This is a genomic window from Bradyrhizobium monzae (assembly GCF_021458635.1).
Classification (GTDB): Bacteria; Pseudomonadota; Alphaproteobacteria; order Rhizobiales; family Xanthobacteraceae; genus Bradyrhizobium.
On sequence record NZ_JAIRDQ010000001.1, the window covers coordinates 1348759 to 1464101 of the forward strand.

The following is a 115343-nucleotide window of genomic DNA, read 5'->3' on the forward strand; positions in this document are numbered from 1 at the left end:
CCGGTTCCGGCATCGGCCGGGCGATCGCCGCCGGCTACGCCCGCGAGGGGGCGCAAATCGTGCTGCTCGACGTCAATGCCGACACGGTCGCCGAGGCCGCCCAGGAGATCCGCAAGGCCGGTGGCAAGGCCGAGAGCTTTGCGCTGGATGTGACCAAGCGTGACGATTGCTTTGCGCTGGCGAAGACCGTCGCCGACAAGATCGGGCAGGTCTCGATCCTCGTCAACAATGCCGGCATCACCCGCCGCAATGCCTTCACCGCGGAGACCGAGACGGTCGCGAAGGATTGGAACGACATCATCTCGCTCAACCTCAACGGCGTCTTCAACACGACGCAGGCCTTCCTCGCGCCGTTGCGCGCAGCCAAGGGCCGCATCGTCAATATCGCCTCGATCCAGTCTTTCGTGCATCTGCGCACGCCGAGCTCGGCGGCCTACACCACGTCCAAACACGGCGTGCTCGGCTTCACCAAGGCGCTCGCGGTCGAGCTCGGCAAGGAAGGCGTGCGCGTTAACGCGATCGGGCCAGGCTTCATCGAGACCAACATCAACGCCAAGGTACGCGCCACCAATCCCGCGCTGGTTCAGGCCTTCGTCGACCACACCCCGCTTGCGCGCACCGGCAAGCCCGAAGACATCGTCGGCCCCGCGATCTTCCTCGCCTCGGACCTGTCGTCCTACGTCACGGGCACGATCGTGATGGTGGATGGCGGGTATCGCACGGTGTGAGACCCGAAATCGGTCCGCATCGCTATGCATCTCGTGCCAATCGCGGCGGCGCGGCGGCATTCCCAAGGTCAATTCGTGCGATCGCGCGCAATTAACCTTTCATTAACCAAACCCGCCCACCGTAGATCTACGGCTTAGGATTTACGGCTTGGGGGTCGTTTGTTCTCGATTCGCTTCCAACGATGGAAGCGGGCGTTGATCGGGGAGTGTGTTGATGACCACTGTTCATGTCGCGGCGCCCGAGCGGGGCGCGCAATTTCTTGCACCCAACGAGATCGTTCCACTGTTGATCGGCGCGACCGTCGGCGAGGTCGAGCGTGAGCTCGTGCTTCAGACGCTCGCACGCTGCGACGGCAATCGCACGCGTGCCTCGCGCGTGCTCGGCCTGTCGGTGCGCACGCTGCGCAACAAGATCAGGATCTATGCGGCGTCCGGCATCAAGGTGCCGGCCTATCATGACTAGCGCGTGACGCCCGCCGATTGATGTGATCAAGCCCGGCACGATATGCGGGCGGAATTGCTGCCGTCGTCAAACGCCGCTAAGTAGCTTCCTTGCACAGAGGGAGTAGCGGCGTGGCAGACGATCAAGGACGGCAGGGACCGCGCGGGCGGCAGGGCGAGCCGGGACGGCCGGGGCCGCAGGGTCATCCGGGCAAGCGGGGCCCCGACGGCGCACGCGGCAAGCCGGGACCGCAGGGCAAGCCTGGGCCGGCCGGAAAGGCCGGAGCGCAGGGCAAGGCCGGTCTGCCGGGCAAGGCGGGCGAAGCCGGCGCGCGGGGCGCAGCTGGACCGCAGGGCGCCGTGGGTCCGCAAGGGCCCGCCGGTCCTCAAGGCCCGCGCGGCGAAGCCGGTCCGCCCGGCCAATTGCCGTCGATCGAGCAGGTGCTGCCGTGGCTGGAGCAGCTGTTCGACGCCTGGGACGAGCGCCGCCGCCAGCGCGAGCAGGAGGCCGCCGAACGCGCTGCGTTAGAGGCCGCCGTGCAGGAAGCTGAAGACGCGTCCTCCGACGACGACGCCGAGAGCGACGATGTCGAGGGCGACGAGCACAAGAAAAAGAAGAAAAAGAAGAAGCACGGCCACAAGGACTAGAGCATGATCCGGAAAAGTGCGCAGCGGTTTTCCGAACAGATCATGCTCAGAGAATAACCCAAAAGCGCGCCTACTTCACCTGATCCTCACGCCGCGGCAGCATGCCCATGCGCTCGAATTGCCAGCGCATGGCGCGGTACCAGAGATAACCGACCACAGCGCCGCAAACGGCCAGGATCACCATGCTCGCGCTCGAGAACGAGCCGCTCCACCACATCATCCACGCCGTCCACAACAGCGTGAAAATGATGGCACCTGCTTTCAGGGGAAGAAGGGGGCGGTTCATGATCGTGCTCCGGGTTGTCAAAACCCCGGCGAACATCATCGCGCGTGAGGGCCATCGCTTCCGTGAGCCAGATCACGGTCGAACCTCTAACCGAACCGCAACCGCGAACGCTCCTTCGCCTTCTCCGCCTCGACCTCGCGGTCGCGCGTCGGTGCATGGGTGTGCAGCGATGTTAGCAGTTTTCGCGCGGCCTCCGAGACCTCAGCGACCGCGCGGTCGAATGCCGCCTCATTGGTCTGCGACGGCCTGCTGAAGCCGGAGAGTTTTCGCACGAATTGGAGCGCGCTGGCATGGATCTCGTCCTCCGTCGCCGGCGGCTCGAAGTTGAACAGCGTCTTGATGTTGCGGCACATGCGGTGTCTCCCGATGATTTCCTCATAAGACGATCGGCGGAACCGAAATCCTACATCCTTCCGGACACTTCTGCTAAGGTCCGTCCCAACGCGGCCACGAGCCATGAGCCGCACATGGGGAGACCAACATGAAAGCTTCTTGCGCGGCGCTGTCGGCCGTTCTGCTGTCCATCTCGACATCGGTCTTCGCCGCCGACTATCCGGCGCCGAAACAGGGCGATTGGGTCGCCAAGGATTTCAAGTTCCACACCGGCGAGGTCATGCCGGAACTGAAGCTGCATTACACCACGGTCGGTGAACCGACCGGACAACCGGTGCTGGTGCTGCACGGCACCGGCGGCTCGGGCGCGAGCATGCTGACACCCGCCTTCGCCGGCGAGATGTTCGGAGCCGGACAGCCGCTCGACGCGTCCAAATATTACATCATCATTCCCGACGCGATCGGCCACGGCAAATCGTCGAAGCCGTCCGACGGCATGAAGACGAGCTTCCCGAAATACAATTACGACGACATGGTCGAGGCGCAGCATCGCCTCGTGGCCGAAGGCCTCGGCGTCAAGCATCTGCGGCTCGTGATCGGCAATTCCATGGGCGGCATGCAGACCTGGCTGTGGGGCGAGGCATATCCCAAAGACATGGACGCGCTGGTGCCGATGGCCTCGCAGCCGACCGATATGGCGTCGCGCAACTGGATGATGCGGCGGATCATGCTCGACACCATCCGCAACGATCCCGATTACAATGGCGGCAATTACACCAGCCAGCCGCGCATGATGAAGTACGCCATCACGGCCTACGGCATCGCCAGCATCGGCGGCACGCTCGCCTATCAACAACAGGCACCGACCGCAGCGAAGGCCGACAAGATCGTCGACGAACGGCTGGCGACGCCGATTACCGCGGATGCCAACGACTTCGTCTACCAGTGGGAGTCCTCGCACGACTACAATGCCGCCGAGAAGCTGGAGGGAATCGAGGCATCGTTGCTGCTGATCAACTCCGCCGACGACGAGCGCAATCCGCCCGAGACCGGCGTGACGGACGCCGCGATGAAGCGGGTCAAGAACGGCAAGCTGTATCTCATCCCCGCAAGCACAGAGACGCGCGGCCACGGCACCACCAGCAACGCAAAATTCTACAGCGAGCAGGTTCGGCAATTGCTGCAAACCGCACCGCAGCGCACGATGTAGCATCGTCAGAGCTGCCCCCATATCGCAACGCGCCGCATATTATTTGAGCATGCAATGAGCCGGCGGCTCGGGCTTAATCGCGTCAACGATACGAATCGACACGCGATGAGGAGAATCCCATGCACAGGCTTGCGCTGTGCGTCTGGCTCGCCGCGATGACGAGCGCCGCGTTCGCGTTCGACAACGGTCAATACGACAACGTTCCGCCCGACATTCGCGCCTGGTTCAAGAGCGTGATCGCGCCGAACGGCGTACCTTGCTGCGACATCTCCGATGGCCATCGCACCGACTACGACGTGCGCAAGGGCACGTATTGGGTGCCGATCGAGGGGCAATGGATGGAGGTACCCGAGCGCGCCATCATCCGCGATCGTGGCAATCCGGTCGGTCAAGCCGTGGTGTGGTACGTCCACCACCGCGGCGCCATCATCATCAGCTGCTTCGTGCCCGCCGACGCAGTGTAGCGAGTCTTGATGGATTCCATTGGCCGGAGACGGTTCGATCGGGTAGTTTGACGCCAAGTTGATGCGGAGGCACACAATTGACCGACCTTTGCGCCGAAGACCTCGCCACCATCTATGCGGAGCCGACCCCGCGCGTGATCGCAAAGGCGCGTCCCGCGATCGACGTGCATGCGAGGAAGTTCATCGAAATGTCGCCGTTCTGCGTGCTTGCGACTTCGGGCATCGACGGCAGCGTCGATGCCTCACCCCGCGGCGGCGGCGTCGGCTTCGTCCATGTCGCCGGCCCCAATCAACTGCTGCTGCCCGACCGCGCCGGCAACAACCGCATCGACAGTTTCCGCAACGTCGTCGAAGGCTCTGGCTTTGTGCATCTGCTGTTCTTCGTGCCGGGCATCGACGAGACGCTGCGCGTCGGCGGGCGCGGCACGCTGTCGGCCGATCCGGTTCTGCTCGCCTCGATGGTCGAGTTCGGCAAGCCGCCGCGTGCGGTGCTGAGCGTCGCTGTCAGCGAAGTCTATTTCCACTGCGGCAAGGCGCTGATGCGCTCGAAACTGTGGACACCGGAGAAGGTGCAGCGCTCGGTGATGCCCAGTGTCGCCCAGGTGATCCACGACCAGACCGGACTCGGCGAGCCGGAGAGCCAGGAGATCGTGGAAGAGCGCTACAGGACGCAGCTGTAACTGCGCCCGAACAAAAATGCCGTCCCGGCCTACACCGGGACGACATGGAATTCCGCGGGCTGGCGCCGGGGCTTAGTGGCCCTCGCCCTCGAGCCCGCCGACGTGCTTCTGGGTGTAGAGTTCGAGGCCGATGCGGCCGATCAGGTCGAGCTGCGTCTCGAGGAAGTCGATGTGGTGCTCCTCGTCGCTCATGAGCTTCTCGAACAAGTCACGCGTGACGTAGTCCTTGGCGCTGTTGCAATAGCCAGCCGCCTCCTGGTAGAGCGCCCGCGCACTCATCTCGGCGGCGAGATCGCACTCGATGATCTCCTTGACGTTCTGGCCGATGCGCAGGGGATCGAGCACCTGCATGTTCGGGAAGCCGTCGAAGAACAGGATCCGCTCGGTGAGCTTGTCGGCGTGCTCCATCTCCTCGATGGACTCCTTGCGCCAGACCTTGGCCATGTCGCGGAGACCCCAATTGTCGAGGAAGCGGTAGTGCAGCCAGTACTGGTTGATCGCAGTCAGCTCGTGACGCAGCGCTTTGTTGAGATAGTCGATAACCTTTGCGTCGCCCTGCATGGTTCACTCCAGCTCTTGCAGTCCAAATCGGTCCTAACCAAATTTAGAATGCTTCTAAATGAGTTTAAGGACGAGAGCAACCGGCTACGGGACGCAGCCGGGGAAAAGCTCAGCCGAACTTGCGGAAGTTTTTAGCAGGCCGCGAGGGCGAACTCGGCGGGCTGGGCGGTCTCGTCGTTGGCGGCGACGGTGTGGCTGTGCGGGCAGCCGGAACAGCAGGACTTGGCACAGGGGCCGAGCGCTTCATCGATGATGGTCTTGATTGTGCGGGCGCAGCGGCCGCATTCGGCACTGCAGCCGAGGCAACCGTAGATCTGCTTGGCGTGACGCACAGCATCGTCGGACTCGGCGACGGCGGCGCGGATGTCGTCATCGCTCAGCACGTTACAGGAACAAACGATCATGGAAGCGGTAGGCCCTTCGGTGATGCAGCACCATCATCGATATTTAACGAGCCGTCCGGATGCAAAAGGAAAAAGCGGTATTTCAAGCTATTCCAAACTGGCGCGGAAACAGCCTAGAACGGCTCTAAAATAGGGAGTTGCGCTCGATCAAGATGATGCCTGATCGGGTCTAGTCGCTGCTCCCGCCTCCCCCAGCATCGCCCCCTCCGCAATCTCCACCCCCGCCGCTATCGCCCGTGGAGCAGCTGCCGCTGTCGGTTGAGCTTCCGGAACTGTCGCTGGAGAACCAGCTTCCGAGCGAGAAGCCCTCGTTCGTGGTATCCGAATAGCTGTCGCTTCCGCCGTCGCCGCCTGCCCTGGCGCGCGGGCGCGGGGTGCGGCTCTGTAAATGGCTCATCAGGGCATAGCCGACCACGCCAACGGCCGCGACCGCGATCAGGGCATTGGTCAGGATGTTCATCCTCGCCTCCCAGGCTTGAAATCAGCCATTTCTACCAATTGGTCGCGCCCGGCCAATGCGCCGTTCATTGATCGTTCAAACGAAGTATGGAACTTTGGCCGCAAGAGTTCCGCGTTCGCTGTGAAAGGTCGTCCCAATGAAGAAGTCGCTTATGGCGGTCGTTGCCGCCGCCACCCTGGTTTTGGCTGCGGGTACGCCGGCCCATGCGCAGCGCGGTGTCGCTGCCGGCGTCGCCGCGGGGATCATCGGGGGCGCCATCGTCGGAGGCGCGCTGGCCTCCCCGTATTATTACGGACCAGGACCGGGTTACGCGTATGGCCCGGGTTACGGCCCCGGCTACTATCCGCCCCGCTACTACGCGCCGGGTCCCGGCTACGTCGCCGACGACTATTATGGCGATGGCTGTGTCTGGCAGAAGCAGCGTTTCTGGGACGGCTACGCGTGGCGCATTCGCCGCGTCAGAGTCTGTGGCTGAGGCGCTGGACCGGTTCGCTCGGATCGATTCTGTTTGAGCCGGTTCACTACGGATGCGCCGTTCATCTCCGGGCCTGAAAAAGACCGCTTTTTCTCGTCACAGCTCCGTGCGCGTTTACCGCGGGTTGACCATTTGCGCGCTTCCTAGCTGCAAGGCCAATTCCATCAGAGTCTGCGTGAACCTTTGAACCCCGGGTGCTTCTAACTAGAGCATCCATCTCTCAGGAGAGCCAAGCGTATGAAGAAGACTTTAGTTGCCGCCCTCACGGTTGCGACGATCGCCGGTTCGCTGGTGACCGCTACGCCGTCCGCCCAGGCCCATGACGGCGTCGGTGTCGGCATCGCGGCTGGCCTGCTCGGCGGCGCGATCATCGGCGGCGCCATTGCGTCGAGCCGTCCCGCTTACGGCGGACCGGTGTATGTGGCCGAGCCCGGCCCGCCGCCCCCGCCTTGCTACTGGCAGCGCCAGCGCTATTGGGACGGTTACGGCTGGGTCATTCGCCCGGTTCGCGTTTGCTACTGATCTGATCGCACGGCGCTGATTGAGCGCGATCGAAGCCCGGCCGAATTGAGCGGCCGGGCTTTTTCTTTTTGGCGGTTGCGTCAGCGCGCCGCCTGGATCGAACGCAGCACCTCTTCGCTCGGCCAGCAATCGACCTTGAGCCCGGCCGACTTCTGATAAGCGCCAAGCGCAGCACGTGTCTGCATGCCAGCCTTGCCGTCGATCTTGTCTTTGTAGAGCCCGGCGCGCGTCAGCCCGCGCTGCATCGTCTCGACGTCCTTCGTGCGCAATTGCTTCGACGCGGACCACGGCGTCGCGAACGGCAGCGGGCTCGTCATGCGGTCGCTGAGATGACCGACGAACAGCACGTAGAGGTCGGAGAAATTGTATTCCTTGATGACGAAGTAGTTCTTCGTGGTCAGGAACGCCGGACCATAGACGCCCTCCGGCTGCAGCAGTGAGGCCGGCTGCGCCTGCTCGGCCGCGCTGAGCCTCTCACCGCGCACCGGTACAAAGCCGTCACGCAGCCACTGGCCGATCGGCTTCGTCACCTCTGGCACGCCGGTGGTGCAGTCAACCTTTGCCGGCGCCTTCACCTCGTAGGCCCAGCGCACGCCGCTCTGCCAGCCCTTGTTGACGAGCTGCTGCGCAGCCGAGGCCAGCGCATCCGGCACCGAGTGCCAGATGTCGATGCGGCCGTCGCCGTCGAAATCGACGCCATGCTTGTAATATTCGGACGGCAGGAACTGCGTGAGCCCGGTGGCGCCGGCCCAGGACGACCGCATGTCCTTGCGCGTCACCACGCCCTCGCCGAGAATCTTCAGCGACAGGATGAACTCGTTGCGATAGGTGTCCTTGCGTCGACCGACATAGGCCTGCGTCGCCAGCACGCGGACGAGGTCGTAAGGCAGCGTGTAGCGGCCGTAATCGGTCTCACGGCCCCAGATCGCAAGCATCACGGTGGCAGGCACGCCGGAGCTCTTCTCGATCTTGGTCAGCGCGGCATTGTATTTCTGCAGCAACCGCTGCCCCTCACCCGCGAGGTTGGCAATCGAGCCTTCCCTAACATAATCCGCAGGCACCTGCACGAATTCGGCCTGCGACGGCGCGCCGGTCGCGGGCCGCCCAGGGAGGATCAGGTCAGGCAGCTTGTAGTCCGGCTCGAGCCCGCGCGTCTGTTGATCGAACGTCGCGCGCGAGACGCCGGCCTCTTGCGCTTCCGGCCAGAGCGAGGCGATGAACTGCGTGAAGGCCGCGTCTGCGGCGTGGGCGGACGACCAGCCGCAGGTGATCACAATCACCGCAGCGATGAGCGTCCGCCGCGTCATCACGCCATCACCGCGTCAGCTTCTTGTACTTCACGCGGTGCGGAATGACACTGTCCTGGCCGAGCCGGCGCATCTTGTCCTTCTCGTAATCCTGGAAGTTGCCTTCGAACCATTCGACATGGCTGTCGCCTTCGAAGGCCAGGATGTGGGTCGCGATGCGGTCGAGGAACCAGCGATCATGGCTGATGATGACGGCGCAGCCGGCGAAATCTTCCAGCGCCTCTTCGAGCGCGCGCAGCGTATCGACGTCGAGGTCGTTGGTCGGTTCGTCGAGCAGCAGCACGTTGGCGCCGGACTTCAGCATCTTGGCGAGATGGACGCGGTTGCGTTCACCGCCCGAGAGCGCACCGACCTTCTTCTGCTGGTCGGCACCCTTGAAGTTGAAGGACGAGCAATAGCCGCGCGAGTTCACTTCCTTCTTGCCGAGCAGGATCAGCTCGTTGCCGCCTGAAATCTCCTCCCACACGTTCTTGCTGCCGTCGAGCGCGTCACGCGACTGGTCGACATAACCGAGATGCACGGTCTCGCCGACCGTGATGGTGCCCTTGTCCGGCGTTTCCTGCTTTGTGATCATCTTGAACAGCGTGGTCTTGCCGGCGCCGTTGGCGCCGATCACGCCGACGATGCCGCCGGGCGGCAGCTTGAAGGTGAGATCGTCGATCAGAAGGCGATCGCCATAGCCTTTGCTGAGCGTTTCGAAATCGACCACGTTAGCGCCAAGCCGCTCGGCGACGGGAATGATGATCTGCGCGGTCTGGCTCTGCTTGTCGCTCGCCTGCTTGAGCAGCTCCTCGTAGCGCTGGTAACGCGCCTTGGATTTGGCCTGGCGCGCCTTCGGTGAGGACGCGACCCATTCCTGCTCGCGTGCAATCGTCTTCTGGTGCGCGGCGTCCTCGCGGCCTTCCTGCTCGAGCCGCTTCTGCTTCTGCACCAGCCAGGACGAATAGTTGCCCTCGTAGGGAATGCCCTTGCCGCGATCGAGCTCGAGAATCCAGCTCGTGACGTTGTCGAGGAAGTAGCGATCGTGGGTGACGATCAGGATCGCGCCGGGATAGTTGCGCAGATGGCCTTCCAGCCACGACACCGACTCGGCGTCGAGATGGTTGGTCGGTTCGTCCAGCAGCAAAAGCTCGGGTTGGTCGAGCAGCAAGCGGCACAAAGCAACGCGGCGGCGTTCACCGCCCGAGAGCTTCGTCACATCGGCATCGTCGGGCGGGCAGCGCAGCGCGTCCATGGCCTGGTCGACCTTGCTGTCGAGATCCCAGAGGCCCTGGGCCTCGATCTCGTCTTGCAGCTTGGTCATCTCGTCGGCGGTCTCCTCGGAGTAATTCATCGCCAGCTCATTGTAGCGATCGAGGATGGCCTTCTGCTTGGCGACGCCCAGCATGACGTTCTCGCGCACGGACAGCGCAGGGTCCAGATGCGGCTCCTGCTCGAGATAGCCGACGCGCGCGCCCTCGGCGACCCAGGCCTCGCCGGTGTACTCCTTGTCGAGGCCCGCCATGATCTTGAGCAGGGTCGACTTACCCGAGCCGTTGACGCCGAGAACGCCGATCTTGGCGTCCGGGTAAAAGCTGAGGCGGATGTTGTCGAGCACCTTGCGGGTCGGGTAGCTCTTGGTCAGGCCGTCCATGAAGTAGACAAATTGGCGCGCCATCGGTCCCGTGAAACCTTCAATTTGAGGATATTTGCTTGCTGCCGATGTAGCGATCCCGCCCCCAAAGGGCAATGTTTTCCCTCCGTTCACCACGGATGAATACTGGGTGGACACCATCCGGACCCATTCCGGACAATTGAAACCATCTTTTAATAAATCAGGCCAAAGCTCGGTTTCGCGCGGAAACAGCGCCGCCCGCTCAGAATGAACGGGGAGCACAGCGAGGCCCATCATGGCTCTGATCGAGACCCACTCCATCGCCGTTCCGGTAGAAGCCGGGAACGCGTCCGGACTCGTGTCCGAGATCAAGGGCTTCTGGAAGCGCTTCTTCGCCACGGCCTTCAACCCCTACCGGCCCGAACTGTACTACATGCGCGGTCCCGGCCCGGCCTGGCGCGCCAAGCACGGCATGGAAGCGCCGATCCGGCTGAAGCCCCGCGACCTCTGAGCGCCGTTCCCTCTCGGATTTTGCCTACGGGTTTTTGAAGACCCAGACTGCTTGCGCGCAGGCGTGATTGCGCGCAACCATGGCCCGGTTCCGACGACGGCGCCCCTCCGCCTGGCGCCCCCACCTCTCGCCGTCAACTCTGGCCTTGGACGAACGCTGATGACGCGGCTGCGCTGTGCAATTCTCGACGACTATTTCAACCTCGCCCTCGACGTCGCCGACTGGTCGAAACTGTCCGACCGCGTCGACGCCACCGCGTTCAGCCATCCCTTTGCTTCGGAGCAGGCCGCGGCCAGCGCGCTGGCCGATTTCGACATCATCTGCGCGATGCGCGAGCGCACCGCGTTCCCCAGGAGCCTGTTCGACAAGCTGCCGAAGCTGAAGCTGCTGCTCACATCAGGCATGCGCAACGCCGCGATCGACATGGAGGCCGCGAAGGCACGCGGCGTCGTCCTCGGCGGCACGCAATATTCCCGCGATCCGACCGCGCCCCTCACCATGGGCCTGATCCTGGAACTGACCCGCGGCATCGGCCATGAGAATGCGCGCATGCATGCCGGCGAGCCCTGGCAAACCTTTGCCGGCGTCGAGATCGAGGGTCTCACGCTCGGCGTTGTCGGCCTCGGCAAGCTCGGCACCAAGATGGCCGGCATCGCCAAGGCCTTCGGCATGAACGTGATCGCCTGGAGCCCGAACCTGACGCCGGAAAAGTGCGCGGCAGCCGGCGTCGGCTATGCCACCAAGGAGGAGCTGTTCGCCAAGGCCGATATCGTCACCATCCATGTGGTGCTGAGCGATCGTTCACGCGGGCTCGTCAGCCGCGCAGATCTCGCGCGGATGAAGCCGACCGCCTTCCTCGTCAACACCGCGCGCGGGCCCATTGTCGACGAAACGGCGCTGCTGGAAGCCTTGCAGCAGCGGAAGATCGCCGGCGCCGGCATCGACGTCTTCTCGGTCGAGCCGCTGCCGGTCGATCATCCCTTCCGCAAGCTCGACAATCTCGTGCTGACGCCGCATCTCGGCTACGCGACCGAGGACGGCTTGCGCATCCATTACGGTCAGATGGTCGAGGCGATCGACGCCTTCACCAAGGGCAGCGAGCTGCCGCGCAAGCTCGCCTGAAGCGACTCAGACCTGAAAAAGCGAAGGGCGTGCCATTGGCACGCCCTTCTGCAATCTGAATTGTCGCGACGCGCTTAGCGCTAGCGCACGGTGACCGGCGCGGGCAGCGGCGGCACCACCGTCGGCTGCGTGCCCGGAACCGGACCGGCCGGGGCCGCGCCCGGCGCAGGCGCAGCCGATGCGGTCGCCGTTCCCGGCGGCGTACCGCCCGGCATCACCACGACGCGGGTGCCGACCTTGGCACGGTCGAACAGATCCGACACGTCTTCGTTCAGCATGCCGATACAGCCGGAGGAGACGAACTTGCCGATCGTCGAGGGCTGGTTGGTGCCGTGGATGCGGTAGACGGTGGAGCCGAGATACATGGCGCGAGCGCCGAGCGGGTTGCCAGGGCCGCCGGCCATGAAGCGCGGCAGATAGGGCTGGCGCTCGATCATTTCCGTCGGCGGATGCCAATCCGGCCACTCGGCCTTGCGGGTGATCTTCTGCACGCCGGTCCAGGTGAAGCCGTCGCGGCCGACGCGGACGCCGTAGCGGATCGCGCGGCCATTGCCGAGGACATAATAGAGATAGGTGTTCGGGGTATCGACGATGATCGTACCAGCCGGCTCCTTGGTCGCCAGCGACACTTCCTGACGGCGCAGGTTCGGCGCCAACTGCGCAGGAGCGGCGTCGGGCTGCTCCTCGGGCGGCAGCGAGGCGACCGACATCGGCCGGCCATCGGCACCGACGGCGGGCTGTTGCGAGACTGCGCCGGTCGCGGCCGGGCCACCGACGGCTTCCGGCGGACGCATGCCATCATTGGCGGGCGCCTGGCCCGAACGATCGCCATAGATCACCGGGGGCGGACCGGCGGGGCGGCCGTAGCGGGGATCGTCGGGAGACATCACCGGGCCCTGTGGCGGGGCAGCGGAATAGACGGGCGGAGCGCCCGCCGGGCGGCCATAACGCGGATCATCCGGCGACATCACCGGGCCCTGCGGCGGGGCGGCCGAATAGACCGGGGGAGCGCCGGCCGGGCGGCCGTAGCGCGGATCGTCAGCGGGACCCGGCGGCGGCAGCGAGGCCTGCGGCATCGCGTCGTCGTCATCTTCCAGCGCGTCGAAATTCGGGGTGCGGTCGCCGGGCCGGTATTCGGCCGGAGCGCCGGAACTCGGCGCCTGCTGAACTGGATAGCTCTGGGCCTGTGCGAGCGAGGTTCCCGCCGCAGCGACTGTTGCGGCAGCGCATATCGTCAGAAAATGTTTGATCATCATCGCTCTTGTAGTGTCCCCCGGCCCCGTCCGAGCCGTTAACGGCCAGATGACCGAAGATAGCGGCACATTCAAGACATAACAGGCTGATTTGTGCCTGACTTAGCGATTTGTGATGCAATCGCACATAGTTGCCCCGTTGCATCACGGGGATGGAAATCGCATCACGCCGTAGATTGCCGGAGTCTTCCGCCCCGATTTTTACGGAACGGCGCGGAGACGTTGCGATATGGTCGAATCAGCCTGATTCGTCACCGATTTGAGCTCGGATCCAGCGTGGCGAACGCGGCAATCAGTACCGTCACCGCGTTCAAATGGCTCATGGGCCCTGGCTACCACCCGCCGGGGCGGAAATTCACAATCCATCAATGCTTCCCGGCTTTCGCTTCCTGCTTGCCGCGATCCTGCTGTCTGCCTCCATCCTGGTGTTCGGATTGGGAGCCGCCTCGCTGCTGCGGGCGAGCCACGAGCAGTATGTCAGCAACCCGTCCTGGCGGAACGGCCCGCAGGAGCAGGTGTTCGCGCAAGCCTCCGAGCCGGTGCTCGCCGCGCTCCGCGTGGAGCCGGTCGCCAACGAGACGGCGCCGGCGATGCAGGAGCAGGTCCCCGGCAACCAGGTCCCGAGCATTGGCCTGCCCGCGGTCGAAACCGCGCCCGAGCAGATGGCCGCAGTGGCGCTCGAGGCCAGGATTCAGCCTGAGCCCCAACCCGAGCCCCAGGTCGTCGCCGCCATCGCGCCGCCCGCGGAGGCGGCTCCGCCCGCCTCCGCGGTGCCGGCCCCTGAGCCGGCCCAGATCCAGGCTGCGGTACCGGCGCCCACCGACACACTCACCCTGGCCGACACGACCGTTTCCATCGCCACAACGACGCCCGCACCAGCCGCTACTGGCACCACCGACGTGCCGCGAACCGCAACACCGGCGCTGGCATCGCGCGTGAGCGACATTGCAGCAGCCAGGGTGGCTGCGCTGAATGACCTCGCGCCGGCGAAGATCAAGGCCAACTCCGCGGCGCCCGACAGCAAGCCCCGCGCGCACAAGCCGAAGAAGCGTCACCGCATCGTGCGGCGCCCGCCGCCTCAGCAGCTGCAGCAATCGTTCGATCCGTTCGGCCAGCAACAGCAGACGCTCGCCACGACGGCCACGCGCACGCGCTGAGCTTACGCCGGCCCGGTCGCGACAGGCGGGCCTTTTTCCTGGCCCCATTCCGACCATGAGCCGTCATAGAGCGCGGTGTCGGTAACGCCTAAGCGATAGAGCGCGAGCGTCAGCACGCCGGCCGAGACGCCGGAGCCGCAGCTCGTCACGATCGGTGCATCGAGCTTCACGCCCGCACCCGTGAAGGCGGCGCGGAGATCGTCGAGCGGCTTCATCGTGCCGGTCGCGGCATCGAACAGCTGATTGTAAGGCACGTTGCGCGCGCCTGGAATGTGACCGGAGCGGATGCCCGCGCGCGGCTCGGGCGCGCGACCTTCAAAGCGATCGGCGGCGCGTGCGTCGATCACCTGCTCGGCGCGGCTTGCGACGTTGGCGATCAGCTGCTGCATGCTGCGCACGCGCTTCGGGTCGTAGCTCGCCTTGAACGTCGCAGCCTTCGGCTTGACCTCGCCACTCTCGACGGCACGGCCCTCGGCGCGCCACTTCTTCAGGCCGCCATTGAGGATGCGCACATTGCCGTGGCCGAAAGCCAGGAACATCCACCACGCGCGAGGTGCGGCGACCCAACCACCTGCATCGTAGAGCACGACGGTGTCGCCATTGGAGATGCCGAGACTGCCGATATCGCGGCCGAACTGCTCGGCGCTCGGATACATGTGCGGCAGCGGATTGGAATGGTCCGACACCGCATCGACATCGAAGAACGCGGCGCCCGGCAGATGCGCGGCGAGGTAGTCGTCCTTCGGCAGCGGCAGCACGCCCGGCAGCTTGAAGCTGGCGTCGAGCACCTTGACGTTGGAATCGTTGATGTGGGCGGCGAGCCATTCGGTGGAGACGAGGGGATCGGTTGGAGTAGTCATTGGTATGCTCCTGCAATTGCCTCAGTCGTCATGGCCAGGCTTGTCCCGGCCATCCACGTTCTTGTTCGCGGCGAAGACGTGGATGCCCGGGACAAGCCCGGGCATGACGCGTGGTGAGTAGCTTGCGTCCAAATCAAGACTTCTTCTTCGGCTCCCACTGCTCCGTCGGACCGCCGGCATCGCGCCAGGCGGCATAGCCGCCGGCGATGTGGGCGACGGGCTTCAGGCCCATGTCCTTCGCGGTCTTGGCCGCGAGCGCGGAGCGCAGGCCGCCGGCGCAATGGAAGACGAACTTCTTGTCTTCCTGGAAGACCGGCTTTGCGTAGGGGCTCTGCGGATCGATCCAGAATTCGAGCATGCCTCGCGTGCAGGCGAACGCGCCAGGGATGCGGCCGTCGCGCTCGATCTCGCGGGGGTCGCGGATGTCGACGATGACGACGTCGCCGTTCTTGGAGATCTCGATCGCGTCCTTGGCGGTGAGCGTCTCGATCTCTGCATTGGCCTCGTCGATCAGCGCCTTGATGCCGCGGGTGATGTTTTGGGGCATATGGTTCTCCCTCTTGTCGTCGATCCGGGGCGCGCGTGCTAGTGCGTCAGTTCCTTCATCGCCCCCTCAAGTCCCTCGATCGTGATCGGGTACATGCGGTTCGCGAAGATGCGTTTGATGATGGTGGTGGATTCCGAATAGTCCCAGTGCTTCTGCGCGACCGGATTGAGCCACACCGTATGCGGATAGGTGCGGATGATGCGGTCGAGCCAGACCGAGCCGGGCTCCTCGTTGACGTGCTCGACCGAGCCGCCGGGCACCATGATCTCGTAAGGGCTCATCGACGCATCGCCGACGAACACGACCTTGTAGTCGTGCGGATATTTGTGCAGCACGTCCCAGGTCGGCGTGCGATCGGTGAAGCGGCGCTTGTTCTGCTTCCACACGCCTTCATAGAGGCAGTTGTGGAAGTAGAAATACTCCATGTGCTTGAACTCGCTCTTCGCCGCCGAGAACAGCTCCTCGACCTGCTCGATATGCGAATCCATGGAGCCGCCGATGTCGAAGAACACCAGCAGCTTCACCGCATTGCGCCGCTCGGGACGCATGTGAACGTCGAGATAACCGTGATTGGCGGTCTCGCGAATGGTGGTGTCGAGATCGAGCTCATCCGGCGCACCGGTGCGCGCGAACTTGCGCAGGCGGCGCAACGCCACCTTGATGTTGCGGATGCCGAGCTCGACATTGCCGTCGAGATCCCGAAACTCGCGCTTGTCCCACACCTTCACGGCGCGGTTGTTGCGGTTCTTCTCCTGGCCGATACGAACGCCTTCGGGATTGTAACCGTGCGCGCCGAACGGCGAGGTGCCGGCCGTGCCGATCCATTTCGAGCCGCCCTGGTGCCGGCCCTTCTGCTCCTCGAGCCGCTTCTTCAGGGTCTCCATGAGCTTGTCCCAGCCCATGGCCTCGATCTGCTTCTTCTCTTCCTCGCTGAGGTATTTCTCGGCGAGCTTCTTCAGCCATTCCTCGGGGATCTCCGCCGTCTCCATGGCGTCGAGCAGGCTTTCCAGCCCCTTGAACACCGTGCCGAAGACGCGATCGAACTTGTCGAGGTTGCGCTCGTCCTTCACCAGCGAAGTGCGCGACAGATAGTAGAAATTCTCGACCGAATAGTCCGACAGGTCAGCGTCGAGCGCCTCCATCAGCGTGAGGTATTCGCGCAGCGTCACGGGGACCTGCGCATCGCGCAGAGACGTAAAGAATTGCAGGAACATGGGTGACAGATTGCCCGTCGGGTGGCGAACGTCAAGGGGCGGAGCCCGGCGCTGCACGCTGGACCGGCGGGCTTTTTGCTCTAGAATTGACCGCCTCACAGGGTTGTTTGGGGGGACGTTTGCAATGGGTATTCTCGCAGCGCTGATCATTGGTGCCATCGCCGGCTGGCTTGCCGGCAAGATTGTCCACGGGGCGGGATTTGGGCTGATCGGCAACATGGTCGTCGGCATCATCGGCGCGCTGGTGGCAGGCTGGGTGCTGCCGCAGCTCGGCATCGCGCTCGCCACGGGCACGCTGGGCACCATCATTGACGCCACGGTTGGCGCAGTGATTGTGCTCGTCATCCTTTCGCTGATAAAACGGGTCTGAAAGCCTGACCGAACCAGGAACGGCCGCCATGAGCGGCCGTTCCCATGTCGTGACCACGGCAATGCAATTGGCAATTCCGGGGACGACGACCAACAAGGACGCGCAATGAAATTTACCGGCACCAAGGACTATGTTGCGACCGACGATCTCAAGGTCGCCGTCAATGCCTCGATCGTGCTGGAGCGCCCGCTGCTGATCAAGGGCGAGCCCGGCACCGGCAAGACGGTGCTGGCGGAGGAAGTGGCGAAGGCGCTGAACGCACCGCTTCTGACCTGGCACATCAAGTCCACCACCAAGGCGCAGCAGGGCCTCTACGAATACGACGCGGTGTCGCGCCTGCGCGACAGCCAGCTCGGCGATGCGCGCGTCTCCGACATCAAGAACTACATCAAGCGCGGCAAGCTGTGGGAGGCCTTCAGCGCCGAGCAGCGCCCGGTGCTCTTGATCGACGAGATCGACAAGGCCGACATCGAATTCCCGAACGATCTCCTGCTCGAGCTCGACCGCATGGAATTCCATGTCTACGAGACCGGCGAGACGATCAAGGCGAAGCAGCGCCCGATCATGATGATCACCTCCAACAACGAGAAGGAGCTGCCGGACGCTTTCCTCCGCCGCTGCTTCTTCCACTACATCAAATTCCCAGACGCCGACACGATGGGCCGCATCGTCGACGTCCACTTCCCCGGCATCAAGAAGCGCCTGGTCGAGGAAGCGCTGCGCATCTTCTTCGAGGTGCGCGACGTGCCCGGCCTGAAGAAGAAGCCGTCAACGTCGGAGCTGCTCGACTGGCTCAAGCTGCTGCTCAACGAAGACATGAGCGTCGAGCAGCTGCGCGAACGCGACCCGCGAAAACTGATCCCGCCGCTACACGGTGCGCTGCTCAAGAACGAGCAGGACGTGCACCTGTTCGAGCGGCTGGCGTTCTTGAGCCGGCGGGAAGTTTAAAGGCACGCTGCCAGCTCCGTCATCCTGAGGTGCGAATGGCGCGATGCGCGGGAGCCTCGAAGGATGAACGGCCAAGATGCAGCCGGGCCGTCGCCCTTCGAGGGCCGCTGAAGAAGCGGCCACCTCAGGGTGACGGTGATAGAATTGGGCGCGCACTCTCCACACCCGTCATTGCAAGCGCAGCGAAGCAATCCAGAATCCCTCCGCGGAACGACTCTGGATTGCTTCGCTGCGCTCGCAATGACGGAGTATGAGGCAGCAGCCTCGCTCTTGCAGTTCGCATTTTGAATCGCAGACACACCTTCGCATCCTCGCGGCTCATCTCGCCCGAGCTTTGCTTCGATCTCGCCCCCTCCAAAAGCAGAGGGCGCAGGGAAGGCCGGGTGCCGGCCGGCACCCACGGTCCGCTGTGCGCATGTAGCGCAATGAGAAATGCACAGCGGCATACAGGTGAAGCCGAACACACGGCCTTCCCTGCGCAGTGGGTTGACGGCTTATGCCGTGCTCTCCCGGGAGCCGAATTCCTTCTGGCCTCCCTCGCCCCGCAGATTGACGATGTGGTTGACCCGGTTGGGCGCTCCACACCTCCGCAAATAGGCTTGACCGTAGCGACGACGGCCGGGACCACACGGTTTTGCCGTACGCGCGTTCATCTGACGCCACAGGGTCCTCCGGCAGTGTGCACACGCGCCGAAGGAATGCTGGCGAGACGAACTTGACAGCGCCGCTCGTTCACACGCAGGTCTCGAGCTCACAGGGACTACCCGCCCTGCCCGTCCCATCTCGTGCCGACGCTGCCGCGTCTACCGCAACCCGGCCCGCGCTTCGAACGACTCGCGAACCGCCCCTCTTCGTGGGCCGGGCTGTTTCGATATATGCCGCAATTCCGAATTTCGGTAAAGTGGAATATTTTTGCGCGAAGGGATTGACGGGATGGTCGGTGTTTTGCCCGACGGAACCATGGGCCCGTGTCCCGAACGCGCTGCAGCGTGTCACGCTGCTGTGCAGAGCCGGGGCACGAGACCGGACCTTCACGCCACCGCGGCGTCCGGGATGCGCGCGGCTTCCATCGGCCCCTTTCCACGGATCAGGTCCGAGGCACGGTCGGCGATCATCATCGTGGACGCATTCAAATTCGCCGAGATCATGCGCGGCATCACCGAGGCGTCGATGACGCGCAGGCCTTCGAGGCCGTGGACGCGGAGCTGGTCGTCGACCACCGCCCAACTCGAATCCGCCGGGCCCATGCGGCAGGTGCAGCCGGGGTGGAAGGTGGTGGTGCCGCGCTCGGTGGCGGCGGCGAGGAATTCGTCGTCGGTGTTGATGTTGGGGCCCGGGAAATCCTCATAGGCGTAATAGGGCGACAGCGGCGCGGACTTCAGCAGGCGTCGCGCGAGCTTCATGCCGCCGACGATGACGCGGCGGTCGAGCTCGGCGTCGAGATAGTTGGTCTGGATGATCGGAGCCGCGAACGGATCGTTGGAGCGGATGCGGACATAGCCGCGGCTCTCGGGACGCTGCTGCCATGACGCGACCGTCATGCCGGGTTCATCCTCGAGCTGGCCCTGCACGCCTTCCTTGTAGCTTGCCGGCGTGAAGGTGAGCTGCAGGTCGGACGAGTCAGCGCTCTCGCCGGAGTGCCAGAAGCAATAGACCATGGTCGGCGACAACGAGAGCAGGCCTTTGCGCGCGGTCGCCCATTTCAGCGCCTCGATCCAGAGCGAGAAACCACGACGAAGCTCGTTGATGGTCTTGATGTCTTTGACGCGCGCCACGGTGCGGGGGGCATAATGGTCCTGCAGGCCCTCGCCGACCGGCAGCGCGTGGCGCACCTGAATGCCGTGGGCATTGAGCAAATCGGGCGAACCGATGCCGGACAGTTGCAACAGCTGCGGCGAATTATAGGTACCGCCGGAGAGGATCACTTCCTTGTTGGCGCGCACTTCCACCGGCGTGCCGCCGCGCCCGCCCTTGGTGTAGCGCACGCCGACGGCGCGCTTGCCTTCAAAGATGATCTCGGTCGCGTGCGCATGGGTATGCACATGCACATTCGGCCGCTTCATCGCGGGCTTGAGGAACGCGGTCGAGCCGGAGACGCGCAAGCCCTTGTCGATGGTGCGCTGGCAATAGGAGACGCCCTCCTGCTTCGCGCCGTTGTAGTCGGGGTTGCGGGGAATGCCGAGCGAGACCGCGCCTTCCATGAAGGCCTCGCAGAGTGGATCGCGCCATTCCATGGTGGTGACAGTGAGCTTGCCGTCGCGGCCACGGAAATTGTTGTCGCCCTCGCCGACCCGCTTCTCCAACCGCTTGAAGTAAGGCAGCACATCGGCATAGCCCCAGCCGCGATTGCCCATCTGCGCCCAGGTGTCGAAATCCATCCGCTGGCCGCGGTTGTAGATGTGGCCGTTGATCGAGGACGAGCCGCCGAGCGTCTTGCCGCGCGGCGCGTAGATGCTGCGCCCGCCGGTCCAGGGTCCGACCTCCTGCTGGTAGGCCCAGTTGATGCTCTTCATGTGGAAGGTCTTGATGAAACCCGCCGGCAGATGAATGTAGGGGTGCCAGTCGCTCGGACCAGCCTCCAGCACGCAGACGCTGGTGTTGGGATCTTCGCTGAGCCGGCTGGTGAGGACGCAACCGGCGGAGCCCGCGCCGATGATCACATAGTCAAATCTATCCATGGTGCCTCGGCCGCCTTTAGCGCGGCTTGTCGTTGAGTTGATATTCGAGATGCGCCTTCACCGTCGGCCACTCCGCCGCGGTGATGCTGTACACGACAGTGTCGCGCAGCGTGCCGTTCGGCGCGACCTGGTGGCTGCGCAGAATGCCGTCCTGCTTGGCGCCCAGGCGCTCGATGGCGCGGCGGCTCTGGTGGTTGAAGAAATGCGTGCGGAATTCGACCGCGATGCAGTTCAGCGCTTCGAAAGCGTGGGTCAGCAGCAGCAGCTTGCACTGCGTGTTCAGGGGCCCGCGCTGCGCGCTCTTGCCATACCAGGTCGAGCCGATCTCGACGCGGCGGTTGGTGGCATCGATGTTCATGTAAGTCGTCTGACCGACGATCTTGCCGCCGGCGTCGAACACCGTGAACGGCAGCATCGAGCCCGCGGCCTGCAGGCCCAAGCGGCGGTCGATCTCCTTGGCCACGTTCTCCGGCGTCGGGATCGCGGTGTACCAGATCGTGTAGAGCTCGCCGTCCTTCACGGCCTCCACCAGCCCCTCGCGGTGCTCCTTCGACAGCGGCTCGAGACGGGCGTGCTGTCCACGCAGGGTGACGGGATCAGGCCAGGGCATTTGGGACTCTCTCTTTTGTCATTGCGAGGAGCGAAGCGACGAGGCAATCCAGGCTGTCACCGCGGCGGCATTCCTGGATTGCTTCGCTCCGCTCGCAATGACGGTAACTAGCACCGTTTATTTGTTTAGGAAATTGAGGGGCAAACCGCCGCGCGGCCAGTCCATGGCGACGAGTTCGCCCTTGCCTGACAGCGTGATGTAAGCGGTCTTGAGCTCGGGGCCGCCGAAGGCGATGTTGGTGGTGACGCGGTCGCCGGTCGGGACCTGCTCGACCAGGGTGCCGTCGGGCGCGATCACCGAGATGCAGCCGGAGACGAGCGTGGCGACGCAGACATTGCCATTCGCTTCCACAGCCAGCGAGTCGAACATCTGGTAGCCGCCGAGGCCGCAGATCGGCTTGCCACGCTCGCCACGATAGATCGCGTCGCGCGGCTTCAGCGCGCCGGGCGCGGAGAGCTCATAGGCCCAGAGCCGGCCGGTCGGCGTCTCCGCGATGTAGACGGTGTTCTCGTCCGGCGACAGCCCGATGCCGTTGGCCGGCAACACACCGTGCACGACCTCGACGATCTCCTTCATGCCGGGCTTGAGGTAGTACATGCCGCCGACATCCATCTCGCGCGCGCGGCGCTTGCCGAGATCGGAGAACCACAGGCCGCCGTGCTTGTCGAACACGAGATCGTTCGGCCCGCGCAGATCGTGCTCGCCGCATTTGGTGACGATCGTCTCGATCTTGCCGGATTGCAGGTCGACGCGCTGGATCGAGCCGCCGAGATAATCCTCGGGCTGCGGGCCCGGCATGATCATGTTGCGGGTCGGAATCCAGGAGAAGCCGCCATTGTTGCAGATGTAGATCTTGCCGTCGGGGCCGAGCGCCGCGCCATTCGGGCCGCCCGGCACTTTCGCCACGATCTCCTTGCGGCCATCGGGATAAACGCGGGTCAGGCGCTGGCCGCGGATTTCCACCAGCACCACCGAACCGTCAGGCATCACGACCGGCCCTTCTGGAAATTCGAGGTCGGTGGCGAGAACACGGACGTTGGACATCGAGGGACCCTCCCGGCTGCTTGTTATGGCTTGCTCGGGATGTCCGGCACGGCCCCGCTGGCAAGTTTTGCCAGCGGTTATGACAAAGTAGGTCCCCCTTGCCAAGCAAGCGGGATGGTATGCCAGCGTTGCAGCGTTACTCCCTGACCGGTATCCAAATCTCGAAGCCGCCATTGCCGGTCATGGGATCGAACTTCTCGTCATAGCGCTCGAAGTTCGGCGCGTCGGCGGCCTTCAGCCCGGAGGCCGGCAGCCATTGATTCCAGATCGTGTTGACGGTGCGACGGATCGAGGCGACGTGGTCGGTGTGGGTGAACACCGCATAGCGCTGCTCGGGGATGCGGATGCGGCCGAGCCCGCGCGGCAGATCGGAGAAGTCGGCAACCTCGACGCCGGCGATGTAATCGAAATTCCCGGAATCATCGCCGTTGCAACACACGCCGTAAGCGACGTTACCGATACGCGCTGGGATGCCGGCGACCTCCTGATGGAAACGCTGCCACAGGCCGGGGATGGCGGCGCCGTTGTCGCAAGAGATGCGCTCGGCGGGGCCGGCGACGAGGAAGGCCTTTGCGGTTTCGAAACGCGGGGCTTTGAGATTGTCGAGCATGGTGGACTCCATGAGGATCGGCTCCTGAAGTGTGAGTTGGCCGATGCACGTCGCCGCCCTTACCGCTTCGGGCGTGGTGCCGAACTGGTCGCGGAACGCGCGGGTGAATGCTTCGTGCGAGCCGTAATCCGCCTCCAGCGCCAGCGACAGAATGTCTGGCGCGCCCTTGGCAAGACTGCGCGCCGCCTCGCTCAGCCGCCGTGCGCGCACGTAACGCATCACCGGCAGACCGGTGGCTGCGGCAAACGCACGCACCATGTGGAACCGTGACACGCCACCGATCGCAGCGATCTCGTCGAGCATCATCGGCTCGGCCAGATGGCTCTCGATATACCAGAGCGCGCGCTGGGCTGGGTTCATGGGGTGCGACTCTCGTTCGAAGCGGGGCGATGATGCGCCGCGCCGCCACGCCACGCTTGATCAGGATTGCTCTCGTGCCGCGGCACGGGTGTCGTAGGGTGGGCAAAGGCGCATTTGCGCCGTGCCCACCATCTCCCCATGAATTGAGAAAGTTGGTGGGCACGCTTCCGCTTTGCCCACCCTACGGCACCTTACTTCGCATCCTTCGCTGGCGGGGCATCCTGCTTCTTCTTCATATCCTCCGCCGTCTTCGCCTGCGCGGCCTGGAGATCGCCGATGTTCTTCTGGAGGCCTACGAGCGTCACCTTCAGCGCGTCGATCTGACGGTTGGCGGCGTCGATCTTCTGCTGGTGATCGAGATTGAGCTTGGTGATGGTCTTCTGGAGAAAGTCGACATTGCTCTGGAGACAGCTGGTGCGCCGCTCCATGGTCTTCTCGACCGTGCAGATCTCGATGCCGGGGACGTCCTGTGCCAGCGCCGGCGTATGCGCGACGAGCGGTAATATGGCGAAACAAGCGGCGGCGAGCGTGCGCGGCATCCAGGTTCCTCGTCAAATTAATCACGGCAATGTGCGCCGATCGAGCGCGCCTTCCCGAAGCTACCACACTCGTACCGCATTCTCGCGTTGAGCTTGGGTTGTTCCCTCGGACGGGGAACGTTGAACCGCACGCGGAAGAACTGGGCGCTCTTTCCGCGGCTTTGATTAGGGGAGATTTTTGGAATGGCAACGCGCGATAGACGTCTGGCGGAATTCGATGGCGCCGGCGAGCCGCCACCCGGCCTGCCAGTCGAAGTGCTGTGTGAGGACCACAGCGGGACATATCAACTGCCGTTCGCCTGCCGCTATGTCGAGGGCCGCTGGCAGAACGACGCGGCCGGCGTCCCGGTGGAGGCCACCGTCATCGGCTGGCGCGTACCGCGCATGAAGCATTCGGGCGTGGCCTGACCGCGCGCGTCTGTCCCAAAATGCGACGGGGCCGCGCTCTGCCTTAACGAACGGAACGCGGCCCGAACGAATCACGTCCGAATCGGCCGTTTGGCGCTGTACGCGGCTGTTCACGGCTAGATGTCGACGAGGGCCTTCCTGGACGCACAATATCTGCGCAGGGCAGGTGCTGCCCCTCGTTGATTGGCAGCACCAAAAGTTAATGATGGCAAAGACATAGAGGTCGGGGAGGACGCGGGCCGCCGTCGCCCCCGAAACAGGCAGGGCAGTACGCCGCCTGCCTAATATTCGACCTCGAGCTCCTCGATCTCGGCCGGCTCTTCCTTCGCCGCTGCGATCCATTCCTGCATTTCGGGCATCGCCATGATGGCGTCGGCATAGGCCTTGAGAGGTGGCTCGAGCTTGACGTCATAGGTGACGAAGCGCGTCACCACCGGGGCGTACATCGCATCCGCCATGGTGCGCGTCTCGCCGAACAGGAACGGGCCGCCGGATTTCGCCAGGCAGTCGCGCCAGATCAACCAGACCCGGTCGATGTCGGCCTGCGCGCGCGACCAGATCTTGAAGCCGGGAAAATGCCCCTTCAGATTGACCGGCAGCGAGGCCCGCAACGTGGTGAAGCCGGAATGGATTTCGCCGCAGATCGAGCGGCAATGCGCGCGCTGGACGCGATCAGCCGGCAGCAGTCCTGCGTCCGGCCTCACCTCATTGAGATATTCGGCAATCGCGAGCGTGTCCCAGACGGTGGCGCCGTCGTGGCGCAGACAGGGCACCAGGATCGAGGACGACAGCAGCAGGATTTCGGCACGCGCCGACGCGTCATCCGGGGCGGTGACGATCTCCTCGAAATCGAGCCCGGAAAACTTCGTCAGCAGCCAGCCACGCAGCGACCAGGACGAGTAGTTCTTGCTGCTGATGGTCAGTGTCGCCTTCGCCATAGGGCTCTTCCCTCACGTTTCCGGCCAAACGAGCAGCAAGCGACGTGCCAATTCCAGGAGCCCTTTGCTTGGCGTCGATATTGCATGGCAGCACGGGAGAGGTGGGCGCTCCAGTATGATGTCGATGTATTATCAGGCGTTTCAGAACCAGATGGACCTGACGGCGCCGTGGCGGGCGGGCGCCACGTCCGCGCTCAAATTCCTCAATCTGGTGCCGCAGGGCCTGTCCGACCAGGTCGTCGGCCGGCTCTCGGCGGCGCTGGAGCTGATCTCGCGCTCCACCCTCACCTACCACCGCCCGGCCTACGGCATCGACAGCGTGATGGTGGGCGATCGCGAGATCGGGATCACCGAGGAGATCGCCTACGCCACGCCGTTCGGCTCGCTGCTGCATTTCAAGAAGGACAACGGGATCGAGCAGCCGCGCATGCTGCTGGTGGCGCCGATGTCCGGCCATTTCGCCACGCTGCTGCGCGGCACCGTGAAGACGCTGCTGCAGGACCACGACGTCTACATCACCGACTGGCACAACCCGCGCGACATCCCGCGCAGCGAGGGCCGCTTCGGGCTCGACGACTACACCGAGCATCTCATCGACTTCCTCGGCCAGCTCGGCCCGCGCCCGCATATGGTGGCGATCTGCCAGCCGTCGGTCTCGGCGCTCGCGGCCGCCGCGATCATGTGCGAGGGCAATCATCCATCGCGGCCGGCGACGCTGACGCTGATGGCGGGGCCGATCGACACACGGATCCAGCCGACCAAGGTCAACGACTTCGCCAAGAGCAAGCCGATCGAATGGTTCGAGCAGAACCTGATCAATTACGTCCCGGTGCAGTGCCGCGGTGCATTCCGGAAAGTCTATCCCGGCTTCGTGCAGCTCACCGCCTTCGTCTCGATGAATCTCGAGCGTCACATCAAGCAGCACATGGATCTCGCCAACCACATCGCCAAGGGCGAGAAGGAGAAGGCGGCCAGCATCAAGACCTTCTACGACGAATACTTTGCGGTCATGGACCTGCCGGCCGAGTTCTACATCGAGACGGTGCGCGACGTGTTCCAGGAACACCTGCTGCCGCAGGGCAGGCTGATGCATCGCGGCCGTCCCGTGGATACCAGGGCGGTCAGCCGCATGGGGCTGATGACGGTCGAGGGCGAGAAGGACGACATCTGCTCGATCGGCCAGACGCTCGCCGCGCAAGACCTCTGCACCGGCGTGCGCGCCTATCGCCGGGTGCATCACATGCAGGCCGGCGTCGGCCATTACGGCGTGTTCTCCGGCAAGCGCTGGAACAACGAGATCTATCCGCTGCTGCGGGATTTCGTGCACGTCAATTCGTGACCGTCATCGCCTGCCCACAGATGGCCCGCTAGAGAAGCGGCACACCTCTACTGCTCTTGCGCGAGCAGCTCTTTCGCTTCCATGACTTCGGGAAGATTTCGCTCGGAATCGAATTCGGCGAGCATGGGAGCGAGCACGTCGGAGGCCGCGCCCGCTCGGCCGATCGTCTTGTACAGGCGAGCAAGTCCGAGGGCGCTGCGCAGCTCGAAGGTCTTCGCCTGCTGGCACCGTGCGATGTCCAGCGCTCGCTTCAGGGCAGTTTCGGCACCGGATGCGTCTGGAGGGTCGTGACGCAACAAGAGCTCGCCATGGACGCGGTGCAGTTCGGCATCAAGCCAGTGCTGACCGGATTGTCCGGTCCATGCGATCAGCTCGCTCAGGATCTCCAGCCCGGTCCCGAGCTGGCCCATCGCTGCGTCCGCCATGGCGACATGCATTCCCCAAAACGGTTCACAGAGATAGCAGTCATTCTCGTGCAGCAAGGTCCAGCCGCGACGCATTTCCGTCAGCCCGGCCATGCGATCGCCGGCACGCCACTTGGCCAGGCCGTCGAGGTAGGTGCCGGCGGCCACATACAGCGGCATCGTGTGGTCGCGCGCGAGACCGAGCGCCAAGATCGTCTCCGTCTGCTGCAACATGCCCCCGCATAGTCCGTCGAACACGGCGCGATGAACCAGCGCATTGGCCTCGGACAGCGCCCGTTTTTCTCCGGAAGCACTCACGGCTTCGGCGGCCAGCTGACGTGCGCGCGCAATCCTGCCGAGCGGCCAAAGCACCAGGGCCAGGAATCTCATGATCACGAACGGGAGATCCAGCGCGGACGCCCGGAACGTCGCCGGATCCGGCTCAGCACCATAAATCTCCAGTGCTTGCTCGAGATGCGCCCTCGCGTTCAGGTAATCGCCTCCGAACCAGCAGGTAACGCCGCCCGTCCAACGTGCAACGACGGCGGCCACCGGTGAGTCCGGTCGTCGATCAGCGGCGCTCGCGATGGCATCCGCCAGCTCCCGCATCGGAGCGAGTTCGCCGTGCGTCAGGCAGGCATTGAAAAGGCCCGAATGGATCGGCGCAAGTTCGACGGGATCATCGATGTCGGCTGCGAACTGTCGGGCGCGCGTCCATGCGGCGACCGTTTCGGGCGCGCTGTGACCGAGGCTGCCCCGCAATGCGCGGCCATATGCAATCTGGAGATGCAGCCTGCCCATCATGCGGCGGGGCTCATCGGGCAACTCATCGGCGATCGCAATCGCCTTGCCGAGATGTGCGATCGCCTCGGAATAGGCCGAGCGTTTCAGCGCCTGCTGGCCCGCCTTGCGCCACCACACGATGGCGTCCTCGCTCAGCCCCGCCTCGGTGAAGTGATGCGCCAGAACTTCCGGCTCTGTCTCGGCGATGACCGGAAACTTCTCGCGCAGGACATCGCCGATGCGCTTGTGAAGCACCTGCCGCTTGCTCTTGAGCAGGCCCTCGTAGGCCGCTTCCTGTACGAGGGCATGCCTGAAACTATAGTTCGCTTCGGGCAGAGCCCCGCGACGCACCAGCAATTCAGCCTCTTCGAGTTGCCCGAGTGCGGCGCTCAGCATCAGATCATCGCGTCCCGCCACAGATCTCAGCAGCGCGTACGAGAAATCGCGGCCGATGGCGGCACCAATCTGGGCGACCTCCTTGACTGGTGCCAGCCGATCGAGACGCGCCATCAGCGAATCCTGCAGCGTCGCCGGAATGGCGAGCGGCGGCAGTGGACTGTCGAGGCGATAGCGCCCGGAATCTTCGACGAGCAATCCGGACTCCAGCACCATCTTGGTCAATTCCTCGACGAATAGCGGGATGCCATCCGTCTTGTCGACGATCTGTTCCATCATCTCGCGCGGCAGCTTCCGGCCCACGGTCACCTGCTCGACCAGTGCACGCGTGTCCTGCCGGTCGAGCCGGTCGAGCCGCAACAGACTGACATTCGCAAGGCCCGACCAGGAGGGCTCGAACTCCGGCCGGGATGTCATGAGCACGAGTATCGGCAGTCCCCTGATCCGGTCGACACCGAGATCGAACAGTTCAAGTGTCGTGGCATCCGCCCAATGCATGTCCTCGCAGATGATCAGCAGGGGTTGCTCCCGCGCCAACCCCTCGAGCTGATCGAGAAGGGCGGCAAATGTCTGTCGCCGCTGCTGCACCGGGCTCAAACCGAGCGGCGGATAATGATCGCCGGTGGGAATCGAAAGGAGAGCCGCAATGAGCGGCGTCGCCTGGGCAACCTGCTGCGTTCCAAGCGCCAGCATCGCCTCGAGCTTGTCGAGCTTTTGCCCGGGCGTATCGTGCGCCTGGATGCCGGCGGCGCGCTCGAGCTGCGCGACGAAGGGATGAAGTGCACTGTTGGTATGGTAGGGCGAACACTGATATCGCACCCGGCGGTGCGCCCCCAATGAGGGACTTTCGGACAGCGTTGCGACAATGCGCGACTTGCCGATGCCCGCTTCGCCAGAAATCAGCGCCATCTGGCCCTGCCCCTGCCATGCCCGCCGCTGGCGCGAGAGAATGAATTCGATCTCGTCCTTGCGGCCGACAAAGCCGATTGAGCGCGCCGCGCGGACCGCCTCGAAGCGGCTCTCGGATGCGATCGCTCCCTCCACTGCCCAGACTGCGATGGGTTCGGTTATTCCCTTGACCTCGCGGCGGCCGAGATTGCGAAACGTGAAGAGATCACCAAGCAGCCGGCGCGTCGACGAGGCAACGACGACCGCCCCCGGCTCCGCCAGGCTCTGGAGCCGAGCAGCGAGGTTTGGTGTATCGCCGATGGTTGCGTGCTCCTCTGACGCATCGCCGCTGATGAGGTCGCCGACCACCACAAGCCCGGTCGCAATTGCGATCCGCAGTTCAACCCGCTCGTCGGTGCCTGTTTTGAGTTGCCCTGTCGCAGAGATGGCGTCGAGGCCAGCTCGCACGGCCCGCTCGGCATCATCCTCGTGGGCGCGGGGATAGCCGAAATAGACGAGTATTCCGTCACCGACGAACCTGGCGATCCAGCCGTCATAGGCAGCAACGACGCTCGCGCAGGCGGCGCGGTAGGCTCGGATCACTTCCCACATGTCCTCGGGATCGAGACGCGCAGACAGCGCAGTCGAGCCGACCAGATCGCAAAACATGACGGTGAGGTGACGCCGCTCGGCGTCATGAGGAGGCGCCGGCGATGCAATCAACGCGGCGGGATCGAGGTCGGCAATGGCACGCAGCATTTTACGGCGATGACCGAGCAGGACGCCGAGCTTATCGAAGTCCTCGCCCATCAGCTCGGGAAGGACGCTCATGTCGATCCCGTTTTGGACAAAACGCTCGGCGTATTGCCCAAGCCCCATCGTATCGAGCCATTCCGCAATCTGCATCGGCTCCACCGATCGTGTGGTTGGCGGTTCGCAGAATCTTGGACCTCGGCGCGGGGACAGTATCCCAACGCCGCCATGATGGCACGTCTTGTTTGTTTGCGCGATAACGTAGGTTGCTCAGTACCGATACCGCTTCGCGGCAGGGACGTTGCTCGACGCGCAAGGCAGCGCTACTCAAAATCGTCTGCATGCCGTGGTGGACGACAAAGGTTGCGATGAGCCGTCAGCGCCTTTCACACCCGAAGCCGTGTGCGGCATTGGACTTGTGCCCACGTCACGACGCCGAGCAGACGTTTCTCGTGAGCACAATCGTTTTTCATTCCTTGTCCATCGGCACTTCGGAGTTGCGTGCCATCGTTCCCGCCGCGACCTGAAGCGAAGACCCAACCACCCAACAGCCCGCAACAAAGCCGATCAGGCCATTGGGAAGGTTTTGATCAAGGACAAGGATGCTGACGGACAGAGTTGCTGCTATCGCCGCGCCGAACGTTCCGGCCGCACTCATGATCTCGGCCGCCTCGGATCCGTTGTATTCTTCCGAGGTGCTCGCAATCGTCTTCCGCGCGACACTGCGCGACAAATCAATTCCAACATAATAGCTGAGAGCTCCGTAGAGCATCGTCAGCAGCACGATCCAGCCGCTTTCGAAAAGTCCGCCTTTCTGGCGTAACAGGGTCGCACCCACATAGAGGCCGCATGAGGCACCAACGGCTGCGAGCCCGATTCTTTCAAGAAGATGGGCCGACTTGATCAGACTGGAACGCGCGATCCGAAGACCGCTGACGTACCTTGCGAGGGAAAATGCGCTCGAAATTGCACTGCTGATCTTCATTGGGGGCTCCTTCTGAGTAATTGGCAGCCTACTGGCCCGACCCCGAATAGAAGCTGCCGGGACGCGGTTCTCGATGCCCTAGATTCCAATTTCAGAAAGATCTGTGCTGAGTGATGGGGCTGGCTCGCTCGTGAGTAAGACGAGAGCCAATCCAAATCTGCGCGCACGCGGCTGCGCAGTCATCTCACCCGTGCCTGTCGGTTAGCGTCCGGGTGCGACAATTTCTTGCGAGAGTGATAGCTCGAAACGAGAGTAACGGACTATGAGGCGCTTCACATACCGCAGTTCCATGTCGCTCCATCCGGTCACGATTTCAGGAGCGCAAATCTGCACCGCGCAGTCGCGCGTCACACCGACCACTCCTCGCCACAGACCTGCACCACATGCCCGGGCGAGACTTCGCGATATTGCCGCAGCGGGGGCTGATAGCCGGGCGCGCGCACCGGGCTTCTGATCTCGTCGTTCGACGCCTCGCGCCTGGCGCCGCGGCGTGCTGGATCGGGCACCGGCACGGCGGCCATCAGCTTCTTCGTATAGGGATGCTGAGGATGACCGAACACAGCTGCGCGCGGGCCGATCTCGACGATCTCGCCGAGATACATGACCGCGACGCGATGGCTCATGCGCTCGACCACCGCGATGTCGTGGGAAATGAAGAGATAGGCAAGGCCCATACTGGCCTGAAGGTCGAGCATGAGATTGACGACCTGCGCCTTGACCGAGACGTCGAGCGCGGAGACCGCCTCGTCCGCGACGATCAGCTTCGGCCCGAGCGCAAGCGCCCGCGCGATGCAGATGCGCTGGCGCTGGCCGCCGGAAAATTCGTGCGGGAAGCGCGCGGCCATGTCGGCGGTGAGACCGACGCGCACGAGGAGATCGGCGACCTTGTCGCGCGCCTGTGACGCCGTCGCCAGGCCGTTAGCGAGAAGTGGAGCTGCGATCGCGGTTCCCACCGACATGCGCGGATTGAGGCTCGCGAACGGATCCTGAAACACGATCTGCATGTGCTTGCGGAAATCGCGCAAGGTGCGGCCGGTCATGGCGAGCACGTCCTGGCCGTCGATCAGCACGGTGCCGGCGTCGGGCTCGGTCAGCTTGAGGATCGAGCGGCCCGTGGTCGACTTGCCGCAGCCGGATTCGCCGACCAGCGCCAGCGTCTCGCCGGCGCGCAAGGTGAAGGAGATGTTTTCGACGGCGTGGACACGGCCCGAGACTTTTCCGAACAGGCCGGAGCGGATCGGAAAGCGCGTGGTGAGGTTCGAGACCTCGAGCAGCGGGCGTTCGGCAATCGAGACTGTATCCGGCGTTTCCGTCGGCTCGTCCGAGGTGCCCGTCACCTTGTCGACGATCGGAAACCGCATCGGCCGCGTCCGGCCGTCCATCGAGCCAAGCCGCGGCACGGCGGCGAGCAGCGCACGCGTATAGGGATGCGAGGGTGCGGCGAAGATGCGCGACGTCGCGTCGGTCTCCACCGCCTGCCCGCCATACATCACGACAGTGCGGTCGGCGATCTCGGCGACCACGCCCATGTCGTGGGTGATGAAGACGATCGACATCCCCTCCTCCTGCTGAAGCTCCTTCAAGAGCTCCAGGATCTGCGCCTGGATGGTGACGTCGAGTGCGGTGGTCGGCTCGTCCGCGATCAGGAGTTTCGGCTTGCAGGCCAGCGCCATCGCGATCATCACGCGCTGGCGCATGCCGCCGGAGAAACGATGCGGATGCTCGTGGAAGCGCGACCTTGCCGCCGGGATACGGACACGGTCGAGCAGCCGGATGGTCTCGGCCTCGGCCGCCGCGCGTGACAGGCCGCGATGCTGGATCAGCGCCTCCGCGATCTGGAAGCCGATCGTGAGCACCGGGTTGAGGCTCGTCATCGGCTCCTGGAAGATCATCGCGACCTCGTTGCCGCGGATGTCCTTCATGCTCGTTTCCGGCAGCGTCAACAGATCGCGGCCGGACAACATGATGCAGCCTTCACTGCGGCCGCTCTCTCCGGGAATGAGCCGCATGATCGAGAGCGCGGTGACGCTCTTGCCCGAACCGGATTCGCCCACGATCGCCACGGTTTCGCGGGGCGCGATATCGAAAGAGACGTTGCGAACCACCGGGATCCATTGCCGCTCGCGCAGGAAGGACGTGGTGAGGCCCGAGACCGACAGCACGGGCGCCTGTGCTTCGGCGGCGATTTGGTCAGGTCTGGTTGCGCCGATGCACATGCGATTACCCTAGTAACCGCGGCTGCGGTTAACCAGCCCCGGCAGCTCCTCGCCGCGGCGGTGACGTGCGATGACATCGAGCACGAAATCGACGGCCGTGTCCGGGCTCGTCATGCTGGCATTGTGCGGCGTCAGCAGAATGCGTGGATGGCTCCAGAACCGATGGCCTGCCGGCAGCGGCTCGGGATCGGTGACATCCAGCACGGCACCCGACAGCGCGCCGCTGTCGAGTGCGGCAAGGAAATCAGCCTCAATGAGATGCGGGCCGCGCCCGACATTGACGAGCGCCGCCCCGCGCGGCAGCCGGGCGAACAGATCAGCGTTGAGGATGCCGCGGGTCTCGTCCGTCAGCGGCAACAGGCAGACGAGGATGTCGGACTGCGCGAGGAATTTTGGCAACGCGTCCGCGCCGGCGTAACAGGTGACGCCCTCGATCTCGCGCGGCGAACGGTTCCAGCCCGATAGCGGAAAGCCGAACGCCCTGAGGCGTTCGAGCACGGCCTGACCGAGCTGGCCGAGCCCCATGACGCCGACACGACGACGTTTGGCCGGCGTGATCCGGATCTCGCGCCAGACCTGCTCCCTCTGCTGATTGATGAAATGCAGGAGATCGCGATGCAGGCCGAGCACCGCCATGGTGACGTATTCCACCATGGTCTCGGCGATGCCGGGCTCCAGCATGCGCACCAGCGGGATGTGCGCCGGAACTTTCGTTGCGTCGAACTGGTCGACGCCGGCGCCGACCGAAAAGACCAGCTCGATGTTGGGAAAGGTCGCCGCGATATCGTCCGGCGGCACCCACGCCACGAGATAGCGTACCGCGGCGGGATCACCGATATCGGGCCAGAGCCGGAACGGCACGTCGGGCGCGCGCTCTGCGAAGAAGGCCGCCCACTCCGCACCGCGCACCATGTTGGCCTTGTAGAGAACCGTCATGCGGCCCTCAGAACGGGCTGACCGGCGCGAGCCGCCGGCCGTCGATCATGCGCTTGTGGCTGTAGGCGGCGGGATCGACCAGCGGCGTCGCCCCGGTCACGATGTCGGCGGCGAGCTTGCCGGCCGCAGGGCCGATGCCGAATCCATGGCCGGAGAAGCCGGTCGCAAGGAAGAAGCCGGGCAGCGCGTCGACCGGCGAGATCACCGGGATCGTATCCGGCGTGCAGTCGATGGTGCCACCCCAGGCTTCCGCGATCTCGATGTCTTTCAGTTCAGGGTTCGCCTTGATCAGCGAGGCCAGCGCCGCATTGACCAGCGACATGTCGGGCGCTGGATCGCGCACGCGCTCGGCCTCGAACGGTGACGGTTTGTCAAAGCTCCAGCCTGTACCGCGCATAACTTGGTCGAAGAACGATTTGCCGAACGACATCTTCAGGCCATTGCGACGATGCAGATAGGTCGGCCAGAACGTGCGCGCGTAGCGGAACAGGTCCGGCGACAGCTCGACCGTGCCACGATTGCGCAGCGCCAGCGTGAAACCACCATCGAGACGGCGGCGGATGCAATAGAGATCGGTGCCGAGCGCACCGGAGGTGATCTCGGGTGCCGGCGTGGTCCGGCACGCCGTGGCGTTGACGAGACCGATCGGCAGCTCGATGCCGTGACGGCGGCAAAACAGCGACGACCATGCGCCACCCGACAGCAGCACGGCTTGCGTGCGCATGGTGCCTTTCTCGGTGACGACGGCGCTGACCCGGCCGCCGGTCGTCTCCAGCCCGCGCGCGGCGCAGCCCTGATGGATGGTGACGCCGTGTTTTCGCGCAGCCGTTGCCAGCGCGGGCACGGCCATCGACGGTTCGGCGCGGCCGTCGCTCGGCGTATGAAGGCCCCCGACCCATTTGTCGGTATTGCCCGGCATGCGCTCGGCGACCTCGGCCGGCGTCAGCACGGTCGAATGGACCTGCATCTCGCGTGCCGTTGCGGCCCAGCGCTCCCAACTGGCGAGCTCGTCCTTGCTCTTGGTCAGGAACAGCACGCCGGTGCGGCGGAAGCCGGCATCGACACCGGCTTCGTTCTGCATGTCCTCCCACAGCCGCAGCGCTTCGCGCGCCAGCGGAATTTCCTCGCGCGCACGGCCCTGCTGACGGCACCAGCCCCAATTGCGGCTCGACTGCTCGCCGCCGACATGACCCTTCTCGACCAGCGCGACGGAGAGGCCCTTCTTTGCGAGATGATAGGCCGCGGACACACCGATGACGCCGCCGCCGATGACGACGACGTCCACCTGCGTCGGCAGGCGTTCGTCGCTGTTTATACGATTGAGCGGCGGCGACATGATGCACTCCTGGAGGCCAGTTCGATCGAGATCTTGCTCGTCATGGGATGTTCATTCGCGGATCGAGCGCGTCGCGCAGGCCGTCACCGAGGAAGTTAAAGCTCGTCACGGCCAGCGTGATGGCGACGCCCGGTGCGATCGCGAGCCACGGCGCGCTGGTGAGATAGATCTGCGCGTTGTTGAGCATGTTGCCCAAGCTCGCGGCCGGCGGCTGGATGCCGTAGCCGAGATAGCTGAGATAGGATTCCAGCAGGATCGCCTTGGCGACGTTGAGCGTCGCCGCAACCATGATCGGCGCGACCGCATTGGGCACGAGCTCGCGAAACATGATCCGCAGGTTCGACGAGCCGAAGGCGAGCGCAGCCACCGCAAATTCGCGCTCCCGCAGCGAGCGCACCTGGGCTTCGACGACCCGCGCCACCCACATCCAGGCAGTCGCCGCGATCAGCACGGTGGTGGTGACGAGGCCGGGCTCGGTGAGCGCCGCCAGCGCCAGCAGCAGGAAGATGGTTGGAAAGCACAGCACGGCGTCGACCAGCCGCATCAGCACGGCGCCGACCACGCCGCCATAGAAGCCGGCGAAGGCACCGACGACGATGCCGACCACCATCGCCATCACCATCGCGACAATGCCGATCGACAACGAGACACGCGCACCCATCATCAGCCGCGCCAGCACGTCACGGCCGAGTTCGTCGGTGCCGAGGATATGTGCGCCCGAGAACGGCGGCGCGAACCGCTTCATGATGTCGATATAGGTGTCGTCGAACGGCAGCAGATAGGGACCGATCGCCGAGCCGAGGACGAGGACCACGATGATCACCGCACCCGCAAGCGCCAGCCGATGCCGGCAGAAGCGCCGCCACGCGGCCTGGCCAGGGGCGGGTTGAGCGGTGGAGAGAGCAGCAGTCGCCATCGCCTAGCCCACCCGGATCCGCGGATCGACGACGGCATAGAGAATGTCAGCAATCAGCGAGCCGATCAGCACCATGGTCGCCGAGAACATCAGGATGCCCATCACCACGGGATAGTCGCGGTAACCGATGGAATCCAGGAACAGCCGGCCCATGCCGGGCCAGGTGAACACGGTCTCGGCGACCAGCGCGCCGCCGAGCAGCGTCGGAAACTGCAGGCCCGCGACCGTGATCATCGGCAGCAGCGCGTTGCGCAACGCATGTACGGTGAGGATGCGCCATTCCGGCATGCCCTTGGCGCGCGCGGTGCGGATGTAATCCTGGTTGATCACCTCGAGCATCGAAGAGCGCATGAAGCGGCCCCACATGGCGGTCTCGACCAGCGCCAGCACCATCGCCGGCGCAATCAGGTGATGCGCCAGATCGAGGAAGGAGCCGTCGCCGACGGTTTCGCGGTTTCCCGCCGGCAGCCAGCCGAGAGTCACCGAGAACACGTAGATGGTGACGAGGCCGAACCAGAAGGTCGGGATCGACAGCGCGATCATGGCGCCGACGGTGGCGAGCGAGTCGAACAGCGAATATCGCCGGAGCGCACCGAGTATACCGATCCAGCAGCCGAGCAGCACCGCGATGATGGTCGCCGTCGTCATCAGTTCCAGCGTGGCGCCGAGATGCGAGGAGATCACCGACAGTACCGCCTCGCCGTCGCGATAGGACTTGCCCCAATCGCCCCTTAGCATGCGGCCGAACCAGTCGAGATACTGGATCGGCAGCGGGCGATCGAGGCCGAGTTGCCTGGTGACGCGATCGAGATCCTCCTGCGTCATCTGTGCGGAGGCCGCGAATTGCGAGAGCGGACCGCCGGGCGCCAGATGCAGGAGGGCGAAGCCGATCGCGGAGACGATCACCAGCAGCATGACCGCCTGCGCCAGGCGATTGGCGACGTAACGAGCCATCTCAGGCGATCTCGCGAATGGAGCGCATCACGCCCAGTACCATTCGCGGATATTCCAGCAATTGCTCGAGGTGTTGATGTTGGGACGGAAGCCTTGCAGCCCCTCCTTCACGCCCTCGGCAATGAAGCCCTGGAACAACGGCAGGATCGCGAGGTCGTTCCGGATCAGCTTTTGAAGATCGCCATAGGTGGCCTTGCGCTGGGCGAGATCGAATTGCTGGGCGCCTTGCGCGAGCAGCCGATCGGCCTCCGCGCTTTTGTACTGATAGGTGTTGTAGCCGCGGCCACCTTTGGCAGGGGTCGCGCCGGAGCCGAACCGCGGCGTCACGTCGGGGTCGCTGCCGAGCATGAAGTTCACGCCCACGATCACCGAATTGAACTTCGACTGCTGCCAGAAATCGCCCCAGATCACGGCGGCCGGCATGTTGTTGACGCGCATGGTCGCGCCGATCGCGCGCCAGTCCTGGATCAGGAGCTGCTGGGTCTGCTCGCGCACCGCGTTGCCCGAGGTCGTCGAGTTGGTGAATTCGAGCTTCACGCCACCCTTCTCGCGGACGCCGCCGGCGCCGCGCACCCAGCCGGCCGCATCGAGCAGCGCGTTGGCCTTGGTCGGATCGTATTTGTGCTGCGGCAGGCCGTGCTGGAACGACCATGCTTCCTTCGGCACGAAACTCTCGGTCTGCATCGGCAGGCCGTAGTTCAGCGCATCGATGATCGCCTGCTTGTTGATGGCGAGATACAGCGCCTCGCGCACCGTGCGATCGGCGAAGGCGCCGAACTCGAGATTCGGCGCGATATGCTCCACCGACGCCGTTGACGAGACGAAGATCTTGCGCGCCTTCAGTGTCTTCGCTTCCTGCACGAAGTTCGGCAGGATGCCCTGCAGGCCGGTGTAGTCGACCTGTCCAGTGCGGAACTGGGTGTAGAGGACGGTGAGATCGGGAATGTACTTGAAGACGACGCGTTCGACGTAAGGCCCCTTGCCGTGATAGCCGGCATAGGCATTTACCTGAGTGTGGTCGCCGGGCACACGCTCGCCCCAGCGGAACGGCCCGGTGCCGACGGGTGCGTTGTGGAACGGCGACGAATTCGGGTCGGACACCTTCTCCAGGATGTGTTTCGGCACGATGAAGGTGAGGGACAGGATCGACAGGTAGGGCGAATAGGGAGCTTCCATTCGCCAGTGGATCTCGTCGGGCGCGACGATCGTGATGTCCTTGACCAGGCTATGGCCGACGCGGTTGCGGACGCGGAAATCGGGATTGTTGATCAAGTCGAGCGAGAACTTGACGTCGTCGGCCGTGAACGCCGTGCCGTCGTGCCATTTCACATCGCTGCGCAGCTTGATCTTCCAGGTCAGGCCATCGGCCGACAGGCCGCCATTCTCGACCGTCGGAACTTCGCGCGCGAGGTCGGGAACGAACTTGCCGTCGGGATCGATGAACCAGAGCGGCGAGAACACCTGCCACCAGACCCCCTGGTCGACTTCGATGCCGGGCATCAGGGGATGAAAGACGGTCGGCTCCTGCGACAGCGCCGCGATCACCTGTCCGCGCGGCTTGTCCGGCGGATTGCCCGGACGTTCGGTCTGCGCAAAGGCGCTGCCTGAAAACGTCCATCCTGCCGCGGCGCCTGCGCCGAGCTGAAAGAATTGTCGGCGATTTGGAATGCCGAGATGATGCAATCCGCCAACGCCGAACTTGCCGGTGCTGTCTGCCATGACCAGTCTCCGTTCCCGCACGCGGCACCTCTCCCGCGCCCCGAGACCCCGGCAAAGGGACAGGAGTGGGCTTTAGTGCTTCTAAATTTTTCGATCAAAAGTTCACCATGACTAAATACAGCTGTCAATCGGATTGCTAGGATGCGCGACCTTTTCACACCGCCGGCCATTCCGGCGGTGAGGTCATGCACGGGAGAGCGACATGGATGGTCGCGGCAACACGAACGGTCCGAAGGAGGCCTCGACGACCGAGGCCGACGATGCGGTCGACCAGCGGCTCGGCGAGACTGTGCGGCTGCTGCGCCAGCGCGCCGGCCTCTCGATCCAGGACGTCGCCAACAAGACCGGCCTCTCCAACGGCATGATCAGCCAGCTCGAACGGGCGCGCGCCATGCCGTCGATCCGCACGCTCCGCCTGCTCAGCATCGCGCTCGACGTCCCCATCTCCTATTTCTTCGAGACCAGTGATTCCGCGGCCGCCGATGTGCAGCGCTACATCGTGCGCAAGAACAACCGGCGCCTGCTGCGCCTCACCGCGAGCGGCGTCGTCAAGGAAGCGCTGACGCCGGAAGGCACGGGCCAGCTCGAGCTCTACGAGCTCACGCTCAATCCCGGCGCCTCGTCCGGTACCGACTTCCTGCAGCACAACGGCGAGAAGGCCGGCTACATCCTCTCCGGCAGCCTGCGGCTGTGGCTCGACAACCAGGCCCATGTGCTCGAGGCTGGCGACAGTTTTCGTTTTCCGAGCATCGTGCCGCACATGTTCGACAACCCGACCCAGCAGGCGGCGCGTGTGATCTGGGTCACGACGCTGCGCCAGACCGATTCGCCAGCGAGTTGAACCCAAAGCACGCCTCGCCCCGATACCTCCGGAAATTGCCCTCGACGACGCCGCAGGGAGTCTGTAGCTCACAGGGAGCCGGACTCATTTGACAGGGCGGACGCGAGGGTCCGCGGCGGACGTCGCTGGTGTGAGAGCATGAAACTCAGGGGGCTTCTGACACTCGCGATGGCCGCGCAGGTCGTCGTGACCGCCGCGGCTCTCCTCGTCTCGTATGCCGTGACCGGACCCGGGTTCGGCGCTTCGGAGATCATTGCGCTGCTCGCAAGCGGCGCCGTCGCAGTGCTGATCGCGCGGCTCTGCACGCGTACGATCGAGACGGCGCAGGACAAGCGCATCGCCGCGCAACTGGCCGAGCAGGCGAAGTCGAGCGCCCGGATGACCCAGGCCGTCATCAAGACCGCGCTGGATGCTTTCGTGCAGACCGACGCGAACGGGATCATCCTGGAGTGGAGCGTTCAGGCCGAGGCGCTGACCGGATGGACGCGCAAGGAGGCGCTTGGCGCCGACGTCGTCAACCTTCTCATCGCCGAGCCGCTCCGCGACGGTTTCAGGCAACGCATGATGCGCCTTCTGCCGGAGCTTTCGCATACCCCGATCGGCATCCGGTTTGAGGCGACCCTGCTGCACCGGGAAGGCGACGAGATCCTGATCGAGGCATCGAGCACCACGCTCCAGCTCGGCGGGCAAACCGTCATCAACAATTTCGTCAAGGACGTCACCCAGAAGCGCGCCGCCGCGGAGCAACTGATCCAGGCGCAGAAGATGGAAGCGGTCGGCCAGCTCACCGGCGGCATCGCGCATGAATTCAACAACATGCTCACGGTAATCACGGGCACGATCGATATCCTCGCCGACGCCGTGAAGGACAACCCGCCGCTCGCCACCATCACCAAGCTGATCAGCGAGGCCGCCGATCGTGGCGCCTCGCTGACCTCGAGCCTGCTGTCCTTTGCGCGCAAGCAGGCGCTGCAGCCGGCCGATATCGACGTCAACGACCTGCTCGAAGAGCTCGCAAAGCTGCTGCTGGCGACCTTCGACAAGAAGATCGAGATCGTGAAGAGGCTCGACGACGCCATCTGGCTCGCTTTCGCCGACCGCGGGCAGCTCTCCTCGGCGCTGCTCAACCTCGCGATCAACGCTCGCGACGCGATGCCTCAAGGCGGCAGACTGACGCTGACAACGCGCAACGTGGTGTTCGGCGTGCGCGAGGCCGTCGCGGTCGGCGCGGGCTATGCCGGCGACTATGTCGAGATCCAGATTGCCGACACCGGCACGGGCATTCCGCAGGCGATCCTCGAACGCATCTTCGATCCGTTCTTCTCGACCAAGGAAGTCGGCAAGGGCACGGGCCTCGGGCTCAGCATGGTGTTCGGCTTCGTCAAGCAGTCGGGCGGCGGCATCAAGGTCAGATCGGAAGAAGGCCGCGGCACGACATTCACGATCTACCTGCCGAAGGCCGAGACCAGCGTGCTTCGCCCGACCGGCTATGACGAACGCAAGATCGTGGGCGGGACGGAAACCATCCTTTGCGTCGAGGACGACCGCGATGTCCGTCACTACGTCACGGTCCAGCTCGAGAGCCTCGGCTACAAGGTCATCCCGGCCACCAACGCGAGCGACGCGCTCGCCATCGCGGCCCGAGGCACGCCGTTCGATCTGCTCTTCACCGATATCGTGATGCCCGGCGCCTTGAATGGACGGGAGCTCGCCGACGAGTTAGTGGCTGCGCGGCCCTCCTTACGGGTGCTGTTCACGTCGGGATATGCCCACGACGCCCCGCATGGGCTGGGACAGGCCACCATGGGTGCGCCACTTCTGACAAAGCCCTACCGCAAGGCCGAGCTCGCACGCATGCTGCGCCGCTCGCTCGACACCGCCGTCGATGCGGCAGGTGATCCGATCCCGACACCCTATTCGGTGCAGGCCGAGGTCGAGAGCTTCTTGCGCAAGCAGGAGACCGACGAGGACACGACGCGATCGCGAAAATGATCGTTTCGGGCGCCTCTCGCTAACTCATCCGCCGCCGCAACGTTGCCGACGGCGTCTCGCCGAATTTTTCGCGGTAAGCGCCGGCCATGCGACTGAGATGGGTGAAGCCGAGATCGAAAGCGATGTCGGTGATGGAGACATCCGGCGAAGACTGCGCGAGCCTGGCATGGAGACCAGCGAGGCGCATATCGAGCAACATCTCCGAGATCGACACGCCGAAGTGACGGCGGAAGCCGAGCTGGAGCGCGCGAATGCCGATGCCGGACGCGCCCGCGAGCTGCGCGAGATCGAGCGGCTCACCGGCATTTTCCGCAAGATGGTCCCGCGCGGCCCGGAGCGCACGCGGCAGACGTTCGGCTTGCCCTGAGAACGTCCTGATCGCATCCGACAAGCCGTGCCGCTGACCATTGAGGAGACAATCGAGCAGCGCCTCGCGCCAGTCAGCCGTCGCGGCCGGTGAAAGCCGGCCGGACGGCCCGAGCCGTTCGGCGAGCCTCGTCAGCTCGGCAAGGCTGGCTTGCAGGTGGTGGCCGCACGGCGCATTCAGGTCGATCGCGGGATCGAACTCGACCGCGCCGGCCGCCCTGCCCGACAGCGCCGCGGCACGCTGCTCGACCATGCGACGGTCGAGCAGCAAGATGGCTTGCGCACAGTCGCGCCACATCATCCGGGTCGGGACCGTCGGCGACAGCAGCGACGCCGTTCGGTCCGGCACGGCATCGAACCCCCCGGCGCCCGCACGAATGTGGGCGGTGCCCGTGAGCGGGATCTGGACGAGGAAGAAGCGGTCGAGGCAGCCCGGATCGATGCTGACGGTCCGACCATAGGCAACATAGTTGATGGAAAAGCCGTCGAACGCTGCGCAATTGTGCCGGGCCGAAAATCCGGAAGCACGCGCCTGCGCCGGCTTGAGATCGTGAGGACAGAAAATGCGTCCGATCTGCTCGGCCGCCTCGTCGACGTCATCGGTGGTGACGCGAGCGAACTCCGCAAGCCTTTCGGCCTGGGACCACCGTGTGCTCATTTCCTGCACGGCTGCGGACATCGTCGACCACGCTTCGCATCACGGAATTACTTCAAGCATATAATAGTTCCGCGGACGCGCAAAGGGCCGTGTCGCAAAATCGTCGTGCTGCATGGCAACAGCCGCCTTTGGATTCGTTTAGCGGATAGACACCGGCTCGCACGTGGCCGAAGCTCGGTACCCGCCGGAGTTCATATGGAGGCGAGCATGACTGCACTCGAAAAGGGCATTACCGCAAATGGCACGGGCTATGGCGGCAAGACCTGGAACATCCTGGGTCAGGTCTATTTCCCCAAGGCCGTCACCGAATCCACCTTCGCGTTCGAGACCAACAGCGATCCCGGCCAGTTCGTGCCGGTGCACATCCATCCGACCCAGGACGAGTTCATCCTGGTGCAGGAAGGGACCCTCGACCTCAAACTCGACGGCAAATGGGTCAAGGCCCATGCCGGCGACCTCGTGCGTTTGCCGCGCGGCATCCCGCACGGCTATTTCAACAAATCCGACAAACCAGCACGCGCGCTGTTCTGGGTCTCGCCGATGCAGAAGCTGGAGGCGCTGTTCAATCAGCTCCACAATCTGACCGACCCTGCCGAAGTCGTGCGCATCTCGGCGCTGCATGAGGTCGACTTCCTGCCGCCCGAGGCCAACGACTAGGCCAGACAACCAGGCAAGCCGCCCTCTCGTTCACCTTCACTGCTTGCGTGTCCGCCGGCCGCCCCTCGCGGCCGAACGAGGCCGCTTGCGCGCGAAACACATTGATTGCGAGCCACCCATGGTCAGCCCAAAGCATGTCTGCGTGATCGGCGCCGGCGTCTCCGGCCTCGCCACCGCAAAAGCGTTCTCCGCCCGCGGCCACCGCGTCACCATCGTCGAGCGCAGCGCCGATCTCGGCGGCGTCTGGGAGCCGGCGCGATCGTATCCGGAGGTGCAGACGCAAAGCCCCAAGGATCTCTACCGCTACACGGATCGCGCCATGCCGGATTCCTATCCGGAGTGGCCGACCGGGCCGCAGGTCCATGCCTATCTCACAGACTACGCCAAGAGCTTCGGCCTCGACCGCATGCTGCGCCTCGACACCGCGGTCGCCGGCATGGCGCGACGCGCCGACGGCCGACCGGGCTGGACGCTCGCGCTATCGGGCAAGGACGGTACGATCACGAACGAGGATTTCGATTTCGTCGCGGTATGCACCGGGCAGTTCAACGAGCCGCGCGAGCTGCATTGCCCGGGCGAGGACGGTTTCGCGGCGCAGGGCGGACAGATCCTGCACTCGTCGAAATACAGCGATCCCACGCTGGCAGAAGGACGCCGCGTCGCCGTGCTCGGCGGCTCGAAGTCCGCGACCGACATCGCCGTGAACGCGGTGAAATCAGGCGCGCGTGAGGTCACCATCGTGATGCGCGAGCCGGTCTGGCGCATCCCCTATTTCATCGGCGGGCTCGTGAACTTCAAGCGCATCCTCTACGTCCGCGCGCAGGAGGAGATGTTTCCGGGCTGGGGCATCGGCGCGGCGTCGCGACTGGCGTACCGCGTCGCCGCGCCCCTGATCTGGGCGAACTGGCGCGGGCTCGAGAGCCTGCTGAAGGCGCAGCTCAAGCTCAATAAATGCAAGATGGTGCCGAAAGAGCGGATCGAGGACGGCGTCAACTGCTCGGTCCCGATCGCAACGCCGGGCTTCTACGCGATGGTCGCCGATGGCCGGATCAAGGCCGTGTTCGGCAGCTTCGACCACTACGAAGGCGACACCATCGTGATGAGCGGCGGCGAGCGCGTCAGCGCCGACATCGCCGTGCTCGCGATCGGCTACAAGCTCGGTGTGCCCTTCCTGCCGGACGCCTATCAGCAAAAGCTGGTCGATGCAGACGGGCAGTACCGGCTCTACCGGCTGATCGCGAACCCGGACCTGCCCGACCTCGGCTTCGTCGGCTTCAACTCGTCGTTCTGCACCGTGCTCTGCGCCGACCTCGCCGCAAACTGGCTGGTGCGCTATACAGACGGGCAACTCGCCAACCAGCCGACGGCGCAGCAGATGCGCGACAACATCGAGATGATGCTGCACTTCAAGCGCGTGGAGCGGCCGGCCGCGGGCGTCTATGGCGGCTTGTGCGTCGCGCCCTATCACTATCGGCATTTCGACGAGCTGATGGCCGACATCGGTGCCAAGACTCGGAAGCGCGGCGGGCTCGCCGGACACTTCCTGCCGCCCGACGCCGATGCCTATGCAAAATTTCTGACCTCCGCGCCGGAGTACCGGGCGGCGGGATGAGATTGGAGAACCCGATTTGCGGCTCGCCAGGCCGCGGATTTGATGCTTACGATCCCATGGCCAACGAATCTCCGGGACATGGGAACTCGCCATGGGACGACGATGTCACGCCGCTGCGGCGGTGGCGGCGCTTGGGCTGATCCTCTCGACGCCCGCCGCGAGCCGGGCGCAAACGCTCACGGCAACGCAATCGGACGCGCAGGCCGCCTACGATCGCGCGCTCGGCGACTTCAAATCGGTCCTTGCGGAGCGTCGCCGCCAGATCGAGGCGAAGCAACCGCTGCCCAATTTGCCGGGCCAGGCCTTGTATCTCGCGCGCGTCGCGGTGATCAGCACGTACAAGGATCTCACCGACGCCGTACCGTCGCGGATCGGCAAGCCGAACAAGTTCGAAATACCCCCGGCCTATTTCGATGCCGCGATCGAGCCGCTGGTCGACGAATATGCTGACCTGTTCGAGATCATGGAGGCGCCGCCGGCGAGCGCGCAGAATTCGGCGACGCCATTCAATGATGTCGTCGATCTCGCCGCAGCGATTGCGCGCGCCAGGGGCCTTGCACCGGTTCACGCCGAAGCTGCCGGCCGCATCAGTCTCGGACTGTTCTACGCCGAGACCAACGGCAAGCAGAACGTCCGCAATGCGCGCTCGAACACCTATATGGGCAGCCTGCAGACCGGCCCGTCCGAGGACCGCAACGGCCAGCGCAAATGGGAGGCCATCAAGGCTGCGATTGCGGCTACCGATCCTGCGCTGAACGCGCGTGACGACAAGGAAGAGGCACGATCCCGCGGCACCGATCGCCGTTTCAATCACTGGACCAATGTGCGCGACGGTCTGATGAACGCGCATGCGGAGCTGTTTGCCGAAATCCCCGCGATCGTGAAGACCCTGCCCGATCCGATCGACCAGATGAAGCTGTTCGAGCTGATCCAGATCGTCCCGACGCCGACGCGCTCGGCACTGAAGTCGGGCGACCTGCTGAACTACCGGGTGTCCGATCCGACCATCATGAAGCACCTGCGCAACAACAGCATCTTCGCCTTCGGCAAGGCCGACCGGGCGCGAAGCTCGGCCAGCTTCCGTGAGATTCTCGGCGCGATGTGGCTGTTCAAGCGGAAGTTCCAGAAGGCGATGGTGAAATACGCGGAGATCAAGCCGCGCTAGGGTCACGCCGCACCGGACCCGCCTAGTTCTCCGCCTTGTAGCCGTCCGTCAGCGTCTTCAGGAAGGCGATGATGTCGGCCTCGTCCTGGTCGGTCATCGCCGGCTTGTCGCCGGGATGACGATCGAACGGGGGATCGGTGACGTCGACATTGGCGTGATATTTTTCAGGCAGGTCGTCGTATTTCCCCACCGTGCCATCGGCTGCGCGTGGAAACACCTTTTCCGGATTGGTGTCGCGGACATTGTAGAACTCGAGCACCTGCTCGAGGGTCTTGAAGACGCCGTTGTGGAAGAAGGCGTGACGCGTCGCGGTATTGCGCAGCGTCGGCGTCAGGAACATGCCGCAATATTGCGTCTGCTCGGAAATGTCGGTCCGATGCGGACCGCAGACGCCGAGATCGAAATAGCCGGGATCGTTGTTGCCGGCGAGCGCGGCATTCCGCGGCGCGCCGAGCGCTTCATATTGGTGGTCGGTAAACATCGGCGGCAAGCCGTCGCGGGTCGGCGCCGAGATATGGCAGCCGGCGCAGTTCGCGTTGTCGGGATCGTTGAACAACTGCAGGCCGCGCATTTCGCTTTCGGACAGCCGTGCCTTGCCCTCGAGCCAATAATCGTACTTGCTGCTGTAGGGATGGAAGCTCGGCTCTTCGACCTGGTAGCGCGCGACCGCGAACATCGCTTCCGCAATCAGCAGCCGCTGGTTTCTCAGCACGCCGGCGCCGAACAGCTCGACGAAGCGCTGGACGTAAGGCGCACGACGCAGCTTGTCGGCGACGATTTCCGCGCTGCCGCCATCCATCTCGTTGGCGTCGAGCAGCGGAAACAGCGCCTGGTCCTGCAACGTGTCGGCACGGCCGTCCCAGAACAGGCCGCCCTGGGGAACGATATTCGCGGATGCGCCGGAGCCACCAGCCGTCTTGGTCGTGCGCACGGCCTGCTGGCCGAGCGCAGCCATCTGCGCCAGGTCGATGATGTTGTCGTCGTCGCCCTTGTCGGGGCCGATGCTGAAATTCGGCTGGCGATCGAGATAGGTCAGCGACGGCACTGCGCGTGCGCCTTGCCGCGACAGATTGGCGCCGCCAAGCATCACCGGGCCGTCGTTGGGCGGGCCGTAGGCATGATCCGGGCTGTGACAGGATGCGCAAGACAGCGAACCGGACGACGACAGCGAAGCGTCGTAGAAAATCTCCCTCCCGAGCTGCGCCATCGCGGACAACGGGGCGACGGGCGGACGCATGAGACGAACCGGGTTCGGGTTCGTGCCCACTGTATTCGCCTCCGCAAGTCCTTGCGTCTCGGCTGCAAAGACGGCGCCGGCCAGAGCGAGCAGGCCGGCGCCGAGGAGCCACAAGGTGCGGCTGTCCATTATTATGACGTCCCGTTGGACTAGCGGTGGTGGTGCTCGTCCGGCGGGCTGACCATCACCGTGCCCGTGGTCGGATCAAGGAACAGCGCGTCGGTGCGGAAGTCGTGGCTATGATCATGGTCGAAGTCAAACAGGTCCATGATCGAACCGGAGCTGGCATCGAACGAGCCGCCGCCGAGACGCTGGCCGTGCAGCCAGTTGTCCTCGATGAAGCGGACCACCGAAGCCTGGGTCGTATAGGCGTGGCTGACATAGTTGGTCTTGGCGTAGGGCGAGACCACGATCAGGGGAACGCGGGTGCCCGGACCGCAGCGGCCGTTGACCGGCTTGCCGATGAGGCCCTTCGGCGCCGGCTGCTTGGTCGGGCCGAGGCCGCACAGGCCGGGGCCGTTGACCTGGTCGGCGGTCGCGTCATACGAGGCGTTCTTCGGCGCGACGTACTGGTGATCGTACCAGCCGTCGGAGTCGTCATAGGTGATGATGACGGCGGTCTCGCGCCACTCCGGCTGCTTCTGGAGGAAGTTGATCAGCTCGACATTGCCGGCCTGCTCGTCGAGCGGGTCGGAGTTGCCGGCGTGACCATCCTGGAAGGCAGGCATCTTGACATAGGAGACGGCCGGGAAATTGCCGGCCTTGATCGCGGCATAGAGGTCTTCGAGGTCGTAGTTGTGGTTGGCGGGATCGACCTTGCCATTGAAGTCGTGGGTATGGCCGATCGCGTGCACCGAGCTCGGCCGCGCATGGGTCGGGTTGGCCGTGGACGCGTGATACTGGAAGAAGGCGTGGTGCGGGATGTAGTCGACGATGGTGCCGTTGACGTTGGTCGAGAACGTGCTGCGGCCGCAACCGGTGGTGCCGTTGGCGTTCTTGAGCGTCAGGTCGAAGCCACCCATGAAGCTGCCCCAGCTGATGCGCTCGTCGGTGAGAAGGTTGCCGATGTTCTTGCCACCCATCAGCATGGTGCTGGTCGCGCTCGAGCAGGCGTCGTTGCCGGGATCGGTGTCGCCGGTCAGCGTCAGGCCGCCCTGGCCGTCTGCGATCGACGCCGTGGTGCCGATGACCGGCTGCACGCCGTTGGTCTGGCCGCCGACGACTTCAAGCACGCCCGGCGTCGACGGACCGAAGGTGTCGGTCCAATTGTTGTCGCTCATGGCGAAGTGCTGGGCATAGTTCCACAAGCCCGTGACGGTGTTGCCGTCGAAATAGCCCATCACCTGGCCGTTGGTGCCGAACGCACCGGCGCCGCCGGCGGTGCCGCGGCCAGTGAATTTCGGAAACAGGTCATCCTTGCCGTTGTCGACGGCCTGCTGCTCGGGCGTATAGGAGTGGTTCTGCGAGCGCGTATTGGCCTGGGTGCGGTCGAGCCGGAACGGGTCCGTTGCGCCGGTGCCATTGGCCGGACTGTTGTTCGGGTTGTTCACCAGCAAATTGGCGCTGGCGAGGTTGTTGACCCCAGGCGTATGCGGCTTCGGCACGAAGGGGATCGAGCCCGAGGGATTGGCCGCGTTCGGATAGGTCGCGAAATAATGGTCGAACGAGCGGTTCTCGTTGAAGATGATCACGAGATGCTTGATCGGCGTTTCCGTATGAATGTCATGCGGATGGCGATGATGCTCGTCGCGGTTACCGCCGCGGTCGTGGTCACGACCGAAATCGTCTGCGAGCACCGGAATGCTGCACGCAAGGGTCGTCGCGGCCGCGAAAATCGCCGCCGTCGTCAAAAATCTGGATTTCATTTTTGTTTGCCCTGAAGGAATGACGGGGCAACCCTAGCGATCGCATTTGACAGAGCTGTGTCAGTTTGACGCAAGAGACACTTTGCGCCGTTGTTGGGATAAAAAATTCACAGGCCCGCGCCATCGGCAATTATTCCACGCCTGAAATAAAAAATCGCGGCTCCGGAATCGTTGCGAGATCGCTCTGGTTGGCGCTGGTCGCGAAGCGGAGCGAAGGCACGGTCTCGGTCTTCACGATCAACGGCAATGCATTGACGCCGGCTGGCAAGATCCAGCTCGGGGACGCGAAATCGGGTCCAAGCCACGCTGTCTTCTCGCATGACGGCACGACCGCACTGGTCACCCGCGACGGCGACAGCCGGACCTCGCTGCTATCAGTGGACGGCAACAAGGTCGAGTACGCCAACCGCGACCTGTTTTCCGGCGTGCGCCCCTACGACATCGATCTCACCGGCACCGCCGCCGCAATCATCGGCAGTGTCGGTGCCAGCGGCGGCGACGCCGATACGATCAGCGTGATCGACATGAATGCGAAGCCGATCCGCGTCGTCACCACGGTCAGTGTGGGGCAGACGCCCGAGGGCGTGAAGATTTCTCCGGACGGCAACTACGTCGCCGTCACCGTCATGAACGGCTCGAACAAGCCTTCCGCCTCGCCCTTCTTCAACGATTTTGGCCTGCTGAAAGTCTACAAGATCTCCGGCACCGAGCTCGCGCCGGTGGCGGAGGCAAAGATCGGCCTTTGGTGCCAGGGCATGGATTGGTCGAAGGACTCCAAATATGTCGTGGCCCAGTGCATGGTCGAGAGTGAGCTAATCGCCTTCTCGTTCGACGGCAAGGCGCTGACCAGGACATCGACGCTCAAGATGCAGGTGAGTCCTGCCGGCATCCGCACTGCCGAGCCGTAACGACTCATCGATCGAGTGACGTGAGATACTGGTCGGCGGCCGCACGCCAGCGCTCGGGATAGAGCCGCAGCAAATGGCCGTCACCGGGAACGCCGTGCAGCAGCTCGAAGCGCGCGTTGCCGCCGGCGGCGGCGAACGCCTGCTGATATTCGCGGATCAGATCTTCCTTGTAGAGGCGGTCGTTGTCGGCATAGAGCCAGAGCTGCTTGACGTTGGCGCCTGCGCCACGGCCGGCATTCGCGTAATATGGCGTGGTCACCGGTCCGTACGGATACCAGCCGCCGCAGAAGTTCACCACGCCCATCACCTCGCCCGGCTTGAGGCCGGCATAGTGCATGGCGAGGAAGCCGCCGCGCGACTGGCCGGCGAGCAGCACCTTGCCCGGCTTGACGCCAGGCAGCGTGCGACCATAGGCGATCGCGGAGGCGAGATCGTCGACGGCCTCGGCGACACCTGCCGAGACATCGATCAGGCTGCCATCGTGATCGCGTCCAAACGTTTCTTCACCGTTGATGCCCTCGGAGCTGCCGCGCCCGCGGCGCATCAGAACCAGCACCGCAAATCCGTTGTCGCGCAGCCAATGCGCCTCGGTCGAGAACGACCACGACCTGAGCTGATTCCGGCCGACGTCGGATCCATGGGTGAAGATCGCGAGCGGTGCCGGCCCCGGTCCCGACGGCGGGTAGAACGTGCCTTCGAGCGTGATCGGCCGCGTGCCGTCAGGCGTGCGAACCGTGAGATGCGGAATCCGGACGCGCTCACCGGGCCACGGCCAGTCGTTCGGCCGATCGCCTGCAGCAAGACGCGCCGGATCGGTGCGGACCAGCGCTCCGGAGGTGACGGCACCATTCTTGAGCGTCGCCGTCATGTACAATCGGTCGGGGCCATCAAAGGCATAACGGAAGAGGCGAAACCCCGTCATGGTCAGCACGCCGTCCACGACTGTCGCCTGGTCCCGCCACCATTCGCGATTCAGGCCGTTGAAGGCCGAGTCCGACCGGGCGAAGACGAGGTCTGCATGCCCGTCGACCCTGACGCGCTCGACCACGAGGATGAGCCTGTCGTCTTGCCAGGTCCCGATCCATGCGCCCTGGAAGCGCGCGATCTCGGGCGGCACATCGGACGCCGGCGGCCCCATGTCGAACCGTGGCGGCAACGGAACGATGGACTCGGGATCGACCGTCAACGGTTGGGCCTGAACGTTCTGCATGATCAAGACCAGCAGCAATGTCGCGACTGCAGCCAAACGTCCAAGCATGTGCTCTCAGCCCAAGGACTATCTACTCGGTACGGATCGGCGTGTCCTTCAGGCCGTTACTATCATAGGCCTTGCGCAGGGTCCCGTTCGTCACGGCCTCGTTCATGAATTTTGTGACGAAGGCAAGCGACTGCTGACGGGCGAGCGGGACCGCGACGGCGGTGACGGTCTTCTTGAAAGTCTCGTCGAGCACTTTCGTGCCGGGGATCTTCAACGCCATCTTGTTGAGTTGGTCGCGCGAGAGCCCGAAGGCATCGACCTCGCCGGACTTCAGAAGGCCGAAGATCTCGTCGTAGGTCTGGTAGCCCGTGACTTTCGCATTCTTCAGATGCGCAACGGCGCCGCGCATCGTGGTCGTGGCGTCGACGGCCGCGACCTTGATGCCGGGTTGGTCGAGCGTGGCGAAATTGGTGACGGTCGATCCCGCCTTGACGATATAGGTGGCGTCAGCGACCTCGTAGATCGGGCCGAACATCATTTTAGTCTCGCGCTCCGGATCTTTCGGCAACCAGGTAACGTCCCAGCTGCCCTTGCCGGCCGCATCGGTAATCTGCCCGGAATTCTGGTACACGACATACTCGACGGGGATGCCGATTTGCGCCGCCATGTCCTTGCCGAGATCGACGGGTACGCCGGCATAGCCGGCTTCGGTCTTGGTCGACCAGAATGCGCCGCCCGCCGGGCTGATCGCGATCGCGACCCGAAGCCTGCCGGTCGGCGCGATCTCGTCTTTCAGACCATCGGCTGGCGCGGGCATGACGACCACGGCGGCGAGAGCGAGGCCGGCGCAGGCCGACCAGAACGGCGTTGGCATGTCATTTGTCTCCTCACGTTTCTTCTTGTGCGTCCGCTCTTCTTGTGTGTCCGCTTCATTTCGCCGGCCTCGCGCCTGTCGCGCGGCTTTTGACACAATTCTGGCCGATCGTCCGCTCCTTGAAAAGCCGCATCTCATGACAAACTTCAAGTCCGTTTGCAGTGCAAGGGCTGTGACCACCATGGCTATGGTGGTTTCACGGCCGAGCATTTGTTGGTAGCCTGCCGCACCGACAGACAGCCATCGGGGACCACCGAATGACGCGCGCGACTCTCGCTTCTCCCGCACGAGCCGACGGGCCATGGCGGCGTATCGGCCTTCTATCTGTCGCGATCGCGGCTACAGTCGCGCTCGCCGGCTGCGAGGACAAGAACACTTTCGTGGCGCCGCCGCCACCGAAGGTGGATGTCGCCACGCCGATCCAACGTGCCGTCACACGCTACGTCGAGGCCACCGGCAACACCGCGCCGATCCAGAGCGTCGATCTCGTGGCCCGCGTGCAAGGCTTCCTGCAATCGATCGACTACACCGACGGCACCTTCGTCAAGCAGGGCACCCAGCTGTTCACGATCGAACCCGAAACCTACAAGCTGAAGCTCGACCAGGCGCGGGCGGCCGAGGCCGGCGCGCAGGCTTCGCTCAAGCAGGCTGAAGCCGATTTCAAGCGGCAAGTCGATCTTGTTCAGCGCCAGGCGGTTTCGCAGGCCACGCTCGACACTTCGACCTCGACCCGAGACAACGCCCAGGCCAGCCTCCAGCAGGCCGAGGCCAACACCAGGATCGCCGAGCTCAACTACAGTTACACCAAGGTGAGCGCGCCGTTCGACGGCATCGTCAGCGCGCATATGGTCTCGATCGGCGAGCTCGTCGGTGTCTCATCGCCGACCCAGCTCGCGACCATCGTCGCGATGGACCCGATCTGGGTGAACTTCACCGTCAACGAGCTGGACGTGCTGCGCATCCGCGCCGAAGCGCAACGCCGCGGCCTGACCGCCGCCAATCTCAGGCAATTCCCGATCCAGATCGGTCTCCAGACCGAGACCGGCTATCCGCATGAGGGCAAGCTCGACTACGTCGCGCCGACGATCAACCAGTCGACCGGTACACTCGCGGTGCGTGGCGTCGTGCCCAACGACGACCGGGTGCTGCTGCCCGGCTATTTTGTCCGCGTCCGCGTACCCTTCACCCAGGAGAAAGACGCCGTCCTTGTTCCCGACACCGCGCTCGGCAGCGACCAGGGCGGCCGCTATCTGCTCGTGGTCGGCAAGGACAACACGGTCGAGCAGCGCAGGGTCCAGGTTGGTCCAGCGGACAACGGCCTCCGCGTGATCGAAGACGGCTTGAAGCCGGACGACCGGGTCGTCATCGCAGGGCTGCTGCGGGTGATTCCGGGCCAGAAGGTCGACCCGCAAGTGACGAAGATCGACCAGCCGCAGGCGTCGGCCAAGTAGGAGCTGCCGGCCATGATCTCAAAGTTCTTCATCGAGCGGCCGGTCCTCTCGAACGTCATCGCACTCCTGATGGTCCTGATCGGCGCCGTCGCGCTGTTCAACCTCGCGATCGCACAATATCCGGACGTGGTGCCGCCAACGGTGCAGGTCACCACGCGCTATCCCGGCGCCAGCGCCAAGACCGTGATCGACACCGTGGCACTGCCGATCGAGCAGCAGGTCAACGGCGTCGAAGACATGCTCTATATGCAGTCCTACAGCGGCTCCGACGGCACCTATACGCTGACCGTGACCTTCAAGATCGGCACCGACCTCAACTTCGCTCAGGTGCTGGTGCAGAACCGCGTCTCCAGCGCACTCTCGCAACTACCGTCGTCCGTGCAGAACCAGGGCGTCACCGTGCAGAAACGGTCGACCTCGATCCTGCTGTTCGTGACGCTGACCTCGCCCGATGCGAAGTATGACAGTCTCTATCTGAGCAACTACGCCACCATCAACATCCGCGACGTGCTTTCGCGCGTGCCCGGCGTCGGCAACGTCACGGTATTCGGCGCCGGCGAGTACTCGATGCGGGTATGGCTCGATCCGAACAAGCTCCAGGTCCGCGATCTGGTGCCGCAGGACGTCATCACGGCGATCCAGCAGCAGAGCCAGCAGGTCTCGGCCGGCCAGGTCGGCGCGCCGCCGACGCCGCCGGGACAGGCGTTCCAGTACACGCTCAACGTCAACGGTCGGCTCGACGACCCCAGCGAGTTCGAGAACATCATCGTCAAGACCGGCACGAGCGGCGACGTCACGCGGGTGCGCGACGTCGGCTGGGTCGAGCTCGGTGCCCAGACCTACAGCCAGATCTTCTCGCTCAACAACCAGCCTGCCACCGGCATCGGCGTATTCCAGTCCCCCGGCGCCAACGCGCTCCAGGTCGAGCAGGCCGTCGAGAAGAAGATGGCGGAGCTTGCGAAGGCCTTCCCGCAAGGCGTCAAATACGACACGCCGTTCGACACCACCAAATTCGTGCAGGCATCAGTACACGAAGTCTACATGACCCTGATCGAGGCCGGCCTGCTCGTGCTGGCGGTGATCCTGGTGTTCCTGCAGGACTGGCGCGCGATGCTGGTGCCGGCGACCACGGTGCCGGTGACCATCATCGGCGCGTTTGCCGCAATGGCGGCGCTCGGATTCACCATCAACATGTCGACGCTGTTTGCGATCGTGCTCGCGATCGGCATCGTCGTCGACGACGCGATCGTCGTCGTGGAAGGCGCTGCCCATAACATCGAGCAAGGCATGAACGGCCACGACGCCGCCATCAAGGCCATGGATCAGCTGTTTGCGCCAATCATCGGCATCACGCTGGTGCTGATCTCGGTGTTCCTGCCGGCCTCCTTCCTCGCGGGTCTCACCGGCCGCATGTACTCGCAATTCGCGCTGGTGATCGCCGCAACCGCGCTGCTGAGCGCCGTCAATGCGGCGACGCTGAAGCCGACTCAGTGCGCGCTTTGGCTGCGACCGGCGGTGCCGCCGGAACAACGCAACTTCTTCTACCGTGGCTTCAACGCCGTCTATAACCGCGTCGAGCGCGGCTATGCGCGGCTGATCGGCGCGCTCGTCAGGCACAGTACGGTCTCGGTCGCGGTTGCCCTGGTCCTGATTGGAATCGGCGGCTACGGCCTGTCGCGTGTGCCGACGGGATTCCTTCCGATCGAGGACCAGGGCTATCTGCTCGCCGTCGTTCAGCTCCCCGACGGCGCCTCGCTCGAGCGGACACAGAAGGTGCTCGAAAAGGCCACCGACCTCATCACCAAGACGCCAGGCGTCGCCCAGGTCACCAGCATCGCCGGCGTCTCCGCCCTCGACAACAGCGCGAGCCTCGCAAATGCCGGCGTCGCCTACATCACCCTGAAGGACTGGGATTCGCGCGGCAAGGGCGAGGATCTGCGCTCGCTGGTCTACGGATTGAACGACAAGCTCGCGACACTCGTGGAGGCGCGCGCACAGGTGCTGCCGCCGCCTGCGATCCAGGGCATCGGCAACGCGGCCGGCTTCACGATGCAACTCGAACTGCGTGACGGCAACAGCGATTTCGCCAAGCTCCAGGCGATCACGACCGCGATGGTCAGCAACGCCGAGAGCCAGAGCGCGCTACAGCGCGTCTCGTCCTCGTTCCGTTCGGCGGTGCCGCAATTCAACGTCGAGATCGACCGCATCAAGACCCAGACGCTGCACGTGACGACCGACCAGGTCTTCGCCGCCCTCTCCACCTACCTCGGCTCGTCCTATGTCAACCAGTTCAACAAGTTCGGCCGCGTGTTCCAGGTCTATACCCAGGCCGACGCGACGTTCCGCGTCACCGAGCGCGACATCGCCAACATGATGGTGCGCAACCAGAACGGCGACATGATCCCGATCGGCACCGTCGCCAAGATCACGCCGACCACGGGACCGTCGCTGATCAGCCTGTACAATCTTTATCCGTCGTCGAGCATTGTGGGCCTGCCGGCGCAGGGCTACTCGTCCGGCCAGTCGCTGAAACTGATGGAGGAGGTCGCGGACAAGACGCTGCCGCCGGGCACCGGCTATGAATGGACCGCGATGTCCTATCAGGAGAAGGCGGTCACCAACCAGATCTACTGGGTGTTCGGGCTCGCCATGCTGCTGGTCTACATGGTACTGGCCGGCCAGTATGAAAGCTGGTACGCGCCGATCTCGGTGATCCTCGCAGTGCCCTTGTCGCTGATCGGACCGACCCTGGTTCTCAACGGCCTGGGGATCGACAACAATCTCTATGTTCAGATCGGCCTGATCCTGCTGATCGCGCTGTCGGCCAAGAACGCCATCCTGATCGTCGAGGTCGGGCTCGAGCTGCACGTCCGCGACGGCAAACCGCTGATCGAGTCGGCGATCGAAGCGGCCCGCGCCCGCTTCCGTCCGATCCTGATGACGTCGTTTGCCTTCATCCTCGGCATGGTGCCGCTGGTGATCGCGACCGGCGCCGGCGCCAGCGCGCGCAAGTCGATCGGCATCACCGTGTTCTCGGGCATGCTGGCCTCGACCTGCCTCGCGGTGCTGTTCGTGCCGGCCTTCTTCGTGGTGGTGCAGCGCTTCGAGAACTGGCGCGCGTCGAAGAAAACGCCGAAGGCGCAGCCGGCCGCGGAGGTGAAGTCCTAGGCCTTCTCGCCGGGTACCTGCCGCGTCTCGCCGCTGGATACGAGCAGTACCGACACTTTCGACTGCCTGAGCACGGCGTCCGCGACGCCGCCGAAGGAGAGATGGTCGCCCTGGATGCGGTCTACGCCCATGACGACGAGATCGGCATCGGTGGTGTCGATCTCGCGCAGGATCGCCAGCTCAGGTGCCCGGTTCACGCGCAGCGTCGTGGTGATATCGACATCGTAGCGGGCAGCGAGATCACTGGCGTCCTTGAGGATACCGGCCTCCTGGCCGAGCCCACGCGAGGCACCGCGCTGCGCGCCCTTGTCCCGCGTCGTCGCCACATAGATCACGCGCAGCGAACCTGATCCGGCCTGCGTCAACGCGACCGCGACCTCCGCGCCGCGCTTGGAGACGCCGCTGCCGGAGACGGGAACGAGGATATTGAGTGCATCGGGCATCGGCTGCTTCAGATGCCTGCCCTTGGCTGCGACGATCGCGAGCGGTCCGTCGAACTTTGCGGCAATGTCCTCGATCTTGCGGTCGAAACGATCCTTGGTCGCGGCGACCTTGTCGACGCCGACGACGAGGAGATCAAAGCCCTTGCGCGCTTCATCGGCGATGGTCTCGCCGAGCTCCGCGCGCCTGGCACGGGTGAGGACATCGACGCTGCCGGTGTCGCCGTCGCTATTAGCGGACACGGTCTCCGCCGCCTTCTTCACCACGGCTTCGTGGCTCTCTTCCTCAGCCTGCTCTTTCGCACGCTTGCCGATATGCAGCACCGTGATCGGCAGGCCGCGCATGCCGGCGATCACGCCCGCGATGTGCGCGGCAAAGGTGGCGTTGACGCTCTCGTCGACTGCCAGCAAGGGGCGTTCGAGGTTGGCGACAAAGCCGCGCTTCTCGAACTCCTCCCGCTCCAGCCGTTCCTTCTCCTCCTTGTTCATCGGCAGCCTTGCCAGCGCCGCGCGCAGCATCGGGGGCATCGCCATCGTGGTCACGATCGCCATGGTCACGATCATCGTGAACAGGTTCTGGCTGAGCACGCCGATCGACAGGCCGATGGTCGCAATGATGACCTCGGTCGAGCCGCGTGCGTTCATTCCGCTCGCGAGCGCTAGCGACTCCCGCGTGCTCAGGCCGCCCAATGTACCGCCGACAAAGGCGCCGCCGAACTTGCCGACGCTGGCGATCACGACCAGCAGGCCGGTGAGCATCAAGAGGCTGGGATCGCGCAGCACCGAGAGGTCGGCGCTCAGACCCGCAAGGCCGAAGAACACCGGCATGAAGAAGCTCGAGATCAGCCCGCGCAGGCGCTCGTCGATCTGCCGCGTCAGGATCGGCGACTCCCCGACCAGGATGCCGGCGACGAAAGCGCCGAGCACTGTGTGGACACCGATCAGGTGCGTGATCAGCGCCATCACGCCCATCAACAGCAGGATCACGGTGACGACCGCCGCCGTGCTGACGAGATTGTCGTTGGCCCAGCGGATGAGCTGAGACACCAGCCGGCGGCCGATGGTGAAGCTGACGGCGAGGAAGGCGAGCGTGCCCAGCACGGCCTTCGCCACCGATGCGACGTCCAGCGTCCCTTGCGAGGCGAGACTGAAGATCACGGCAATGATGATCCAGCCGATGGTGTCGTCGATGACGGCGGTCGCGACGATGATCTGGCCGACATTGCGGCGCATGAAGTTCATCTCGCGGACGACCACCGCGACGATCTTCACCGAGGAGATCGACAGCGCGGTGCCCATGAACAGCGAGGCCACCAGCCGCTGCTCCGGCTTCGGCAGCAGCGCATCGGGCAGGAACTCGCCGAGCGCGAAGCCGCAGGCGAAGGGCACCAAAATGCCGGCGATCGAGATCGCGATCGCGGCCTTGCCGACTTTCCTGACCAGCTTGAGGTCGGTCTCCATGCCCGTGAGCAGCAGCAACAGCAAAATGCCGAACTGGGCGATGCCGTCGATCATCGCCTTCTGCTCGGGCGTCTTGGGAAAGATCGCGTGCTGCGCCTCCGGCCAGATCCAGCCGAACAGTGATGGCCCCAGGATGATGCCGGCGAGCAATTCGCCGATCACCGAGGGCTGGCCGATCCGCTGCATGATCTCGCCGAGGCCGCGGCCGACCGCGACCAGCAGCACGATCTGCGCCACCAGCAGGAATTCGGACGGACCGGCCGATTTGCCGCCCTCGGCGCTGGCCGCAATGGTGGTGAGGACAAGCGCCGCGGGGACAAGGCCGACCGGTCGGAGCAGGCTCCACTGCATGCAGGTGTCTTTCCCCCTACCTGCCCCGGCAGATGCCGAGGCCACGGGGATAGAACCCGCGGCAGGTGGAGCGGGTTCCCGCCTCTTGCGGCCGGATCGAGGAGCGAAAATCGAAAACAACCCCATGCACAGTAGAGACGGGATCGAAAAGGCTTGAAATATTTCGGTCTTGCCGAAATCATTTGCTCCGTCGGGCAAAACACCGGCATAGTGGCATCGTGGGTGGTGTGCGTGACAATTGAACGAGTTGCGCAAGTGAACGAGTTGCGCAAGGCCCCGCCTCATCCCCCGTCATTGCGAGCGCAGCGAAGCAATCCAGAGTCCCTCCGCGGGAAGATTCTGGATTGCTTCGCTGCGCTCGCAATGACGAGTGGAGAGAGCTCCCGCCTCAGGCCGCCGCCGGCGTCCGGATCTCCCGCGGCAGGATGATCGCCGCCGCAATCGCGAGCAGGCAGAGCGCGGCGAAGGCGTGCAGCATGGTGACGAAGCCGCCCTGCTCGTAGAGCCATGCGACCAGGCCGACCGACGCGCCGGCCGCGGTGAAGCCGATGAAATAGCGCACGGCGTAGGCGCGCGAGCGCCACTCTTCGGACGTGTATTTGCCGACCATGGCGTCGTTCACCGTGACCTGCCCGAACGCGCCCATGACGATGCCGATCGAAACCAAAATCAGCGGCAGGTTGGACAGGCTCGCCGCGAGATACAAAAACGGCGCCAGCATGAAGGACAGCGGCAAGGCCACCGTCTTCAACGAATAGCGGTCGAGCAGACGGCCGATCGTGTACTGCGTCATTGCGCCGAACACGTAGACACAGGCCGCGATGACACCGAGCAGCGCCGGGCTCTTGGTGAGGTCCGCGAGCCTCTCCGCGAACAGCTTGGGCAGCGCGACGGTGACGGCATTGAAGGTGGTGGAGATCGCAATCACGACGATCAGCAGCGACAGCACCACGCGCCACATGTCCTGCTTGGCGACGCGCGCTTGGGCCGCCGCCTGCTTCGAGCCCTTGCGGTCCTCATGCACGACCATCATCGCAAACGCGATGCCGATCAGGATGGTGACGATGCCGGGGACGATGAAGGCAAAACGCCAGCCGAGATATTGGCCGATCACGCCGGTGACGAGCGCGGACGAGGCGACGCCGAGATTGCCCCAGACGCCGTTGAGGCCCATCTCGCGGCCGAGCCGGTCGGCATAGGACACGATCATCGCGGTGCCGACGGGATGGTAGATCGAGGCGAACACGCCGATCGCAAACAGCGCCGCGCCGAGCTGCGCCGGCGTCTGAGCGAAGCCGACCGAGATCATGGCAAGCCCGATGCCGACGAAGAAGATCAGCATCATGTGGCGGCGGCTCCAGCGATCCCCCAGCCAGCCGGTGAGCAGCGAGCCGGCGCCGAATGCAATGAAACCGGGGGTCGCGTAGGGCAGCAGTTCCGAATAGGCCATGCCGAGCGCCGGCCCCATGATGATCACGGCGGCGGCAAAGATCAGCATCGCATAATGATCGATGAAATGGCCTGCGTTGACGAAACTGATGACCCGGCTGGGACTGTTCATTCGGAATCCTCTCCTGCTCCGAAATGAGTTATAGGTCGAGTGGATTACGGGATGCTGCCAATGACTGTCTTGGAAACGCCAATCTTGGAAACGCCAATCCTCAGGGCGGTCCGGGGCAACCACCGCTCCACCGCGGGCGTGCACCTGGTCGCGCGCGATTATCCCAAGGGCCTGCGGCTCGACCCGCACATGCACCGCGAGGCCCAGCTGGTCTATGCCGCGAAAGGCACCATGCAGGTGAACACACCGGGGGGACGCTGGCTGGTGCCGCCGGACCGCGCGGTCTGGGTCCCAGCCGGGCTCGAACATGCCATCGACGTGCTCGCCGACATCGAGATGCGGACGCTGTATTTCGACCTCGCCTGGCTGAAGCGCGAGAAGCGCTATGAGGGATTGACCAGGGAATTCGTGGTGCGGGTGTCGCCGCTGCTCAACCAGGCGATCCTTGCGCTGTTCGACGCGCGCAACACCGAGGAGCGCACCGGGCTGCTGGTGCGTCTGGCGATGCTGGAGCTGCACCAGGCGGAGGATTCCGCGACCTTCGTGCCGCTGCCGCACGAGCCGCGCTGCCGGCGCGCCGCGATGATCGTGCTCGACGATCCGACCGGCCTGCACGACATCGACACGCTGGCGCGCGAGGTCGGAACGTCGGCGCGCACGCTGTCGCGGCTGTTCTCCATGGAGACGCAACTGAGCTTCAAGAGCTGGTGCCAGCGCGCCAGGATTGCGGCGGCGATCCAGCGGATGTCGACCGATGCAAGCGTCTCGGTCAAGCAGCTCGCGACGCAACTCGGTTATGCCAGCGTGCCGGCCTTTTCCGCGGCGTTCCGCCAGGTGACGGGGCGGACGCCGACGGAGTTCGCGGGAAAGGTGTGAGGCGAACGCGCTCTCCCGGCCTCGTCATTGCGAGCGCTTCTCCCTCCACGTCATTGCGAGGAGCTCGCGACAAAATTGCAAAGCAATTTTGCGCTGAAGCGACGAAGCAATCCAGAGTCCGTCCGCGGCGAGACTCTGGATTGCTTCGTCGCAAGAGCTCCTCGCAATGACGGCGTATGGGGAGGCGTCTCGTTTGCCAAAAATGCCGCTGCCGGGCATGGCGGCATTCTTGGAATGCACGGCCCAGCTAAAGTTGCCCAGATCCTCCGCTTGATTGTGATCGGCTTCCACCTAAATCCCGTGTAAGCTTCCGCACCGCACAAACCCGGTTTCGAAAGGCCCAGATGGCTAACGCCTTCTTCTCCGACCTGCTTGCCACCATCTCCGAGCGCGGCCGAACGCTGCTGCGCCGCGATTCTGCCGAGACCAAACAGGATGCCGACGGCCTGATCGCGCTTTGCGGCGCGCTGCTGTCGGGCCGGGGCGAAGCCTCCGGCACCGCCATGGCGCGTGAGGTGCTCGACATCTACCAGGAGTTGGATGCGGCAGGACGCCGCGCCTTCTTCGAGGGACTGGTGCGCGATTTCGGCCCGGACCGGGAACGGCTGGCACAGGCGATCGAGACATGGCGCGCGAAGCCGGCCGACGAGGACGCGAGCGCGCTGCATTTCGCCTCCGAACCGCGGCGGCAGGAGCTGATCCGCCGGCTCAACCGCGCGCCGGGCGGCACGGGCGATCTCGTCGCCATGCGTGCCGACCTGCTCGGCATGATGAACGGACACACCGATCTCGCCGCGCTCGACCGCGACGTCTCGCATCTTCTCTCTTCGTGGTTCAACAGGGGGTTTCTCGTGCTGCGCCGGATTGACTGGTCGACCCCGGCCAACATCCTCGAAAAGATCATCCGCTATGAAGCCGTGCACGAGATCAGCGACTGGGACGATCTGCGCCGCCGCATCGATCCGGTCGACCGCCGCTGCTACGCCTTCTTCCATCCCGCGATGGTGGACGAGCCCCTGATCTTCGTCGAGGTCGCGCTGACCGAGACCATTCCCGGTGCGATCGCGCCGCTGCTGACCGTCGATCGCCAGTACCTTCCGATCGAGAAGGCGCGCACCGCCGTGTTCTACTCGATCTCCAACACCCAGCGCGGGCTCGGCGGCATCTCCTTCGGCAGCTTCCTGATCAAGCAGGTGGTCGAGGAGCTGCGCCGCGAAACGCCGAAGCTCGACACCTTCGTGACGTTGTCGCCGGTGCCGGGCTTCATGCCGTGGCTGAAGCAGGACAAGGACCTGCCGCTGTCGGACGAGGACCGCGAGATCATCAAGCGCCTCGACGATCCCAAATGGTATGAGAATCCCGAGACCACCGCGCAGCTCCGCGGCGTGATCGAGCCGCTCGCCGCCCACTACTTCCTGAAGGCCCGCACGTCGAAGGGCCGCCTGATCGATTCCGTCGCCCGCTTCCACCTCGGCAACGGCGCGCGGCTGGAGCGTATCAACTGGCTCGGCGACCTCTCGCCGAAGGGCATGCGCGAGTCCGCCGGCGTCATGGTCAACTACCTGTACCGCCTCGACGACATCGAGAAGAACCACGAAGCCTACGCCAACGACGGCGAGGTCGTGGCGTCCAGCGCGGTGAAGAAGCTGCTCAAGGGCGAAGGGCGAAGGCTGCTGGATATGCGGCTGTCGTAGCGGGCCCGGCTCCCACTCCCGTCATTGCGAGGAGCCCTTGCGACGAAGCAATCCAGACTGCCGCCGCGGAAAGATTCTGGATTGCTTCGCTGCGCTCGCAATGACGGAGTATGTGGCAACGCCTTGCCCCATCGCGCGTCGCCGAGCGACAATGGAATTCCTCCATGACGTCCGATAGCGCCGCAGTGCCCAGGCCGACGCCGTCCGCGGAGCGGATCGACGCGATCGACGTGCTGCGGGGCATTGCCCTGTTCGGGGTCATGGCGATCAACGTCGTCATGGAATTTCGCGTTTCGATCTTCGACCAGTTTCTTGGTCCGAGGATGTTGGCGTCGCCAATCGATCGCGCCATCGAGGCGATCCTGACAACGGCCGTCGAGCTCAAGGCATTCGCGCTGTTTTCGCTGCTGTTCGGCACGGGCCTTGCCATTCAGTTCGACCGGCTCGCGACCAGCGCGCGCCGCACCGCGCTGCTCGTGCGCCGGCTCGCCGTGCTGCTGGTGTTTGGCGTCGTTCATTTGTGCCTGATCTGGAACGGCGACATCCTCACTGAATATGCGCTGGCCGGATTCATCGTGCTGCCGTTGCTGTTCGGTCCGCGCTGGCTGCTGATGCTTGCCGCGCTGGCGTTCCTGGCGTTGTATCTGGCCATGCAGGCCTTTCCGCCGGCGGGATTGTTTCCGAGCCGCGCCGCGATCTGGCAGGATGTCATGGACGCCAATCGCATCTACGCGACGAGCGGCTTCCTGGACGTGCTGGCGTTTCGGCTGCGCGAAATTCCCCTCATCGCCTCCCTGCACGCTTTCGTTTTCCTGCGCACGATCGGGCTGTTTCTCGTCGGCGCGCTCGCCTGGCGCAGCGGCATTGTGCAGAATCCGCGCGGCCTGTTCGCCATCGCGCTCCCCGCGATCGGCCTCGGCGCAGGCCTGCTTTATCGCGGCATCGAGCCGCTCGGCACGATCCTGCTGGCGCTGGGCTATGGCGCCGCCATCCTCGGCATCGCCCATTTCGCGCGCGGCAAGAAGCTGCTCGGCTGGGCCGCGCCGTTGGGACGGATGGCCTTCACCAACTACGTCGCACAATCCGTCATCTTCGGCTGGATCTTTTACGGCTACGGCCTTGGCCTGTTCGGCCGGCTCGGCATCACCCCGGCCCTCGCCATCGGCGTCATCGTCTACGCCGGCCAGGTGCGCTTCAGCACATGGTGGCTGCGCCACTACCGCTACGGCCCGCTCGAATGGCTGTGGCGGTCGTTGATGTATGGGGTGCGGCAGCCGATGGTGGTGGCACGGGTGGCGGCGGCGGTGGGGTGACGCGACTCTCTCCACCGTCATTGCGAGGAGCACTTGCGACGAAGCCAGGCTGTTGCCGAGGAAAGATTCTGGATTGCTTCGCTGCGCTCGCAATGACGGAGTATTTGGCGGCGCGTTGCGCAATACCACACCACCATGCGTCGCGGACCAAGACGCCCGCACACGGCCCCGCTCTCTCCCACCGTCATTGCGAGGAGCACTTGCGACGAAGCAATCCAGACTGTTGCCGAGGAACGATTCAGACTGCCTCCACGGAACGATTCTGGATTGCTTCGCTGCGCTCGCAATGACGGAGAATGAGGCGACGCCTTGCGTCTCGCTGTTACCGCCTGAGAGCGATCAGATCAGCGTCCCGTACAAATCCGTCCAGTCCGGGTTGATGCTCTCGATGAGCGCAAGCTTCTTTGCCCGGCTACCCCCCTTGAGCTGCTTCTCGCGCGTGATCGCGTCGGTCATGGTCGCATGCAGCTCGTACCAGACGAGAAGCTTGCAGCCGTACTTCGAGGAGAAGCCTTGACCAACCCCTCGTGATGCTCGAACGCGCGGCGCGGTGGATTCGAGGTGACGCCGGCGTAGATCGACCCGTTGCGGCGATTGGCGAACATGTAGACGCAGGGCTGCTTCATGATTGCGCTCGGCTGAGAACAGCTTTCACGATATCACAACCAGAAGATGATTACGAGACTTTCACCGCATCGTCATTGCGAGGAGCACTTGCGACGAAGCAATCCAGACTGTTGCTGCAGATAGATTCTGGATTGCTTCGCTGCGCTCGCAATGACGGAGTGTGCGAGGCGCGGCCGTCGCGCCTCGCTCCCTACTCCGCCAGCGCCTTCATCTCCTTGTAGAGATCTGACTTGCCTTCGAACCCGATGCCGGGGAGATCAGGCATGGTGATGTGGCCGTTCTCGACGCGCACACCATCCGGGAAACCGCCATAGGGTTGGAATAGATCCGGATAGCTTTCGTTGCCGCCGAGGCCCAAGCCGGCGGCGATGTTGAGCGACATCTGATGGCCGCCATGCGGGATGCAGCGGCTGGGGGACCAGCCATAAGTCTTCAGCACTTCGAGGGTACGCTGGTATTCGCACAGGCCGTAGGACAGCGCGCAGTCGAATTGCAGCCAGTCACGGTCGGGGCGCATGCCGCCGTAGCAGATCAGGTTGCGGGCGTCCTGGTGGCTGAAGAGATTCTCGCCTGTTGCCATCGGGCCGGGATAGAACTCTGCAAGCGCGGCCTGCAGCGCGTAGTCGAGGGGATCGCCGACCTCCTCGTACCAGAAGAGCGGATAGTCGCGCAGCATTTTTGCGTAGGCGATGCCGGTCTCCAGATTGAAGCGGCCATTGGCGTCGACGGCGAGCTGCGCGTCCTTGCCGATCTCCTTCAGCACCGCCTCGATGCGGGTGCGGTCTTCTTCAATCGACGCGCCACCGATCTTCATCTTCACGACGTTGTAGCCGCGATCGAGATAGCCGCGCATCTCGCCGCGCAACGCCGACAGGTCCTTGCCGGGATAGTAATAGCCGCCGGCGGCATAGACGAAGACGCGCGGATTGGCTGTCAGGCCGTGCCGTTCGGCAAGCAGACGAAACAGCGGCTTTCCCGCGATCTTCGCCACCGCGTCCCACACCGCCATGTCGAGGGTGCCGACCGCGACCGAGCGCTCGCCATGGCCGCCCGGCTTCTCGTTGGTCATCATCGCGGCCCAGATTTTGTCGGGGTCGAGATTGTCACCGGCAGCGTTGAGCAGCGACTTCGGATCGGCCTCCGTGATGCGCGAGGCGAAACGCTCGCGGATCAGGCCGCCCTGCCCGTAACGGCCGTTGGAGTTGAAGCCGTAGCCGACGACACGCTTGCCGTCGCGCATCACGTCGGTGACGACGGCAACGAGGCTCGTCGTCATCTTGGTGAAGTCGATATAGGCGTTGCGGATCGGGGAAGAGATCGGCTTTGTGATTTCGCGGACGTCGACGATGCGGACGGACATGAGGGTGGCCTTTGGTGGCTGTCGTCGTCATTGCGAGGAGCGAAGCGACGAAGCAATCCAGACTGCCTCGCCAGTAAGACTCTGGATTGCTTCGCTTCGCTCGCAATGACGGGGGGAGAAGAGTGCGCTCCTCGCAATGACGAGGAGAGAACGCGCGTCCAGATTACTTCTTCTCCCTGAAATACGGCTCCACAGGCCCATGCACCTTGATGGTCAGCTGATTGCCGTAGCGGTCCTTGGCGTTGCCGGCGGCGACGCGGACCCAGCCTTCGCTGATGCAGTATTCCTCGACATTGGTCTTCTCGACACCCTTGAAGCGGATGCCGACGTCGCGCGACAGGATGTCGGCGTTGTAATAGGGGCTGTTGGGGTCGACCGACAGGCGGTCCGGAAATTCGTCGCTCATGATTGTCTCGCTCATAACAGGGTCTCGATCTTCTGCCGCAATCCTTCCGGCCGCGCAGTCGGCGCGTAGCGCGCGATCACGTGGCCGGCACGGTCCACCAGGAATTTGGTGAAATTCCATTTGATGGAGGCGCCCAGCAGGCCGGATTGCTGGCGTTTCAGGTACTCGTACAAGGGGTGCGCGTGAGCGCCGTTGACGTCGACCTTTTCGAACAAGGGAAAGGTGACGTCGTAATTGGTCGAGCAGAACGCCTGGATCTCGGCGGCCTGCCCCGGCTCCTGCGCGCCGAACTGGTTGCAGGGAAAGCCGAGCACCGAGAAGCCGCGCGGCGAGAGATCGCGATGCAGATCCTCCAGCCCGCGATATTGCGGCGTGAAGCCGCATTTGCTCGCGGTGTTGACGATCAGCAGCACCTGCCCCTCGAAATGGCGCAAGGCGACCTCTTCGCCGGCAAGCGAATTGGCCTTGAAGTCGTAGATCGCGGACATCGCTAACCCACGGGGTCGATCGGCGAGGGCGGCACGCCACCCGCCTCGATCGCTTCGCCGGCGAGAAGACACAGATCCTCGCGATAACGGCCGGAGACGATGTGCACGCCGACCGGCGTCTTGCCGACAAGGCCGGTCGAGACCACGAGGCCCGGCAGCCCCATGAAGGGCGTCGCGATCTGCGGAAGCTGCGCTTCCCAGACGCGCTCGAAGGAGGCGGCGTCCTTGCGGTCGAGATGATCGGGGAACGGCAGCTCGCCGGACACCGGCGTCAGCACAACGGCATATTTTTCGAAGAACAGCATCCAGTCGCGGGTCAGCGTGGCGCGGCGGGTCAGCGCCTGCGCGTAGTTGGCCTGGTCCATTGGCGTGACCTTGGCGCGGTTGCCGTGCAGGCACGCCAGGGCACCGGGATCGCCCTCGCGCTCGGCCATCTCCAGCTGCGCCTCGTAACCGTCGCCGAGCCAGAGCTTGCGCTGCCACTCGACGGCTTCGCGCATCGGCGGGGTGTTCTCGATCACATCGACGGTCCAGCCCGCGCGCTCGAGGCGCTTGCCGGCGTCGGTCACGGCCGCCTTCACTTCAGACGTGGTCGCAAGGCCGTCCGGGTTGAGGCAGAGCGCGGCGCGCTTCTCGCGCACCTCGCCTTCCAGCGGCGCCGGCACGAACCAGGGATCGCGCACATCGCGCGCCGACATCGCCGCGAGCGAAATGCGCAGGTCGCTGATGGTACGCGCCAGCGGGCCGGACACGGCCATGATCTGCGGCCCGATCGGACGCTCCGGCAGCGCCGGATTGAAAGCCGGGATACGGCCGAGCGTCGGGCGCAGGCCGTGCACGCCGCAGGCATAGGCGGGATAGCGGATCGAGCCGGCGATGTCGGTGCCGTGGGCGATGTGGCCGATGCCGGCCGCGACCGCCGAGCCGGCGCCGCCGGACGAGCCGCCCGGCGTCAGCGCGGCGTCGCGCGGGTTCTTGGTGTCGCCATGGACCAAATTGGTGGTGAACCAGCGATAGGAGAAGGCCGGGCAATTGGTGCGGCCGAGCAGGACGGCGCCCGACTTGCGGAAATTGGCGACCACCGGGTTGTCCTCGCGCGCGATCAAATCGCGCTGGAGTTTCAGGCCGTTGGTGGTGGCAAAACCCTGCTGGTCGACATTGGCCTTGATGGTGACGGGCACGCCGGCCAACACGCCGGGGTCCTCGCCCCTGGCAATGGCGGCATCCACCGCGTCAGCCTGCTTGAGCACGTCCTCGGGCCGGTGATCGATCACGGCGTTGAGCTTGGGATTGACGGCGTCCAGGCGGGCGAGGCCAGCCTTGGCCGCCTCCCGGGCGGACACCTTTTTGGATCTGACGAGGGTAGCGAGGTCGGCGGCCGACAGGCGCCAGAGATCTTGCATGGCATGCTCCGTGTGACCGGCGTCTTTTAGCGCCGGGAACGCGGCAAAGCCATGCGGATTTCGCAGGGATACCACCGTCATTGCGAGCGGAGCGAAGCAATCCAGAGTCCCTCCGGAGAGGCAGTCTGGATTGCTTCGTCGCAAGAGCTCCTCGCAATGACGGGGAGAGAGCTGGGGTCAGTGCCGGGTCGCGGACTGGTCCGGCATGTCCAGCAGCGCCTCGGTGAAGGGGAATTCCAGCACGATCTCGCCTTCGACGTCGGTGACCTCGATCACCGCCTCCATGAGCGCCGGCTGGGCGCCCTCGGATTTCAGCACCTCCAGGATCATCTGGCGGGCGACCTCCCAGGCACGATCAGGGTTGCGCAGATCCTCGCCTTCGGGATCCACGATCAATTCATCGCCGATACGGGTGTTGAAGAAATATTTGGGCATCACGAGATCCAGCTAGAACCGCCTGTATCGGATTGAAAGCTGCACTGCACTCACAACTGGTTTATCAGGACAGCGTTCGCTACCGAATGCGCCCGGCGCAAGGCAGTGTCACCAGAAGTGGTGTTCCGGTACGAATTTTCGCGGCGCAACATGACTTTCTCGGGAAAATTTCACTGGCGAACTTTTGCGCCCGCAGTAACTTAGCCTTCGGGCGTAAACGTCCTAAATCGCGAATGGAGAGCCAAAATGGCCTGGAAAGCCCCCAAGATCGTCGAAGTGCCGTGCGGCATGGAAATCAACATGTATGTGAGCGCCACCCGCAAATAAGCGGTTGGTGAGTACGCGTTTTGCGCAGGTGGGTCTGCCGGTCACGATCGGTTTCCGGATGATGGAAACTGTGTTGGCCCAAGGATCCACCTGGCGACGTTGCTTCCAGGAGACGGATTATGCTTCGCGTCGTCGTCCTGGGCGCCGGGGCCGGCGGCGGAGTCCCGCAATGGAATTGCGGTTGCGAGGGCTGCCGGGCAGCCCGTCACCACGGCCATGAGCTTTATCGAACCCAGGCCTCGGTTGCCTTCAGCGGTGACGGAGAGCACTGGTTCCTGATCAACGCCTCCCCTGATCTCCGCCAGCAATTGAATGCCACGCCGCAGCTGCATCCCAGGGAAGGCAGCCTGCGCCATACCCCGATCGCAGGCGTGATCCTGACCAACAGCGAAGTGGACGCAGTCGCTGGTCTTCTGTCGATGCGCGAGGGCTCGCCCTTCACGGTCTATGCGCATGAGAAGGTGCTGGCGATCCTGGCCAGCAACAGCATCTTCAACGTGCTGAACGAAAAGAACGTCAAGCGCCAGCCGATCGGGATCAGCGAGCCCTTTGAGCCGCGCCTCACCGATGGTGCGCGCTCAGGCCTCGAAGTGCGGGCCTTCGCCGTGCCCGGCAAATCGGCCTGGTATCTCGAAGGCAAGGCGCATCCCGTCGGCGCGAGCGGCGACGGCGATACGCTGGGGCTGAAGATCACCGACAAGTCCACCGGCAAGTGCTTCTACTTCATCGCCGCCTGCGCCGAGGTCACCGATGCGCTGAAGGCCGAGATCGACGGCGCCGCGCTGGTGTTCTTCGACGGCACGGTCTGGCAGGATGACGAGATGATCAAGGCCGGGCTCGGCCACAAGACCGGCAAGAGCATGGGCCATGTCGCGATGTCGGGTCACGATGGCGCGATCGCGCGGCTGGCCGACCTCACTATCGACAGGAAGATGTTCCTGCATATCAATAACTCGAACCCGGCGCTGCTGCCTGATACGCCCGAGCGCAAGGCCATCGAAGAAGCGGGATGGCAGATACCCGCCGACGGAACGGAGATCGTGCTGTGAATGCCGCGTCCATGACTGGAATGACTGCGCTGTCGGTCGGCAAGGACATCAAGCTCACTAGCGCCGATGAGCTGGAAGCGACGCTCCGCCACATCGGCGCCACGCGCTATCACAGCCTGCATCCGTTCCATAAGCTGCTGCACGGCGGCAAGCTCAACAAGGGCCAGGTGCAGGCCTGGGCGCTGAACCGCTACTATTACCAGAGCACGATCCCGATCAAGGACGCGGTGGTGATCTCGCGCTTCCGCGACCGCGCCACACGGCTGGAATGGCGCCACCGCATCGAGGACCATGACGGCGACATCGGTACCGAGGGCGGCATCGAGCGCTGGCTGAAGCTGACCGAAGGTCTCGGGCTCGACACGGCGTATGTGGAATCGACCGAAGGCATCTTGCCGGCGACGCGCTTCGCGGTGGAGGCCTACGTCCACTACTGCCGCGAAAAAAGCCCACTCGAGGCGATCGCCTCCTCGCTCACCGAATTGTTCGCGCCGAACCTGCACGAAGAGCGCATCTCCGGCATGCTGGAGCATTACGACTTCGTCAATCCTGACATCATGAGCTATTTCAAGCGCCGCCTCGCGCAGGCCCCGCGCGATGCCGGCTTTGCGCTCGACTACGTCAAGGCGCACGCCACCACGCCGGAACAGCGCGCGCAGGTGTGCAATGCGCTGATCTTCAAGACCAACGTGCTATGGGTGCAACTGGACGCGCTCCAGCACGCCTATGTCGAAGGCAACATTCCGCCGGGCGCGTTCGTGCCCAAAACGAGTTGAGGGACAAGAGCAATGGCCGGGCCGCGGAACATCAGCGTCAGCGAGGCAAGCCGCCCCGTGCTGCCGCGGCACGCCAAGCTGAAATATGACGAGACGCGACAGGTCTGGGTGATCCTGGCGCCGGAGCGCGTGCTGGCGCCTGATGAGATCGCGGTCGAGGTCTTGCAGCTCTGCGACGGCAAGCGCAATGTGGGCGAATTGTCCGACCAGCTGGCGGCGAAATACGCCGCGCCGCGCGAGGCGATCCTGGCCGACGTCATCGTCATGCTGCAGGATCTCGCCGACAAGGGCTTTCTGACCGAGGCCCGGGAGAAGACGCCATGAGCGACGTGCTCCCGACCATCCCGCCTGACGCCAGCGACAGCCTCGCGGTGCTGGAGAAGACCCGCTCGACGGCGGAGACATTCGGCATTCCGCTCGCCGTGCTGCTCGAGATCACCCATCGCTGCCCGCTGCAATGTCCGTACTGTTCCAACCCGGTCGAGCTCGACCGGTCGGCTAAGGAGCTGACCACCGAGGAATGGAAGAAGGTGCTGAGCGAGCTCGCCGAGATCGGCGTGCTCCAGGTGCATTTCTCCGGCGGCGAGCCGACCGCGCGGAAAGATCTGGTCGAGCTGGTCAAGCATGCCAGCGACGTCGGCCTCTACACCAACCTCATCACCTCGGCCGTGCTGCTGACGCGCGAGCGGCTGAGCGAGCTTGCCGATGCCGGGCTCTGCCATGTGCAGATCTCCTTCCAGGGCATCGAAGAAGGCCTCGCCGATCGCGTCGCCGGCTACAAAGGCGGCCACCGCAAGAAGCTCGAAGTGGCAAAATGGACCCGCGAGCTTGACCTTCCGCTCACCGTGAATGCGGTGATGCACCGGCAGAACCTGCATCAGCTCCCCGACATCATCCAGATGTCGATCGATCTCGACGCCGACCGGCTCGAGGTCGCCAACGTTCAGTACTACGGCTGGGCGCTGAAGAACCGCGCCGCGCTGATGCCGACGGTCGCACAGCTCGACGAATGCACAGGCATCGTCGAGGAGGCGCGCGAACGGCTGAAGGGGACGCTGGCGATCGACTACGTCGTGCCGGATTATTACGCGCTGCGGCCGAAGAAATGCATGGGCGGCTGGGGCCGCCAGTTCTTCAACATCTCGCCCGCCGGCAAGGTGCTGCCTTGCCACGCCGCCGAGAGCATCACCGGGCTCGATTTCGAGTCGGTGCGCTCCAACCATTCGATCGCCTGGATCTGGCAGAACTCGGACGCCTTCAACCGCTATCGCGGCACCGGCTGGATGAAGGAGCCGTGCAAGTCCTGCGAATTCCGCGAGATCGATTTCGGCGGCTGTCGCTGCCAGGCCTTTGCGCTGACCGGCGATGCCGCCAACACCGATCCCGCCTGCGCGCTGTCGCCGCTGCACGAGACCATCTTCAAGCAGGCCGAACGCGAGGCCGAGGGCGATACCAACCGCTTCCTCTATCGCAACTTCGCCGGCGGCACTCTGGAATCCGGGAATGACGCCTGACGCCGACGCGGCCGCATCGGCCCGACGTGCCGATCCCTTTGCACCGCTGACCTCCGACATGCTGGACGTCGGCGACGGCCACGAGCTCTATGTCGAGAGCGTCGGTCGCGCGGACGGCATTCCCGCAATCTATCTGCATGGCGGGCCGGGCTCCGGCTGCCAGCCGGACCATCGCCGGCTGTTCGATCCCGAGCGAATGCATGCCGTACTGTTCGACCAGCGCGGCTGTGGCCGCAGCCGGCCGAAGGGATCGCGCGAGCACAACACGACGGCGCACCTGATCGCGGACATGGAGAAGATCCGCGAAAAGTTCGGCTTCGACCGCTGGATGGTGGTCGGCGGCTCCTGGGGCGCGACGCTGGCGCTGGCCTATGCGCAGGCCCATCCCGAGCGCGTCTCCGGCATTGCGCTGCGCGCGACCTTCCTGGGCACACAGGCTGAGGTCGAGACGGCCTTCACCTCTCGGCTGGCGCAATTCTATCCGGCGCTGCACGAGGATTTTCTGAGCGTGCTGCCACCGGAGGAACGTGCGCAGCCGGTGGCAGCCTATTATCGCCACATCCTCGATACCGATCCGGCCGTGCACGGACCTGCCTCGCGCGCCTGGCACGACACCGAGCGCGCGCTGTCGGAGCACAAGCCGGCAAAGACGCGGATCGACCTGGCGTCGCTGAATGTCTGGCGCACGTTGCCGGCAACACCGTTCATGGAAGCGCATTACTTCATCAACGACAGCTTCATGACCGAGAACCAGCTGCTGCGAAACGCGACCCGGCTGACCGGCATTCCCGGCATCATCGTGCAGGGCCGCTACGACCTGTTGTGTCCTCCCGAGACATCCGCGCAGCTCGCGAAAGTTTGGCCGGGTTCCGAGATTCGGATCGTGGAAGAAGCCGGACATTCGCTCTATGATGCCGGCGTGCGGGACGCGGTCATGAAGTCGATCGCCGACCTCGCGTCGAAGGCCGCGCGTTAATGCGCGAAACAAGGACAACAAGAAAATGCCGCTCGCCGGGACAGGCATGCTGCTGACGTCGATGAACATCGACGTTTCAGACGAAGCCGATTTCAATCGCTGGTACGATCGCGAGCATCTGGAAGAGCGCGTCGCGATCGAGGGCTTTCTGGAAGCGCGGCGCTATGTCGCGCACGCGGCAAACCCCAAATATCTGTCGCTGTATTCGACCGCGACGCTAGAGGTGCTCGACAGTCCCGCCTACCGGGCGCGGCTCGCCAACCAGACCGAATGGTCGCGGCGGACCATGGCGCATTTCAAGAACATGCTGCGCGTGGTCGCGCGCACCACCATCAGCAAGGGCACCGGCCGCGGCGCGGCACTCGGCCTGGTCCGGCTGCGCCCTACAGCCGACAACGCGGCGGCATGGCGTGATGCACTGCAAGAAAAGCTGGCGCATGGAGATCGCGAAGGCATCATCTCGATGCATCTGCTGGAGAGCGAACCGGAATTGTCGGGCGCAACGGCGGACATTCCGGCGGTGCGCAACGAAGGCGCGCGCGATTGGTTCGTGCTGATCGACGGCACGCATGTCGGCGCGGTCTCCGCCGTCATCGCCGAACGCTTCACCGGCCCTGCTGCGGCGCCCTTCCCGCTGCCGGTCTCCGTCGGCACTTACAGCCTGATGTGGGATCTTGCGAAGAGCGATATCGCGCGGAGCTAAAATAGCCATTCGCAACGCAACATATTGCACCGCCGCATTGCAGCGCGCGGCCGTTAATGCTGTGCGCGCGCAGCTCCCATGAAAGCAGGTGATCACCCAAATTTGCCGTTGTACTTGGGAACGGTTCTAATAAGCTAACCCAATGACGTCATTCAGAAACCAGATCGCGGCGCGTTAAGCGTTCGACAAGCTCAAGAAAAGGCCGCCGGGTCCTTGAGCCTGTGCGGACAGGGTAGGAATGAAACCGACCGATATCGCGGCCCCCGACTACTTTCACAAAGTGGTCGATTGCCAGTGGGCCTGTCCTGCGCACACCCCGGTTCCCGAATACATCCGATTGATCGCACAAGGCCGCTACAGCGACGCCTACATGATCAATTGGAAATCGAACGTGTTTCCCGGAATTCTGGGACGCACCTGCGATCGTCCGTGCGAGCCGGCATGCCGCCGCGGACGCGTCGAGGAAACACCGGTCGCAATCTGCCGCCTCAAGCGCGTCGCCGCCGACTTCAAGGACGACATCAGGCAGCGCCTGCCGCACCCGACTACAAAGAACGGCAAGCGCGTCGCGTTCGTCGGCGGTGGCCCGGCGTCGCTGACGGTGGCGCGCGATCTCGCGCCGCTCGGCTATCACTGCACCGTGTTCGACGGCGATCCCGAAGCCGGCGGCATGATGCGGACCCAGATCCCGAAATTCCGTCTGCCCAATTCGGTGATCGACGAGGAGACCGGCTACATCCTCGACCTCGGCGTCGACTTCAAGGGCGGTCATCGCATCGAGAGCATGAAGGCACTTCTCGCGGAGAAGTACGACGCGATCTTCGTCGGCTCCGGCGCGCCGCGCGGCCGCGAGCTCGACATTCCCGGCCGGAAGGAAGCAGCTGCCCACGTCCATATCGGCATCGACTGGCTCTCTTCGGTGTCGTTCGGCCACACCGACAAGATCGGCAAGCGCGTGATCGTGCTCGGCGGCGGCAACACCGCGATGGATTGCTGCCGCACCGCGCGCCGCCTCGGCGGCGAAGACGTGAAGGTGGTCGTGCGCTCCGGCTTCGAGGAAATGAAGGCCTCGCCCTGGGAGAAGGAAGACGCGATCCACGAGGACATTCCGATCCTCAACTTCCTCGTCCCCGTCGCCTTCATCCATGACAATGGCAAGCTCACCGGCATCACCTTCCAGAAGGTGAAAGCGGAATACGATGCCAAGGGCCGCCGCAACCTCGTTCCCTCCGGCGAGCCCGACCAGACCCTCGAATGCGACGACGTGCTGGTCGCGGTCGGCCAGGAAAACGCCTTCCCCTGGATCGAGCAGGATTGCGGCATCGAGTTCGACAAATGGCACATGCCCAAGGTCGATCCGAAGACCTTCGTCTCGACCAACCCAAAAGTGTTCTTCGGCGGCGACGCCGCGTTCGGACCGAAGAACATCATCTGGGCGGTGGCGCAGGGCCACGACGCCGCGCTGTCGATCCACAAGCTGCTGTCGGGCGAGGACATCACCGAGCGGCCGCTGCCGGAAGTGCACGTCTCCTCGCAGAAGATGGGCATCCACGAATGGAGCTATGACAACGACATCTCCAACGACAAGCGCTTCAAGGTGCCGCATCGCGACAAGGTGATTGCGCTGAAGGACATCCACACCGAGGTCGAGCTCGGCTACGACGTCAAGCTTGCGCTCGGCGAAGCAGAGCGCTGCCTGAACTGCGACGTCCAGACCGTGTTCTCGACCTCGCTCTGCATCGAATGCGACGCCTGCGTCGACATCTGCCCGATGGACTGCATCACCTTCACGCAGAACGGCGAGGAAGACGATATGCGCCATCGCCTGAAGGCGCCCTCGCCGCATCCGGACCAGGACCTCTACGTGTCCTCCGATCTCAAGACCGGGCGGGTGATGGTCAAGGACGAGGACGTCTGCCTGCATTGCGGGCTGTGCGCCGAGCGTTGTCCCACCGGGGCCTGGGACATGCAGAAATATTTCATCGAGATGACTCACGCAGGTTCGACATGTCCGACAAAAAGCCGATCAGCAGCGTAAACGACTTCGTCGTCCGTTTCGCCAACGTCAACGGCTCGGGTTCGGCCAGCGCCAACGAGATGTTCGCGCGCGCAATCCTGCGCCATGGCGTACCGGTGTCCCCGCGCAACATCTTCCCCTCCAACATCCAGGGCCTGCCGACCTGGTATGAGGTGCGGGTGACGGAAGACGGCCATCTCGGCGCCCGCGGCGGCGTCGACATGATGGTGGCGATGAACCCGCAGACCTGGGACAAGGACGTCGCCGGCATCGAGCCCGGCGGCTATCTGTTCTACGATTCCACCAAGCCGATGCCGTCGACCAAATTCCGCGACGACATCACCGTGATCGGCGTGCCGCTGACCGCGATCACCAACTCGACCTACACCGACCCGCGCCAGCGCCAGCTGTTCAAGAACATCATCTACCTAGGCAGCCTCTCGGCGCTGCTCGACATGGACCCGAAGCTGATCGAGCAGCTGATCGGCGAGCAGTACAAGGGCAAGGAGAAGCTGCTCTCCTCCAACGTCCATGCGCTGCATTTGGGCCGCGACTGGGCGCTGCAAAACCTGAAATGCCCGCTCGGACTGCGTATCAAGAAGTCCGACAAGGTCGGCGACCGCATCTTCATCGAGGGCAACAGCGCCGCCGCGCTCGGCGCCGTCTATGGCGGCGCGACCGTCTGCGCCTGGTATCCGATCACGCCGTCCTCGTCGGTGGCGGAGGCTTTCACCGCCCACTGCAAGAAGTACCGGCACGATCCCGAGACCGGCAAGGCGAAATACGCCATCGTGCAGGGCGAGGACGAGCTGGCTTCCATCGGCATCGTGATCGGCGCGTCCTGGAACGGCGCGCGCGCCTTCACAGCGACCTCCGGCCCCGGCATCTCCCTGATGACCGAGTTCATCGGCCTTTCATACTTCGCCGAGATTCCGGCCGTGATCATGAACATCCAGCGCGCCGGCCCCTCCACGGGCATGCCGACCCGCACCCAGCAATGCGACATCATCGCCTGCGCCTATGCTTCGCATGGCGACACCAAGCATGTGCTGCTTTTCCCGGAAGATCCGGCCGAAGCGTTCGAGTTCGCAGCTGCCGCCTTCGATCTCGCCGAGCGGCTGCAGACCACGATTTTCCTGATGCTCGATCTCGACATCGGCATGAACCACCGGCTCTGCCGCCCGCTGAAGTGGGACGATTCCAAGCAATATGACCGCGGCAAGGTGATGACTGCCGAGATGCTCGAAGAAGGCCGCGACTTCGGCCGCTACCTCGATGTCGACGGCGACGGCATCCCCTACCGCACCTATCCCGGCACGCACCCGACCAAGGGCTCCTATTTCACCCGCGGCACCTCACGTGACCGTTATGCGCGCTATTCCGAGGAAGGTTCGGTCTATGCCGACAACATGCAACGTCTCGTGCGCAAGTTCGAGACGGCGCAGGACCTGGTGCCGCGGCCGCTGCAGGCCAACGCGGAACGGCCGACCAAATACGGCGTGATCTATTTCGGCTCGACCTCGCCTGCCATGGACGAGGCGATCGGACTGTTGGAAGCGCGCGGGCATCAGCTCGACCGTCTGCGCATCCGCGCCTTCCCGTTCCACTCCAGCGTGGCGAGCTTCCTCGCCGAGCACGACTTCGTCTATGTCGTCGAGCAGAACCGCGACAGCCAGCTCCGTCAGCTCATCGTCAACGAGAACGGCATCGATCCCGTCCGCCTCGTCCCGATCGTGCATTATGACGGCACCCCGATCACCGCCCGCTATATCGCAAAAGCCATTGGCGACCACCAGGATCACCTCAAGGTGACCCCGCTCCGCAAGGCCGTGTCATGACACACACCTTGCTCTCTCCGTCATGCCCGGGCATAGCCGTCCGAAGGACGGCGTCGCTTCCGCTCGCCTATGCCCGGGCATCCACGCCCTTCTCCCCTGCCGCCAAGACGTGGATGGCCGGGACAAGCCCGGCCATGACGGGCTTGGGATCGCAGGTGCTCTCATGACCTACATCGCAAAGCCGAAATTCCATCATCCCGGCCTGAAGAAGAACGAGCTCGGCTACACCCATCGCGACTACGAAGGAAAAATCTCGACGCTGTGCGCCGGCTGCGGCCATGACTCGATCACGGCCTCGATCATCGAGGCCTGCTACGAGCTCTCGATCGAGCCGCACCGCGTGGCGAAGATTTCCGGCATCGGCTGCTCGTCGAAGACGCCGGACTATTTCCTCGGCAATTCGCACGGCTTCAATTCCGTGCACGGCCGCATGCCGAGCGTGCTGACAGGCGCCAATCTCGCCAACCGCGATCTGATCTATCTCGGCGTCTCCGGTGACGGCGATTCCGCCTCGATCGGCTTCGGCCAGTTCGCGCATTCGATCCGGCGCGGCGTCAACATGACCTATATCGTCGAGAACAACGGCGTCTACGGCCTGACCAAGGGCCAGTTCTCGGCCACCGCCGACCGCGGCTCGAAGAGCAAGAAGGGCGTCACTAACACCGACAATGCCATCGACCTCGTCGCAATCGCGCTGCAGCTGGGTGCCACCTTCGTGGCGCGCTCGTTCTCCGGCGACAAGAGCCAGCTGGTGCCACTGATCGCGGCCGCGATCGGCCACAAGGGCGCGTCCTTCATCGACGTCATCAGCCCCTGCATCGCGTTCAACAACCACGCCGGTTCGACCAAGAGCTTTGACTATGTCCGCGAGCACAACGACGCCGTGAACCGGCTCGACGTGCTGGTCGGCCGCGATCCCATCGCCGTCGATTACGCGCCGGGCACGGTGCAGGTGGTCGAGCAGCATGACGGCAGCAAGATCGCGCTGCGCAAGATCGACGCCGATTACGATCCGCATGACCGGCTCGGCGCCCAGACCTTCCTCGCGAGGCACGCCGCCAAGGGCCAGATCGTCACTGGGCTGCTCTATGTCGACCCCGACGCGGAAGATCTGCACAGCCATCTTAACACGGTCGAGACGCCGCTCAACACGCTGGAAGCGGATACGCTGTGCCCGGGCTCGGCGACGCTGGACAAGTTCAACGCCAGCCTGCGGTGATCTCTCGCTGGCGCTCTATCGCGACGAAGCGGGCTGCCTGACGCGCACGGTGATCTTGTCCGACACGACGGGCGGATCGAACGGATAGTGCTTTGCATCGCCCAGTACCAGCTGCAGCGTATGGGTCCCCGGCGGAAGCTCGAGCTGGGTCTCGGTCTGTCCTGCCCCGAAATGCAGATGCGACTTGTCCTGCAGGATCGGCTCCTTGGGATCGATGGGGTCGTTGACGTCGATCAGCAGATGATGATGACCGGCGTTCTGATAATCGTCGCCGGCATGGGTCACGCCCATGTTGTGCAGGCCGAACCGGACCAGGAAGGCACCGCGAACCCTCTGCCCGTCATGCGGAGTGATGAAATAGAGCTTTGCGTCCTTGGGAGCGGTCTTGCCTTGCGAAAAGGCGGCGCAGGGAAGCGATGCGAGCGCCGCCGACAGCGCGATGCAACGAAGGATTTTCATCGAACCTGCTCCTGCGCTTCAAGGACTGCACTTCAAGGACTGCGCTCAAGGACCGAGCGCGACGCGGAAGCCGTGCGTCGGATAACGAACATTGGTGTCGTAGCCGTCGCGATTGGACGGCCTCACATATCTCGAATCGTTCTTCCAGGAGCCCGAGCGCAGGACATGCGAGGCACAATCGCCGCTGTTCCACGCCGAGCCGTCCGCGGGTGCGCCCTGATAGGTCCTGTGCCAGCAATCCTCGACCCACTGGTCGACACCGCCACCCATATCGTAGAGGCCGAACGGATTGGGCTTGAAGCTGCCGACCTTCGCGGGCTGCTCGGCCGCGAGGTCCCCGCAATCCTTGCACCCCGCCATGCTCGGCTGGAGCTTGTCGCCCCACCAATATTTGGTCTGCGTTCCGCCGCGCGCGGCATACTCCCATTCCGCTTCACTCGGAAGCCGATAAGGCTTCTTGGTCGCCTGTGCGAGATACGCCACATATTGGTGTGCGTCGGTCCAGCTCACATTGCTGACCGGCGCATCGTCTTTTCCGACAGCCGTGAAGTCGCAAGCCTTTGCGGCCGCGCATTCGTTCCATTCCTGCACCGTCACTGGATATTTGCCGATCGAGAACGGCTTGATCGCGACCTGATGAACGGGCCGTTCGGTCGGGTCCTCATTGCTTCCCATCGCAAAGCTGCCGCCGCGAATGGCTATCATCTCGGGTTCGCGAGGCGGCGGCGCCGCCTGGCTTGGCGTTTGAGTTTGACTTGATCCTTGATTTGGCGCCGGAGCGGGTGATGGAGATGCCGACGCCACTGAGGGAGTCGGCGAAGGCGTTTGCGCTGCGGCTTCGCGCGGCGGAGGTTGCGGGCTCGGCGATGCGGCCGGAGCAACAGCCGGCGCGGCCGCCTGTTCGCCGGTTTTGCCCGGTGGCTGCGCCAGCAGATACCACAGCACGCCAGAGGCAATCACCAGCAGCGTAATGCCCAGGAGAAAGATCAAGGTATTCTCGCGCCGGCCGCGCGTCCTGCCGACTGCATCGGCGTCCGGCAGCACGCGATAGATGCGCACGGGATCGGTGATGTTCTTGACCTTGCGATCGCCGAGCGACTCATAACCGCACACCACCTTGTGCTTGATCTGCTCGTAGATCGCGCCCGAGATGTAGACCTGACCGGGCTCGGCAATGCCCTCGATGCGCGTGGCGATGTTGACGCCATCGCCGTAGACGTCGTCCGGCTCAACGATGACGTCACCGAGATTGACGCCAATTCGGTATTCGATCCGGGAGTCCTTTGGAATCGAGGCGTTGCGGCCGACGAGGTTCTGCTGGATGACGATGCTGCACCGAACGGCCTCGACGGGGCTGTCGAAAATGGCGATGAAACCATCGCCCGTGGTCTTCACCAAAGTTCCATGATGCTCGACGATGCTGGGTTCGATGAGGTCCCGCTCGATCCGCTTGACGCGGACATGCGTGCCTTCCTCGTCGGCCTGCATCAAGCGACTGTAGGATGCGATGTCACCGACAATGATGGCTGCGAGACGACGAGGCATTGCACCGTGCGGAGGCGGCTCGTTGTGATTCCCGGATCTGAAATTACGAATTTCGCCCATTGCGGGGGGACTCCACAAACCTACAAGAGGCGGCCCCAGCCTACGACGTCGAGAAACAATCGCGTGTGAACGCTATCACATTGACGAACTGGAACAACGTCGAAGGAATCGCCGACAGCGGGTTCCGGAGACCAGGAGCATGTGAGTTGCCTGAACCTTCCTGGCCCAACCAGCGACTAAGGCGACGCTCGGAGCAGCCATCTCAGCTCCGGGAGTGCACCGCCCGCTGAGAAAGCAATCAGGTCCGATCCTTAGCTCACAGGTTCCGGCGCGGGCTCGGGCTCTGGCACGGAATGGTCCGCATGGGCCGGACGTCCGGCGCCCCAATATTGCTTGCAGGTCGCGAGCAATGTTTCGGTGTTCACGGTCAGGCCGCCCGCATTGACGATCACGCTGTCAGCGCCAAGCGCCTTGTTCATCATCGACAAGGCCTGCGTCGCGAATCCACCGGAAAATCGCTGGGCGATGAGTGGATCGACCTTGAGCACCACGAATTTCTGCGCGCGCTTCTCCCACAGAAAAATCTTTCGCACGGCGCTCCAGGCGATGGTTTCGCCGGCGAGCCTGGTGTCGCGAATGCCGACACGGCTGATGAAGACCACCGGCTGCCTGGCGGAGGCCAGCCTCCAGAGCATCCTGCAGGTCGCAAGACCGAAAAACACCGCGCCGATGTAGCAGGCGGCGACCTCGAACGTGGTGACGTTCTTGCCTTCCTGCCAGCTGAATGCGAGCCCGGCACAGAGCAGCGTCAGCACCAGGCTGCCGCCGAAAAACATCAGCAACCGGGCGCGGGAAAACCCGATCGCAAGATTCGGCAAGTTCTGACTTTCGGACATTTCGATCGCCTCCAGCCATTTGCAGCAACCTGGGGTCTATCCACGCCGCTCCTCTGCAACGGTTAAGCCTGGAACCTTGTGCGAGGCTGCCGAAGGGAATGCGGTTGAACGCACCGTGTTCGGCTTGCGACTAACGGCCTGTTGGCCCCCACCGTCCCGATGCGGGCCGTCATTGGCCGATTTATCCGGTGCGACCATGAAGCTTGCCCTCATCCTTCCGCTTGCCCTTGTCGCCTTGATAGGCGTCGCCCGGGCCGAGGAGGCCGACGACCTCCGCGAAGCGAACAAGACCGAAACCGAGACCTTCAACGCGCGCATCTATGCAGGCACGCCCGGCAAGACGGCCTATGCCTGCTTCGTCCGGCGCTACGATGCCGAGCACCTGGCGCGGCATCCGAACCAGAAGGTTGCCGCGATGAAGCTGCTGGTCTCGGCGGAGATCGACAGCGAGGAGAAGCAGCTCCACAATTCCTTCCGGCTCGGCTTCCGGTATCGCCACCGCAGCGGCGATTTCGACTCCAGCGGCTCCTGTCACCACGTGGTGCTGACCAAGGACGCCGGCGAGGTCCGCCTCGGCTGCGGCGTCGATTGCGAGGGCGGCGGCATCGGCGTCGCACTCTCGAAAGACGACAAATCGGCCATCGTGCGGCTCGCGAGCGTCAGGGTCTGGCTGCACAACAAGCCGGACGACGAGGCCGAGCGATCGCTGGTCGCAGGCCAGGATGACGGGATTTTCCGGCTCGACCGAGCCGACAGCAGCGAATGCGCCGCGCTCGTGACCGACCGCAAGGAACTCGCCGCGCTTCGCCACAAGTGATAAGCCTCCGTCAAAGCCAGTTGCAGTCGTTGTTTGCGCATGATCTTTCCGGAAAACCGCTGCACACTTTTCCGGATCATGCTTCGAGGGAGGATCGCCATGAACCGCCGGAACATCTTGTGGAGCACCGTCTCGGCGCTGGGCGCGGCGTTTGCCGCCTCGCGCGCCAAGGCTGCGACTGCAGCCGCGCCGTCGAACAAGCTGAAGGTCGTCTATCACCTCAGCGACGCCGACAAGGTCAATTTCGTGCTCGCCAACATCCAGAACCATATCGACGGCGTCGGCGGCCCCGACCATGTCACGATCGCGCTGGTGATCCACGGGCCGGCGTTGAAGGCATTCCATTCGGCGCAGGCCAATCCGGATATCAGCAAGCGGATCGGCGATTTCTCCAAGGACGGTGTCGAGCTCGCCGCCTGCGGCAACACGATGAAGGCGCAGAACATCACGCTGACGGATCTGCTGCCGGGGTTCGTGAGCGCGGAGAAAGGCGGCGTGGTTCGTTTGGCCGAGCTGCAGTCGCAGGGGTATCTGTACTTGCGGCCGTAAGGCGCGCCGCCACATTCTCCGTCATTGCGAGCGAAGCGAAGCAATCCAGACCGTCTCCGCGAAGGCAGGCTGGATTGCTTCGTCGCTTCGCTCCTCGCAATGACAAGTTGAGGGGGCTTGACTTACCCATAACTCCATGGTTATGAATTAATCCATAACCTACGAGTTATGGAATTCGCATGTCCGCCACCCCCGATCTTCTGTTCCGGACGCTCGCCGATCCCACAAGGCGGGCGATCTTCGAGCGGCTGTGCCGCGAGGGCGAGCAGACGGTCGGGGCACTGACGGTGCGATCCGGCGTTTCCCAACCGGCGGTCTCGAAGCATCTCGGCGCGCTAAAGCAGGCAGGGCTGGTGCGCGACCGCCATGAAGGACGCCAGACCCATTACAGCGCGCAGCCCGGTGCGCTCAATCCGCTGATCGACTGGACCAGCCAGATGGCGGGCTTCTGGCAGAACCGGCTCGATGTGCTCGACGATCTTCTGAAAAGGATGGACCAATGACTGAGGCTGCGACCGAAACACGTTCCGTGGTGATCGAGCGCGACTTTGCCTATCCGCCGGAGCGGCTGTGGCGCGCGCTGACGCAGCCGCATCTGATCGAGGAATGGCTGATGAAGAACGACTTCAAGCCGACGGTCGGCCACCGCTTCAATCTTCGCGGCGAGTGGGGCGGCGTACTCGACTGCGAAGTGCTCGCCATCGAGCCGCAGCGCTCGCTGGCCTACACTTGGAATTTCACGCATGAGGATTCGGCCTACGACCTCAAGAGCGTGGTGACGTTCACGCTCACTCCGCAGGGGGCAGGCACGCATCTGCGCGTCGAACAGGCGGGCTTCCGTCCCAGCCAGAAGCAAGCCTATGGCGGCGCGCATGCCGGCTGGAAGCAGTTTTTCACCAAGCTGGACGAGTTGCTGGCACGGGCCGAATAGCCTGACCACCGGCGTCCAATTTCAATATTTTCACAGGAGACCCAAATGAGTTCGAACATGTGGATTCGACAGATCCATCGCTGGCTGTCGATTGCCTTCACGCTTGCCGTGATCGCCAACATCGTTGCGCTGATCATGCAGGTTCAAGCGACGTGGATCGGACTGCTGGCCTTCGTGCCGCTGATTCCGTTGCTCGCGACCGGACTCTATCTGTTCGCGCTGCCCTATCTTGGCCGTAGCAGCGAGGCGCGATCATGAAAAAAGCCGTGACCGCAAGGACCAGCAGCGCGAAGGATGCAGGCGGAGCTTCGTCCTCAAAACTGATCGACGGCAGGATCAAGGAGCTCGGCGACTGGCGCGGCGAGACGCTGAAGCGGATCCGCGCGCTGATCAAGGACGCCGATCCCGACGTGGTCGAAGAATGGAAATGGCGCGGCGTTCCCGTGTGGGAGCACGACGGCATCATCTGCACCGGCGAGACCTACAAGGCCGTGGTGAAGCTGACCTTTGCCAAGGGCGCCGCGCTGGATGACCCGGCCGGCCTGTTCAATTCCAGCCTCGATGGCAATGTGCGGCGTGCGATCGACATTCCCGAGGGCGCTGAGATCAACGAGAAGGCGCTGAAGGCGCTGATCCGCGCGGCCGTGGAGCTGAACGCGTCCAAGGTCAAGAAGAAGCCGGCCAAGAAGAGCTAGGCTTGGCCGGCCGCCTCAGGCCACCGCCGCCGGGATGGGGCGCGGGCTGACGACGTATTCGCGCAGCACCTTGTCGCTCCCGTCGACCTCGATCAGCGCGACGTCATAGGTCCAAAGATCGGCCAGATGCTGCAGCACCCGCTTGGCATCAGTCTCGTTGAGCTGCGAGCCCTTGATGACGCGGTGATGCAGGATCAGCCGGCGGTCGCCGGAGAGATCGACGTCGACGACCTCGATATTGGCGTCGATGTAGCCGACGTCATGCTGCCGCGCGAGCTCGCGGCGGACGCGACGGAAGCCGCGTTCGTCGTGAATGGCATCGACCCGAATGCCGGCGCGCTCCTCGGGATCGTCATGGAGGTGGAACATGCGGAAGTGCCGCATCAGCTTCGGGCTCAGGAACTGGCCGATGAAGCTTTCGTCGCGATAGTTGGCCCAGACGTCGCGCAGCACGCCCATGACGTCGTTCTTGCCGGCAATGTCAGGGAACCACTCGCGGTCCTCGTCCGACGGACTGGTGACGATGCGCTCGATGTCCTGCATCATCGCGAAGCCGAGCGCATAGGGGTTGAAGCCCGAGAAGCGCTGATCGTCGAACTCGGGCTGGAACACCACATTGGTGTGCGATCCCAAAAATTCGAGGAAGTTGCCGTCGCTGATGCGGCCCTGCTGATGCAGCTGGGTCATGATGCGATAGTGGACGTAGGTCGCCGTCCCCTCGTTCATCACCTTGGTCTGGCTCTGCGGATAGAAATATTGCGCGATGTGGCGGACGATGCGCAGCAGCTCGCGCTGCCAGGGCGCGAGGCGCGGCGCGCTTTTCTCCAGGAAATAGAGCAGGTTTTCCTGCGGCAGGCCGAGCAGCTTGCGGCGCCGTTCGAGCGAGATCGCGGTCCGAGCCTTCGAGGCGCCCTTGGGCACGGTGCGCCAGAGGTCGTTGAAGACTTCCTCCTCGTGCTGGCGGCGGCGCCCTGCGCGCTTCTCTTCCTCGCGCAGATCGAGCTGCTTCTTGCCGGGATAGCGATCGATGCCATGCGACATCAGCGCATGCGCGGCATCCAGCGTGCGCTCGACCTCGGTGCGGCCGTAGCGCTCCTCGCACTGCATGACGTAGTTCTTGGCGAAATCCAGATAGTCGAGAATGCCTTCCGCATCGGTCCACTGCTTGAACAGATAATTGTTCTTGAAGAAGTGGTTGTGGCCGAAGGCCGCGTGCGCGATCACCAGGGTCTGCATCGTCGCCGTGTTCTCCTCCATGAGGTAGGAGATGCAGGGCGAGGAATTGATCACGATCTCATAGGCAAGGCCCATCAGGCCCTTGCGATACGACGCCTCGTGATACGCGAAATGCTTGCCGAACGACCAGTGCTTGTAGAACAGCGGCATGCCGACGGACGAATAGGCATCCAGCATCTGCTCGGCGGTGATGACCTCGATCTGGTTCGGGTAGACGTCGAGCCCGAGATCCTTCAACGCCGCCTCCTCGCAGGCATCGGTGATGCGCTGCAAGGTGTGGAAATCCCAATCGGCGCCTTCGAACAAGCGTTCCGTCATGGAGCGGCTTTCTCCTGGGCAGTTTCACGGCGCTGGAACAGATCGTGGAACACCGGGAAGATCTCGCTGCGCTCGCTGACCTTGCGCATCGAGAGCGGTGCGCCGCTGTTGCGCAGGCGGTCGTAAAGGGTCCAGAGCGAGGAATCGGAGAGATCGAAGGCGCTGCCGCCTGATTCCCCGACTTCGAGATAGGCAAAGAACTGACAGGTCGGCAGGATCTTGTCGGTCAGCAGCATGCCGGTGAGCTCGCCGTCGGAATAGGAATTGTCGCCGTCGGAGGCCTGCGCGGCGTAGATGTTCCAGTCCGACGGATCGAAGCGCTCGCGTACGATCTCGTACATCGCCTGGAGCGCGCTGGAGACCAGCGTGCCGCCGGATGCCGGACCATAGAAGAAGGTCTGCTCGTCGACCTCCTCGGCACGGTCGGTATGGCGGATGAAGACGATCTCGACATGCTTGTAGCGCCGCTTCAGGAACACGTAGAGCAGCATGTAGAAGCGTTTTGCCAGATCCTTCATGTGCTCGGACATCGAACCGGAGACGTCCATCAGGCAGAACATCACGGCTTGCGCCACCGGCCGCGGCACCTTCTCGTAGCGGCGGTAGCGGATGTCGAGCGGATCGATGAAGGGAATGCGTCTGGACTTCGCCTTCAGCTTTTCAAGCAGGGCCACAAGCTCCACGCGTTCGTCCTCGTCGGTGCAGGCAGCGATCGCGGCTTCCAGCTCGTCGATCTCTTCCTTGCTGGGACGCTTGAGCGCGATGCGGCGGGCGAGCGCCAGTTTTACGGTGCGGCTGACCGAGATGTTGGCGGGCGAGCCGGACGTGGTGTAGCCGGCGCGCTGGATCCCCTCGCTCTCGGTCTGCGCGATCTTGCGCTTGGCGAGATCGGGCAGCTCGAGGTCGTCGAGGAAGAGATCGACGAACTCGTCGCGGCTGAGCACGAAACGGAAGGCGTCCTCGCTGTCGCCTTCGCCAGGACCGGAATCCTTGGCGCTGCCCTGGCCGGAGCGCTGCAGATAGTCGCCCTCGATGAACTTCTTGTTGCCAGGCAATACCATGTCGCGCGTTCCGCCTTCACGGCGGAACCGCGGCTCGTGCATGCCATCCAGCGGGATCGTGACCTCACCCCCCTCCAGGACGTCCTTGATGTCGCGTTCCTGCGAGGTCTTCTTGACGGCGCCCTGCACCAGGGATTTGGCCCGACGCAAGAACCGCTGGCGGTTCTCAAGACTCTTGCCGCCTGGATTCAGGCGCCTGTCAATAATGTGAATGGCCACTTTCTCATCCGCCTCAACCGGCTTGCTTCACGCGCATGTACCATTCGACCAGCCGGCGAACCTGACGCTCGGTGTAGCCGCGCTCCACCATGCGTGCGACGAACTCGCCGTGCTTCTTCTCCGTCTCGCCGTCCTTCTTCGAACCGAACGAGATGACCGGAAGCAGGTCCTCGACCTGGGAGAATATCCGCTTTTCGATCACGTCGCGAATCTTCTCGTAGGAGGTCCAGGTCGGATTCTTACCGCTGTTCTGGGCCCTGGCCCGTAACGAGAATTTGACGACCTCGTTCCGGAAGTCCTTCGGGTTGGCGATGCCGGCCGGCTTCTCGATCTTGGTCAGCTCCTGGTTCAAGAGTTCGCGATCCATTAGCTGTCCCGTATCGGGATCCTTGAAGTCCTGATCCTCGATCCAGGCATCGGCATAGTCCACGTAGCGGTCGAACAGGTTCTGGCCGTAATCCGAGTAGGATTCGAGATAGGCCTTCTGGATCTCGTTACCAATGAACTCGGCGTAACGCGGCGCAAGCTCGGCCTTGATGAATTCCAGGTAGCGTTTCTCGGTCTCCTCGGGAAGCTGCTCGCGGCGGATTGCCTGCTCCAGCGCGTACATCAGGTGCACAGTATCGGCAGCGACCTCCTGCGGATCGTGGTTGAAGGTCGCGGCCAGGATCTTGAAGGCAAAGCGCGTGGAGACGCCGTCCATGCCCTCGTCGACGCCGGCGGCGTCGCGATATTCCTGGACGCTGCGCGCCTTGGGATCGGATTCCTTCAGGCTTTCGCCGTCATAAACCCGCATCTTGGCAAACAGCGTGGAATTTTCGTGCTTGCGCAGACGTGACATCACCGAGAACCGTGCCATCGTCTCCAGCGTCGCGGGCGCGCAAGGTGCCGAGGCAAGCTCTGAGCCCTGGATCAGCTTCTCGTAGATCTTCTGCTCTTCGGTGTACCGCAGGACATAGGGCACCTTGATCACACAGATGCGGTCGATGAAAGCTTCGTTGTTCTTGTTGGACTTGAAGCTCGTCCACTCGGCCTCGTTCGAGTGCGCGAGGATGACGCCGGTGAACGGGATCGCGCCGATGTTCTCGGTGCCGATGTAGTTGCCTTCCTGCGTCGCGGTGAGCAGGGGGTGCAACATCTTGATCGGCGCTTTGAACATCTCGACGAATTCGAGAATGCCCTGGTTGGCGCGATTGAGGCCGCCCGAATAGCTGTAGGCGTCGGGATCGTTCTGCGCGTAGGTCTCGAGCTTGCGGATATCGACCTTGCCGACCAGCGAGGAGATGTCCTGGTTGTTCTCATCGCCGGGTTCGGTCTTGGCGACAGCGATCTGGCGCAGCCGCGACGGCTGGATTTTTGCAACACGAAACTGAGAAATATCGCCGCCGAAGGCCTCGAGCCGCTTGTAGCACCACGGGCTCATCAACCCGGTGAGACGGCGGCGCGGAATGCCGTACTTCTCTTCCAGTATCGGCCCAAGCTGATCGGGATCGAACAGGCTGAGCGGGCTTTCGAACACCGGCGAGAGTTCGTCGCCGGCCTTGAGCACGTAGATCGGCTGCACTTCCATCAGCGACTTCAGCCGCTCGGCGAGCGAGGATTTGCCGCCGCCGACCGGGCCGAGCAGATAGAGGATCTGCTTGCGCTCTTCCAGGCCCTGCGCCGCATGGCGGAAGAAACCGACGATGCGCTCGATGGTCTCTTCCATGCCGTAGAAGCCGGCGAAGGCCGGATAGGTGCGGATCGTGCGGTTCAAAAAAATACGGCCAAGGCGTGGGTCCTTGGCCGTGTCAATCGTCTGAGGCTCGCCGATCGCCGCTAGTAACCGTTCGGCCGCGTTCGCGTATTTCATGGGATCGCTTCGACACGATTCCAGGTATTCCGCCATCGACATGTCGTGCTGGCTTCTCGCCTCGAACGACTTAGCGAAAGCGTTGAATAGAGAATCGTTGTACATGATCCCTCTCCGCGTGAGTTCCGCTACAAGCTGAAACGAAAGCAGTTACTGGACCGTTCCTCAGGCCGCTTCTCGAATCAGCGTGAGCACATGACGTTCATTGGACACCCGGGTGCCAACACGACGCAATGTACAAGGTAGGCACTCGCTGAATTACGAACAGGCACTTGCCTGTAAATTGTGCGAATCTCTATCTATCTTCGCTCATTTCCAGAAATTGTCACTCGCTCGCCACATCCGGGCAATACCGGGGACGACTCCCCCGGCACTGCAACATGACAATCTGCGAGCGGCAAACTTATGACGCTTGCAGGACGACGCCACCTTTTGAGCCCGCCTTGGGCGTCGCGTTCATCTTCCTGCTGCGATGCGATGCGCGCTGCATCCAGCATGAATGGATGCGGCAAGCGCGCAGCGCTGTATCAAAATCGGTCGCCTAACCCTCCGAATGGATAACAATCAGACCGTTCGACGCGCACAGCAGTGCGGATGCAGGAGTGCTGCCGCGCTTGAAAGCAAGGTTTGCGCACGACAATTCATCGCGGAGCCCGCCGCGACCAGCAGCCGCAAGACGCAACGATCGATGTCGAGATTGTGCGATGCAGACGGCAACGCCGTCAGGATGTGCGTGCATGCCTTCCCCCAGCATGGCAATTCGCGATGAAGCCAATGACGATCAGACAGCTCGATGACCGCTGACGACACTCCGCGACGCGACAGATGTCCTCACGCAACAAGGCTTAAACGTCAGCGAAGCTTGGACGTAACAAGGCTCGGGCCGAACCATCCCGGCCAGACTATTATTACGCAAAAGCACGACTTCCGCAGGGATCGCCATGATCGCGACGGAGTTAAGCTGAGAGAATGACGCCAATACCCTTGATTGGTTCCCTCCCGGGAGCATGTGAGTTAAAGGATAGCGCGTCAGGACCGGCGCGGAAACCCCCTCCGCCCGCAGGCTTGGAGATAAAAAGCATCATGAATCCCGTCAAAGAACTGGAAAAGCACGGACAAGCCGTCTGGCTGGACTTCCTCGCCCGTGGCTTCATCGCCAAGGGCGACCTGAAGCGGCTGATCGACACCGACGGCGTCAAGGGCGTCACCTCCAATCCGTCGATCTTCGAGAAGGCGATCGGCAGCTCGGACGAATACGACGCTCCGATCGGCAAGGCGCTGAAGCGCGGCGACCGGACCGTGGCCGATTTGTTCGAGGCGGTCGCCATCGAGGACATCCAGAACGCCGCCGACGTGCTGCGGCCGGTCTATGACCGTCTCAAAGGCCATGACGGCTATGTCAGCCTCGAGGTTTCGCCCTATCTGGCAATGGACACCGCCGGCACGGTCGCCGAGGCACGGCGGCTCTGGAAGGACGTCAACCGCAAGAACCTGATGGTGAAGGTGCCGGCGACGCCGGAGGGCCTGCCGGCGATCGAAACGCTGATCGGCGACGGCATCAGCATCAACATCACCCTGCTGTTTTCGAAGGCGGTCTATCTGGAGGTCGCCGAGGCCTATCTCGCCGGTCTCGAAAAATACGTCGCCGGCGGTGGCGACCCCTCGCATGTCGCGAGCGTGGCGAGCTTCTTCGTCAGCCGCATCGACTCCGTGGTCGACAAGCAACTCGACGAGAAGATTGCCCGGGCCAACGACCCGTCCGAGAAGGAGCGGCTCGCCGCGCTGAAGGGCAAGGTCGCGATCGCCAACGCCAAGGTCGCCTATCAGGACTACAAGCGCCTGTTCTCGGGCCCCCGCTGGGAGAAGCTTGCCGCCAAGGGCGCCAAGCCGCAGCGCATGCTGTGGGCCTCGACCGGCACCAAGAACAAGGACTACAGCGACGTCCTCTATGTCGAGGAGCTGATCGGCCCCGACACCATCAACACCGTGCCGCCGGCGACGCTTGATGCGTTCCGCGACCACGGCAAGCCGCGCGACAGCCTGGAGGAAAACGTCGACGACGCCCGTCGCGTGCTGGACGAGCTCGAGCGCTCCGGCGTCTCGCTCGACGCCATCACCAAGGAACTCGTCAAGGACGGCGTCAAGCAGTTCGCCGATGCCGCCGACAAGCTCTATGGCGCGGTCGCCCACAAGCGCGTAACCGTGCTCGGGCCCGCGATCGACCGCCAGCAGCTGTCGCTGGGTGACGGCCTCGGCAAGGCCGTGGCTGAGAGCACCGAGGAGTGGCGCGCATCGGCCAAGATCCGCAGGCTGTGGCAGCGCGACAAGGCGGTCTGGACCGGGACGGACGAGGACAAATGGCTCGGCTGGCTCGACAGCGCGGCGAAAGCCGACGTCGCCGACTACGAGGACTATGCCAACCGCGTGAAGGGCCAGAAATTCTCCGACGCCGTCGTGCTCGGCATGGGCGGGTCGAGCCTCGGACCCGAGGTGCTGGCCGAAACCTTTGCAAGGAAGGCGGGCTTCCCAAAGCTGCACGTGCTGGATTCCACCGATCCGGCGCAGGTGCGGGCGATGGAGGCCCGGATCGACATCGCCAACACCGTGTTCATCGTCTCCAGCAAATCCGGCGGCACCACCGAGCCGAACGCGATGAAGGACTACTTCCACGAGCGCGTCGCGCAGGCGCTCGGCCCGAAGGCCAGGGCCGGCTTCCGCTTCATCGCGGTGACCGACCCCGGCTCGTCGCTGGAGAAGGCGGCGAAGAAGCTCAACTATGCCCGCATCTTCCATGGCGAGCCGTCGATCGGCGGCCGCTATTCGGTGCTGTCGCCGTTCGGCCTGGTGCCGGCGGCCACGGCCGGCATCGACGTCAAGACCTTCATCAAGCATGCGCTCTCGATGGCGCGCTCCTGCGGGCCGGACGTGCCGCCAGCTGAGAACCCGGGCGTGCAGCTCGGCCTCGCCATGGGCCTCGCTGGCCTCGAAGGCCGCGACAAGGTGACGATCCTGGCATCGAAGAAGATCGCCGATTTCGGCGCCTGGGCCGAGCAGCTCATCGCGGAATCGACCGGCAAGGAGGGCAAGGGCCTGATCCCGATCGCCGGCGAGCCGCTGGTCGAGTCCTCGCTCTACGGCAACGACCGCTTCTTCATCGACATCCGCACCGAGGGCGAGACAGACGCCGCACACGATTCGGCGTTGGCCGGGATCGAAGCGGCCGGCCATCCCGTCGTCCGCATCGTCATGAAGTCGATCGAGCATCTCGGTCAGGAGTTCTTCCGCTTCGAGATGGCGACCGCGGTTGCGGGCTCGATCCTCGGCATCAACCCGTTCGACCAGCCCGACGTCGAAGCGGCGAAGATCAAGACCCGCGAGCTGACGTCGGCGTATGAGAAAACCGGCGCGCTGCCGGCCGAAGAACCTGTGGTCAGCACCGCGGAGTTCGACCTCTACACCAACGACACCAACGCCGCCGCGTTGCGCACGATGGGAGCCAATGGCGACCTCACCTCCTGGCTCAGGGCACATATCACGCGCTCGCGGCGCGGCGATTATTTTGCCCTGCTCGGATACATCGCGCGCGACACGGCCACGATCGAGGCGCTGCAGGAGATGCGGACGGCCGTGCTCGAGAAGCGGCATCTGGCGACCGCCGCCGAATTCGGCCCGCGCTTCCTGCACTCCACGGGCCAGGCCTACAAGGGCGGGCCCGACAGCGGCGTGTTCCTCCAGATCACCGCCGATGATGCCAAGGACCTGGCCGTGCCGGGCCAGAAGGCGAGCTTCGGCGTGATCAAGGCGGCGCAGGCGCGGGGCGATTTCGACGTGCTCACCGAGCGCGGCCGGCGCGCGCTCCGGGTGCACCTGAAGGGTCCGCTCAAGAAAGGTCTCGCAGCGCTCAATGCGGCGCTTAACGACGCTCTGAATTAAGAGGAATACCTCAATGCAACTCGGCATGATCGGCCTCGGCCGGATGGGCGGCAACATCGTTCGCCGGCTGATGCGCCACGGCCATTCGACCGTGGTCTATGACAAGGACGCCAAGGCCGTCGCCGGCCTCGCCGCGGACGGCGCAGTCGGCTCGGCGACGCTGCAGGAGTTCATCTCGAAACTGGAACGGCCGCGCACGGCCTGGGTGATGCTGCCTGCGGGCCGCATCACCGAGCAGACGATCGAGACGATCGCGGGCGTGATGCAGGACGGCGACGTCATCATCGATGGCGGCAACACCTTCTGGCAGGACGACGTTCGCCGCGGCAAGGCGCTGAAGGCGCGCGGCATCCATTATGTCGACGTCGGCACATCGGGCGGCGTCTGGGGGCTCGACCGCGGCTATTGCATGATGATCGGCGGCGAGAAGCCGGTGGTCGACAGGCTCGATCCGATCTTCGCGGCGCTCGCGCCAGGCGCCGGCGACATTCCGCGCACCGAAGGACGCGACGGGCGCGATCCCCGCATCGAGCAGGGCTACATCCATGCCGGCCCGGTCGGCGCGGGCCATTTCGTCAAGATGATCCACAACGGCATCGAATACGGCCTGATGCAGGCCTATGCCGAAGGTTTTGATATTCTCAAGAACGCCAATACCGATGCCCTGCCGGAGGATCACCGCTTCGACTTCAACCTTCCCGACATCGCCGAAGTATGGCGGCGTGGATCCGTGATCCCCTCTTGGCTGCTCGACCTCACCTCGACGGCGCTTGCCGATAACCCGACACTCTCGGAATATTCCGGCTTCGTCGAGGATTCCGGCGAAGGACGCTGGACCGTGAACGCGGCGATCGACGAGGCGGTGCCGGCCGAAGTTTTGACCGCTGCCCTCTACGCACGTTTCCGTTCCCGCAAGGAACACACCTTCGCCGAAAAAATTCTCTCCGCGATGCGTGCGGGTTTCGGCGGCCACAAGGAGCCGAAGCAGCCGGACGCTTCGAAGCCCAAATAAGAACTTCACAAAGCGAAGGCCAATCGTTCGTGACAAAAGACCAGCAAGCCAAGCGCAAGCCGGAAAATTGCGCCTTCGTCATTTTTGGCGTGACCGGCGACCTCACCCATCGCCTGGTGATGCCCTCGCTCTACAATCTCGCCGCCGAGCACCTGCTGCCGGAAAAGTTCTGCGTCGTCGGCGTGGCCCGCAAGGGCCAGTCGGATGACGAACTGCGCGACAGCCTGTTGAAGGGTCTGAAGCAATTCGCGACACGGCCCGTGGACGACGACATCGCCCGGAGGCTGCTGGAATGCCTGACCTTCGTCGAAGCCGATGCGAGGGACCCGGCCTCCTTCGATCGCTTGCGCGAACATCTGGATTCGCTGGAATGCGCACAAGACACGGGCGGCAATCGTCTGTTCTATCTGGCGACACCGCCCGCCGCATTCGCACCGACCGCGCGCGAGCTCGGCCGCACCGGCATGATGAAGGAGAACGGCGCCTGGCGGCGGCTGGTGATCGAAAAGCCGTTCGGCACCGATCTCGCATCGGCCAAGGCGCTGAATGCCGAACTGCTGAAGATCATGGAAGAGCACCAGATCTACCGGATCGATCATTATCTCGGCAAGGAGACGGTTCAGAATATCCTAGTGCTGCGCTTTGCCAACGGCATGTTCGAGCCGATCTGGAATCGCAACCATATCGACCACATCCAGATCACGGTCGAGGAGAAGCTCGGTGTCGGCCATCGCGGCGGCTTCTACGATTCCACCGGCGCGCTGCGCGACATGGTGCCGAACCATTTGTTCCAGCTGATGTCGCTCGTTGCGATGGAGCCGCCAGCGCGTTTCGACGCCCATTCCGTGCGCTCCGAAAAGGCCGAGGTGCTCACCGCGATCCAGCAGCCGAGCCACGAAGACGCGCTGAGGAGCTCGGTGCGCGCACAATATCTCGCAGGCCGGATCGGCGACGACGAGATCCCGGACTATCGCAGGACCGAAGACGTCAAGCCCGGCAGCACGACCGAGACCTATGTCGCGCTAAAATTGATGATCGACAATTGGCGCTGGGCCGGCGTGCCGTTCTATCTGCGCACCGGCAAGGCGCTGGGCCACAAGCGCACGGAAGTCGCGATCAAGTTCAAGCAGGCGCCGCTGTCGATGTTTTCGGGCACGACGGTCGACCGCCTTTCGCAAAACTTCCTCACCATCGGCATTGCGCCGACCGAGACCATCGAACTTCAGTTCAACGCCAAGATCCCGGGACCGAGCATCACCATCGACGGCGTCGAGATGAAGTTCAAATATGGCGACTATTTCCGCGCCGATCCCTCGACCGGCTACGAGACGCTGATCTACGACTGCATGATCGGCGACAACATCCTGTTCCAGCGCGCCGACGGGGTCGAAGCCGGATGGCAGGCGGTGCAGCCATTCCTCGATGCCTGGAAGAACGCGGGCACCAATGGCATCGAGACCTATGAGGCCGGCAGCGACGGCCCGGCCTGCGCCGACGAACTGCTGCGGCGCGACGGCCGCAGCTGGCGGAAGTTTTCGTGATGGCAGCCGCCGATGAGCCGAAGCTGATCGTCGTCGCCGACGCGGAGGCCCTGGCGCAGGCGGCGGCCGACCGGGTGATGGCGCGGATTTCTGCCAATGCCGGCCGAATCGCAATCTGCCTGACCGGCGGCTCGAGCCCGAAGAAGCTCTATCAGCTGCTCGGCAGCGACGCCTGGCGTGACAAGATCCCTTGGGATCGCGTGCACTGGTTCATCGGCGACGAGCGTTTTGTCCCTGACAGCGATCCCCTGAACAACATGACGATCGCCCGCACCACGTTTCTCGATCGGAATGCGCCGGCAGGTCATATCCATCCGATCCCGACCATGGCCGAAAACCCGGACAAGAGCGCCGAGGCCTATGCGCGCGAGCTAAAAGGCTTTTACGGCTCGGATCAACTCGATCCGGCGCGGCCGCTGTTCGATCTCGTCCTGATGGGTGCCGGCCCTGACGGCCACACCGCCTCGCTGTTTCCCGGCTATCCCGCCGTCGAGGAGACCGCACGCTGGGTCGTCGGCGTCCCCAAGGCCAATGTCGCGCCCTTTGTGCCGCGGGTCTCGCTGACGCTCCCTGCGCTGGCCTCCTGCCGCGAGATGCTGTTCGAGATTGCCGGGCATGACAAGCAGCCGATCTTGACGCGCCTCCTCAATGGCGAGACTCTGCCGGCCGTACGCGCGCGCTCGAATGGTGAGACCGTCTGGCTGGTCGACCAGGCCGCGCTTCCGGAGGGAATTCGTGGCGGGCGTTAAAGCACCTTGTGCGTTGATCGTGATGGGCGTGTCGGGTTCGGGCAAGAGCACGGTGGCGGAATTGCTCGGCAGGCGGCTCGGCTGGCGGTTCGAGGACGGCGACAGCTTTCACCCCAAGAGCAATGTCGAGAAAATGAAGGCCGGCCATCCCCTCACCGATCAGGACCGCTGGCCCTGGCTCAACGCCATCGCCGACGAGATCGCACGGGTCTGCAACAAGGGCGAGCACGTCATCATCGCCTGTTCGGCGCTCAAGCACACCTATCGCGACGTGCTGCTGCGCGGACGCGACGACGTGCGCTTCGTGTTCCTGAAGGGCACGCAGGAGCTGATCGCCGACCGGCTCGCGCACCGCAAGGGCCATTTCATGCCGCCCGGGCTCCTGACCAGCCAGTTCAACACGCTGGAGCCGCCCGAGGCGAGCGAGCACGTCATCACGGCGTCGATCGACGAATCGGTCGAGGCGATCGTGGACGGCATCGTGCGGCAGTTGAAAATCGACGGCGGGAAAAGCAGGGCCAAGGAACCCAGGGCGCAGCCATGACGAAAATCTCACTGGTCGTTTCCGACGTCGACGGTACCCTGCTGACGAAGGACAAGACGCTGACCGAGCGCGCGCGGTCCGCGGTGCAGCGGCTGCACCAGGCCGGCATCGGCTTCACCATCACCTCCAGCCGGCCTGCGATCGGCATGCGCTTTTTGATCGAGCCGCTGGCGCTGTGGCTGCCGGTCGGCCCGTTCAACGGCTCCTCGATCGTCGATCCCGAGATGAAACCGGTCGAGCAGCATTTGATCCCGAAAAGCGCGGCCGAGCGCAGCTTGCAGATCCTCCGCGAGTTCGGCGCCGACATCTGGCTGTTCACCTACGACAAATGGCTGATCGACAACCCGACCGGCAAATATGTCGCGCATGAGCAGCATACGATCCGCTCCGAGCCGACCATCGTGAGCGACTTTACGCCGTACCTCGCCAGCGCTTGCAAGATCGTCGGCGCCAGCGCCGATGCGGCGGGCCTCGAGGCCTGCGAGAAGGCGATGCAGCAGGCGCTCGGCAGCGAGGCCACGGCGGTCCGCTCGCAGACCTATTATCTCGACATCACCCCGCCTGGCTTCGACAAAGGCACCTTCGTGCAGGCCATGGCCAAGCGGCTGGGCATCTCCACCGACGCGGTCGCCACCATCGGCGACATGCAGAACGACCTCGCGATGTTCCGCGTCAGCGGCACCTCGATCGCCATGGGCAACGCCACCGACAGCGTCAAGGAGCAGGCGACGAACGTCACCGCGACCAACGAACAGGACGGTTTTGCCGAGGCGATGGAGATGATCTTGAAGCGGAACGGGGTCGCTTAAGTCACGGCTTCGACCGCTGCATCGCCGGCTTCTCGCTGCCGTGCCTCGCCGCCGAGAGGTTGTGCGCGGTGTTGATCAGCGCGATGTGGGTCAGCGCCTGCGGGAAATTGCCGGTCTGGCGGCGCGCGACGGAATCATATTCCTCGGCCAATAGCCCGACGTCGTTCGCAAGCGCCGCCACGCGATCGAACAGCGCCTGCGCCTTGTCGAGATCGCCCGCGAGCACATGAGCGTCGGCCAGCCACAGCGTGCAGGCCAGGAACGCGCCCTCGATCGGCTGCTTCTCCTCGGAGATCTCGCGCGGATCGTGCCGCAGCACGAAACCGTCGCGCATCATGTGCCTTTCGACCGCTGCGATGGTGCCGCAGATGCGCGGATCGTCCGCAGGCAGGAAGCCGACCGCCGGCAGCAGCAGCACGCTGGCATCAAGCAGCTTTGAACCATAGGATTCGACGAAGGCGTTCTCCTCCGCATCAAAACCCCTGTTGCAGACGTCGCGGTGAATGGCCTCGCGCAGGGTGCGCCAATGCAGCAGCGGCGCCTTGAAGCCGAACGTCTCGGCGCTCTTGATGCCACGGTCGAAGGCGACCCAGGTCATGACCTTGGAGAAGACGTAGTGCCGGGGCTCGCCGCGCCGCTCCCAGATGCCGTGGTCGGGTTGGTCCCAGGCTTCGGCGAGATGCTGGACCACCGCGCATTCCAGCGCCCAGGTCGCTTCATCGTCGAGCTTCAACCTGGCCATGCGCGACTGGTGGAAGGCGTCGATCAATTCACCGTAGACGTCGAGCTGAAGCTGGGCATGCGCGGCATTGCCGACGCGTACCGGCTGCGCGCCCTCATAGCCATCGAGCCAGCCGGCCTCCCATTCCAAAAGCCGCCGCTGGCCCCAGATGCCGTACATGATCTGCATGTTCGCCGGCGAGCCGGCGGCCGCGCGCAGCAGCCAATTGTGCCAGGCCGAGGCTTCCTCGGTGTAGCCCGAATTCATCAGCGCCAGCAGCGTGAAGGTCGCATCGCGCAGCCAGCAGAAGCGGTAGTCCCAATTCCTGGCGCCACCGAGCTTCTCCGGCAGCGACGTGGTCGGCGCCGCGACGATGCCGCCGGTCGGTCCAAAGGTCAGCGCCTTCAGCGTGATCAGCGAGCGCATGACGAGGTCGCGATACTCGCCATCATGCGTGGAGCGGCTGCTCCACTCTTTCCAGAATTTCTCCGTCTCCTGCAGCGCAATCTCCGGGTCGACCGGCGCGGGCGGATCGAGATGCGAGGGGCCATAGGTCAGCACGAACGGCACGGTCGCGCCGGCTTTGACCTCGAAATCGGAGACGGTGGTCAGGTCTTCGCCGCGCGTCTCGACCGGCGTGCGCAGCACCGTCATGTCTTGACCGGCGACCGCCAGCAGCGAATGGTCGATCCGCCGCACCCAGGGAATGTCGACGCCGAAGCCGAAACGGATCACGAGCTCCATCCGCATCTTCACGGTGCCCGTGAGGCCGCGCACCAGCCGCACGATGTCGGAGGCCTTGCCGCGCGGCGGCATGAAGTCGATCAGCGAGACGGCGCCGTCCCTGGTCTCAAAGCGCGTTTCGAGGATGAGGGTATCACCGAGATAGCGGCGGGAAATGGTGGTGATCTCGTCGCTCGGCGCGACCAGCCAGCGGCCGTTCTTGTGCGTGCCGAGGATCGCGGCGAAACATGCGTCGGAATCGAAGGCCGGCCAGCACAGCCAGTCGATCGAGCCGTTGCGCCCGACCAGCGCTGCGGTCTCGCAGTCGCCGATCAACGCATAGTCCTCGATCTTCTCTGACAATGTCGTGCGAGCCTGAGTAATCCTCAGGCCATCAACTCCCGCCAGGCAGCGAACGTTCCCGTGTCGCGGCCTTCAAAGCCGCGAGATCGACCTTCGAGGCGATCTTGTCCAGCGCAACAGGCAGACGCTGGCGCCAGTTCGGATGCTCGTCGATCGTACCGGGAATGTTGGGCTGGTCGATCACGCCGAGCAGGTCCTCCATCGACACCGCGAGCAGCCGCGACGGCGTGCGCGACAGGAAGGCGAGCACCGAATAGAGATCGTTGGCGTTGATGCCGTTCTGGCGCAGGATCTGGTCGAGCCCGCCGAGCGCATTCCAGCGCGCCTGGTCGTCCTCGCCGGGATCGAGCCCGAGCGACAGCTTCATCCTGAGATCGCTGAAGGAGCGCCAACCCGCATAGGTGCAGAGATCATGCGTGTTCAGCGTGACCAGCGCGTTGGGCCGGTAGTGGTCGATATTGCGGAAATGGCCGGCATCGTCGCGCTCGAACATCATGACGAGATAGGACCAGATGCCGAAATCCTGCATGGTCTCGCGAAAACCTTCCGGCACGGTGCCGAGGTCTTCGCCGATCACGATGCATTTATGGGTGACGCTCTCGCGCACGACCGCGGCCAGCAGCGCCTCGAGCGGCATCTGCACATAGGCGCCGTTGTCGGGCTTGAAGCCGCGCGGCACCAGGTAAAGCCGCTTCAGTCCCAGCACGTGATCGAGCCGGATGGCGCCGGCATGGCGCATCGAGGCGGCCACCATGTTGGCAAACGGCACGAAGGATTGCGCCTCCAGGCCGCCTGCGTTGAAGCCCGCGAGGCCCCAATCCTGTCCGACGGTGTTGAGCACGTCCGGCGGCGCGCCGACCGCAAGGTGGCGGGAGATCGCGGCCTGCTCGTTCCAGGCATCGAAGCCGTTGGACTGTACGCCGACGGCAACGTCGAGATAGAGCCCGACGCGCATGCCGAGCTCGGCCGACAGCTCCTTGGCGGCGCGCAATTGCGAATCTGCGGTCCATTGCACGAATTCGACGAACTCGACCTCGTGCTTGTCCGCGCCATTGCGCAATTCAGCGCATTTGGCATCGTCCGGCTGCCGCCATTCCACCGGCCATTCCCACCACGGCGTCGCGAAACGATGCCGCAACACCTCGAAGCAGGCAAAGCGCGACAACAACGGCCCCCGGTCGGCGCGGAAGGCGCCAAACTGGTTGCGGCGGACCCCGCTCGCGGTTTTCACGAAACTGTCAAAGGCGGCGCGCAAGCCCAGCCATTTCAGCCCCGCCATATCGGCATAAGGGACACGATCACCTTCGCGCAGCCGCGCGGCGGTCGTGCCCGCGTCCGGGATGAGGTCTGCCGAAAATTCCGGGATGGCCTCGACGTCGATATAGAGCGGATTGAGAAACAGCCGGCTGTTCGGCGAATAGGGGCTGCAATCGGCCGGATGATCGTCGAACAGGACATGCAGCGGATTGAGTCCGACGCCGTCGGCGCCCAATTGCCTGGCGAGCCTGACCAGGCCGGCGAGATCGGTGAAATCGCCGATGCCCCAATTGCGATCCGAGCGGACGCTGTAAAGCTGCACGGCGAGGAGCCAGCCGCGGTCGAAATCGCCGCCAAAGGCGCGCTCGGGTGCCACGATCATCGGCACCTCTTCCGCCTCGCCTTTCGCATCGGTCAGCGTCAGCCGGTGATAGCCGAGCGGCAGGCCGTCGGGCCATGCGATCACCGGCTCGCGCGTCTCGCCTTGCGCGATCACATCAGGCTTGCCGCTGGTTTGGCCGTCGCCGGTGATCTTCCATTGCAGCGGCGCCGCGCCGATGGCCGCGAGCTCGGTGCGCGGATTGCCCAGCGCGCGAACCACGACAGGTCCGCTGACGAAGCGGTAGACCCGCTTCTCCGGCAGGGCGTCGAGGATGGATTTGAGCGCCTCGGGCGCGGTGACCCGCAGCTTTCCGAGGGCATCGACGAATTCGGATTGAACGCCCTTGATCCGGGCTTGGGCTAAAAGGTCCATTCGGCACGCAGCTTGCAAGCCATTCTCAGGCCGGGGGCATCGATTTTAACGTGGTCGCAGAAGAGGTTAGTCGCACTTAACTCACAAACCGCGCCTCCCGTTCCCAGGGGAACCAATGACACACAAGCGGCATTCTATATAGGTATCAAGCGTAGGTTCCCGACAAGGGAAACGGGCCCCTGCATTCTTGTCAATGGCATCACCGTGAACAAGACAATTCAAACTGTCGAGAGTGCCGCTTCAGGCAGCGCTTTCCTCATCGAAGATATCTATCCGTTAATCGACGGCGGCCGTTTCGCCGTGAAGCGGATCGCGGGCGATCGCATAGAGGTGTGGGCCGACATCTACCGCGACGGCGACGCCACCATCAGCGCCGCGCTGATCTGGCGCGGCGAGCAGGAGCGCGAATGGCGGCGCGAGATCATGATCCATCATGGCGATGACCGCTGGTCCGGTGCGTTCGTGCCGACAGAGCCCGGCCAATATGTCTACGCCATCGAAGCCTGGACCGACGAATTCGCCACCTGGCGCCACGGGCTCGAGCGCAAGCAGCTGTCCGGCGGCGATGTCACGCTGGATGCGATCGAGGGCGCGGGCCTGTTGACCAAGGCGCATGGTGCGCGGCAGGACGCCGCGGCCGTGATCGTCAGGCAATGCGAAAACTATCTCGGCAGCGGCGATGTCGCTCCGCTGCTTGCGACCGAACTGAGCGAGGCCATGGCCGAGAGCCAGGCGCGACCCGACCTGACCCGCTCGGCGAACTTCCCGCTGATCATCGACCGCGACAGAGCGCGCTTCGGCGCCTGGTATCAGATGATGCCGCGCAGCCAGAGCCGGGTCGCCGGCCAGCACGGCACGCTTCGCGACTGCATCGCGCGCGTGCCTGACATCGCCGCGATGGGCTTTGACGTGCTGTATTTCACGCCGATCCACCCGATCGGCCACACCCGCCGCAAAGGCCGCAACAATGCTGCCGTCGCAACCGAGGGCGAGCCCGGCTCGCCCTATGCGATCGGCGCTACCGAGGGTGGGCACGATACGCTGCATCCTGAACTCGGCACCATTGAGGATTTCCGTGCGCTGGTCGCGACCTGCCTCGAATACGGCCTCGAGGTCGCGCTCGATTTCGCCGTGCAATGCTCGCCGGATCATCCCTGGCTGACGCAGCACCCGGAATGGTTCAAATGGCGGCCGGACCGTTCGGTGCGGACGGCGGACGGCCCGTATTCGGATATCGTAATCCCCGATTTCGCCTCCGTCGACCGGATTGGCCTGTGGAACGCGTTTCGCGATGCCATGCTGTTCTGGATCGACCACGGCGTCACCATCTTCGCGATTGACAATCACGATACCGCGCCATTGCCGTTCTGGGAGTGGCTGATCCGCGACATTCGCCTGCGGCATCCCGAGGTGATCCTGTTCTCCAAGACCTTTGCGCGACCAAAGCTGATGAAGGGGCTCGCCAAGCTCGGCTTCGCGCAGTCGTTCAGCTATTTCCCCTGGCGCACGACGAAGGCGGAGCTGGAGCAATATCTCGGCGAGCTCTCGCACTATCCCGAGCGGGACTTCTATCGGGCTAACCTGTTCGCCAACACGCCGGACCTGCTGCCCTATCATCTCCAGAGTGGCGAAGCCTGGATGTTCAAGTCGCGTGTTGCGTTGGCGGCAACGCTATCGGGCAATTACGGCCTCTATAGCGGGTTCGAACTGCTCGAGCACGAAGCCGTCCCCGGCCGCGAGGAATATCAGGATTCCGAGAAGTACCAGATCCGCCAGCGCGACTGGGACAAGCCCGGCAACATCAAGCCCTACATCACCGCGCTCAATCGCATCCGCAACGACAACGCGGCGCTGCAGCAGACCACAAATTTACGCTTCCTCGGCATCGACGACGGCGAGATCATCGCCTTCGCCAAGGAAGCAGCCGAACCGGCCAACACCATTGTCGCGGCCATCGCCCTCTCGCGCCATGCGCGCGAGAGCTGGTTGCCGCTCGGCGACCTCACCATCGACGTCGGCGGCGAACGCCGCCACGTCACCACCCTCGAAAATCTCATGACAGGCGAACAGTCCCGCATCGAATGGGGCGGGATCAGGTTGCGTATCGATCCCGACCGCGATCCCGCCCTGCTGTTCCGCTGCCTGGCGTAAGGATCAGGCCATGAACGTATTGTCTTCCGTCGACACCAAGAAGGCCGAGGCTGCCGAGATCGTGGATGAGCTCTGGTACAAGGACGCCATCATCTACCAGCTGCACGTCAAGGCCTTTGCAGACAGCAACAATGACGGCATCGGCGATTTCGCCGGTCTGACCGAGAAGCTGCCGTATCTGCAGGATCTCGGCGTCACCGCGCTGTGGCTGCTGCCGTTCTACCCCTCGCCCGGCCGCGACGACGGTTATGACATCGGCGACTACGGTTCGATCAATCCCGATTTCGGGACGATGAAGGACTTCAAGCGTTTCATCCAGGAGGCGCAGAAGCGCGGGCTTCGCGTCATCACCGAGCTCGTCGTCAACCACACCTCGGACCAGCACAATTGGTTCAAGCGCGCGCGCCGCAGCCCTGCCGGTTCGAGCGCCCGCGACTGGTATGTCTGGAGCGACACCGACCAGAAATACCAGGGCACGCGGATCATCTTCACGGATACCGAGAAATCCAACTGGACCTGGGATCCCGAGGCCGGCGCGTTCTATTGGCACCGCTTCTTCTCGCACCAGCCTGATCTCAATTTCGACAACCCGCGTGTCGTCAGCGCCATCATCCAGGTGATGAAACGCTGGCTCGATGCCGGCGTCGACGGCTTCCGGCTGGACGCCATTCCCTATCTGTGCGAGCGCGAGGGCACCTCGAACGAGAACCTCCCCGAAACGCATGCGATCATCAAGCGCCTGCGCCAGGAGCTCGATGCCTATGCCAAGGGAAAGCTGCTGCTGGCGGAGGCTAATCAATGGCCGGAGGACGTGCAGGAATATTTCGGCCGCGGCGACGAATGCCAGATGGCGTATCATTTCCCGCTGATGCCGCGCATCTATATGGCGATCGCGCAGGAGGACCGCTTCCCGATTACCGACATTCTGCGCCAGACGCCCGACATTCCCGCGAGCTGCCAATGGGCGCTATTCCTGCGCAACCATGACGAGCTGACGCTGGAGATGGTGACCGACGTCGAGCGCGACTATCTCTGGACCACCTACGCCAACGATCCTCGCGCCCGCATCAATGTCGGCATCCGCCGGCGCCTTGCGCCGCTGATGGACAACGATCGCCGCAAGATCGAGCTGATGAACTCGCTGCTGCTGTCGTTTCCCGGCACGCCGATCATCTATTACGGCGACGAGATCGGAATGGGCGACAACATCTATCTCGGCGACCGCAACGGCGTGCGCACGCCGATGCAGTGGAGCCCGGACCGCAACGGCGGCTTCTCCCGCGCCGATCCCGCCCGCCTCTACGCGCCGCTGATCATGGATCCGGTCTACGGCTACGAGTCGGTCAACGTCGAAGCGCAGTCGCGAAGCCTGTCCTCACAGCTCAACGCCACCAAGCGGCTGATCTCGGTACGCAAGTCGACGCTGGCCTTTGGCCGCGGCACCATGACCTTCATCCGCCCGGCCAACCGGTCCGTGCTCGCCTATGTCCGGCAGTATCACGACGAGGTCATCCTCTGCGTCGCCAATCTGTCGCGCGCGGCGCAGGCGACCGAGCTCGACCTGACGCCGTGGAAGGACCGCATCCCGCAGGAGATGCTCGGCCGCACGCGCTTCCCGGCGATCGGCGAGCTGCCCTACATGATTACGCTGGGGCCATACGGCTTCTATTGGTTCCAGCTCACCGAGCGCGACAAGTCCGAGCCGGTCGTGCCACGCGCGGTGCCGGAATTCGAGACGCTGGTGGTGCCGGTCAATTCGAATTGGGTGTCGCTGGCGCGCGAGCGCGGCGTGTTCGAGCGCGACGTGCTGCCGGGCTTCCTGTCGCGCACGCGCTGGTATCCCGAGCACAATCCCAAGCACATCAAGGCCACGCTGACCTCAGCGGTGCCGTTCAGCGAAATCGGCGACAACAGGCCCTGGATTGCGTTCTTCGAGACGGCGCAGGACGACGTCACGACACGTTATGTGCTGCCGATGCAGATCGAGTGGGTGCGCTTCGACCGCGAGCGCTTCAACCCGAAGGCGCTTGCCGCCGTGCGCCAGGGCGCACGTGAAGGCACGCTGCTCGACGTCGCCACGGATCAGATCTTCATCGGGTTGTTCCTGCGAGGCTTGTCGCAGAATCTGGTTGTGGACGAGAACAATCTCAGGCTCGAATTCAAGCCGACCAGCCGCTTCGCCGAATATACCATCAAGGAGCCCGCGCGCATCCGCGCGGTCGAGCAGTCGAACAGCACGGCTCTGGTCGACAACCAGTATGTCGCCAAGATCCATCGCCAGCTCGAAAGCGGCATCAATCCCGAGATCGAGCTCGGCTGTTACCTGACCGAGGTCGCCCGCTTTGCCAATGCGCCGGCGTTGCTTGGCAGCATCGAGCTGGTCGAGGGCAAGAGCCGCAGCGCGGTCGGCGTTTTGCACGCCTTTGTCGAAAACCAGGGCGACGGCTGGGCCGTGACCACGGGCTATCTCGACCGCTACATCGATGAGCAGCGATTGGGGCCGGTGGACGAGATGCCCCGGGTCACCCAGGAGCAGGCGCCCTATCTGCACTTCATGGCGCAGACCGGCCGGCGGCTCGCCGAGCTGCACGTGGCGCTCGCCGCTGCAAAGCCCGCCGATCTCGCGCCCGAGCCGATCAGTCCTGCGCACGTCAAGCGCTGGACCTTGGACCTCAAGACGCGCGCCGAGCGGGTCTTCGACCGGCTCGGCGACAGCCGGGACGGCCTGCGCGAGGCCGACCGTCCGCTGATCGATCAGTTGGCCGCGGTACGGGCAACCCTGCCCGACCACCTCAACGCGCTCTTGCCATCCGACATCGGCGGGTTGAACATCCGTCATCATGGCGACTTCCGCCTCGGGCAAACTCTGATCGTGAAGGACGATATCTTCATCATCGATTTCGACGGCGACCCGCGCCTGCCGCTGGCCGACAAGCGGCGCAAGCTACCCGCCGCGCGTGACGTCGCGGGCCTGATCCGATCGATTGATCTTTCGGTTAACGCGGCACTTAACCGGGCGCTCTCCGGGGGTAGCGACGAGCAGGACCGGCTCAGCGCCGCGCTCCGCGAATGGCGCGAACACGCCACCACGACCTTCCTGTCCGGCTATCGCGAGGCGATGACCGATCGGCGGCTTTGGCCGCAAGAGAACCATTCCGCAGAAAGCATGTTAAGGTTTTTCCTGCTTGATCAAGCGTTCGACGAGGTAGAGTACGAGCTGTCCCACCGGCCGGAAGGGCTCAATGCGCCGCTGACCGGCCTGCTTCGCATTTTGTCCGGTGCCGAGAGCGAAGCCCATGCCTAAATTGCCAGCCGAAGCCTACGCAATCATCGAGGGCCGCCACTCCGACCCCTTCCACTATCTCGGGCTGCACCCCGAAGGAGACAAGAGCGTGGTGCGCGCGTTCCTGCCCGAGGCCTCCAATGTCGAGGCCGTGGGCGAGCACGGCGAGGTAGCAAGGCTCGATCGCGTCCACGATTCAGGCCTGTTCATCGGCGCGCTGCCCAACGGCTCCAGGCACTACCAGCTCCGCGCCAAATTCGGCGACAAGGTCGTCGAGTTCGAGGACGCCTACCGCTTTCCGCCGATCCTGACCGATTTCGACCTCTATCTGCTCGGTGAAGGTACCCATCAACGCATCTACGACAAGCTCGGCGCGCATCCGATGCGGCTCGAGGGCATCGACGGCATCGGCTTCGTCGTGCTGGCACCGAATGCGCGTCGCGTGTCCGTGGTTGGTGATTTCAATTTCTGGGACGGGCGGCGTCATCCCATGCGGGTGCGCGGCGCCGGCTATTGGGAATTGTTCATCCCGAACGCCAAGGCCGGTGACCATTACAAATTCGAGATCATCGGGCCACACGGCCATCTGCTGCCGCTGAAATCCGATCCGCTGGCATTTGCTAGTGAGGTGCGGCCGAAGACGGCTTCGATCGTGTTCGACGAAGCGCACTTGCCGCGGCCGCGTTCCGCGCCCGACGGCATCAATGCGCTGTCGGCACCGATGTCGATCTACGAGGTCCATCTCGGTTCGTGGCGGCGCAAGAACGGCGACGAATGGCTGACCTATCGCGAACTCGCCGAGCAACTGCCGGCCTATGCGCGCGACATGGGATTTACCCATCTCGAATTCCTCCCCGTCAGCGAACATCCGTTCGACGGCTCCTGGGGCTATCAGCCGACCGGCCTCTATGCGCCGACCAGCCGCTTCGGTACGCCGGAGGATTTCGCCGCGCTGGTCGATGCCTGCCATCGCGAGGGGATCGGCGTGTTGCTCGACTGGGTGCCCGGTCATTTCCCGGATGATCCGCACGGGCTCGGCAGCTTTGACGGCACCTCGCTCTACGAGCACGCCAATCCGCTGCAGGGCCGCCACCTCGATTGGGGCACGCTGATCTACAATTACGGCCGCACCGAAGTGACGAATTTTCTGGTGTCGAACGCGCTGTTCTGGCTGGAGCGCTACGCCATCGACGGCCTGCGCGTCGATGCGGTGGCGTCGATGCTGTACCTCGACTACAGCCGCCCGCCCGGCGCCTGGATTCCGAACCAGTATGGCGGCCGCGAGAACATCGAGGCCATCAACTTCCTGCGCCGCTTCAACACCGAACTGTTCGCCCGCTTCCCGCAGGCGACCACGGCGGCGGAAGAATCCACGGCATGGCCGCAGGTCTCGCGCCCGGTCGAATTCGGCGGGCTCGGCTTCGGCTACAAGTGGAACATGGGCTGGATGCACGACACGCTGAACTACATCAGCAAGGATCCGATCCACCGCAAGCATCATCACGGCGACATCCTGTTCGGCCTGCACTACGCCTTCTCGGAAAACTTCATCCTGCCGCTATCGCACGACGAGGTGGTGCACGGAAAGCGCTCGCTGCTCGGCCGCATGCCCGGCGACGAGTGGCAGCGCTTTGCCAATTTGCGCGCCTATTACAGCTTCATGTTCGGCCATCCCGGCAAGAAGCTGTTGTTCATGGGCGCGGAGATCGCGCAGAGCCGCGAATGGAATCACGACCAGTCACTCGACTGGCACCTGCTCCAATACAAATATCATTCAGGCATCCAGTCGCTGATCCGCGATCTCAACCGGCTCTATCGCGCAGTGCCGGCGCTGCATCAGATGGATTGCGACCAGGCCGGCTTCGAATGGCTAATCACGGATGATGCCAACCGCAACGTGTTCGCCTGGCTGCGCAAGGGAATAGACGAGCACGCGCGGTGCCTGGTGATCGTCAACTTCTCGCCGAACGTCTACCGCAACTACCGCGTTCGTGTGCCCTTTGCCGGCAAGTGGAAAGAGGTGTTCAATTCCGACTCCGCCCATTATGGCGGCACCAATGTCGGGAACATCGGCGAGGTTCAGACCGTTGACGGCAAGGCGCCCGAGCTCCGCCTCACCATTCCGCCGCTCGCCGCGATCTTTCTCGTTCCGGAAAGCTGACACATGCGCCTGACTGCTGGATCGCCCGCACGCCTCGGTGCAAGCTGGGACGGACGCGGCACCAATTTTGCGCTGTTTTCCGCCAACGCGCAGAAGGTCGAGCTGTGCCTGTTCGACAGCCAGGGCCGGCGCGAGCTCGAGCGGATCGAGCTGCCGGAGCGCACCGAGGACGTCTGGCACGGCTATCTCAATGACGTCTCGCCCGGCCAGCTCTATGGCTATCGCGTGCACGGCCCCTACGAGCCCGAACACGGCCACCGCTTCAACGCCAACAAGCTGCTGCTCGACCCCTACGCCAAGCGGCTGTCCGGACGACTGGTCTGGAGTGATGCGCATTTCGCCTACCGCACCGGCTCGGCGCGCGAGGATTTGTCGTTCGACCGGCGCGACAATGCCCGCGGCATGCCCAAGGGTGTGGTCGTCGACGAGACCTTCAACTGGGGCCGCCGCGAGATCCGCCCCAACATTCCCTGGGAAGACACCATCATCTACGAGGCCCACGTCAAGGGGCTGACGCAGAAGCGCGACGACGTGCCGCCGAATTTGCGCGGCACCTATGGCGGCCTGTCGTCGCCGGCGATGATCGAGCATCTGAAGAAGCTCGGCGTCACCACGGTCGAGCTGCTGCCGATCCACGCCTTCGTCGACGACCGCGTGCTGGTGGAGAAGAGGCTCGCCAATTACTGGGGTTACAACACGCTGTCCTTCTTTGCACCGGAGCAGCGCTATGCCCAGGACAACGCGCTCGATTCCTTCCGCACCACGGTGGCACGCTTGCACGATGCCGGCATCGAGGTGATGCTCGACGTCGTCTACAACCATACTGCCGAAGGCAATCATCTCGGACCGACGCTGTGCTATCGCGGTATCGACAATGCCTCCTATTATTGGCTGAACCGCGAGAACCCGCGCTATTACGACGACTTCACCGGCTGTGGCTCGTCGGTGAACCTGACCCATCCGCGCGTGCTGCAGATGGTGATGGATTCGCTGCGCTACTGGGTCGAGGTCTGCCATGTCGACGGCTTCCGCTTCGACCTCGCCACCACGCTCGCGCGCGGGCCGAACGGCTATGATCGCGGCATTTCGTTTCTGACCGCGATCCGGCAGGATCCGGTGCTCGCGACGGTCAAGCTCGTGGCCGAACCCTGGGATCTCGGGCTCGGCGGCTATCAGGTTGGCGCATTCCCCTCGCAATGGTCGGAGTGGAACGACCGCTATCGCAGCGCCATGCGCCGCTACTGGAGCGGCGAAGGCAGCCTGATCGGCGACATCTCCAGCCGCATGACGGCATCCTCTGACCTGTTCAACCATGACGGGCGGCGGCCGCGCGCCAGCATCAACCACATCACCGTGCATGACGGTTTCACGCTGGCCGACCTCTTCAGCTACAACGAGAAGCACAACGAGGCCAATGGCGAGGACAATCGCGACGGTTCCAGTGACAACCACAGCAACAATTGCGGTGTCGAGGGCCCGACCGACGATCCCGCTATCCTCACGTTGCGGCGGCAGTTGCGCAAGAACGTGCTGGCGTGCCTGATGCTGGCGCAGGGCATTCCCCTGATCCTCGCCGGCGACGAGGTTGGCAACACGCAGTCCGGCAACAACAATGCCTACTGCCAGGACAACGAGGTGGGCTGGGTCGGCTGGGACAATCTCGGCAAGGACGGCGACGACATGGTCGATTTCATCTCGGGCCTCGCCGACATCCGCCGCCGCTTCTCGCAGCTTCGCAGCCATCGCTGGCTGGATGGCCGGCCGAAGGACGGCATCTCCTACGGCGCGCTGTGGCTGACGCCCGAAGGCAACGAGATGACAGAGAGCGACTGGACATTCCCGGATGGGCGGTTTCTCTCCTATGTGATGGGCCCGATGGAACCGGGCAGCGCGGCGATCTTTATCGTATTGAACGCCGCCCCCGAAGAGATCGCATTCAAATTGCCAAAAATGCCCGAATACAAGAGCTGGCAGCAGATCCTGAACACGACGGACGCCAAGCTGAACAGCGTTGATTTCCTGCCCGGAAGCGACAGCAAGGCGCCGCCGCGCTCCGTGCTCGCCTTCGCGGGGGCGCTATGAGGCCATCGTTCGGGGCGAAGCCGACCAAGGACGGCGTGTCGTTCCGTCTGTGGGCGCCTGGCGCGCGTCGTGTCGATCTCCTGCTCGATCGACGCCACGCGATGCAGCGCCGGCAGGATGGCTGGTATGTCGCCGACATCGCCGGCCTTCCCGTCGGAAGCACCTACAAGTTTCGCATTGACGACGATGTCGACGTGCCCGATCCCGCGTCTGCGTTCCAGCCCGAGGACGTATTCGGCCCGAGCGAAGTGATCGACCACGATTCCTTCGCATGGCGCGCGAAGGATTGGCGCGGCCGCCCCTGGGAAGAGACCGTGCTGATCGAGACCCATGTCGGCACCTTCACGCGCGATGGCACCTACCGCGCCATGATCGACAAGCTCGATCATCTCGTCGCAACCGGCATCACCGCGCTCGAACTGATGCCTCTGGCCGATTTCGCCGGCCGCCGCGGCTGGGGCTATGACGGCGTGCTCTGGTATGCGCCCGACAGCGCCTATGGTCGCCCCGAACAGCTGAAGGCGTTGATCGACGAAGCCCATCTGCGCGGGCTGATGGTGTTCCTGGACGTCGTCTACAATCATTTCGGGCCCGAAGGAAACTATCTCGGCCGCTACGCGCCGACCTTCTTCACCGACGCGCACACGCCCTGGGGCAGTGCGATCGATTATCGCGTGTCGCAGGTGCGGGCGTTCGCGGTCGAGAATGCGCTGTCCTGGCTCACCGACTACCGCTTCGACGGGCTGAGGCTGGACGCGGCCAACCACATCATGGCGATCCCCGGCGAACAATCGATGCTACAGGATCTCAGCGCCGCCACCGGCGAGCTCGCCAAGGCCACCGGGCGGCACATTCATCTGGTGCTGGAGAACGGCGACAACCGCGCCAGCCTGCTCGATGCGGCGCAGGAGCCGCCGAACGGCAAATATCGCGCGCAGTGGAACGATGATTATCACCACGCCTGGCACGTGATGCTGACCGGCGAGCTCGCCGGCTATTACGCGGACTATCAGACGCCGCGCATGGACCTGGCGCGCGCGCTCGCCTCGGGTTTCGTCTATCAGGGCGAGATCTCCGAATTCTGGGGCAAGAAGCCGCGCGGCGAGACCAGCGGCGGGCTGCCGCCGGCGACCTTCGTCAACTTCCTGCAAAACCACGACCAGATCGGCAACCGTCCGCTCGGCGACCGCCTCGAGAGCCTGGCATCGCCACGGCGGATCGAGGCCGCACTCGCGGTGACGCTGCTCGCGCCGATGGTGCCGATGCTGTTTCAGGGCGAGGAATGGGGCTCGAATGTCCCCTTCCCGTTCTTCTGCGATTTCGAGGGCGGACTCGCCGACGCCGTGCGCAAGGGGCGCAAGCAGGAATATGCCTGGGCTTACGAGAAATACGGCGACGAGGTGCCCGACCCGCTCGATCCCGCCACGCCGCAATCGGCCGTGCTCGACTGGACCGGCCGCACGCCGGAGCAGGATGCACGGCTTGCGCTGGTGCGCGAGCTACTCACGCTCCGGGGCAAGGAGATTGTGCCGCGCCTGAAAGGGGCGAGTTTCGGCGATGCCGAGGCGGCCGACAATGGCCTAGTCACCGCGCATTGGCGCATGGGCGATGGTGCGACGCTGCGCCTGACAGCCAACCTGTCCGACAAGGACATCACGCATTCCAACGAAAACGCAGGCGCGCGGCTCTGGGGCACCGCAAGTGGCAATCGGCTTCCGCCCTGGTCGGTGATCTGGCATCTCGGAGGTTGATATGCCTTCCGCGATTCCTCTCGCGACTTATCGGCTCCAGCTCACCGCGGATTTCGACTTCGACAAGGCCGCCGCGGTCGTGCCGTATCTGAAGGCGCTTGGGATCACGCATCTCTACGCCTCGCCGGTGATGAAGGCGCGCAAGGGCTCGACCCACGGCTACGACACCGTCGATCACAGCCAGTTCAATCCAGAGCTCGGCGGCGAAGCCGGCTTTGCGCGGCTGAGCGAAGCGCTCCAGCAGAACGACATCGGTCTCATCATCGACTTCGTGCCGAACCATGTCGGCGTGCACTTTGCCGACAATCCCTGGTGGCTGGACGTGCTGGAATGGGGTCAGACCTCACCGCACGCGGTCGCCTTCGACATCGACTGGGATTTGCTGCCCCACCGGGCCCGCGGCGGCGTGCTGCTGCCGATCCTCGGCTCATCCTATGGTGAGGCGCTCGAGCGCGGCGACATCGCCCTGCGCTACGATCCCGACGAAGGCAGCTTCTCCGCCTGGTATTTCGAGCATCGCCTGCCGATCGCGCCGGAACGCTATGGCGAGCTGCTGCGATTGATCGTGAAGGAAGCGGATGCTGCCGAGACCGAGGCCGGCAAGCGCCTGCTCTCACTCGCCGCCCGCTACACGGGCCTGCGACGGCCGAACCGCAAGGAAGCGCCTGCCTTCAAGGCCGAGCTGAAGGAGATTGCGGGCGCCGCCGACATCATCACGCATGGCCTCGCCGCCTATCGCGCGGCAAAAGATCGCCCGGCTCCGACGCTGGCGCTGCATCATCTGCTGGAGCGGCAGAACTACAAGCTCGGCCATTGGCGGCTGGCGTCCAGCGACATCAACTATCGCCGCTTCTTCGACGTCAACGGGCTCGCCGGCCTGCGCGTCGAGGACCCGAGCACGTTTGCAGCCACCCACCGCCTGGTGAAGCAGCTCGTCGCCGAGGGCAAGCTGCAAGGCATCCGCCTCGACCACATCGATGGCCTGCGCGATCCCGCGCAATATTGCCAGCGGCTGCGCCGCCTGGTGCGCGACGCGCAAGGCGCAACAAAACCGTTCTACACCGTGATCGAAAAGATCCTGTGCGAGCACGAGCGCCTGCCGCACTTCGCCGGCGTCCAGGGCACCACTGGCTATGAATGGATGAACGCCCTCACTCAGGTGCTGGTCGATGCGAAGGGGCTGGAGGCGCTGGACGAG

The 115343-nt window shown here is 64.0% G+C and carries 99 protein-coding genes and 1 pseudogene (2 of these 100 only partly in view); 54 read left to right on the top strand and 46 right to left on the bottom strand.

The features are described from left to right. From K3F49_RS06605 to K3F49_RS06615, 3 genes are all read left to right on the top strand, one after another. Nucleotides 1–728: the 3' portion of an SDR family NAD(P)-dependent oxidoreductase gene (locus K3F49_RS06605; RefSeq protein ID WP_234680074.1), read on the top strand. The gene continues 40 nt to the left of window position 1, outside the view; 728 of the gene's 768 nt are visible here — the last part of the coding sequence; the start codon falls outside the window, past its left edge; the stop codon is at nucleotides 726–728. 214 nt (nucleotides 729–942) lie between these two features. Further along, the gene (locus K3F49_RS06610; RefSeq protein ID WP_234680075.1) at nucleotides 943–1191 is read left to right on the top strand and encodes a helix-turn-helix domain-containing protein; all 249 of its coding nucleotides are present in this window, start codon (nucleotides 943–945) and stop codon (nucleotides 1189–1191) included. A 110-nt stretch (nucleotides 1192–1301) separates the two neighbouring features. Beyond that, nucleotides 1302–1817, top strand: a complete 516-nt coding sequence (locus K3F49_RS06615; protein ID WP_234680076.1) for a collagen-like protein — start codon at nucleotides 1302–1304, stop codon at nucleotides 1815–1817. Between the two features lie 70 nt (nucleotides 1818–1887). Here the strand turns inward: K3F49_RS06615 and K3F49_RS06620 are convergent, their stop codons facing one another. Then, nucleotides 1888–2103, bottom strand: coding sequence for a hypothetical protein (locus tag K3F49_RS06620; protein ID WP_234680077.1), 216 nt, complete (start codon nucleotides 2101–2103; stop codon nucleotides 1888–1890). A gap of 86 nt (nucleotides 2104–2189) precedes the next feature. Continuing rightward, on the bottom strand, nucleotides 2190–2456 hold the full coding sequence (locus tag K3F49_RS06625) for a DUF2277 domain-containing protein (RefSeq protein ID WP_234680078.1): 267 nt from the start codon (nucleotides 2454–2456) through the stop codon (nucleotides 2190–2192). A gap of 128 nt (nucleotides 2457–2584) precedes the next feature. On the opposite strand from K3F49_RS06625, the gene K3F49_RS06630 reads away from it, so the two are divergent. The 3 genes from K3F49_RS06630 (at nucleotide 2585) to K3F49_RS06640 (ending at nucleotide 4790) form a co-directional block, all read left to right on the top strand. Beyond that, nucleotides 2585–3646, top strand: a complete 1062-nt coding sequence (locus K3F49_RS06630) for an alpha/beta fold hydrolase (RefSeq protein ID WP_234680079.1) — start codon at nucleotides 2585–2587, stop codon at nucleotides 3644–3646. Nucleotides 3647–3765: 119 nt separating this feature from the next. Next, complete coding sequence (locus K3F49_RS06635) at nucleotides 3766–4110, top strand: hypothetical protein (RefSeq protein WP_234680080.1); 345 nt, start codon at nucleotides 3766–3768, stop codon at nucleotides 4108–4110. A gap of 77 nt (nucleotides 4111–4187) precedes the next feature. Beyond that, nucleotides 4188–4790: an MSMEG_1061 family FMN-dependent PPOX-type flavoprotein gene (locus K3F49_RS06640; protein ID WP_234680081.1), complete on the top strand. Its 603-nt coding sequence runs from the start codon at nucleotides 4188–4190 to the stop codon at nucleotides 4788–4790. 72 nt (nucleotides 4791–4862) lie between these two features. Here the strand turns inward: K3F49_RS06640 and bfr are convergent, their stop codons facing one another. The 3 genes from bfr to K3F49_RS06655 form a co-directional block, all read right to left on the bottom strand. After that, nucleotides 4863–5351, bottom strand: a complete 489-nt coding sequence (gene bfr, locus K3F49_RS06645) for a bacterioferritin (protein WP_092021671.1) — start codon at nucleotides 5349–5351, stop codon at nucleotides 4863–4865. A 131-nt stretch (nucleotides 5352–5482) separates the two neighbouring features. Continuing rightward, on the bottom strand, nucleotides 5483–5755 hold the full coding sequence (locus K3F49_RS06650; protein WP_234680082.1) for a (2Fe-2S)-binding protein: 273 nt from the start codon (nucleotides 5753–5755) through the stop codon (nucleotides 5483–5485). Between the two features lie 169 nt (nucleotides 5756–5924). Next, the gene (locus K3F49_RS06655) at nucleotides 5925–6215 is read right to left on the bottom strand and encodes a hypothetical protein (RefSeq protein ID WP_234680083.1); all 291 of its coding nucleotides are present in this window, start codon (nucleotides 6213–6215) and stop codon (nucleotides 5925–5927) included. A gap of 136 nt (nucleotides 6216–6351) precedes the next feature. Here K3F49_RS06655 and K3F49_RS06660 point away from each other — a divergent pair, with 136 nt between their 5' ends. Together K3F49_RS06660 and K3F49_RS06665 are read left to right on the top strand one after the other, a co-directional pair. Then, nucleotides 6352–6690, top strand: a complete 339-nt coding sequence (locus K3F49_RS06660) for a hypothetical protein (protein WP_234680084.1) — start codon at nucleotides 6352–6354, stop codon at nucleotides 6688–6690. 237 nt (nucleotides 6691–6927) lie between these two features. Then, a complete protein-coding gene (locus tag K3F49_RS06665) occupies nucleotides 6928–7212 on the top strand; it encodes a hypothetical protein (protein ID WP_234680085.1) in 285 nt (94 codons plus the stop codon). Between the two features lie 80 nt (nucleotides 7213–7292). On the opposite strand, the gene K3F49_RS06670 is transcribed toward K3F49_RS06665, so the two are convergent. Then, nucleotides 7293–8519 (bottom strand): lytic murein transglycosylase, encoded by a 1227-nt coding sequence (locus tag K3F49_RS06670; RefSeq protein WP_234680086.1) that lies wholly within the window; start codon nucleotides 8517–8519, stop codon nucleotides 7293–7295. A 7-nt stretch (nucleotides 8520–8526) separates the two neighbouring features. Further along, a complete protein-coding gene (gene ettA, locus K3F49_RS06675) occupies nucleotides 8527–10176 on the bottom strand; it encodes an energy-dependent translational throttle protein EttA (protein ID WP_234680087.1) in 1650 nt (549 codons plus the stop codon). 232 nt (nucleotides 10177–10408) lie between these two features. Between ettA and K3F49_RS06680 the strand changes: the two genes are divergently transcribed. Beyond that, nucleotides 10409–10624 (top strand): hypothetical protein, encoded by a 216-nt coding sequence (locus K3F49_RS06680; RefSeq protein WP_234680088.1) that lies wholly within the window; start codon nucleotides 10409–10411, stop codon nucleotides 10622–10624. A 159-nt stretch (nucleotides 10625–10783) separates the two neighbouring features. Continuing rightward, complete coding sequence (locus K3F49_RS06685; RefSeq protein WP_234680089.1) at nucleotides 10784–11746, top strand: D-2-hydroxyacid dehydrogenase family protein; 963 nt, start codon at nucleotides 10784–10786, stop codon at nucleotides 11744–11746. 80 nt (nucleotides 11747–11826) lie between these two features. On the opposite strand, the gene K3F49_RS06690 is transcribed toward K3F49_RS06685, so the two are convergent. Then, nucleotides 11827–12999: a L,D-transpeptidase family protein gene (locus K3F49_RS06690; RefSeq protein ID WP_234680090.1), complete on the bottom strand. Its 1173-nt coding sequence runs from the start codon at nucleotides 12997–12999 to the stop codon at nucleotides 11827–11829. Nucleotides 13000–13367: 368 nt separating this feature from the next. Between K3F49_RS06690 and K3F49_RS06695 the strand changes: the two genes are divergently transcribed. Beyond that, nucleotides 13368–14156, top strand: coding sequence for a hypothetical protein (locus K3F49_RS06695; protein ID WP_234680091.1), 789 nt, complete (start codon nucleotides 13368–13370; stop codon nucleotides 14154–14156). Between the two features lie 2 nt (nucleotides 14157–14158). On the opposite strand, the gene sseA is transcribed toward K3F49_RS06695, so the two are convergent. From sseA to K3F49_RS06710, 3 genes are all read right to left on the bottom strand, one after another. Continuing rightward, the gene (gene sseA, locus K3F49_RS06700) at nucleotides 14159–15016 is read right to left on the bottom strand and encodes a 3-mercaptopyruvate sulfurtransferase (RefSeq protein ID WP_234680092.1); all 858 of its coding nucleotides are present in this window, start codon (nucleotides 15014–15016) and stop codon (nucleotides 14159–14161) included. Between the two features lie 133 nt (nucleotides 15017–15149). Continuing rightward, nucleotides 15150–15563, bottom strand: coding sequence for a rhodanese-like domain-containing protein (locus K3F49_RS06705; protein ID WP_234680093.1), 414 nt, complete (start codon nucleotides 15561–15563; stop codon nucleotides 15150–15152). A 38-nt stretch (nucleotides 15564–15601) separates the two neighbouring features. Beyond that, nucleotides 15602–16777 (bottom strand): vWA domain-containing protein, encoded by a 1176-nt coding sequence (locus tag K3F49_RS06710; protein ID WP_234680094.1) that lies wholly within the window; start codon nucleotides 16775–16777, stop codon nucleotides 15602–15604. Nucleotides 16778–16901: 124 nt separating this feature from the next. Here K3F49_RS06710 and K3F49_RS06715 point away from each other — a divergent pair, with 124 nt between their 5' ends. Further along, entirely contained in the window at nucleotides 16902–17147 is a 246-nt protein-coding gene (locus tag K3F49_RS06715; protein ID WP_234680095.1) for a GlsB/YeaQ/YmgE family stress response membrane protein, read from the top strand. A 105-nt stretch (nucleotides 17148–17252) separates the two neighbouring features. Next, nucleotides 17253–18095: an AAA family ATPase gene (locus tag K3F49_RS06720; RefSeq protein ID WP_234680096.1), complete on the top strand. Its 843-nt coding sequence runs from the start codon at nucleotides 17253–17255 to the stop codon at nucleotides 18093–18095. Between the two features lie 1031 nt (nucleotides 18096–19126). Here the strand turns inward: K3F49_RS06720 and K3F49_RS06725 are convergent. The 5 genes from K3F49_RS06725 to K3F49_RS06745 form a co-directional block, all read right to left on the bottom strand. Continuing rightward, nucleotides 19127–20773, bottom strand: a complete 1647-nt coding sequence (locus tag K3F49_RS06725; protein ID WP_234680097.1) for a GMC family oxidoreductase — start codon at nucleotides 20771–20773, stop codon at nucleotides 19127–19129. 16 nt (nucleotides 20774–20789) lie between these two features. Then, entirely contained in the window at nucleotides 20790–21383 is a 594-nt protein-coding gene (locus K3F49_RS06730; protein WP_234680098.1) for a GNAT family N-acetyltransferase, read from the bottom strand. A gap of 117 nt (nucleotides 21384–21500) precedes the next feature. Then, nucleotides 21501–22427: an SMP-30/gluconolactonase/LRE family protein gene (locus K3F49_RS06735; RefSeq protein WP_234680099.1), complete on the bottom strand. Its 927-nt coding sequence runs from the start codon at nucleotides 22425–22427 to the stop codon at nucleotides 21501–21503. Nucleotides 22428–22563: 136 nt separating this feature from the next. Beyond that, nucleotides 22564–23397 carry an AraC family transcriptional regulator gene (locus tag K3F49_RS06740; RefSeq protein WP_234680100.1) on the bottom strand — a complete coding sequence of 278 codons (834 nt, stop codon included), beginning with the start codon at nucleotides 23395–23397 and terminating at the stop codon, nucleotides 22564–22566. 191 nt (nucleotides 23398–23588) lie between these two features. Next, nucleotides 23589–23936: a hypothetical protein gene (locus K3F49_RS06745; RefSeq protein WP_234680101.1), complete on the bottom strand. Its 348-nt coding sequence runs from the start codon at nucleotides 23934–23936 to the stop codon at nucleotides 23589–23591. A gap of 183 nt (nucleotides 23937–24119) precedes the next feature. On the opposite strand from K3F49_RS06745, the gene K3F49_RS06750 reads away from it, so the two are divergent. Then, nucleotides 24120–24344: a hypothetical protein gene (locus K3F49_RS06750; protein WP_027529381.1), complete on the top strand. Its 225-nt coding sequence runs from the start codon at nucleotides 24120–24122 to the stop codon at nucleotides 24342–24344. A gap of 281 nt (nucleotides 24345–24625) precedes the next feature. Here K3F49_RS06750 and K3F49_RS06755 read toward each other — a convergent pair whose 3' ends face one another. Next, nucleotides 24626–25282: a glutathione S-transferase family protein gene (locus K3F49_RS06755; RefSeq protein ID WP_234680102.1), complete on the bottom strand. Its 657-nt coding sequence runs from the start codon at nucleotides 25280–25282 to the stop codon at nucleotides 24626–24628. A 115-nt stretch (nucleotides 25283–25397) separates the two neighbouring features. Here K3F49_RS06755 and K3F49_RS06760 point away from each other — a divergent pair, with 115 nt between their 5' ends. Further along, the gene (locus tag K3F49_RS06760; RefSeq protein WP_234680103.1) at nucleotides 25398–26621 is read left to right on the top strand and encodes a polyhydroxyalkanoate depolymerase; all 1224 of its coding nucleotides are present in this window, start codon (nucleotides 25398–25400) and stop codon (nucleotides 26619–26621) included. A 47-nt stretch (nucleotides 26622–26668) separates the two neighbouring features. Here the strand turns inward: K3F49_RS06760 and K3F49_RS06765 are convergent, their stop codons facing one another. The 8 genes from K3F49_RS06765 to K3F49_RS06800 all read right to left on the bottom strand — a co-directional run bounded on the left by K3F49_RS06765 (nucleotide 26669) and on the right by K3F49_RS06800 (nucleotide 38907). After that, complete coding sequence (locus K3F49_RS06765) at nucleotides 26669–29998, bottom strand: adenylate/guanylate cyclase domain-containing protein (protein ID WP_234680104.1); 3330 nt, start codon at nucleotides 29996–29998, stop codon at nucleotides 26669–26671. A 316-nt stretch (nucleotides 29999–30314) separates the two neighbouring features. Further along, nucleotides 30315–30830: a hypothetical protein gene (locus K3F49_RS06770; RefSeq protein ID WP_234680105.1), complete on the bottom strand. Its 516-nt coding sequence runs from the start codon at nucleotides 30828–30830 to the stop codon at nucleotides 30315–30317. Nucleotides 30831–31177: 347 nt separating this feature from the next. Next, a complete protein-coding gene (locus K3F49_RS06775) occupies nucleotides 31178–33046 on the bottom strand; it encodes an ABC transporter ATP-binding protein (RefSeq protein WP_234680106.1) in 1869 nt (622 codons plus the stop codon). A gap of 9 nt (nucleotides 33047–33055) precedes the next feature. Then, entirely contained in the window at nucleotides 33056–33982 is a 927-nt protein-coding gene (locus tag K3F49_RS06780; protein ID WP_234680107.1) for a 2-hydroxyacid dehydrogenase, read from the bottom strand. Between the two features lie 7 nt (nucleotides 33983–33989). After that, nucleotides 33990–35318, bottom strand: a complete 1329-nt coding sequence (locus K3F49_RS06785) for an NAD(P)/FAD-dependent oxidoreductase (protein WP_234680108.1) — start codon at nucleotides 35316–35318, stop codon at nucleotides 33990–33992. A 40-nt stretch (nucleotides 35319–35358) separates the two neighbouring features. Next, on the bottom strand, nucleotides 35359–36234 hold the full coding sequence (locus tag K3F49_RS06790) for an ABC transporter permease (RefSeq protein ID WP_027529375.1): 876 nt from the start codon (nucleotides 36232–36234) through the stop codon (nucleotides 35359–35361). A 3-nt stretch (nucleotides 36235–36237) separates the two neighbouring features. Further along, a complete protein-coding gene (locus tag K3F49_RS06795) occupies nucleotides 36238–37188 on the bottom strand; it encodes an ABC transporter permease (protein ID WP_234680109.1) in 951 nt (316 codons plus the stop codon). Nucleotides 37189–37215: 27 nt separating this feature from the next. Then, the gene (locus tag K3F49_RS06800) at nucleotides 37216–38907 is read right to left on the bottom strand and encodes a peptide ABC transporter substrate-binding protein (protein ID WP_234680110.1); all 1692 of its coding nucleotides are present in this window, start codon (nucleotides 38905–38907) and stop codon (nucleotides 37216–37218) included. A gap of 202 nt (nucleotides 38908–39109) precedes the next feature. Here K3F49_RS06800 and K3F49_RS06805 point away from each other — a divergent pair, with 202 nt between their 5' ends. Then, entirely contained in the window at nucleotides 39110–39748 is a 639-nt protein-coding gene (locus K3F49_RS06805; RefSeq protein ID WP_234680111.1) for a cupin domain-containing protein, read from the top strand. A gap of 138 nt (nucleotides 39749–39886) precedes the next feature. Continuing rightward, on the top strand, nucleotides 39887–41740 hold the full coding sequence (locus K3F49_RS06810) for an ATP-binding protein (RefSeq protein WP_234680112.1): 1854 nt from the start codon (nucleotides 39887–39889) through the stop codon (nucleotides 41738–41740). Nucleotides 41741–41759: 19 nt separating this feature from the next. Here the strand turns inward: K3F49_RS06810 and K3F49_RS06815 are convergent, their stop codons facing one another. Further along, nucleotides 41760–42785, bottom strand: coding sequence for an AraC family transcriptional regulator (locus K3F49_RS06815; RefSeq protein ID WP_234680113.1), 1026 nt, complete (start codon nucleotides 42783–42785; stop codon nucleotides 41760–41762). A 186-nt stretch (nucleotides 42786–42971) separates the two neighbouring features. Here K3F49_RS06815 and K3F49_RS06820 point away from each other — a divergent pair, with 186 nt between their 5' ends. The 3 genes from K3F49_RS06820 (at nucleotide 42972) to K3F49_RS06830 (ending at nucleotide 46198) form a co-directional block, all read left to right on the top strand. Next, nucleotides 42972–43421, top strand: coding sequence for a cupin domain-containing protein (locus tag K3F49_RS06820; protein WP_148772773.1), 450 nt, complete (start codon nucleotides 42972–42974; stop codon nucleotides 43419–43421). 118 nt (nucleotides 43422–43539) lie between these two features. Continuing rightward, nucleotides 43540–45033 carry a flavin-containing monooxygenase gene (locus K3F49_RS06825; RefSeq protein ID WP_234680114.1) on the top strand — a complete coding sequence of 498 codons (1494 nt, stop codon included), beginning with the start codon at nucleotides 43540–43542 and terminating at the stop codon, nucleotides 45031–45033. A gap of 91 nt (nucleotides 45034–45124) precedes the next feature. Continuing rightward, nucleotides 45125–46198, top strand: coding sequence for a hypothetical protein (locus tag K3F49_RS06830; RefSeq protein WP_234680115.1), 1074 nt, complete (start codon nucleotides 45125–45127; stop codon nucleotides 46196–46198). Nucleotides 46199–46220: 22 nt separating this feature from the next. Here K3F49_RS06830 and K3F49_RS06835 read toward each other — a convergent pair whose 3' ends face one another. Together K3F49_RS06835 and K3F49_RS06840 are read right to left on the bottom strand one after the other, a co-directional pair. Beyond that, nucleotides 46221–47564 carry a cytochrome-c peroxidase gene (locus K3F49_RS06835; protein WP_234680116.1) on the bottom strand — a complete coding sequence of 448 codons (1344 nt, stop codon included), beginning with the start codon at nucleotides 47562–47564 and terminating at the stop codon, nucleotides 46221–46223. Between the two features lie 20 nt (nucleotides 47565–47584). Further along, nucleotides 47585–49300 (bottom strand): alkaline phosphatase family protein, encoded by a 1716-nt coding sequence (locus K3F49_RS06840; RefSeq protein ID WP_234680117.1) that lies wholly within the window; start codon nucleotides 49298–49300, stop codon nucleotides 47585–47587. A gap of 188 nt (nucleotides 49301–49488) precedes the next feature. Here K3F49_RS06840 and K3F49_RS06845 point away from each other — a divergent pair, with 188 nt between their 5' ends. Beyond that, a complete protein-coding gene (locus tag K3F49_RS06845) occupies nucleotides 49489–50208 on the top strand; it encodes a YncE family protein (protein ID WP_234680118.1) in 720 nt (239 codons plus the stop codon). A gap of 4 nt (nucleotides 50209–50212) precedes the next feature. Here K3F49_RS06845 and K3F49_RS06850 read toward each other — a convergent pair whose 3' ends face one another. Both K3F49_RS06850 and K3F49_RS06855 read right to left on the bottom strand, forming a co-directional pair. Continuing rightward, nucleotides 50213–51466, bottom strand: coding sequence for an alpha/beta hydrolase family protein (locus K3F49_RS06850; RefSeq protein WP_234680119.1), 1254 nt, complete (start codon nucleotides 51464–51466; stop codon nucleotides 50213–50215). A 22-nt stretch (nucleotides 51467–51488) separates the two neighbouring features. Then, nucleotides 51489–52280, bottom strand: a complete 792-nt coding sequence (locus tag K3F49_RS06855) for a transporter substrate-binding domain-containing protein (protein WP_234680120.1) — start codon at nucleotides 52278–52280, stop codon at nucleotides 51489–51491. A gap of 257 nt (nucleotides 52281–52537) precedes the next feature. On the opposite strand from K3F49_RS06855, the gene K3F49_RS06860 reads away from it, so the two are divergent. Both K3F49_RS06860 and K3F49_RS06865 read left to right on the top strand, forming a co-directional pair. Further along, on the top strand, nucleotides 52538–53731 hold the full coding sequence (locus K3F49_RS06860; protein WP_234680121.1) for an efflux RND transporter periplasmic adaptor subunit: 1194 nt from the start codon (nucleotides 52538–52540) through the stop codon (nucleotides 53729–53731). Nucleotides 53732–53743: 12 nt separating this feature from the next. Next, entirely contained in the window at nucleotides 53744–56899 is a 3156-nt protein-coding gene (locus tag K3F49_RS06865) for an efflux RND transporter permease subunit (protein ID WP_234680122.1), read from the top strand. On the opposite strand, the gene K3F49_RS06870 is transcribed toward K3F49_RS06865, so the two are convergent. After that, nucleotides 56896–59151: a cation:proton antiporter domain-containing protein gene (locus tag K3F49_RS06870; protein WP_234680123.1), complete on the bottom strand. Its 2256-nt coding sequence runs from the start codon at nucleotides 59149–59151 to the stop codon at nucleotides 56896–56898. The two genes, K3F49_RS06865 and K3F49_RS06870, sit on opposite strands and share 4 nt — an antisense overlap. A 388-nt stretch (nucleotides 59152–59539) precedes the next feature. Continuing rightward, nucleotides 59540–60712: an MFS transporter gene (locus tag K3F49_RS06875; RefSeq protein ID WP_234680124.1), complete on the bottom strand. Its 1173-nt coding sequence runs from the start codon at nucleotides 60710–60712 to the stop codon at nucleotides 59540–59542. A gap of 51 nt (nucleotides 60713–60763) precedes the next feature. On the opposite strand from K3F49_RS06875, the gene K3F49_RS06880 reads away from it, so the two are divergent. From K3F49_RS06880 to K3F49_RS06890, 3 genes are all read left to right on the top strand, one after another. Beyond that, complete coding sequence (locus K3F49_RS06880; protein ID WP_234680125.1) at nucleotides 60764–61588, top strand: AraC family transcriptional regulator; 825 nt, start codon at nucleotides 60764–60766, stop codon at nucleotides 61586–61588. Between the two features lie 344 nt (nucleotides 61589–61932). Further along, a complete protein-coding gene (locus K3F49_RS06885; protein ID WP_234680126.1) occupies nucleotides 61933–63282 on the top strand; it encodes a malonyl-CoA decarboxylase in 1350 nt (449 codons plus the stop codon). A gap of 164 nt (nucleotides 63283–63446) precedes the next feature. After that, nucleotides 63447–64595, top strand: coding sequence for a DUF418 domain-containing protein (locus tag K3F49_RS06890; RefSeq protein WP_234680127.1), 1149 nt, complete (start codon nucleotides 63447–63449; stop codon nucleotides 64593–64595). Between the two features lie 339 nt (nucleotides 64596–64934). Here K3F49_RS06890 and K3F49_RS06895 read toward each other — a convergent pair. The 6 genes and pseudogenes from K3F49_RS06895 to K3F49_RS06920 form a co-directional block, all read right to left on the bottom strand. Further along, a pseudogene (locus K3F49_RS06895) lies at nucleotides 64935–65221 on the bottom strand (GIY-YIG nuclease family protein). Between the two features lie 191 nt (nucleotides 65222–65412). Beyond that, a complete protein-coding gene (gene tarD, locus K3F49_RS06900; RefSeq protein WP_234680128.1) occupies nucleotides 65413–66582 on the bottom strand; it encodes a mandelate racemase/muconate lactonizing enzyme family protein in 1170 nt (389 codons plus the stop codon). 163 nt (nucleotides 66583–66745) lie between these two features. Continuing rightward, nucleotides 66746–67003 (bottom strand): DUF3297 family protein, encoded by a 258-nt coding sequence (locus K3F49_RS06905; protein ID WP_234680129.1) that lies wholly within the window; start codon nucleotides 67001–67003, stop codon nucleotides 66746–66748. Then, nucleotides 67000–67476 carry a glutathione peroxidase gene (locus tag K3F49_RS06910; protein WP_234680130.1) on the bottom strand — a complete coding sequence of 159 codons (477 nt, stop codon included), beginning with the start codon at nucleotides 67474–67476 and terminating at the stop codon, nucleotides 67000–67002. The genes K3F49_RS06905 and K3F49_RS06910 overlap by 4 nt, the downstream gene beginning before the upstream one ends. Before the next feature lie 2 nt (nucleotides 67477–67478). Next, complete coding sequence (locus K3F49_RS06915; protein ID WP_234680131.1) at nucleotides 67479–68879, bottom strand: amidase family protein; 1401 nt, start codon at nucleotides 68877–68879, stop codon at nucleotides 67479–67481. A 177-nt stretch (nucleotides 68880–69056) separates the two neighbouring features. Continuing rightward, a complete protein-coding gene (locus K3F49_RS06920) occupies nucleotides 69057–69314 on the bottom strand; it encodes a DUF6894 family protein (RefSeq protein WP_234680132.1) in 258 nt (85 codons plus the stop codon). 246 nt (nucleotides 69315–69560) lie between these two features. Between K3F49_RS06920 and pqqA the strand changes: the two genes are divergently transcribed. From pqqA to K3F49_RS06970, 10 genes are all read left to right on the top strand, one after another. Beyond that, nucleotides 69561–69641 carry a pyrroloquinoline quinone precursor peptide PqqA gene (gene pqqA / locus K3F49_RS06925; RefSeq protein WP_007595659.1) on the top strand — a complete coding sequence of 27 codons (81 nt, stop codon included), beginning with the start codon at nucleotides 69561–69563 and terminating at the stop codon, nucleotides 69639–69641. A gap of 119 nt (nucleotides 69642–69760) precedes the next feature. Then, nucleotides 69761–70690: a pyrroloquinoline quinone biosynthesis protein PqqB gene (pqqB, locus tag K3F49_RS06930; protein WP_234680133.1), complete on the top strand. Its 930-nt coding sequence runs from the start codon at nucleotides 69761–69763 to the stop codon at nucleotides 70688–70690. After that, nucleotides 70687–71466 carry a pyrroloquinoline-quinone synthase PqqC gene (gene pqqC / locus K3F49_RS06935; protein WP_234680134.1) on the top strand — a complete coding sequence of 260 codons (780 nt, stop codon included), beginning with the start codon at nucleotides 70687–70689 and terminating at the stop codon, nucleotides 71464–71466. Before pqqB ends, pqqC begins: the two co-directional genes overlap by 4 nt. A gap of 12 nt (nucleotides 71467–71478) precedes the next feature. Next, nucleotides 71479–71790: a pyrroloquinoline quinone biosynthesis peptide chaperone PqqD gene (gene pqqD / locus K3F49_RS06940; protein ID WP_234680135.1), complete on the top strand. Its 312-nt coding sequence runs from the start codon at nucleotides 71479–71481 to the stop codon at nucleotides 71788–71790. Beyond that, nucleotides 71787–72980: a pyrroloquinoline quinone biosynthesis protein PqqE gene (gene pqqE / locus K3F49_RS06945; RefSeq protein ID WP_234680136.1), complete on the top strand. Its 1194-nt coding sequence runs from the start codon at nucleotides 71787–71789 to the stop codon at nucleotides 72978–72980. The genes pqqD and pqqE overlap by 4 nt, the downstream gene beginning before the upstream one ends. After that, nucleotides 72970–73956, top strand: a complete 987-nt coding sequence (gene pip / locus K3F49_RS06950; protein WP_234680137.1) for a prolyl aminopeptidase — start codon at nucleotides 72970–72972, stop codon at nucleotides 73954–73956. Before pqqE ends, pip begins: the two co-directional genes overlap by 11 nt. Before the next feature lie 25 nt (nucleotides 73957–73981). Further along, nucleotides 73982–74659 (top strand): DUF4286 family protein, encoded by a 678-nt coding sequence (locus K3F49_RS06955; protein WP_234680138.1) that lies wholly within the window; start codon nucleotides 73982–73984, stop codon nucleotides 74657–74659. Nucleotides 74660–74897: 238 nt separating this feature from the next. Continuing rightward, on the top strand, nucleotides 74898–76697 hold the full coding sequence (locus tag K3F49_RS06960; RefSeq protein WP_234680139.1) for an FAD-dependent oxidoreductase: 1800 nt from the start codon (nucleotides 74898–74900) through the stop codon (nucleotides 76695–76697). After that, nucleotides 76667–78514 carry a 2-oxoacid:acceptor oxidoreductase subunit alpha gene (locus tag K3F49_RS06965; RefSeq protein ID WP_234680140.1) on the top strand — a complete coding sequence of 616 codons (1848 nt, stop codon included), beginning with the start codon at nucleotides 76667–76669 and terminating at the stop codon, nucleotides 78512–78514. Before K3F49_RS06960 ends, K3F49_RS06965 begins: the two co-directional genes overlap by 31 nt. A gap of 163 nt (nucleotides 78515–78677) precedes the next feature. Continuing rightward, nucleotides 78678–79733: a 2-oxoacid:ferredoxin oxidoreductase subunit beta gene (locus K3F49_RS06970; RefSeq protein WP_234680141.1), complete on the top strand. Its 1056-nt coding sequence runs from the start codon at nucleotides 78678–78680 to the stop codon at nucleotides 79731–79733. A 15-nt stretch (nucleotides 79734–79748) separates the two neighbouring features. Here K3F49_RS06970 and K3F49_RS06975 read toward each other — a convergent pair whose 3' ends face one another. The 3 genes from K3F49_RS06975 to K3F49_RS06985 form a co-directional block, all read right to left on the bottom strand. Beyond that, nucleotides 79749–80192: a DUF4399 domain-containing protein gene (locus tag K3F49_RS06975; protein WP_234680142.1), complete on the bottom strand. Its 444-nt coding sequence runs from the start codon at nucleotides 80190–80192 to the stop codon at nucleotides 79749–79751. A 45-nt stretch (nucleotides 80193–80237) separates the two neighbouring features. Then, the gene (locus K3F49_RS06980) at nucleotides 80238–81797 is read right to left on the bottom strand and encodes an SUMF1/EgtB/PvdO family nonheme iron enzyme (protein WP_234680143.1); all 1560 of its coding nucleotides are present in this window, start codon (nucleotides 81795–81797) and stop codon (nucleotides 80238–80240) included. 251 nt (nucleotides 81798–82048) lie between these two features. Beyond that, on the bottom strand, nucleotides 82049–82633 hold the full coding sequence (locus K3F49_RS06985; protein WP_234680144.1) for an STM3941 family protein: 585 nt from the start codon (nucleotides 82631–82633) through the stop codon (nucleotides 82049–82051). Between the two features lie 196 nt (nucleotides 82634–82829). Between K3F49_RS06985 and K3F49_RS06990 the strand changes: the two genes are divergently transcribed. The 6 genes from K3F49_RS06990 (at nucleotide 82830) to K3F49_RS07015 (ending at nucleotide 85625) form a co-directional block, all read left to right on the top strand. Continuing rightward, nucleotides 82830–83450: an HMG-box domain-containing protein gene (locus tag K3F49_RS06990; protein WP_234680145.1), complete on the top strand. Its 621-nt coding sequence runs from the start codon at nucleotides 82830–82832 to the stop codon at nucleotides 83448–83450. A 99-nt stretch (nucleotides 83451–83549) separates the two neighbouring features. Beyond that, a complete protein-coding gene (locus tag K3F49_RS06995; protein ID WP_234680146.1) occupies nucleotides 83550–83999 on the top strand; it encodes a DsrE family protein in 450 nt (149 codons plus the stop codon). 179 nt (nucleotides 84000–84178) lie between these two features. Beyond that, nucleotides 84179–84502 carry an ArsR/SmtB family transcription factor gene (locus tag K3F49_RS07000; RefSeq protein ID WP_234680147.1) on the top strand — a complete coding sequence of 108 codons (324 nt, stop codon included), beginning with the start codon at nucleotides 84179–84181 and terminating at the stop codon, nucleotides 84500–84502. Next, nucleotides 84499–84930, top strand: a complete 432-nt coding sequence (locus K3F49_RS07005; RefSeq protein WP_234680148.1) for an SRPBCC family protein — start codon at nucleotides 84499–84501, stop codon at nucleotides 84928–84930. The genes K3F49_RS07000 and K3F49_RS07005 overlap by 4 nt, the downstream gene beginning before the upstream one ends. Before the next feature lie 45 nt (nucleotides 84931–84975). Further along, entirely contained in the window at nucleotides 84976–85188 is a 213-nt protein-coding gene (locus K3F49_RS07010; protein ID WP_234680149.1) for a hypothetical protein, read from the top strand. Next, nucleotides 85185–85625: a DUF1801 domain-containing protein gene (locus tag K3F49_RS07015; protein WP_234680150.1), complete on the top strand. Its 441-nt coding sequence runs from the start codon at nucleotides 85185–85187 to the stop codon at nucleotides 85623–85625. Before K3F49_RS07010 ends, K3F49_RS07015 begins: the two co-directional genes overlap by 4 nt. Nucleotides 85626–85640: 15 nt before the next feature. On the opposite strand, the gene K3F49_RS07020 is transcribed toward K3F49_RS07015, so the two are convergent. Genes K3F49_RS07020 through K3F49_RS07030 form a run of 3 tightly spaced genes read right to left on the bottom strand, consistent with a single transcriptional unit; the run spans nucleotide 85641 to nucleotide 90416 of the window. After that, entirely contained in the window at nucleotides 85641–87179 is a 1539-nt protein-coding gene (locus tag K3F49_RS07020; RefSeq protein ID WP_234680151.1) for a SpoVR family protein, read from the bottom strand. Beyond that, nucleotides 87176–88453 carry a YeaH/YhbH family protein gene (locus K3F49_RS07025; protein ID WP_234680588.1) on the bottom strand — a complete coding sequence of 426 codons (1278 nt, stop codon included), beginning with the start codon at nucleotides 88451–88453 and terminating at the stop codon, nucleotides 87176–87178. The genes K3F49_RS07020 and K3F49_RS07025 overlap by 4 nt, the downstream gene beginning before the upstream one ends. A gap of 19 nt (nucleotides 88454–88472) precedes the next feature. Continuing rightward, nucleotides 88473–90416, bottom strand: a complete 1944-nt coding sequence (locus tag K3F49_RS07030; protein WP_234680152.1) for a PrkA family serine protein kinase — start codon at nucleotides 90414–90416, stop codon at nucleotides 88473–88475. A 978-nt stretch (nucleotides 90417–91394) separates the two neighbouring features. Between K3F49_RS07030 and K3F49_RS07035 the strand changes: the two genes are divergently transcribed. From K3F49_RS07035 to K3F49_RS07060, 6 genes are read left to right on the top strand one after another with little or no spacing between them, the layout of a single operon-like run. Beyond that, the gene (locus K3F49_RS07035; protein ID WP_234680153.1) at nucleotides 91395–94244 is read left to right on the top strand and encodes a bifunctional transaldolase/phosoglucose isomerase; all 2850 of its coding nucleotides are present in this window, start codon (nucleotides 91395–91397) and stop codon (nucleotides 94242–94244) included. Between the two features lie 13 nt (nucleotides 94245–94257). Next, nucleotides 94258–95256 carry a phosphogluconate dehydrogenase (NAD(+)-dependent, decarboxylating) gene (gene gnd / locus K3F49_RS07040; RefSeq protein WP_234680154.1) on the top strand — a complete coding sequence of 333 codons (999 nt, stop codon included), beginning with the start codon at nucleotides 94258–94260 and terminating at the stop codon, nucleotides 95254–95256. A gap of 29 nt (nucleotides 95257–95285) precedes the next feature. Next, nucleotides 95286–96797 (top strand): glucose-6-phosphate dehydrogenase, encoded by a 1512-nt coding sequence (gene zwf, locus K3F49_RS07045; RefSeq protein WP_234680155.1) that lies wholly within the window; start codon nucleotides 95286–95288, stop codon nucleotides 96795–96797. Beyond that, nucleotides 96797–97546: a 6-phosphogluconolactonase gene (gene pgl, locus K3F49_RS07050; RefSeq protein WP_234680156.1), complete on the top strand. Its 750-nt coding sequence runs from the start codon at nucleotides 96797–96799 to the stop codon at nucleotides 97544–97546. The genes zwf and pgl overlap by 1 nt, the downstream gene beginning before the upstream one ends. After that, on the top strand, nucleotides 97533–98090 hold the full coding sequence (locus K3F49_RS07055; RefSeq protein ID WP_234680157.1) for a gluconokinase: 558 nt from the start codon (nucleotides 97533–97535) through the stop codon (nucleotides 98088–98090). The genes pgl and K3F49_RS07055 overlap by 14 nt, the downstream gene beginning before the upstream one ends. Next, nucleotides 98087–98899 (top strand): HAD family hydrolase, encoded by an 813-nt coding sequence (locus tag K3F49_RS07060; RefSeq protein WP_234680158.1) that lies wholly within the window; start codon nucleotides 98087–98089, stop codon nucleotides 98897–98899. The genes K3F49_RS07055 and K3F49_RS07060 overlap by 4 nt, the downstream gene beginning before the upstream one ends. Nucleotide 98900: 1 nt before the next feature. On the opposite strand, the gene K3F49_RS07065 is transcribed toward K3F49_RS07060, so the two are convergent. Beyond that, nucleotides 98901–100706 (bottom strand): glycoside hydrolase family 15 protein, encoded by a 1806-nt coding sequence (locus K3F49_RS07065; RefSeq protein ID WP_234680159.1) that lies wholly within the window; start codon nucleotides 100704–100706, stop codon nucleotides 98901–98903. 31 nt (nucleotides 100707–100737) lie between these two features. Further along, on the bottom strand, nucleotides 100738–102717 hold the full coding sequence (gene malQ, locus K3F49_RS07070) for a 4-alpha-glucanotransferase (RefSeq protein ID WP_234680160.1): 1980 nt from the start codon (nucleotides 102715–102717) through the stop codon (nucleotides 100738–100740). A 204-nt stretch (nucleotides 102718–102921) separates the two neighbouring features. On the opposite strand from malQ, the gene K3F49_RS07075 reads away from it, so the two are divergent. The 6 genes in view from K3F49_RS07075 to treY are tightly spaced (at most 10 nt apart) and all read left to right on the top strand, a layout consistent with a single transcriptional unit that may run on beyond the window. Beyond that, nucleotides 102922–104868 (top strand): maltotransferase domain-containing protein, encoded by a 1947-nt coding sequence (locus K3F49_RS07075; RefSeq protein WP_234680161.1) that lies wholly within the window; start codon nucleotides 102922–102924, stop codon nucleotides 104866–104868. 10 nt (nucleotides 104869–104878) lie between these two features. Continuing rightward, on the top strand, nucleotides 104879–108172 hold the full coding sequence (treS, locus tag K3F49_RS07080) for a maltose alpha-D-glucosyltransferase (RefSeq protein WP_234680162.1): 3294 nt from the start codon (nucleotides 104879–104881) through the stop codon (nucleotides 108170–108172). Further along, the gene (gene glgB, locus K3F49_RS07085) at nucleotides 108165–110312 is read left to right on the top strand and encodes a 1,4-alpha-glucan branching protein GlgB (RefSeq protein ID WP_234680163.1); all 2148 of its coding nucleotides are present in this window, start codon (nucleotides 108165–108167) and stop codon (nucleotides 110310–110312) included. Before treS ends, glgB begins: the two co-directional genes overlap by 8 nt. Nucleotides 110313–110315: 3 nt before the next feature. Further along, entirely contained in the window at nucleotides 110316–112394 is a 2079-nt protein-coding gene (glgX, locus tag K3F49_RS07090) for a glycogen debranching protein GlgX (RefSeq protein ID WP_234680164.1), read from the top strand. Further along, entirely contained in the window at nucleotides 112391–114145 is a 1755-nt protein-coding gene (treZ, locus tag K3F49_RS07095) for a malto-oligosyltrehalose trehalohydrolase (protein WP_234680165.1), read from the top strand. The genes glgX and treZ overlap by 4 nt, the downstream gene beginning before the upstream one ends. 1 nt (nucleotide 114146) lies before the next feature. Continuing rightward, on the top strand, nucleotides 114147–115343 hold the start of the coding sequence (gene treY / locus K3F49_RS07100; RefSeq protein ID WP_234680166.1) for a malto-oligosyltrehalose synthase. The gene runs 1590 nt beyond the window's last position; the window shows 1197 of its 2787 coding nt (coding positions 1–1197); the start codon lies at nucleotides 114147–114149; its stop codon lies off the right edge, out of view.

Bases quoted from the DNA above. Each gene is read 5' to 3' on its own strand.
- K3F49_RS06610 (WP_234680075.1), top strand. From the start codon at position 943: ATGACCACTGTTCATGTCGCGGCGCCCGAGCGGGGCGCGCAATTTCTT.
- K3F49_RS06620 (WP_234680077.1), bottom strand. From the start codon at position 2,103: ATGAACCGCCCCCTTCTTCCCCTGAAAGCAGGTGCCATCATTTTCACG.
- K3F49_RS06625 (WP_234680078.1), bottom strand. From the start codon at position 2,456: ATGTGCCGCAACATCAAGACGCTGTTCAACTTCGAGCCGCCGGCGACG.
- K3F49_RS06630 (WP_234680079.1), top strand. From the start codon at position 2,585: ATGAAAGCTTCTTGCGCGGCGCTGTCGGCCGTTCTGCTGTCCATCTCG.
- K3F49_RS06635 (WP_234680080.1), top strand. From the start codon at position 3,766: ATGCACAGGCTTGCGCTGTGCGTCTGGCTCGCCGCGATGACGAGCGCC.
- bfr (WP_092021671.1), bottom strand. From the start codon at position 5,351: ATGCAGGGCGACGCAAAGGTTATCGACTATCTCAACAAAGCGCTGCGT.
- K3F49_RS06650 (WP_234680082.1), bottom strand. From the start codon at position 5,755: ATGATCGTTTGTTCCTGTAACGTGCTGAGCGATGACGACATCCGCGCC.
- K3F49_RS06655 (WP_234680083.1), bottom strand. From the start codon at position 6,215: ATGAACATCCTGACCAATGCCCTGATCGCGGTCGCGGCCGTTGGCGTG.
- K3F49_RS06660 (WP_234680084.1), top strand. From the start codon at position 6,352: ATGAAGAAGTCGCTTATGGCGGTCGTTGCCGCCGCCACCCTGGTTTTG.
- K3F49_RS06665 (WP_234680085.1), top strand. From the start codon at position 6,928: ATGAAGAAGACTTTAGTTGCCGCCCTCACGGTTGCGACGATCGCCGGT.
- K3F49_RS06670 (WP_234680086.1), bottom strand. From the start codon at position 8,519: ATGACGCGGCGGACGCTCATCGCTGCGGTGATTGTGATCACCTGCGGC.
- ettA (WP_234680087.1), bottom strand. From the start codon at position 10,176: ATGGCGCGCCAATTTGTCTACTTCATGGACGGCCTGACCAAGAGCTAC.
- K3F49_RS06680 (WP_234680088.1), top strand. From the start codon at position 10,409: ATGGCTCTGATCGAGACCCACTCCATCGCCGTTCCGGTAGAAGCCGGG.
- K3F49_RS06685 (WP_234680089.1), top strand. From the start codon at position 10,784: ATGACGCGGCTGCGCTGTGCAATTCTCGACGACTATTTCAACCTCGCC.
- K3F49_RS06690 (WP_234680090.1), bottom strand. From the start codon at position 12,999: ATGATCAAACATTTTCTGACGATATGCGCTGCCGCAACAGTCGCTGCG.
- K3F49_RS06695 (WP_234680091.1), top strand. From the start codon at position 13,368: ATGCTTCCCGGCTTTCGCTTCCTGCTTGCCGCGATCCTGCTGTCTGCC.
- sseA (WP_234680092.1), bottom strand. From the start codon at position 15,016: ATGACTACTCCAACCGATCCCCTCGTCTCCACCGAATGGCTCGCCGCC.
- K3F49_RS06705 (WP_234680093.1), bottom strand. From the start codon at position 15,563: ATGCCCCAAAACATCACCCGCGGCATCAAGGCGCTGATCGACGAGGCC.
- K3F49_RS06710 (WP_234680094.1), bottom strand. From the start codon at position 16,777: ATGTTCCTGCAATTCTTTACGTCTCTGCGCGATGCGCAGGTCCCCGTG.
- K3F49_RS06715 (WP_234680095.1), top strand. From the start codon at position 16,902: ATGGGTATTCTCGCAGCGCTGATCATTGGTGCCATCGCCGGCTGGCTT.
- K3F49_RS06720 (WP_234680096.1), top strand. From the start codon at position 17,253: ATGAAATTTACCGGCACCAAGGACTATGTTGCGACCGACGATCTCAAG.
- K3F49_RS06725 (WP_234680097.1), bottom strand. From the start codon at position 20,773: ATGGATAGATTTGACTATGTGATCATCGGCGCGGGCTCCGCCGGTTGC.
- K3F49_RS06730 (WP_234680098.1), bottom strand. From the start codon at position 21,383: ATGCCCTGGCCTGATCCCGTCACCCTGCGTGGACAGCACGCCCGTCTC.
- K3F49_RS06735 (WP_234680099.1), bottom strand. From the start codon at position 22,427: ATGTCCAACGTCCGTGTTCTCGCCACCGACCTCGAATTTCCAGAAGGG.
- K3F49_RS06740 (WP_234680100.1), bottom strand. From the start codon at position 23,397: ATGAACCCAGCCCAGCGCGCGCTCTGGTATATCGAGAGCCATCTGGCC.
- K3F49_RS06745 (WP_234680101.1), bottom strand. From the start codon at position 23,936: ATGCCGCGCACGCTCGCCGCCGCTTGTTTCGCCATATTACCGCTCGTC.
- K3F49_RS06750 (WP_027529381.1), top strand. From the start codon at position 24,120: ATGGCAACGCGCGATAGACGTCTGGCGGAATTCGATGGCGCCGGCGAG.
- K3F49_RS06755 (WP_234680102.1), bottom strand. From the start codon at position 25,282: ATGGCGAAGGCGACACTGACCATCAGCAGCAAGAACTACTCGTCCTGG.
- K3F49_RS06760 (WP_234680103.1), top strand. From the start codon at position 25,398: ATGATGTCGATGTATTATCAGGCGTTTCAGAACCAGATGGACCTGACG.
- K3F49_RS06765 (WP_234680104.1), bottom strand. From the start codon at position 29,998: ATGCAGATTGCGGAATGGCTCGATACGATGGGGCTTGGGCAATACGCC.
- K3F49_RS06770 (WP_234680105.1), bottom strand. From the start codon at position 30,830: ATGAAGATCAGCAGTGCAATTTCGAGCGCATTTTCCCTCGCAAGGTAC.
- K3F49_RS06775 (WP_234680106.1), bottom strand. From the start codon at position 33,046: ATGTGCATCGGCGCAACCAGACCTGACCAAATCGCCGCCGAAGCACAG.
- K3F49_RS06780 (WP_234680107.1), bottom strand. From the start codon at position 33,982: ATGACGGTTCTCTACAAGGCCAACATGGTGCGCGGTGCGGAGTGGGCG.
- K3F49_RS06785 (WP_234680108.1), bottom strand. From the start codon at position 35,318: ATGTCGCCGCCGCTCAATCGTATAAACAGCGACGAACGCCTGCCGACG.
- K3F49_RS06790 (WP_027529375.1), bottom strand. From the start codon at position 36,234: ATGGCGACTGCTGCTCTCTCCACCGCTCAACCCGCCCCTGGCCAGGCC.
- K3F49_RS06795 (WP_234680109.1), bottom strand. From the start codon at position 37,188: ATGGCTCGTTACGTCGCCAATCGCCTGGCGCAGGCGGTCATGCTGCTG.
- K3F49_RS06800 (WP_234680110.1), bottom strand. From the start codon at position 38,907: ATGGCAGACAGCACCGGCAAGTTCGGCGTTGGCGGATTGCATCATCTC.
- K3F49_RS06805 (WP_234680111.1), top strand. From the start codon at position 39,110: ATGGATGGTCGCGGCAACACGAACGGTCCGAAGGAGGCCTCGACGACC.
- K3F49_RS06810 (WP_234680112.1), top strand. From the start codon at position 39,887: ATGAAACTCAGGGGGCTTCTGACACTCGCGATGGCCGCGCAGGTCGTC.
- K3F49_RS06815 (WP_234680113.1), bottom strand. From the start codon at position 42,785: ATGTCCGCAGCCGTGCAGGAAATGAGCACACGGTGGTCCCAGGCCGAA.
- K3F49_RS06820 (WP_148772773.1), top strand. From the start codon at position 42,972: ATGACTGCACTCGAAAAGGGCATTACCGCAAATGGCACGGGCTATGGC.
- K3F49_RS06825 (WP_234680114.1), top strand. From the start codon at position 43,540: ATGGTCAGCCCAAAGCATGTCTGCGTGATCGGCGCCGGCGTCTCCGGC.
- K3F49_RS06830 (WP_234680115.1), top strand. From the start codon at position 45,125: ATGGGACGACGATGTCACGCCGCTGCGGCGGTGGCGGCGCTTGGGCTG.
- K3F49_RS06835 (WP_234680116.1), bottom strand. From the start codon at position 47,564: ATGGACAGCCGCACCTTGTGGCTCCTCGGCGCCGGCCTGCTCGCTCTG.
- K3F49_RS06840 (WP_234680117.1), bottom strand. From the start codon at position 49,300: ATGAAATCCAGATTTTTGACGACGGCGGCGATTTTCGCGGCCGCGACG.
- K3F49_RS06850 (WP_234680119.1), bottom strand. From the start codon at position 51,466: ATGCTTGGACGTTTGGCTGCAGTCGCGACATTGCTGCTGGTCTTGATC.
- K3F49_RS06855 (WP_234680120.1), bottom strand. From the start codon at position 52,280: ATGCCAACGCCGTTCTGGTCGGCCTGCGCCGGCCTCGCTCTCGCCGCC.
- K3F49_RS06860 (WP_234680121.1), top strand. From the start codon at position 52,538: ATGACGCGCGCGACTCTCGCTTCTCCCGCACGAGCCGACGGGCCATGG.
- K3F49_RS06865 (WP_234680122.1), top strand. From the start codon at position 53,744: ATGATCTCAAAGTTCTTCATCGAGCGGCCGGTCCTCTCGAACGTCATC.
- K3F49_RS06870 (WP_234680123.1), bottom strand. From the start codon at position 59,151: ATGCAGTGGAGCCTGCTCCGACCGGTCGGCCTTGTCCCCGCGGCGCTT.
- K3F49_RS06875 (WP_234680124.1), bottom strand. From the start codon at position 60,712: ATGAACAGTCCCAGCCGGGTCATCAGTTTCGTCAACGCAGGCCATTTC.
- K3F49_RS06880 (WP_234680125.1), top strand. From the start codon at position 60,764: ATGCTGCCAATGACTGTCTTGGAAACGCCAATCTTGGAAACGCCAATC.
- K3F49_RS06885 (WP_234680126.1), top strand. From the start codon at position 61,933: ATGGCTAACGCCTTCTTCTCCGACCTGCTTGCCACCATCTCCGAGCGC.
- K3F49_RS06890 (WP_234680127.1), top strand. From the start codon at position 63,447: ATGACGTCCGATAGCGCCGCAGTGCCCAGGCCGACGCCGTCCGCGGAG.
- tarD (WP_234680128.1), bottom strand. From the start codon at position 66,582: ATGTCCGTCCGCATCGTCGACGTCCGCGAAATCACAAAGCCGATCTCT.
- K3F49_RS06905 (WP_234680129.1), bottom strand. From the start codon at position 67,003: ATGAGCGAGACAATCATGAGCGACGAATTTCCGGACCGCCTGTCGGTC.
- K3F49_RS06910 (WP_234680130.1), bottom strand. From the start codon at position 67,476: ATGTCCGCGATCTACGACTTCAAGGCCAATTCGCTTGCCGGCGAAGAG.
- K3F49_RS06915 (WP_234680131.1), bottom strand. From the start codon at position 68,879: ATGCAAGATCTCTGGCGCCTGTCGGCCGCCGACCTCGCTACCCTCGTC.
- K3F49_RS06920 (WP_234680132.1), bottom strand. From the start codon at position 69,314: ATGCCCAAATATTTCTTCAACACCCGTATCGGCGATGAATTGATCGTG.
- pqqA (WP_007595659.1), top strand. From the start codon at position 69,561: ATGGCCTGGAAAGCCCCCAAGATCGTCGAAGTGCCGTGCGGCATGGAA.
- pqqB (WP_234680133.1), top strand. From the start codon at position 69,761: ATGCTTCGCGTCGTCGTCCTGGGCGCCGGGGCCGGCGGCGGAGTCCCG.
- pqqD (WP_234680135.1), top strand. From the start codon at position 71,479: ATGGCCGGGCCGCGGAACATCAGCGTCAGCGAGGCAAGCCGCCCCGTG.
- pqqE (WP_234680136.1), top strand. From the start codon at position 71,787: ATGAGCGACGTGCTCCCGACCATCCCGCCTGACGCCAGCGACAGCCTC.
- pip (WP_234680137.1), top strand. From the start codon at position 72,970: ATGACGCCTGACGCCGACGCGGCCGCATCGGCCCGACGTGCCGATCCC.
- K3F49_RS06955 (WP_234680138.1), top strand. From the start codon at position 73,982: ATGCCGCTCGCCGGGACAGGCATGCTGCTGACGTCGATGAACATCGAC.
- K3F49_RS06960 (WP_234680139.1), top strand. From the start codon at position 74,898: ATGAAACCGACCGATATCGCGGCCCCCGACTACTTTCACAAAGTGGTC.
- K3F49_RS06965 (WP_234680140.1), top strand. From the start codon at position 76,667: ATGTCCGACAAAAAGCCGATCAGCAGCGTAAACGACTTCGTCGTCCGT.
- K3F49_RS06970 (WP_234680141.1), top strand. From the start codon at position 78,678: ATGACCTACATCGCAAAGCCGAAATTCCATCATCCCGGCCTGAAGAAG.
- K3F49_RS06975 (WP_234680142.1), bottom strand. From the start codon at position 80,192: ATGAAAATCCTTCGTTGCATCGCGCTGTCGGCGGCGCTCGCATCGCTT.
- K3F49_RS06980 (WP_234680143.1), bottom strand. From the start codon at position 81,797: ATGGGCGAAATTCGTAATTTCAGATCCGGGAATCACAACGAGCCGCCT.
- K3F49_RS06985 (WP_234680144.1), bottom strand. From the start codon at position 82,633: ATGTCCGAAAGTCAGAACTTGCCGAATCTTGCGATCGGGTTTTCCCGC.
- K3F49_RS06990 (WP_234680145.1), top strand. From the start codon at position 82,830: ATGAAGCTTGCCCTCATCCTTCCGCTTGCCCTTGTCGCCTTGATAGGC.
- K3F49_RS06995 (WP_234680146.1), top strand. From the start codon at position 83,550: ATGAACCGCCGGAACATCTTGTGGAGCACCGTCTCGGCGCTGGGCGCG.
- K3F49_RS07000 (WP_234680147.1), top strand. From the start codon at position 84,179: ATGTCCGCCACCCCCGATCTTCTGTTCCGGACGCTCGCCGATCCCACA.
- K3F49_RS07005 (WP_234680148.1), top strand. From the start codon at position 84,499: ATGACTGAGGCTGCGACCGAAACACGTTCCGTGGTGATCGAGCGCGAC.
- K3F49_RS07010 (WP_234680149.1), top strand. From the start codon at position 84,976: ATGAGTTCGAACATGTGGATTCGACAGATCCATCGCTGGCTGTCGATT.
- K3F49_RS07015 (WP_234680150.1), top strand. From the start codon at position 85,185: ATGAAAAAAGCCGTGACCGCAAGGACCAGCAGCGCGAAGGATGCAGGC.
- K3F49_RS07020 (WP_234680151.1), bottom strand. From the start codon at position 87,179: ATGACGGAACGCTTGTTCGAAGGCGCCGATTGGGATTTCCACACCTTG.
- K3F49_RS07030 (WP_234680152.1), bottom strand. From the start codon at position 90,416: ATGTACAACGATTCTCTATTCAACGCTTTCGCTAAGTCGTTCGAGGCG.
- K3F49_RS07035 (WP_234680153.1), top strand. From the start codon at position 91,395: ATGAATCCCGTCAAAGAACTGGAAAAGCACGGACAAGCCGTCTGGCTG.
- gnd (WP_234680154.1), top strand. From the start codon at position 94,258: ATGCAACTCGGCATGATCGGCCTCGGCCGGATGGGCGGCAACATCGTT.
- pgl (WP_234680156.1), top strand. From the start codon at position 96,797: ATGGCAGCCGCCGATGAGCCGAAGCTGATCGTCGTCGCCGACGCGGAG.
- K3F49_RS07060 (WP_234680158.1), top strand. From the start codon at position 98,087: ATGACGAAAATCTCACTGGTCGTTTCCGACGTCGACGGTACCCTGCTG.
- malQ (WP_234680160.1), bottom strand. From the start codon at position 102,717: ATGGACCTTTTAGCCCAAGCCCGGATCAAGGGCGTTCAATCCGAATTC.
- treS (WP_234680162.1), top strand. From the start codon at position 104,879: ATGAACGTATTGTCTTCCGTCGACACCAAGAAGGCCGAGGCTGCCGAG.
- glgB (WP_234680163.1), top strand. From the start codon at position 108,165: ATGCCTAAATTGCCAGCCGAAGCCTACGCAATCATCGAGGGCCGCCAC.
- glgX (WP_234680164.1), top strand. From the start codon at position 110,316: ATGCGCCTGACTGCTGGATCGCCCGCACGCCTCGGTGCAAGCTGGGAC.
- treZ (WP_234680165.1), top strand. From the start codon at position 112,391: ATGAGGCCATCGTTCGGGGCGAAGCCGACCAAGGACGGCGTGTCGTTC.